The following is a 115,343-nucleotide window of genomic DNA, read 5'->3' on the forward strand; positions in this document are numbered from 1 at the left end:
GCCTATGCCCGCCCCGGCCTGCACCTGATCAACATTGCCCGCGGCGGCTTGCTCGACCAACAGGCCCTGCTCGACGCCCTGGACAGCGGCTTGATCGGCCGGGCCAGCCTGGATGTCACGGAACCCGAGCCACTGCCGGCAGGCCACCCTTTGTACCACCACCCTCGGGTGTTCCTGTCACCGCACACCTCGGCCATTTCCGAGGACGGCTACCCGGCCTTTCTCGACGCCTTCATCGCCAACTTCCACCGCTACCACGAGCAGGCGCCCCTGGCCAACCTGGTCGACACGGCGCGCGGCTATTGATTACCGGAGAGCACCCATGAGTTCACTGTCTGCCGTCACCACCAGCACCTGCAACGTACGCGACCGGGTCAGCGCCGAAGAGTGGGAGGTACGGGTCAAGCTGGCCGCCGCTTACCGTCTGGCTGCGCTGCTGCGCTGGACCGACCACATCTACACGCACTTCTCGGTCCGCGTGCCGGGGCCGCACGAGCATTTTCTGATAAACGCGTTCGGCCTGCTGTTCGACGAAATTACCGCCTCCAACCTGGTCAAGGTCGACGTCGACGGCGCAATCATCGACGACCCGCTGGGGCTGGGCATCAACCAGGCCGGCTACGTCATTCACAGCGCCATCCACCGCGCACGGCCTGATCTCAAGGCTGTGCTGCACACCCATACTCGCGACGGCGCGGCGGTGTCCGCCCAGCGCGACGGGTTGCTGCCGATCTCCCAGCACGCTTTGGCCTACTACAGCCGCGTGGTTTACCACGACTACGAAGGCGTCGCCCTGGACCTGGACGAGCAAGCACGGCTGGTGGCCAATCTGGGCGACAGCAACATTCTTATTTTGCGCAACCACGGGCTGCTGACCGGAGGTGTCAGCGTGGAACACGCGTTCCGTGAGCTGCATGGGCTGGAGCGGGCCTGCAACATCCAGGTCGCCGCCCAGGCCGGGGGCAACGACCAACTGTTACATGCCTCAGAGGCGGCGATTGCCAAGGTGCATGAGCAGTCCAAACGGTTTTCCGATGGTCAGGGGGAAAGCATCCAGCGGCATTGGGATGCGCTGATTCGGCAGTTGGATCGCGAGGGCCGCGATTACCAGGACTGACTCCAAGGCACCTTTTGCCTGTTCCTGAATTGGCCGGAACAGGAGAGCCCCATTCATTGAAGGACGTATCCCATGCCCCCACTGCACCAGCTGTTCGCCATCGGCACCCTGGCCCTGGCCCTCAGCGCCTGCTCGCCGGCCGACAACACCTCAACCAGCAAGACCCTCAACATCGCCTTCTGGGGTGACAACACCACGCTGGTCAGCGTCGACCCCTTTCAGGTCTACTGGCTCGAACACCGCGTGCTGCTGCGCAACGTCGCCGAGTCGCTCACTGACCAAGACCCGCAGACCGGCCGCATCATTCCGTGGCTGGCGAAAACCTGGGAGGTCGGTGCCGATGCCCTGAGCTACACCTTCCACCTGCGCGAGGACGTCACCTTCAGCAACGGCGAACGCTTCGATGCTCACGCCGTGAAAACCGCCTTCGACAGCAACAAAGCGTTCGCCAGCCAGTTGCCGGCCACCTTCGGTGCCACCTACCTCGCCGGCTACGACCACGCCGAGGTGATCGACGACTTCACCGTGCGCCTGGTCCTGGCAAAACCCAACGCGGGTTTCCTTCAGGCCACGTCCACCACCAACCTGGCCATTCTCGCCCCGGCCTCGTACCGGCTGAGCCCGCAGCAACGCTCGCTGGGCAAGATCATCGGTACTGGGCCATTCATCCTCGATCACTACACCCCGGAGGTCGGCGCACGCCTGGTCAAGCGCGCTGATTACGCCTGGCCATCGGCCAACGTGCGCAACCAGGGCCCGGCGTACCTGGATGCCGTGGACATCAGCTACATCCCCGAAGAGAGCGTGCGCAACGGCCTGTTCCTGCAAGGCAAGGCCGACATCCTGTGGCCACGCAACCCGTTCTCGGAAGTCGACCTGAAGCTGTTTCAGTCCAAGGGCGCGACCATCCAGAGCCGTTCGCTGCCGGGCCCGGCGCTGAACCTCTACCCCAACACCCGCAACGACCGGCTGCTCGGTGACCGCCAAGTCCGCCTGGCGCTGCAGAAGGCCATCGACCGCACCAGCTACGCGCACACCGTCTACAACAGTGCGTTCCCGGTGGTGAGTGGCGTATACGACGTCACCACACCGTTCTTCAAAGCCCAAGCCGAGAAGCTCGCCTACGACCCCAAAGGCGCCGAGCAACTGCTCGACGCCGCCGGCTGGCACAAAGGCGACGACGGCTACCGACACAAGAACGGCCAGCGCCTGACGCTGCGTTACAACCTCACACCCGCCGAAAGCGCCGGTGACGTGCTGGTACAGGACCAACTGCGCAAAGTGGGTATCGACCTCAAGCTGAACGTACTGACCCGCGCCGAGTGGGTGACCGGCAACTCGGCAGGCACCTACGACCTCACCTCCACCTACATGACCCGCGCCGACCCGATCATCCTGCAGACCATCCTCGACCCGCGCGCCGCCAACAGCGCCACGCTCGCCACCAACACCTACGAGCCCACCACCCTGGCCAAAGCTCAGGCGCTGTTCGACAGCGGTATCACCGCCACTGCCGACACGCAACGGGCCCAGGCCTACGGCCAACTGCAGGACCTGCTGGTCGACGAAGCGTCGGCGTTCCCGCTGTACGAGCGCGTCTGGCAGGCCGCCACCGCGCCGCGGGTCAAGCACTTCCACTGGACTGCCGAAGGCTTCGCCCTGCTCAGTGACATCCAGGTTGGCCAGCCATGAGACGCTACCTGATCGGCCGCGTCGGCCAGGCCCTGTTGGTGCTGTGGGGGGCTTATACCATCACCTACTTCATCCTCTACCTGCTGCCCGGCGACACCTTGGCGATCATGCTAAGCGCCTCCGGCATGGAAGCCGACGGCCTGTCGCCTGAGGACCTGGCCAAAGCACGCACTTACTACGGGCTGGACAAAGGCTTGTTCGAGCAGTATTTCGACCTGCTGTGGCGGGCCCTGCACGGCGACCTTGGCCAATCGCTGTCGCTGGGCCGACCGGTCACGGCACTGTTGGCCGAGCGCCTGCCGCAGACCCTGGCCCTGGCCGGTGCCGCCATTGCCCTGTCGCTGTTGGCGGGTGTCGGCCTTGCCTGCCTGACCGCCTACCTGCAATGGCGTCCACTGAAGACTGCACTGGCGCGCCTGCCCTCGCTGGGCTTCTCGGTGCCGGTGTTCTGGATGGGCCTGCTGCTGCTCCAGGTGTTCGCTTTCGCGTTGGGCTGGTTTCCGGCCACGGGCAGCCAAGGCCTGGCCAGCCTGGTGCTGCCGGCTATCACCCTGGCGATCCCCAGCGCTGCGGTGTACGCCCAGGTGCTGCAACGCGGCTTTCAGGTCGTGTGGCAGGAGCCGTACATCACCACCGCCTTCGCCAAGGGCCTTAGCCGGGCCCAGGTTCAGGCACGCCATGGCCTGCGCAACGCGGCGCTGCCGCTATTGACGCTGGTCGGCCTGCAAGTCGGCAATACGGTGTCCGGGGCCGTACTGGTGGAAACCATCTTCTCGCGCAACGGCGTCGGCCGTCTGGCCCAGGAAGCTGTGCTGCGCCAGGACATCCCCGTAGTGCTGGCGATCGTCGGGGCGTCGGCTGCGGCCTTCGTGGTGGTGAACCTGATTGTCGATCTGTTCTATCCCTACCTCGACCCGCGCATCACCCACACCGCGAAGGTGAACTGAGATGACCCTCGACATACCCCTGTCACCCCTCGACACCGCGCCCTCCGAGCCCCGCCCTGCCGCCACCTGGAAGCGTCGCACGCGTTGGCAGCGCGCATACCAGAAGTTGGCCCCGCTGCTGCGCCGACCCGGTTTCAGCCTGGCGCTGCTGATCGTACTGTTCGCCCTGCTTTGCGCGCTGGCCCCGCACTGGCTCAGCAGCTTCGACCCCTACGCCACCGCGCCCGCCGACAAGCTCAGTCCACCCAGCCTGGCGCACTGGTTCGGCACCGACGAACTGGGCCGCGACCTCTACACCCGGGTGGTGCATGGCGCGCGCCTGTCGGTGCTCGCCGCCCTGCTGGCGGTGGCCATCGCCTTGCTGGGCGGCTTGGGCCTGGGCGTGCTGGCCGGTTTTGCCGGCGGGCGCGTCGACGCGGCGCTGATGCGCCTGATCGACGTACTGCTGGCCCTGCCCGGCCTGCTGTTGGCCCTGGCCATCGTCACCGCCATTGGCTTCGGCACCGTGCCGGTGGCCGTCGCCGTGGGCGTCGGCATCCTGCCCGGTTTTGCCCGCACCACCCGAGCCGAAGTGCTGCGCATCAAGACCCTGCCCTTTGTGGAGGCCGCACGCCTGTGCGGTGCCAGCTGGGCACGCACCCTGCTGCGCCATGTACTGCCCAATGCCTGGAGCCCGGTAGCGGTGCTCGCCACCCTGGACTTCGGCGCTGCCATCCTGGCCACGGCCGGGCTGAGCTTCCTCGGCTTTGGCGCGGCACCACCCGCCGCAGAATGGGGCACGCTGATCGCCAACGGCCGTCACTTCCTCATCACCGCCCCTTGGGTATCCCTGCTGCCGGGGCTGTTCGTGGTGGCCGTGGTGTTCAGCCTCAACCACCTGGCGCGCAGCGCCGAGGAGCATGCCCGATGAGCCAGTCCCCCCTGATCGAGGTCCGCGACCTAAGCGTCAGCTACAGCTTCGCCGGGCAACGCAGCCAGGCCCTGCGCCAGCTGTCGTTCAGCCTGGTCCAGGGCGAGACCCTGGCGGTGGTGGGCGAGTCAGGCTCGGGCAAGTCGACCCTGGCCAACGCCCTGCTTGGTCTGTTGCCGGGCAATGCACGCATCGACCAAGGCCAGTTATGGGTCGATGGTGTCGATATGGCGCAAGCCAGCGAACGCGCCAGGCGCCAGTTGCGCGGGCGCACCATCGGCCTGGTGCCGCAAGACCCAATGGTCAGCCTTAACCCCACCCAACGGATCGGCCAGCAAATCGCCGAGGCGCTGCAACTGGCGCGTGGACGACGCTATCCAGGCCAAGAGGCCGAGGTGCTGGCGCTGCTGGACCAGGTCGGCCTCGACGAGCCGGTGCTGCGGGCGAGGCAGTACCCCCATGAGCTGTCCGGCGGCATGCGCCAGCGGGTGCTGATTGCCATCGCCCTGGCCGGCGAGCCACGGTTGATCATCGCTGACGAGCCCACCAGTGCGCTGGACGTGACCGTGCAGCGGCGTATTCTCGATCACCTGCAACTGCTGGTCGCCGAGCGTGGCATCTCGCTGTTGATCATCACCCATGATCTGGGCATGGCCTGTGACCGCGCCGACCGCCTGCTGGTGATGAAGCAGGGTGAGCAGGTCGAACACGGCTCGCCCCGGCAGATCCTCTGGGGCGCCCAGCAACCCTACACCCGCGCCCTGCTTGATGCCGCGCCGGCCTTCGTGCCACGGCGCAGGCCAGCCGCACCGCGCGGCCAGACGCCTCTGTTGCGTCTGAGCCATGTCGGCAAACGGTTCGAGCTGCCCGGCAACAACGCGCACTACACCGCCCTGCACGACCTGAGCCTTGAACTGCATGCCGGGCAGACCCTGGCGATTGTCGGCGAATCCGGCTCGGGCAAGAGCACCGCCCTGCGCATCGCCCTGGGCCTGGAGAAGCCCAGCCAAGGGCAGGTGGTGTTCGCCGGCGAGGACGTCACCGATTACAGCTGGAGCCAGTTCCGCCCCTTGCGCCGGCGTATTCAGCTGGTGCAGCAAAACCCGTTCGCCGCGCTCGACCCGCGCTTCACCGTGTTCGACAGCATCGTCGAGCCGCTGGTCGCTTTCGGCCTGCTCCGGGGCGAGGCACTAGAGCGCAAGGCCCGCGAGCTGATCACACGGGTGCAATTGCCAGTGCAGTTCCTCGATCGCCTGCCCAGGGAATTGTCGGGTGGCCAGCGCCAACGCGTGGCGATTGCACGGGCGTTGGCACTTGAGCCAGAGGTGCTGCTGCTCGATGAGCCAGTCAGTGCACTGGACGTGTCTGTGCAGGCGCAGATCCTCGCCCTGCTGGACGAATTGCAGCGCGAGCTCGGCATGGCCTATGTGCTGGTCTCCCATGACCTGGCGGTGGTGGCGAGCATGGCAGACCAGGTGCTGGTGCTACGGCGCGGGCAGGTGGTCGAGCAAGGGCCGGCGCTGCAGGTGCTCAGCAAGTCGGCCAGCGCCTACACACGGGCGCTGATCGACGCGATACCAGGGCATTCACGCAGCGTGTTGCCCGTGGCGATTTAACGGTTGTGCCGCGCGGCACTGACGTGTTGCACGGATCGACCCTTGGTGCACATCTGAAAAGAGGTATTGATCATGAGTAAACGGCAGGTCCATCTCGGCGCCATGATCCACGGCGTCGGCCACAAAAGGAGTTCCATTGCATGAGCCTCGAATTCATTGGCCTGATAGGCCCCCATGAAAGCAGCGAATCACAGGCGCCGCGCGGACCGCAGGTTGACCTGGGCTTCATCAAGGCCTTCGCCCAGGCCCAGGAGTACGCCGGCTTCGACAAGGCCCTGCTGGCGGTGAATACCAGCGCGCCAGACTCGATGATTCTCGCCAGCTACGTGGCCGCGCTCACCGAGCGCATCGGCCTGCTGGTGGCACACCGCCCCGGCTTCCAGGCACCGACCTTCGCCGCCCGCCAATTCGCCACCCTCGACCAGCTCAGCCGCGGCCGTGCTTCGATCAACGTGATAACCGGCGGCGACAGCGGTGACCTGCAGCGCGACGGCGACTTTCTCGACAAAGAGGCCCGCTACGCACGCACCGACGAATACCTCGATGTGCTGCGTAACACCTGGACCCAGACGTCGCCCTTCGACCACCACGGCGACCACTACCGGGTAGAGGACAACCTGACCTTGGTCAAACCCGTGGGTAAGCTGCCGGTGTACTTCTCCGGCGCCTCGGACGCGGCGGTAGAAGTCGCGGCCAAGCATGCCGACGTCTACATGATGTGGGGCGAGCCGCTGGAGCAGGTGCGCGAACGCATCGCCCAGGTGCGCAAGGCCGCCGCTCGCTATGGGCGAGAGCAGCACATTCGCTTCAGCCTGTCGCTGCGGCCGATCCTGGGGGCCACCGAGGAGGAAGCCTGGGCCCGCGCTGAACGCATCCTGGCCGATGCACAGCAGCGTATTGGCATCCGCCAGGGCAACCGCCGCGAGAAGAATTTCGGCAAGAGCAACGTGGGGTCCGAACGCCTGGTGCAACTGGCCAGTCAGCGCAAGGTCCACGACACTCGGCTGTGGACAGAGATTGCCGCACTGGGTGGCGGGGCCGGTAATTCCACCTCGCTGGTCGGTACCGCCGAACAGGTCGCCGAAGCGGCGCTGGCGTACTACGACCTGGGCGTGAGCACGTTCCTGTTCCGTGGCTTCGATCAGTTGCGTGATGCCGTGGAGTATGGGCAGGCGCTGATTCCGCGGATTCGGGCGCTGGTAGCAGACCAGGAAGCCGGTCGCAGCACCCGCAGCGCCTGATCTGCACCGGCCTCTTCACGGCGAAGGCCGATCCTTCAGGTGATTGAAGATCCCTGTAGGAACGGTTGTTAGCCGCGAAGAGGCCGGCCCAGGCGATCTAGCGGCCAGATCGCGGTATCGGCAACCCCAAACTTTCCCGAAGGGTCGTGCCCTCATACGCCGTGCGATACACCCCACGCGCCTGCAGCAACGGTACCACTTCTTCGGTAAACCGCCGGAACTGGCCAGGATGACCAATGTAGATATTGAACCCATCCAGCGCCCGCGCTTCGAACCACTCGGCCATCTTCGCCGCCACGGTTTCGGCCGAACCAACGAAGGCCCCTGGCCGTAACTGACGGCCAAACTCAACAGCCTGACGCAGACTGAAGGCCTTGTCCCGCGCCTGGTCGGCAATACGCTTGGCATTCGTGAAAAAGCTGCTCCGTGCAAACGCCAGGCTCTCTTGCGGGAACGGGGCATCCAGGTCGTACTGGCTGAAATCATGCCAGCCGAAGTTGCGCCCGAATTCCTTCAACGCCAGTTCAAAACTGTGGTCGGCCTGATGGTAATGGCGCTCGATCTCACGGGCGTGTGCGTCGTTGTCACCCACGTAGATCTCCGCGCCGGGCAATACCAACAACTGCTCCGGATCGCGGCCCAGGCGTGCGGCGCGGTGCTTGATGTCGCGGTAGAAGGCCTGGCCCTGCTCGATGCTGGCAGCGTGGGTGAACACCACATCAGCCGTGGCGGCCCCGAGCGCTCGGCCTTGTTCGGAATCGCCCGCCTGGAAGATCACCGGCTGCCCTTGGGGCGAGCGCTGGATGTTGAGCGGGCCGACGACCGAGAAATGCTTACCCTTGTGGTTGAGCGCATGCAGCTTGGTCGGGTCGAGGAACCGGCCACTGGCCCGATCACGGGGGAAAGCATCGTCTTCGTACGACTGCCAAAGCCCCTGCACGACGTGCACATGCTCCTCGGCACGGGCGTAACGGGTGTCGTAGTCATAATGCTCGTCGAGCCCGTAGTTACCGGCAGTGCCGGCATCGCCGCTGGTGACCACGTTCCACCCCGCACGGCCCTTGCTGATCAGGTCCAGCGAAGCCAGGCGGCGGGCGACGTTGAAGGGCGCGTTGTAAGAAGTGGTAAGGGTACCCACCAGGCCGATATGGCGGGTGCTGACCGCCAGAGCCGAGAGCAGGGTCAACGGTTCCAGCCGATTAAGATAGTGCGAAGGCGAGCCGGGGGTGATGAACTGGCTGTCGACGATGAACATCAGGTCGAACAACGCGGCTTCCGCCTGCCGGGCGATGGCGATGTACCAGTCGATGTTCACGCTGGCGTCGGCGGGCAGTTCGGGGTCGAGCCACAGGTTGTGCCGCCCCGGGCCGCCACTGCCCATGGTCAGGGCACCGAGTTTGATCTGTCGTTTGCTCATGGGGAATTCCTGTTGGAAGGTTCATATCTGAATGTCGCCGCGGTCCTTGCGCAGCGGCCTAGTTATTGGCGAATGCTGCGTTGAACGAGGTATCGAACAGGCTTTGCGCCGGGTATGCCTTGATCAGCCCGAGCCCGGAGAAGAAGTCCACGGTTTTCTGCGCATCGGCGATCACCTGCGGGTCCAGCGGCGCGAGGTCGGTGCGTGCACGGGCGAACCAGGCACGGGCGATGTCCCGATCAGCACGGGTGAGCTTGGCCCACGCGTCGGCGTAGGCCTCGGTATTGGCGGGGGCGCTCAAGGTCCAGTCACGGGCCTTTTTCAGGCGCTGGAGGAAATCGGCGATCTGCGCACGCTTGAGTTCCACCGCCTTGCTGTTGGCGACCACGAAGCTCTGCGCCGGGATTACCCCATCGGCGGTGGCCAGCACCCGAGCGCCTTGCCGCTCCTGCTGAGTGACGTAAGGCTCCCAAGTGGCGATCACATCCACCGAACCACCGTCCAAGGCGTGGGATGCATCCAGCGCACTGAGGTAACGCAGTTCCACGGCATCACGCGGCACGCCGGCCTTGTCCAGGGCACTGAACAGCAATTGCTGGCTCCACGAGCCTTTCCAGATGGCCGCGCGCTTGCCGCGCAGGTCCTGCAGGCTGTGGATCGGCGAATCCTTGCGCGCCAGGATGGCCACGCCTTCGAGGTTCTGCCGGCTGACCGCAATCACCTTGATCGGCGCCCCCAAAGCACCGAGGAACAGGGGCGGCGCGTCGCCCAGCAGGCCAATATCGAGACTGCCGACGTTGAGCGCTTCGGCCACCGGGGAGCCTGCGGTGAACTGCTTCCATTCCAGGGTGTAAGGCAGTTGTTCCAGCACGCCGGCGGCTTCCATCACTGCACGCGCGTTGTAACTCTGGTCACCGACCACCAGGGTCTGGGCGGCGGCGGCAAGGCTGAAAGTGGTGGCCAACACGGTGGCGGCCAGCTGTTTGAAGTAACGCACGTTCGTCTCCAGATACCCGCTTGGGGCATGTGAGGCGATCCGCGCGTGCGGTCTCGTCTGTGGTTGTTTATAGCCCCGAGGTATTAACGGGGTACTTTTTATAATCTAATCGGTGTTGCGCATCCTGTGAAATGCACGTTGGGCATATCCTCATGCCTTTCACTGCGGCAATTTCAAATCAAACGGCCAATCCTGTAAATGCATTATTTGCATATTAGCTTATGTTTATTTTGCATTTTGAGAATAGAAAAAAGGTTTGCTAGGGTTAACTGAAACCTGAGAGCAGAGCCTGAACCATGACCGAACACCTGCGCCCGCAGCGCTTGCGCCACTTCATTGACCAGCTCGCCGCGCTGCTTGACCAACAGCCTGACGAAGCCACCCTGCTCGACGCAGGCCAAGGCCTGCTGGCCGAGCTGGTCGCCCATGACGACTGGCTGCCGGACGACCTCGCCCAGCCCGACCCACAGCGCTATCAGCAATACCTGCTGCACTGCGACTCGCGCCAACGTTTCTCGGTGGTGAGCTTCGTGTGGGGCCCGGGGCAGCAAACACCGATCCACGACCACCGGGTCTGGGGGCTGATCGGCATGCTGCGCGGTGCCGAGCACGCTCAGGGCTTCGTGCGTGACGCCAAGGGCGCTTTGTTGCCAGAGGGCGCCCCCCTACGCCTGGTACCCGGCCAGGTGGAAGCGGTGTCGCCGCGCATCGGCGACATTCATCAGGTGAGCAATGCGTTCGCCGACCAGGTATCGATCAGCATTCACGTCTATGGCGGCAACATCGGCGCCGTCAAGCGCGCGGTGTACGCCTTGGACGGCAGCGAAAAACCGTTTGTCTCCGGCTATTCCAATACCCGCCTGCCAAACATCTGGGACCTGTCCAAAGAGAACCCTGCCCCATGAGCACCGTCACCACCCGCCGTTACCACGACATCCGCCGTGCTTTACTGGCCCAGGAGGAGCTGGCCCTGATCGACGTCCGCGAAGAAGACCCTTTCGCCCAGGGCCATCCGCTGTTCGCGGCCAACATACCCCTGTCGAAGCTGGAGCTGGAAATCTTCGCCCGCGTTCCCCGGCGGGACACCGCCCTCACCGTCTACGATGACGGTGAGGGGCTCGCCGCCGTCGCCGCGCAGCGCTTACTGGCCCTGGGCTACATCAATGTTGCCGTGCTCGATGGCGGCCTCGCCGGCTGGCGCGCTGCGGGCGGCGAGTTGTTTCGCGATGTCAACGTGCCAAGCAAAGCTTTCGGCGAACTGGTGGAAAGCGTGCGCCACACGCCTTCGCTGGCTGCCGAACAGGTCAAGGCGCTGCTTGATGGACAGGCCAATGTGGTGGTCCTCGATGCCCGCCGCTTCGACGAATACCAGACCATGAGCATCCCCGGCGGCATCAGCGTGCCTGGCGCCGAACTGGTGCTGCGCGTGGCCGAACTGGCGCCTGACCCGGCGACCCAGGTGATCGTCAACTGTGCCGGGCGCACCCGTAGCATCATCGGCACCCAGTCGCTGATCAATGCCGGCATTCCCAATCCGGTGGCGGCCCTGCGCAATGGCACCATCGGCTGGACCCTGGCGGGGCAGCAACTGGCTCATGGTCAGGACCGCCGCTTTGCCGAGGTGGGTGCGGGTACCCGCGCCAACGCCGCCGGCCAGGCCCGGGCGGTAGCAGACCGCGCCGGCGTGCTGCGCCTGGACCGCGCCGGGCTGGGCCAGTGGCAGGCCGACACGCAGCGCACCCTCTACCTGTTCGATGTGCGTACGACCGAGGAATACAGCGCCGGCCATCTGCCGGGCAGCCGCTCGGTGCCCGGCGGGCAACTGGTTCAAGAGACCGACCACGTCGCCAGTGTGCGCGGGGCGCGCATCGCGCTGGTGGACGACGATGGCGTGCGCGCCAACATGAGCGCCTCGTGGCTGGCACAGATGGGCTGGCAGGTCGCTGTGGTCGACGGGCTGACTGCAGCGGACTTCAGCGACCGGGGTGAATGGCAACCGCCGCTGCCCGAATTGCCGGATGCCAGCGAAATAACCGTCGAGCAACTGGCCAGCTGGCTTCAGGAAGACGGCACCGTAGTGCTGGACTTCACCGCCAGTGCCAATTACGTCAAGCGCCATATCCCGGGCGCGTACTGGGCGATCCGTGCCCAGCTGGCCGACGCCCTGGAACGGCCGCCCGAGGCCCGCCGTTACGTGTTGACCTGTGGCAGCAGCCTGCTGGCACGTTTCGCCGCGCGCGACCTGCAGTCGCTGACCCGCACGCCGGTTTACGTGCTCGCAGGAGGCACCGCACGCTGGATCGCCGCCGGTCTTCCATTGGAAGGCGGTGAGGCCCGCCTTGCCGTACCGCGCAGCGATCGCTACCGGCGCCCCTATGAAGGCACAGACAACCCACACGAGGCGATGCAGGGCTACCTGGACTGGGAATTTGGCTTGATTGCGCAGCTTGAGCGCGATGGCACTCATGGTTTCAGGGTGCTTTGAACCGTATCCACGGTGGTATTTGAAACGACGCGCTGGATCGAAAGCGGGCCTGGACGGCCGAGCGCTTTCGAACCAGACGCGTTACAAGGGAAATAACCGTTGCTGGTCGGCCCTCGTCGATACACAACGCTTGATGAATGATGATCAACGGAGCCTGGACCAGATACTCAGTGGTACGTCTGAAACATCACATTAGAAATGCACCTTGATCAATGCACTCAACGCGTTCTGATCGGTCGGAAAACCGTGGCTGTCTTCGATGCCATATTTGTCGGACCAATAGTCCCACTCGATCCCCGCATAGAAACGCGCCGGCGCTTGCCCCATCGCCTTACCGACGTCGTACTTGATCTGGGGGTTGAAGTGGAAACTCTTGGCTACATAGTTCGAGGTACCCTTCGTGCCCACATCATTGACGTACCACTCCAGATAACCGTCGAACAAAATGTCTGAGCGCCCGAGCGGTATCGTCATCGCCCAGGTCGGGTTGATCTGCCACTGTCCAGACGCTTTGCCGGTTATCCCATCGGGCTTGCGGTAGTAAGTGTTCAGTGAAAAACGATCAAAACCAGGCAGGTTCAGGTCAACAGCGGGCCCAAGCAGGTACTTTCGATTGCGCCCTTCTCCGCGCTCATAGGTGGCAGCGATCAACACATCCTTGACGATGCCATTGCTAAGACGGTGGCCACTGATTTTGCCCAGCGACAGTCGCGGTGAAAACTCGCCGTAATAGGTATAGCCATCGTTGCCGGACAAGCCGTTGGACCACTTGTTATCGACGAACAAGAACATGTCGCCCCAGGTCCAGCCACTGGCGTGCTCGAAGGTGATGGTTTGCTGGATATCGTTGCCGGTGCCATCGACTTTATAACCGTGCCCGTAGAGGTAGCTGAGGCTGTTGTTGCTCCACATCAGCGGATTCGCCTGGGCACTGCCAGTGGCCAGCGCGCAGAGTGGGACGACGCTGTGAAGCAGCCAGGAAAGAGCGTTCGGTTTCATTTGCATCCCTTGGGTCGTGATTGTTGGTTTTCGCCAGCAAGGGTATGCAGCAGCGGACGACCTCTCCTCTGGCCCCGGCTCATGCCGAGGCGCCACCCTTGCCGGGGGGAGCGGCGCGAGGCCGCCAGAGCAATGTCCCATGCCAACTTTTGGCACTGACCGCTTCTACTCGAGTTAGCGCAAAGCAGGGCGCGTGCCAACTAATCGGATACACGTAATTTGCTTATTGTGAGCAATCCTCAGGATCAATGAACACCATCCCATCAGAACATTGCGCACTTTATTAGTGCTCAATCGGTACGTTCTGCACCTTCTCAACTCACGCGTCAGTCCAGGCCCCCTCGGAGGCGGGGCGCTACACCGCAAAGTCAGCGGCTTCATGAAATTGGCATGCTTCTGGCTTCTTGTAGCAGCGAGTAGAAGCGGTCAGTGCCAGGCATGGCATGGGGCATTGCTCTTGCGTCCTTCGGGGCGTACATCCGAGCGGATGTTTGAACGAGGCTATGGCAGCCCCGGGCAAGAGAGCAATGTCAGTCGCCAGTTCACGCCCTTTTGCTTCGCGACGCCATTCTCTTCCCACGTTCTCTCCGCCCGGCTCCTTCGCTGTCGCGCTATCCGGCGCACGGTGGTTTTTGAATCGGGGTGAAGAACACATGATGAAAACGCGTTTGGCCTTGGCTCGCCCGCTACGCTCGCTGTTGGCAGCAGCGTTGCTCCCCACCGCGCTGACGATCGCTCCGCTGGCGATCGCTGGCGACAAAGTCGTGTTGCTGACCTCTTGGTATGCTCAGGCCGAACAGGGCGGCTTCTACCAGGCACTGGCCGATGGGTTGTACAAAAAGGAAGGCCTGGATGTGTCCATCCGCATGGGGGGACCACAGGTCAATGGCATGCAACTGCTGGTCAGCAAGCAAGCTGATTTCATCGTCAACTATGACCTGCAGATTCTAAAAAGTGTCGAGCAAGGCCTGCCAGTGGTCGCAGTGGCTGCGCCCTTCCAGGGAGACCCGCAAGGGTTGATGACCCACGCGGACGTCAGCGGACTTGATGGGCTTGGCGGCAAGCCTGTGCTGGTGTCCACCTCGGGCCAGCAAACCTGGTGGCCTTGGCTGAAGGGTAAATATCAATTGGCTGACAACCAGGCGCGGCCTTACACCTTCAACCTGCAACCCTTTCTAGCCGACCCGCAAACCACACAACAGGCGTATGCCAGCTCGGAACTGTTCCAGGCGATAAAGGCAGGCGTGACGCCTAACTTTTTCCTCTTCGCAGATGCCGGTTATCCACCCTACGGATCCACCGTGGTCACCCGTCAAGACATCATCGCTCAGCACCCGGAGCGGGTAGCAGGTTTCGTGCGCGCCTCCATGGAGGGTTGGAAGCGCTATCTGGATGACCCCAGCGCCGGCAATGCACTGATCAAGCGCGACAACCCCAACATGACCGATGAACTGCTGGCCTGGGGCGTCTCGACCCTCAAGCAGTACCGCCTGGTCACCGGTGGAGAGGCCGCAACCCAGGGGATCGGCACCATGACTGACAGCCGCTGGCAAGCGACCCGCGACTTCATGGTCGAGGCGGGTCTGCTCGGTCCCGACGCACCTTGGCGCAACGCTTACACCACGCGCTTTGTGCAAGACCTGAAGGTACTCCCTGAGGCCGAGCAGGTCGGCAGCCGCTGAACACCCTAACAAGCTCAACGCTGTGAGGAATCCTGATTATGTTGGTTACCAAACAACCTGTATTACGCCGTTTCTGGTATGCCCTGCTCCCTATGACAGCCCTCGAAGACGGCCCCAAGCCATTCACCCTGCTGGGTGAAGCGCTGGTGTTGTGGAAGCGTCCCGATGGTACCCCGGTGGCAATGCAGGACCGCTGCTGCCACCGCACCGCCAAACTGTCCAAAGGCTTCGTCAGTGCTGAGGGCACTATCGCCTGCGGGTATCACGGCTGGGAATACGACTGCACCGGCACCTGCGTGAAGATCCCGCAGAATCCCACCGGCGCTATTCCTCCGGGTGCCGCGGTGAAGGCTTATCACTGCCAGGAGAAGTACGGCTATGCCTGGGTCAGCCTGGACGCCCCGCTACAACCGATCCCTGAGTTCCCGGAAGACGGCGCCCCTGGTTACCGACGCATCTTCCAGTTTTACGAAGAGTGGAAGACCAGCCCGCTGCGGGTCATGGAGAACTCCTTCGACAACTCGCACTTTTCCTTCGTGCACAAGGCCAATTTCGGCTTGTTCGACCAGCCCCAACCGGCCAGTTACGAATTTCGCGAAACCGATTATGGCTTCGAAGCCGAGACCCGCGTGCCGATCCGCAACCCCGAGGCAAGCTTCCGTATCACCGGTACGACCGAGCCGATCACCCAACGGCACCTGCTCAACCGCTATTACCTGCCCTTCTCTCGGCGCTTTGGCTGCATGTATCCGGACAGCGGCATCCACCACATCATCTACAACTGCGCCACGCCCATCGACGACAACCGACTGATGCTCGTGCAGTGGTTGTATCGCAACGACAGCGAAGACCAATGCTCAACCCAGGAACTGATCGACTGGGACGCGGCGATCACAGCCGAAGACCGCGACATCCTGGAAGCCACCGATCCTGACGCCTGTGTCGACACCCGCCGCAGGGTGGAACTGCACATGCCATCGGACAAGCCTGGGTTGGTTATTCGCCGGCAACTACTGGGTCTGCTTGAAGCCCATGGCGAGAGCGAAGTGTTCCTCAGCCACTGACACTTGCCCAACGCCCCGGTGCGCCGGGGCATTCACCACCGCTCATGACCCACGGGGAGAGCGCTATGTTGATGCAGACCCTATCCAAGGCCGGCGTCCAGCCGCAGGCCCTGCCGAACACCATCGGTGTGGACACCCCTTTGTTCGCCAATCAGGTGGAAAAAACCTACAGCAATGGCACCCATGCCTTGAGCCGCGTGAAACTGGCGATCGAGCGCGGCGAGTTCGTCTCGCTCTTGGGCCCGTCGGGGTGTGGCAAAAGCACCCTGCTGAAAATGTTCGCCGGGCTCGAACAGCCCTCCGCCGGCCATGTGCGCTGGTGGGGCAAGGATGCCCCGGGTACGGACCACCACGCAGGCACACCGGGGCGCAGCCTGGCCATGGTGTTCCAGGAAGCCACCCTGATGCCATGGGCCAAAGTGCACGACAACGTGCGCTTGCCCCTGGACTTGGCCGGCGCCCCCAAGGCCCAGAGCCAGCCCAAGGTGCAAGCCGCCCTGGAACTGGTGGGGCTGGGCAAGTTCGGCGACGTTTACCCGCGGGAGCTCTCCGGCGGTATGCAGATGCGCGCCTCCATTGCCCGGGCATTAGCCACCGAACCCAATCTGCTGCTGATGGACGAACCCTTCGGCGCCCTGGACGAGTTCACCCGCAACAAGCTCGATAGCGACCTGCGCCAGCTCTGGCTCCAGCGCGACCTGACGGTGGTATTCGTGACCCACAGCATCTTCGAGGCGGTGTACCTGTCTTCGCGGGTGGTCGTGATGGGCGCGCGTCCCGGTCGAGTGATCGCCGATGTAATCATCGACGGCCCACTGGAGCGCGACGAGGCATACCGCACTTCACCGGCGTTCATCGAGCAATGCGCGCACCTGTCCCGACTCCTGGCCCAGGCCAATGGCGACCCTTCCTGAGAGCATTATCATGAGCCGACCCTCTACTCCCTGGCTACGCCACCCTTCTGTACTACGCATCGTTTCACCACTACTGGTTGGCGCCTTGCTGCTCGGCGTCTGGCAACTGGCATGCATCGCCTGGAAAGTCCCGGTGTACCTGGTACCGTCACCGGCCGATATCGGCCGCACCCTGGTCGCCGATGGCCCGATGCTGCTGGGGGCACTGTGGATGACCCTGAAGATCACCTTCCTGTCATTCGCCCTCGCCGTGGTCATCGGCACGCTGGCGGCGTTCGTGTTCGTGCAGAGCCGCGTCGTGGAGGCCAGTCTGTTTCCCTACGCGATTCTGCTGCAGGTCACGCCGGTCGTGGCCATCGCGCCGCTGATCATCATCTGGTGCAGCGACACGACCTTGGCGTTGGTGATCTGCGCCACGCTGGTGGCGATCTTCCCGATCATCGCCAACACCGTCCTGGGCCTGCGCAGCGTCAACCCTGGCCTGCTCAACCTGTTCCACCTGAACCGCGCCAGCCGCTGGCAAGTGCTGTTGCGCCTGCGCATTCCCAGCGCCTTACCGTGCTTTTTCGCTGGGTTGCGCATCGCCAGCGGCTTGGCATTGATCGGCGCGGTGGTGGCCGAGTTCGTCGCCGGTACGGGCGGCACGGGTGCGGGCCTGGCGTATCAGATCCTGCAAGCGGGATTCCAGCTCAACATCCCCCGCCTATTCGCCGCCCTGGTGTTGATCGCCCTGACCGGCGTGGCGCTGTTCAGCCTGATGGCTTTGCTGGCTCGGTTGAGCCTGCGCCACTGGCACGAAAGCGAACTGGGCTGACTTCCATGCAAAACGCCGTACTGGCTATGGAGACGAACATGAATCACACCAACAGCTGGCTGATCCGTAACGCCAGCGCCATCCTCACTGGCCTGCGCGGCGGCGCCGCGCGCCATGTGGGGCCGGACATCCGCATCACCCAGGGGCGAATCGCCGCCCTGGGCTCGCTGCAACCGTTACCAGGTGAGCAAGTGCTCGATGCCACCGATTGCGTGGTGTATCCAGGCTGGGTGAACACCCATCACCATCTGTTCCAGTCCTTGCTCAAGGGCATTCCCGCTGGCATCGACCAGAGCCTCGGTGCCTGGTTGGGGGCCGTGCCCTATTGCTATCGCGGGCTGTTCGATGAGCACAGTTTCCGCTTGGCCGCACGGGTCGGGCTGGTGGAGCTGGCCCGCTCCGGCTGCAGCACGGTGGCCGACCATCATTACCTGTACTTGCCAGGCATGGCCTTCGACAGCGCACAGATCCTCTTCGAAGAGGCCGAGCGCCTGGGGCTGCGCTTCGTCCTTTGCCGGGGCGGCGCAACCCACGTACGTCAGGCTGAAGGCCCCGCGACAGCCGGACCTGAGACCCTCACGCAGTACCTGGACGATGTTCAGCGCCTGGTGCAGGTCTACCATGATCCCGCCGACGATGCCTGGCGGCGTGTGGTAATGGCGCCGACCAGCCCGCCCTACTCCATGCCGCCCGAGCACCTGCGCGAGACCGCCCGCACCGCGCGCCGCCTGGGCATCCGCCTGCACAGCCATTTGAGCGAAACCGTGGAGTACCAGAACGAAGTCCATGATCGCCACGGCCTCTCGCCCGTGGTGTTCTGCGCGGAGCAGGAATGGCTCGGGCCGGACGTGTGGTTCGCGCACCTGGTCAAGCTGAGCGCCGAAGAAATCCAGCTGCTGGGCGCCACCGGCACCGGCATCGCCCACTGCCCACAAAGCAATGGCCGGCTTGGCAGTGGTATCGCAGATATCGTTGCCATGGAGGCTGCAGGCATGTCGGTTTCGATCGGCGTGGATGGCGCTGCCTCCAACGAAGCCTGCGACATGATCAGCGAAACCCACGCCGCCTGGCTGATGCAAAGGGCCAAGGCCGGCGAACGCGCCATGGCCCGCCATGCTGGCGGCGATCTGGAGGGCGGTGCCCATGTCGCCAGCGTGGAGGACGTTGTGCGCTGGGGCACAGCAGGTGGCGCCCAGGTGCTGGGCCTGGACGCCATCGGCACGCTGCAGGTCGGCATGGCGGCGGACTTGGCGATCTACCGCCTCGATCAACCCCGCTACTTCGGTCTGCATGATCTGGGCATCGCGCCAGTGGTTGGCGGTGGCCGTCCGACGCTGCGGGCATTGCTGGTGGGCGGCCGCCTGAGCGTGGAAAACGATGCGCTTCCTGGCTTGGACCTCGCCGAACTGGGCAGCCAGGCACGCCAAGCTGTACTTCGTCTGCAACAGGCCGCGGGGGTACGCGCATGAGCTGGACGCCTCTGCAGGTGCGGGCCCTGCGCCTCGAAGCCGACGACGTGCTAGGTGTGGAACTGGCCCCGCCGAGTCCTGCTCCCCTGCCCTTCGACTGGGCACCCGGTGCTCATGTGGACCTGCGCCTGGGCAATGGCGTGGTACGCCAATACTCAGTGGTCAGCCTGCCCGAGGACGGTCATGTATACCTGGGCATCAAGCGCGAAAAAGCCTCCCGCGGCGGCTCGCAATGGCTGCACGAGCACCTGCGGCTGGGTGCCCGGGTGGAGGTGGGCCTGCCGCGCAACTTCTTTAACCTGCAACCTGGCACTGGACAGGTCGTCTTGGTGGCCGCAGGCATAGGAATCACGCCACTGCTCGCCATGTACCGGCAATGCCAAGCGCAAGGTCGGTCGGTGCGCTTGCTGTTTTTCACCCGCGATGCCAAACAGGTGCCTTTTGTCCAGTACCTCGATGCGAATACCGAGGTTCATGCAGGCTTGCGCGCCCCGATGATCGCCGGGTACCTGGAGGAACACCTGCCGGCCTGGGACGGCAGCGCAAGCCTCTATTGCTGTGGCCCTGCAGGTTTCATGGATTGTGTTGAGCACGTCGCGCTGGCAAGCGGCTGGCCAACCACGGCGCTTCATCGCGAACATTTCCAGGCCGCAGAACCCTCCTTGCACCTCGACCGTCGCTGCACACTGGTGCTACAGCGCAGTCGTCTCCAGGTCGAGGTGCAACCGGGCGAAAGTTTGGTACAAGCAGCATCGCGGGCTGGCGTGGAGCTACCCGTGTCATGTGGGATGGGTATCTGCGGCGCCTGTGTCAGCCGGGTCATCGAGGGGCAGCTTGATCACCGCGACGAGTACCTCAGCGATGCCCAGCGCAACAGCGGAGAATGGATAACGCCCTGCGTATCGGGCTGCCACAGCGCCCGGTTGGTGCTGGACGTTTGACCATCGCCCGCAGCTGCCCGACGGCCAACGGCTGACGGCAGCTGCGCACGCCCGCTCCTTTCGGCCCATGGCTTTGTCCCTAATCGAAGATCGCTACCGCCCGGACGAAGCCGGCTGAGGCATGCCGGATCTTGTAAGGGAAGCAACTTACCAGAAACCCATCCGCCGGTAGCTGCTCCAGATTGGCCAGCTTCTCCATCTGCCCATAGCCGATATCACGCCCGGCCTTATGGCCCTCCCAAATGATCGAGGCGTCGCCCGTTTCACTGAAGCGTTCGCGGGTGAACTTGAATGGCGCATCCCAACTCCAGGCATCGGTACCGACCACCCTCACCCCGCGCTCCAGCAGGTACAAGGTCGCCTCGCGGCCCATCCCCACTCCGGCTTCGAGATAGCCTGGCTGGCCGAACAAGCTGCCCGCGCGGGTGTTGACAAGCACGATCTCCAGCGGCTGCAGCTCATGACCAATACGCGCAAGCTCCGCCTCGACCTGCGCCGCATTGACCACGTGGCCATCCGGCATATGACGAAAATCCAGCTTCACCCCCGGCTGCAGGCACCACTCCAGCGGCAGTTCGTCGATGCCGAAGGCCGGCTTGCCACCGTCGGTGGTGGATGCGTAGTGCCAGGGCGCGTCCATGTGAGTACCGCTGTGAGTGGTGATCTGCAGGCGCTCCGCCGCCCAGGACTCGTCGCCCGGCAGGTCCTCCTTGCGCAGCCCGGGAAACATCGCGGCCATCTCCGGCCAACCCTGCTGATGATCCATATAATCGATCTTCGGCAGCAAAGGTGGCGGATCAGTGTAAGGGTTGTTGTCCAGGGTGACAGACAGGTCCAGCAAGCGACGTGTGTTCAAGCTCATACGAGGATTCCTTTGCGGATGGCCGCGCGACGGGTGTGGCGCGGCGGCAAGTCGAGGGCATTACGCAGCAGGCCGGCCACTGAACCGTCGTGGCAGAAGCCCAGTTCGCGGGCGAACGAGGTACGCAACGGTGGGTAGCGGCCAAACAGGCTTTCGAGCTGGGGATCGGGGGCGAAGGCGATGCGCTCACGGTTGGCCTCGCCAACAACAGCCGCCAGCCCGGCCAGCACCTGGGCGATGGTCAAATGCAACACAGGCAGTTGCCAAACCCGCTGGCTGCCCGGCGCTTCCAGCTCGGCGGCGTGCAGCAGGTTGTCCACGCAACAACGGGCCGACATCCACCAGGCGCTCGCTTCGGGTGACACCGGGCAGGTGTAGGCCTCCCCGGCCACATAGGCGTGCAACAGGTCGCTCATGAACGCCGAGCGCAGACCATTCGGCTCGCGCGGGCGAGCAACGATACCGGGCAAGCGCAAGGCGCGGCCGTCAACCTCGCCACGGCGGGCAAGGTCCTGCAACGCGATCTCCACCATGCGTTTGTGCGCCGCATAGGACAGCTGCGGCGACGCTGGCTGGCCTTCGTCCATGCGCGTCGGCAACTTGCCGCCGTACACCGCGACGCTGCTGGCGTACACCAGCACCGGTGGACAGAGGGGATTACGCAGTTGGTCGAGCAGCTCCAGGCTTGCTTGAAGGTTTACCTGGTAACCCCGTTCGTACTGCGCCTCGGCAGCGCCGCCAGGCACGCTGACGAGATGGAAGACCACGTCGACACCGTCAGCCAGCACCCGACGCAGCAAGGCCGCGTCAGTGACGCTACCGTGATGACGACGCAGGCGCGCGTCTTCGGGCAGGCCATCCAGTGCCTGATCCAGCGCCAGCAGTGCCTCGATTCGCCGCCCGCGCAGCTCGCCCAGGTCCAGCAGGCGCTGCACCAACTGGCGCCCGACGAAGCCATTGGCCCCGGTGACCATCACTCGCATGGCCAGCCTCCCCGCACCACGCGCTGGTCGATGGCCCCGAACAGCACCTCGCCCTCGGGCCCGCGAGCCTCCATGCGCACCCTGTCGCCAAAGCGCATGAAGGCCGTGCGCGGCGCACCGCAGGCGATGGTTTCGATGGCGCGGCGCTCGGCGATGCACGCCGAGCCCACGCTGCGCTCGGCGTTGGACACGGTGCCGGAGCCCAGTAGCGTGCCCGCACTCAAGCGTCGCGTCAGCGCCGCATGGGCAATCAACTGGTGGAAACCGAAGTGCATGGCGCCGCCATGGGGATGGCCGAACCACTCGCCATTCCAGTGCACGTGCAGCGGCAAGTGCACCCGGCCGTCGCGCCAGGCCTCGCCGAGTTCGTCCGGGGTGACCGCGACGGGCGCGAAACTGCTGGCGGGCTTGGCCTGGAGAAAGCCGAAGCCGGTCTTCATTTCCCGCGGTGCCAGGGCCCGCAGGCTGACATCGTTGAGTTGCAGGATCAGGCGAACATGCTGCAAGGCCTGCTCCGCCGGGCATCCCATGGGTACGTCATCGAGCAACACCGCGAACTCGCCCTCGAAGTCGATGCCGTGGGCCTCGCTGGGCAAGGGAATGTCCGCGAGTGGCCCGAGAAAGTCGTCGCTGGCACCCTGGTAAATCAGTGGTGTGTGCTCGACGCCTTCGATCGGGTCCAGGTTGAAGGCCTTCTGCATCAACGCGCCATGGCTGAGGAAGCACGAGCCATCCAGCCATTGGCTGGCACGCGGCAGGGGCGCAGCCAGTCGAGCGAGGTCGAGCGCGAAGGCACCCGCAACCGCATCGTCGTTGAGCTGCTGATACAGCGCCTGCAAGCGGGCTTCGACCTGGGGCCAGTTTTCCAGCGCGACCTGCAAGCTGGTGGCGATGTCGCTGGCATCGACCGCATGCCCGAGGTCACGGGCCACCACCAGCAGGCGACCATCGCGGCTGCCGTCGTCGAACGTGGCGAGCTTCATGGCAGCAGCTCCTTGAGCGTCTCGGCATAGCGCCCATCGAGCAGGATGAAGACCATCCGGGCCATCTGTTCGCTGCGGTTGCTCCAGGCGTGGTTGGTACCGCGCTGGACCACGATATCGCCCCGTTTGAGGTGGACTTCGCCATCGTCCAGCACCAGCCAGACCTCGCCCTCGGTAACGATGCCGTAGTCCAGGGTTTCGGTGCGGTGCATCAGCTTGTGCTTCGAATCGGCTTTGCCCGTGCCGGCACTCGCCTCGCCGATCTCGGCGAAGGCAGCGGCAGCATCTTCGGCACTGACCTGGTTCTGCACGCTGTCGGGCGGTATGTCCACCACGCGAATCACGCTGCCCAGCGGCCCAGGGCTCAATTGCAGCGGCTGCGCTGTCGGATCATTGCCGTTGTCCAGTGTCGCCGGGCTGCCGACACTGTTCCAGACTTCGTAGAAGAGGGTGCCAGGCACCGCCTTGAGTGGGAAGTTGTTCGGTGTCGGGCCGCAACTGGCGACGACCGCCTGGCCCTCGGCATCGTGGCCGGTGACTACACGTTTGAATGCAGGAAGCGATTGCATGCTGTCTCCTTTCAATTGCCGTCGCCGATGGTCGAGCCACCGTCGACAATAAGATTCTGTCCGCTGATGAACGCTGCGCCTTTAGCCATGGCCGGTAGCTGCGTGCTGGTCAGCCACATGGCGCTGCGCAGAGAGCGAGTGGCACCGGCTCGCCCGCCAAGGAAAAGTTCGTTCATCGTGCACCTGCCACCGTCACCGCGCGCCGGTGGCGCATCAAGGACAGGCACACAGGCGCCAGTAGCAGTTGTCCGATGGCGACCAGCAGCAGTGCATGCGGCAGTTGCGTAGCCACACCAGCGGTCAATGCCAGGACGATCAATGGACTGACGAACTCACCCGCGAAAATCGCCGAAGTGAACCCACCCGTGGCACGGCCGCGCTGATCGAAGCCAACCTGCTGCATCACCAGGGTGATCAGCGTCGGCAGCAACAGCCCAACACCCAGGCCGTTGATCAGCACCGCCAGCACCACTGGCGCGTGGCTGCTCGCCAGCGCCATCAGGCCGCCACCGAGCCCCGCCGTGGCAAAGCCCAAGGCCAGCAACCGCCCAGCCGGCAAGCGCGCCAGTAAGCGAAAAGCCAGTGCGCCGGCCAACACGCCGAGCTGGTTGGCGCCCATGGCCAGGCCGACCTGACGGGGCGCATCTATGTGCAGTAACTGCAGCACGTAACCGGCCTGTACCGGGACGATGAACAGGCTGACGCCAGCCAGCATGGTGAGCAGGTATAACGGCGTCAGGGCCGCCCATGGGAAACGTGAATCGACGTTGGCTTCGCTGGCGGTCTGGCAGGCACGCGGCTCCCACAACAGCAGGGCCATTAAGGGCAGGCACAGCGCACCCACCGCATAGAGGGTGAACGGGGTACGCCAGTCGCTTTCCCCCAGCGCACCGCCCACGCCCATGAACAACGCCGCCGCCAACGAGGTGACCACCATCTGCAAAGCGAACAACCGCGCCCGGCGCTGGCCGTCGAAGTAGTCACCCATCAGCGTGGTGCAACAGGTCATGATGCCGGCTTCGGCCAAGCCGATGCCGGCGCGGCTGGCGACAATCAGCACCAGCGAATCCAGCCACAACGGCAGCAAACCGCACAGGCTGTAGAGCAACATGCTCGCCAGCAGCAGTGCTCGCCGCCCCACTCGGTCTGCCAACACCCCGGCCAGCGGCGCCAACAAGGCTATGACCAGTGCCGGCAACGTCAGGGCCACCGGCACCAGCACGGCCACGCCCGGCGTCTCGGCAAAATGCGCGTGCATGCGGGGTAGCACCGGTGCGATGAGCACCGCCCCCAGGACGGGCAGGCAACTGCCGAACAGCAGCAAGGCAGCCTGGGCGCTTCCGGCGGTGCGTTCAGCGGCCATGGCTCACCTCCTCCAGTGGGCGAAAACTGGCGCCCTGCTCCAGCATCCCGCTGCTGTGCTCGCGCCTTGTGTGCTTATGCGCCGGCAATGCCAGCTGCTCGGTACAGGCCTTGCGGTGCGGCAACAGGAAGTAGGCCAACGCCGGCAGCAGGATCAATGCGCCGACCATGTTCCAGACGAACATGAATGCCAGCAGCACGCCCATGTCGGCCTGGAACTTGATCGGCGAGAAGATCCAGGTACCAACGCCGATGGCCAGGGTGATACCGGTGAGCATGACCACCTTGCCGGTGAACAGCAGCGCGCGGTAATACGCCTGGGACAGGCTCGCGCCTTGGCGCAGCTGGGCCAGCACGATGCTCATCACATACAGCGCGTAGTCCACGCCGATGCCGACCCCAAGGGCGATCACCGGCAGGGTCGCCACCTTCACGCCAATACCCAGCGCCACCATCAGCGCTTCGCAGAGGATCGAGGTGAGTACCAGTGGCAGCACCGCGCAGAGCACCGCGCGCCAGGAGCGGAAGGTCACCAGGCAGAGCACGATCACCGCGCCGTAGACCCACCAGAGCATGTCGCGGTTGGCCTGCTTGACCACCTGGTTGGTGGCAGCCTCGATGCCTGCACTGCCGGCAGCCATGAGGAAGCTGGCCTGCTCGCTGTCGTTGGCCTGGGCAAACGCCTGGACGCTGTCGACCACCCGCGCCAGGGTGTCGGCCTTGTGATCGTTCAGGTAGGCATAGAGCGTCAGCAGGCTGCAGTCGTCGTTGTACAGCCCGCGCGGGGCACCGGCGGTGACCATGTTCAGGGTCGCCTGGTTGTTGACCAGGTCATACCACTTCGGGCTGCCTTCGGAGAGGCCGACCAGCACCCGGCGGTTGAGCAACGCCAACGAGTTTGTCGAGTCCACGCCCTGCAGGCCACGCAGTTGCCAGTCGAGGTCATCCACGTGTTTCAAGGTGCCGTAGGCCGAACAGCCACCGGGGGCGGTGCGCACCATCACCGCGAACACATCGCTGCTGGCGCCGTAGTGCCGGGTGACGAAGGCATTGTCGCGGTTGTAGCGCGAATCGGCGCGCAGCTCGGGAGCGCCGGCGTCGAGGTCGCCAACCTTCAGGTGCAGGCTCACGGCGTAGCCCCCGGCAGCCATCAGCGCAGCGACTGCGATGCACGCCGCCGCCCAGCGCCGGCGGGTGAACAGGTCGAGGAAGCGCCACACCGCATGCTTGCCCGCTCCGCTGGCCTCGGCCTCTTCAGCGCGCAGGCTGCGCCGCGCCGCACGGGCACTGACGCCCACGTAGGAGAGCAGCACCGGCAGCAGAATCAGGTTGGTGAAGATCAGCACCGCCACGCCCAGGCTGGCGATGACGGCCAGGTCCTGGATCACCTGTATCTGAATGATCATGAGCACGGCAAAACCGACCGCATCGCATAGCAGCGCGGTGAGCCCGGCCAGAAATAACCGGCGGAAGGTGAACCGCGCTGCCACAAGGCGATGCATACCGCGGCCGATGTCCTGCATGATGCCGTTCATCTTCTGGGCGCCATGGCTCATGCCAATGGCGAACACCAGGAACGGTACCAGCACCGAATAGGGGTCGAGCGCGTAACCCAGCAGTGGCAGCAGGCCGAGCTGCCAGATCACTGCCACCAGCGAACACACCACGACCAGCGCGGTGCTGCGCACACAGCGGGTGTACCAGTACAGCACGGCGGCGGTGATGGCAATGGCGGCGGCAAAGAACAGCAGGATCTGCCGCAGGCCGTCCATGAGGTCGCCGACGACCTTGGCGAAACCGGTGATGTGGATCTCCACCCCCTGCGCCTGGAAGCGCTCGCGCAGGGTTTCCAGCTCATGGGCGAAGGCCGTGTAGTCGAGGGCCTGGCCGTCCGGGGTCTTCTCCAGCAGCGGCACGTAGACAATGCTCGAACGCTGGTCGAAGGCCACAAGTTGACCAATCTCGTTGGAGCGTTCCACGTTGCGCTTGAGCGCTTCCAGGCTAGCGGCAGCGCCATCGTAGCCGTCGGGCACCACCGGGCCACCTTCCAGGCCCTCCTCGGTGACTCCGGTCCAGCGGGTGGACGGCGTCCACAGCGACTTCATCGCCGCACGGTCGACGCCAGGCAGCAGGTATACCGCGTCGTTGAGCTGCTGCAGGCTGTGCAGGTAGTCCTTGTCGTAGATGCTACCGCGCGGATTGGCCACGGCGATGCGCACCGCGTTGCCCAGGCCGGCGAGTTCCTGGCGGTGCTCCAGATAGTTGTGGATGAACGGATGATCGCGCGGGATCATCTTCTCGAAGCTGGCATTGAGGGTCAGGCGCGAGGCCTGCCAGCCGAGCAGCAAGGTCGCCGCCAGGCACAGCAGCAACACCAGCACACGGTGGTTGAAGAGCGCACGTTCCAGCAGCGAGCCGGACGCGCTGTCGAAGTCGTCGAGATGGCCGCTGGAAGGCGCAGATGAATTCATGACGTGCATGGTTCAGTCCGTCGTGGTGGAAAGAGAGGAAGGTTCCAGGCGGCGCGCACCGGCCATGCCGACGGCGACGATGGAGCCATCGGCGGCGGTGGTAGCGGCGGTCAGTGGCAGGCCATCGGAGACCGCCACGGGCTGGGCGACAAAGGCGCCGAGGCCGCTGCGCAGGAGCATCCCTGCCTGGTTGGCGAGCAACAACTGGCCACCGGCGACGCGCAGGCCGTTGATCGATGCCGGGATCGGGTTGGCTAGCGCCTGGAAACTGTCGCCACCGTCGTCAGAGGCGAACAGCGAACCGCGCAGGCCGCCGAGCAGCAGACGGCCATCAGGCAACACGGTGGCGGCGAAGTAGCTGCCATCGTAGGGCCCGTGCAGCGCCTCGTAATGCTCACCGCCATCACGCGAGCGAAGCAGCAGGCCCTGCTCGCCGGCGATGTACACCTGGTTGCCTTGGCGCGCCAGGGCATACAGGTGCAGTCCACGCCCGTTCGGCAGTCGGCCGATCTCCGACTGCCAGCTGCGCCCGCCGTCGGCGGTGCGCATGGCCAGCCCGTAGGCACCCACGACCAGGCCGTTGCGGGCATCGGTGAAATTCAGGGCCAACAACGGCTTGTCCGCGCCGTCAGCCAGCAGCCGTTGCGCCGCCGCCATGCGACGCTCGTCTGCGGCAGCCTCGGCTGCCTGCACCTCCAGGGCGGCGGCGCGCTTGCCGTCGAGCTGCACGCTCCAGTGCTCACCACCGTCCTGGCTGTGCAAGACCACGCCGGCATGGCCGACTGCCCAGCCGTTGCGGGCGTCGATGAACTGCACGGCGGTCAGGCTGACACTCACCGGCACGGCAGTGGCCTGGCGCCAGGTGGCACCATTGTCATCGGACAGCAGTACCACGCCACGTTCACCCACCGCGACCAGGCGTGCATCGGCCCGGGCCACATCCTGCAACACCGCACGCAGGGCCTGGGGGCCGTGCAGCGCGGGCTGCGCGAGCACATCCACGCTGTCACCGGCGAACGCCGGCGGCAGCCCGCAACAGGCTGCCAGCAGCCAGCCGTAGAGCATCTTGTTCATCGCACGCAACCTTTTGTTCTTAGAGTCGGTACAGCACCTGCGCAGCGCGCCTGCTCAGCGCACACCCTCGCCGGCCATGGCGTCGGCGGTGAACACCGAGTCCTTGTAGGGCGGCACGATGCGGTACTGTTCGTTCTTGCCTGCGAACAGGTCACCGGCGAACCAGGCACCGGAGAGCAGGTCGTAGAAGCCGTTGGTCAAGGTCACCACGCCCGGCAGGTCAGGCAGCACCACCGGCGAGGTCCAGACCACCTTGGCCAACTGGTTGCGGGCGTCATAGCGCTCGCCCAGCACGGCAGCCCAGGTGTCTTCGTCGAGGTAGTAGGTGCTACGCGGCATCACATGGCGCTGGCCATTCTTCAGCGTCGCCTCCACCACCCACACACGGTGCAGCTCCCAGCGGATGGCGTCGGCGTTCAGGTGATGGGGAGCCAGCAGCGCCTCGGCGTTGCTGGCGGTGAACACCTTGTTGGCGTTGTAGGGGATGTACATCTCCTTCTTGCCCACCAGCTTCCAGTCGAAGCGGTCGAGACGACCGTTGAACACGTACAGCTCATCGAAGCTCATGACGCCGGCGGTGGCCGGGGTCGGCGTGTCGCAGCAGGCGTTGGGCAGGCGACGCACACGGCGCTGGCCAGGCAGGTAGGTCCAGACCGCAGCTTTGTCGGCGTTGAGGTTCTCAAGGCCGGTAATGGCCTCCCCGGCACGCAGGGGCGGGCCGTCGTTGGTCATGCGGATGGACCAGAACACACCCTTGTCGCCACTGCCACCGGGCAGGTACCAGGGCATCTGCAAATCGGCCCGCGAGTCATTGGTGAGCACGTGCTTGCCGTCGGCGGTGGTCAGGTACTGATTGAAGCTGGCGTGCCAGGACGCACCCCGCCAACGCAGCAGGTGGTTCCACATGGCTTCCACGCCATTGGCCGGGATCGGGAACGGGATGCCGCCGGATGCGCCTTCGGGCATGGGGCCGGCGGGGCCGTCCACCAGCTTGCCGCTGGTGGCGTTGGCGAGGGTGGCGTCGTACACCGACTGCGGAGCGGCAGCGCTGCGGCGTGTCGGGTAGACGTCGAGACGATAGCTGTCCGGGTACTTCTTCAGCATGGCCTGGATGCCCGGCGTCAGCTTGTCGGCATACTGCGCCATGTTCTGCGCGGTGATGCTCAACAGCCGCTTGTCGCTGGCGAACGGATCGCCACGCTTGCCGCCTTCCTTATAGGCCGGGTCGGCCTGGATGTAGCCACCGGTCCAGGCAGGAATGCTGCCATCCGCATTGCCGGCCCGCTCGCCACCGAGCGGGGTCAGGCTGGTCTTGAGCATGGCCGCCTGCTCGGCGGGCACTGCGGCAACGGCGCCGTGGGCCAATAGCAGCGAGGCACTCAGGGCAGTGAGCAGGGAAACGACTTTATTATTGTGTTTCATCGGGTGGTCCTCGGTCAGAAGGTGCGGCTGACAGTGAAGGCGATGAAGTCGCGGTCTTTGAGCGACTGTTCGAAGGTGTAGTGGTTATCGGCGTCGAGGAAGGTGTTCTCCGGGCCGTAGTAGTGCGTGTAGGTCAGGCCCAAACTCCAGGTGTTGAGGTAGTTGCCTTTCAGGCCGATGTTCAGGTCACCGCCATGATCGGTGCCAAAACCGGTGCCCAGCGCCATGGACGCGCCGTTGGTGTAGCTCGCGCCGATCGGCACCGACAGGTCGAGACCCGGTAAGATCTGCCGGTACATCGGTTCGAACACCAGGCGCAGGCTGGTGGCGTCACGGTCGGCGTTAGGGTCAACGGCATCGGCGTTCTTGCTCACGCTCATCACCCGGTTCCAGGCGATTTCGCCGAGGAAGCTCGACTCGGCAGCGATGAAGTTCGGCTCCAGGCTGGCAAGCCAGGAGAAGTTGGCGTGCAGCGTGCGGCCGGCGGCGTAAACCGGGTTATCGTCATTGTCGATCGCCTCGCCCACGGCCAACGCATGCTGGTTGGTCGAGGCCAACGGCTGGTTCCAGCGCGTTGACAACTCACCGGCGAGGTTGAAGTTGCCAACGGTGGTGGAGAAGCTCGCACCGAACGCCTCGATACCCTCGGGATACACCCAGTAGAACTCGCCGGCCTTGCCGCTGACCGGGTCGAGGTTGGCGAAGTTCGGGCGTACATTGAGCTGCGGCGACTTGTCGTGGAAGCGGATGGCGTACAGGCCCCAGTCGACCGTCTCGGTGCGCCAGCGCACCTGCATGCCGCCCTGCCCTGAGTCCTTGGCTTGCTTGTCGTTGCCGTGGAAGAACGCCAGAGGTTGGCCACCGGGGAACACCGGCGCGCCGACGAACATGCGCTCGGCGCCATCACCGAAGAAGTCGTCTGTGGAGAAATAGCTGCCCGCTGCCGGCAGGCGGTTGGCCTCCCACTCGAACTGGTAATAGGCCCCCACCGACACATCCGGCGTCAGTTGGAGTTGTCCGGAAATCTGCTGTACCGGACGGATCAGTTCCTTGAACTGCGTGTTGGGTACCGACAGCCCCTTGACCACGTCCACCGGAGCCATGCCGCCAGCAATGCCGTTCATGCCAAAGAACAGGCTCTCGCCCCACTGCATGGCGTATTGACCCAAACGGCCGGACAGCGGCATGTCGCCGATCTCGGTCTTGCCGAAGATAAAGGCGTCGAGCAGCTCGCCCTTGCGCCCATGCAGCTTGCGCGTGTCGTCGGTGAACGCGTCGTAGTCGACCGAATAACTGTTGGCACGGCCAGGGTCGTTGTTGTCAGTCCCTTGGTTGTAGACATCGTCGTACCAGGCCGCGCCGCTGACCCGTGCGCCGACGTTGTTGTAAGTAATGTCCAGTTCCGACAGCAGGTCGAGGCGGTTGGAGATCAGGCCTTTGTCGAAGTTGCGGTCACCGTCGTCCAGGTTCAGCGCGGTCTGCCCTTCGGTGAGCTTGCTGCTCGCGTCCTGTGTACGCCAGGCGGCGCTGTATTTCAGGGTATTGTCCCAGCGCACCCGCAGGTCGGGGTTGCCGGTATCGAATTCGAAGGCCTGGGCCTGGCTTGCGGCCAGCGCGACAAGCGCCAGGCTGAGGGGCTTGAGCGCCGGTAACGGCCGTGTGAATGCACCTTTGCGAGTCAACATCGGGGTTTCCTCTTTCTTTTTATTGTGCGTCGGTGTTGGCATAGGGCCGGCGCGCCGACAAGGCAGGGCGTGCCGGGTACGGGGAGTCAGATCGGCTGCGCAGTGACCTCCAGCATGCGCTTGACCAGGCCGATGCGGTCGAAGGAAGGATCGCGCTGGATCTCCTTCACACCTGCCAGCAGGGACATTTCGCTGATGAACTTGCAGCGCTCGAAACGCCGGCCCATGAAACGCTGCAATTGCGCGTCGAGGCTGCCACCCGCGGTGAGTTCTTCGGCGAGCACCACGGCGTCCTCAATGGCCATGCCTGCACCCTGCCCCAGGTGTGGCGTGGTGGCATGGGCGGCATCCCCGATCAGCAGCACTCGACCGCAGTACCAGGGTTCGTCGACAAACACCGCTTCAAGCGGCTTGTAAACGACCCCGGCGTTGTCGACGATCTGCTCGCGCAATTCGCCGATCAGCCCGCCGAAACCGGCCAGGCGCTGGCGAAGGCCATCAGCCAAAGCGGCCGGTTCCATCCAGGGGTTGCCCGGCTCGTGGGAGGTGGTGAAGAGGTACATCAGGTCATCGGCCAGCGGGACCAGACCCGCGTTGCCAGAGGGCCCTTGGTAGTTGGCAAGGTGGTCGATACCTGCCGCACGCGGGAAGTTGTAGCGCCACACCGACTGCCCGGTGAAACGCGGCTGATAACGATCACCGAACAGCACGCTGCGGACTTTCGAGAACACCCCGTCGGCGCCGACCATCAGACCGTAGCGCCCCTGGCTGCCATCGGTGAACAGCACGTCCACTGCGCTGTCGTCTTGCTCGAAACTTTCCACCGAGGTGCCCAGGCGCACCTGGGTGCCCAGTTCGATGGCAGTTTCGCTCAACACCTTGTGCAGGGCGCGGCGCGAGATACCCACATTGGCCGGATACTGCGGACCGGCCAGGCGCTGGCCAGGGATGCGCGCCAGTTGCTGCCCTTCGGTGGTATAGATGGCCACGTCCTCGAAGGAGTAGGCGGCATCAAGGTAGGCTTCGAGCAGGCCCAGCCGGTGCATCTCGCGCACCACATTGCTCTGTTGAATGATGCCGACGCCGTAGACGGTCCACTCGGTTTTCAGCTCGACCAGATCGACGGCGACGCCCTTGCGGCGCAAGGCGATGGCGGCACACAGCCCGCCAATTCCGCCGCCCACGATCAACACGTTGTTCACAGTATCCATGGCATGTCTCACGTTTTGTTCTTGTTGTGCGCCCCGTCATGCGGGGCGGCCGTTTCCTGTGCCTATGCACAGCTTCCCGCCTGCGCCGGTCCATGACCAATCGCGTCGCGGGATGCGACCTATCGCGCGGCGCGATAGGTCAGCGATCGAGCTGCTCCAGCGGCAATAGCAGCCAGCCGTCCGCTTCCTTGTGATCGAGTGCCTCCAAGGCTTCGCCTCGGCAGGGGCCGTGAACGCAAGTGCCGTCTTCGGGCATGAAGCGCGCACCGTGGGCGTAGCAGACGATCCACTGGCCATCGGCGCTCAAAAAGCGGTTCTTGCGGTACTCCAGGGGCACCATCAAATGCGGGCACAGGTTGCGGTAGACGCGTACCTGGCCCAGGTACCGCAGGGCGAACAGGCTGTCCGCGCCCCTGCCCTGTGGGTCGAAACCGCGCGCGTGACCCTCGCCCAGCTCATCGAGCCGGCACAGCTCCACCCACGCCATGTTTCAACCCTGCTTCGCAGGCGGGCCGCTGGGTGCCCATTTCTCCCGCGAGGCGAACAGGAACAGCTGCGAGTTGTCGGCCGACATCGGCGCCTGACGCGCCGCCCATGCGTCATCGTGCTTGTCCATGTCGGCGTCGTACTCGATGTGGCAGCCCAGCGGGCTGTTGAAGTACCAGAACCAGTTGGAACCCAGCAGGTGTCGGCCCGGGCCCCAGAAGCTGGTCCAGCCTTGCTGCTGGAAACGCGTACCGGCCAGCAGGACCTCGGTGCCGCTGCCCATATGGAAGGTGAAGTGCTCGCAACCCTGCATGTGGGGTGGGGTCTGGATCATGAACAGGCAGTGGTGATCATCCATGGCGGCGGTGCGCATGAACGGGCCGACGCCGATGAAGCTGTCAGTGGTGACGAAGCCCAGGCGATCGCGGTAGAACGCTTCACCCTTGGCCGCATCGGGTACGAAGTACACCACGTGGGACAAGGTGCGCGGCAACGCCGACATGTCCGGGGCAATGCCGAGCTGGTTGATCGGGCGCTGCGGTGCGCTACCGGGGGCGTTGGTAAGGTCGGCCGGCGCGTCGAAGGGGCGACGGCAGGTCACCTGGAAGGCAATGGCAAAGCCCAGGTCGTCGAAGGTGTGCAACGCGCCGCTGGCGTCGCGCCGTACTTCGCGATCACGGCCCAGTTCGTCGGCGATGGCCGCCAGATCGGTGCTCGAAGCGACGCCGTAAACGGTCTCGCGCAGCGATGGGGTCGGCCCGAGCGCCGGCGGCAAGCCAGGGTCGTCGCCGCGGCGGATAATGATCGAGGTGCCGTCCAGCGCCTCGAAACGGCCACCGTCGCCGTCCAGTTGAACAGCATCGAGGCCATAGTCACGCAGGCAATCGGCACAGGCCTGGATATCGTCGACGCCAAACACCAGCGCGTCGAGACCAAGAATATTCATGGCTACCACTCCATTGAAATTGTTATTCGGCGAGGCAGGTCACCGGTAATGGGTCGCGGCGGCACGTCGGCCGTACGACTGGCGTGCAGGTTGCTCGGTGGCGGGGTGGCGTGACCAATCGCGAGTCAGAATGCGAGGCATCGGCAATCGCGATACCTGGGCCACAGCCCATGTGCTGTGGCGTTGGCTCGGTATCGTGGCTTGCAGGTCTTGACGTAGCGGCAATGCAGCGGGAAGGTATCGCGAAAATAACTACAAGAACCGAGAGCTATCACCATGCGCTTTCACCACCTGGACTTGAACCTGCTGGTTGCCCTGGACATCCTGCTCGAGGAGCAAAACATCACACGCGCCGCCGAGCGCCTGCACATGACTCAATCGGCCACCAGTGGAGTGCTGGGGCGTTTGCGAACGTTTTTCGAGGATGAGTTGCTGGTGCAGGTCGGCCGCAAGATGCAGCCCACCCCCTATGCTCTGGAACTGGCCAAACCGGTACGCGAGGTGCTACTGACCATTCGCGCCTCGATAACGGCCAAGCCGGTGTTCGATCCGGCCGCCAGCAAGCGACACTTCCGCCTGGTGACCTCGGACTACCTGATCAGTGTGGTATTCGCTCAGGTCATCCAGAAAATCCATCAGGAGGCGCCGCACATTACCTTCGAGATGATCGGCCCAGGCGACAGTAGCGCCGAATTGCTGATGCGAGGCGAGGTCGACATGATGATCGTGCCCGAGCGCTACCTCATCGAAGGCCATCCGGCGCAGCTGCTGTTCGAGGAAGATCATGTCTGCGTGGTGTGGCGCGACAACCCCGAGGTGGGCGAGCATCTGACACTTGAGCAGTACATGCAGATGGGCCACATTTCGGTGGGCTTTGGCCGCAACCGCCACTTGAGCATCGAGGACTGGTTCATGAACCAGTACGGCTTCAATCGGCGGCTGGAAGTCATCACCAACGACTTCAACACCCTGCCCCAGTTGTTGGTGGGCACCGTGCGGATCGCTACCATGCACCGCCGACTGGCCGAACTCTATGCCGGCTACCTGCCGCTGCGCCTGTTGCCACCGCCAGTGAAGATCCCGGTTATGCGCGAATTCATGCTGTGGCACCGCAGCATGGACGGCGACCCCATGCACAGATGGCTGCGCGAGCGCATCAGCGATGTCATTCAGTGCGCCAGCACGCAGCCAGATGCTCTGCGCGCCACCGCCTGAGCGGCGGCCATCGCCCCAGACACCGCAACGGTGCTGGGGCATCGCGTTTCGCGATACCTCGCATCCCTGATCACGATTGGCCCCACCCTGCCCTGCCTGCGTACCTTGCCTTCAAACCGCGCCCTGCCTGCCTGTCGCTCAATTGGGCGCCGGACTCCACGACCGCAGAAGGACAACAAGAATGTTCCGTTACTTCCCCACCAATTACGTCTGGAACCTCTCGGTGGACCTGGCCATCGAAATGGGTGCCCGCATGGGTGAAATCGAGGAAATGTGCGCACCGCTGCAGGAAGCCGCCAAACAGCCCGACGCCGCCGGCACCCAGGCCTTCCGGGAAATATGGTCGACCATGGCCGACAAGCTGTGCGGCTTGGCCGAAGAAGACGAAACCGCCGGCCGACGCTTGTCCGCCGGCGAAAAATACAACCGCGCGGCCACCTACTACCTCACCTGCGAACGCTTGCAGGCCCACGGCGCGCCGGGTCGTGCAGCCTTGTATCAGCGCTTCCTCGAAACCTTCGCCCGCGGCATCGATTTGGCCAAGGAGAACTGTGAGCGCGTAGAGATCCCGTATGAAGGCAAGCACCTCTCGGGACTGCTGGTGCGCGCAGAAGGCGTGAGTGGCCCGGCACCGCTGCTGGTGCAAGTCAACGGGCTGGATTCGACCAAGGAAATGAAATACCGCGTCGGCCTGCCTGCCTGGCTGGCCAGGCGAGGCGTGTCGTCGCTGATTGTCGACCAGCCCGGCACCGGCGAAGCGCTTCGCCTCCACGGCATGACGGCACGCCATGACAGCGAACACTGGGCCAGCCGCATAGTGGACTGGCTGGAAACCCGCCCTGATGTCGATGCCAGGCGCATCGGCCTGGAAGGCGTTTCCCTGGGCGGCTACTACTGTCCGCGCGCAGTGGCGTTCGAACCGCGCTTTGCTTGCGGCGTGGTGTGGGGCGCCAACCACGACTGGCGCGACGTGCAGAAGCGTCGCCTGGAGAAGGAAGGCAACTTCCCGGTGCCGCACTACTGGGCGCACGTGCAATGGGTCTGGGGGGCGAAGGACCTGGACGACTTCATGCGCATCGCCGAAAACGTACACCTCGACGGTGTCCTCGACCGTATCCGCGTACCGTTCCTGGTCACCCACGGCGAGAAAGACTCGCAGATCCCGCTCAAATGGGCACACCGCACCTACGAACAACTGGTCAACAGCCCGAAACGCGAACTGAAGATTTTCACTGACCGTGAAGGTGGCGTGCAGCATTCGAGCTTCGACAACAGCATCAATGCCGGGCACTACATCGCCGACTGGATCGCCGAAACCCTTGGCGGCCACACGGCCTGATCGGCGCTGCCGGCCCTGGCTCCGACGGCGCCGATTGGCGCCGTTCTCGTTTCTGCGCCAGAGAGCGCCAGGTATCGATGCCATCGATACCTGGCCATCAATAGCATCTGTTGGTGCTGGGCAGTCACCACGGCCTAGCCTTGCACCACCCTCACGATGAGAGAGCTCACCAATGAGTGCCCTGCACCTGCACTGCTCTACCCTGTTCGACGGTACTGGCCTGCACACCCGCCAACGACAGACATTGATCATCGAAGGCGGCGTGATCCGCCATGTCGGGCCATCCGCCGAGGCACCCCGTCCGCAACCCGGCGACCGTGAAGCCCACGGCCAGTTCGTCATGCCCGGGCTGGTGGACGTGCACACCCACCTGGCGTTTGGCAATGCCCAGAGCGAGGAAGACATCGACATCTGGACCAGCGACGAGTTTCGCGCCCTGCGGGGGCTGTTCTTCGCTCAGCACGTTCTGGCTGCCGGCGTGACGTCCATGGTCTGCCCTGGCGACAGTGGCCAACTCAGCATTGCCGTGCGCAATACGGTCAACGCCGGACTGTTCGAAGGCCCCCGTATCGCTGCAAGCAGTCGAGTGATCACCAATCGACAGAGCCTGAACGACTGGTTCCCCAGCCGCGTCGGCGCCCCTGAGTACTTCACCGCCGCGCTGGTCACCAGCCGTGACGATGCCATTGCCCAGATCCGCAAGCAGGCCAAGGACGGCGTGGACCTGATCAAGATTGCCATGGACGGCACCCACCGTCGCCCCAACGGCGAAATCATCGCCGCTTTCACCGCCGACGAGACCCGTGAGATGGTCTACGAAGCTCATCGCCTCGGCTGCCGTGTGGCTACCCACGCCTATGGCCGAGAAGCGGTGATGTACGCGGCCAAGGCTGGCGTCGACCTGGTGTTCCACGCCTTCTACATGGATGACGCCTGCATCGAAGCGCTGCTTGAGGCTGGCAGCGTGCTCGCTCCGACCATGACCTTCCCGCAAAACACCGTGGACTTCTGCCAGCCCCATGACCCCGCGAACAGCACCGGCTACGCCGCCTACTGCGCCCGGACCCTCGAGCTCGGCGCGCCGGTACTCAAGCGCGCCAAGGCCGCCGGCGTACCCTTCGCCTGCGGCAGCGACAGCGGCTTTGCTGTGACACCCTATGGCGAATGGCACGCTCGTGAACTGGAGCTGCTGGTACGGCACCTGGACTTCACCCCGGCCGAAGCATTATTCGCCGCAACCCATGTCGGCGCACGCTTGATGCCGCGCGGCGAGACGCTCGGCACCCTGGAACCGGGCAAACAGGCCGACCTGCTGGTGCTCGACGGTTCGCCCCTGGACGACATCCGCATCCTTCAAGACCGCGCTCGGCTGCAGGCGGTGTACAAGGCCGGCGAGCCGGTACGGCTGCAACGCACCGCCTACAACCCCAAGCAGGTGTCGGACTTCAATTCGCTGAAATGGACCGACCTCTACACCCGCGACCGCGTGTCCGAACTCGGCAAATGGAGCCTGTGAACATGACAACGCTCAACTTCGAACTGGCAGTGCAACTGGCCGTCGCGACCCTGCACCAGGCACGCGCTTTGAACCTCAAGCCTATGGCCGCAGCGGTGCTCGACAACGCCGGCCACCCGTTGGCGGTGCTGCGCGATGAGCAGGCCAGCTTCCTGCGCCCGCAGATCGCCACCGGCAAGGCCCGCGGCTGCCTGGGCCTGGGCTTCGGCGGCCGCGAACTGGCGCGCCGCGCCCAGACCATGCCGGGCTTCTTCGATGCCATCAACAGCCTCACCGGTGGCGAGGTGATTCCGGTCGCCGGCGGCGTTCTTCTGCGCGATGCAGAAGGCCGCCTGCTGGGCGCCATCGGCGTCAGTGGCGATACCTCGGACAACGATGAGCGGTGCGCGCTGCTGGCTATCGAAGCGCTAGGGCTGATCGGCGACAGCGGCGATCTTCAGCCCTGAGCCAACGCCTTGGCCTGCTCCACCAGCAATTGGCGGAGCCAGGCCAAGGCGAGGTCGCTCCCCTGCTGCGGATGCCACTGGAGGACCTGGGATGCTGCTGACGCAGTAATGGCCGAGGCGAGCGGCTCGCAGCCAGGACTTGATCCCGACCCGGTAAAGATCCGTCTTGTGCCCAGTATTCTCCAGGGCCACCATAGGCATTCTTCAACAGATCATTGGCTAATGCATGACACTGGAAAATTACCAGGCAATCGCTGAAAGCATTGCCCTGCTGCTGTACCCCCACGCGGAAGTCGTCATTCATGAGATACGCGGCCAGACAATCGTTCATATCGCCAATAATTTCTCACATCGCAAGCTCGGCGATGATTCAGCACTCGGTTCAGAACTGGGTGACCTTTTGAAGGGTACCAACCTTGGTCCCTACGAGAAGCTCAACTGGAACGGTCAGAAGGTCCGCTCGATCAGCACTGTGCTGCATAATCCGCAAGGCGAAGCCGAGTATCTGATGTGCATCAATCTGAACGTGTCGGTGCTGGAACAGGCGCGTGTGGCATTGGATGCATTCTTCCAGATGAGTCGGCTGGAGCCGCAACCGGATGCGTTGTTCCGCAACGATTGGCAGGAGCGCATCAACACCTTCCTGCAAGCGTGGCTGCAAGCGCATAACCTGTCGCTGCAGACCTTGAAGATGAAAGACAAGCGCAACCTCGTACTGGCCTTACACGCCGAGGGTGCATTCGAGGGGCGCAGCGGCGCCGATTACGTTGCCAACGTCCTCAGCATGGGGCGGGCCACCGTGTACAAATACCTGAAGGAAGTCAGGGCCTAGGCGGTATTGCCTAGCTGTAGGCACACGCTCTTGCTGTTGGTGGAATATTATTCTATGGTGGACAAATTATCCATACGCCTGCAAGGACCCGTCATGCCAGCCACCCCGTCCGTTGATGCCCAGTTCCTTGATACATTGCACCAAAACATTCAGGACGCCCATGCGGCGCTCCGCCCGGCCGTCAGCATTACCCCGCTCTTGCACAGCGCTCGTTTGTCGGCACTGACCGGCTGTGAAGTGCTGCTCAAGTGCGAACACCTGCAGCACACCGGTTCATTCAAGTTTCGCGGTGCCAGCAACAAGATGCGCCTGCTGCCGGCCGAGGCGCGCAAGCAGGGGGTGATAGCTGCCTCTTCCGGTAACCATGGGCAGGCACTAGCCTTGGCCGGCAAGATGGCTGGCGTGCCAGTGAAGGTCTACACCACCACGGGCGCATCGGCATACAAAACAGAGGCAATGCGCGCGCTGGGCGCCGAAGTGGTCTGCCTGCCCACCGACCCGCTGAGTGCAGAGCTGGAAGCCGCCAGGCAAGCCAAGGCCCAGGGCGTACCTTTCGTATCCCCCTACAACGACCTGCAAGTCATTGCCGGCCAGGGCACCATAGGCGTGGAGTTGTTCGAGCAGGCGCCAGACCTGGACGCGGTGTTCGTCGCCGTGGGCGGTGGCGGGATGATTTCCGGTATCGGCGCCGCCCTGCGCGTACTCAAGCCGGGCACTGAGATCATCGGCTGCTGGCCGGCGAATGACCCAACCCTGCAGCAATCACTCAAGGCCGGTGAAATCATCGAATTGGATGCCTGCGAAACGCTGTCGGATGGCACGGCTGGCGGCGTCGAGCCAGGCTCCATCACCTTCCCGCTTTGCCAGGCGCTGCTCACCGATACCGTGCTGGTCAGCGAGGACGAAATCCGCTGCGCCATGCGCGACATCGCCAGCAGTGAGCGCTGGATCATCGAAGGCGCTGCAGCGGTTGCGGTCGCCGGCATGCAGAAGCTCGCCGAACGCTATCAGGGCAAGCGTGTCGCGGTGATCCTGTGTGGCCGTAACATCCTGCTGGAGAAGTTCCTCGAGGCCGTTCAATGAGGGTCTTCAGCAAGGCGCAGATCATCGCTCGCTTCAACCCCGAGCTCGCGGTCAGCCAACTGGAGGAAGGCTTCATCGCCTACTCCGAAGGCAAGGTGCAGGTGCCGCCCGTGCAGGGCTTCGCATTCAAGGGCGCGAACGGTGACTGTTGCGTGAAGTCGGCCTACATCGAAGGCAGCCCGACCTTCACCGTCAAGCTTTCGACAGGCTTCTACGACAACCCGTCCAAGGGCCTGCCGAGCAATGATGGCTTGATGCTTGTGTTGTCTGCACACACCGGTCAGCCGCTGGCACTGCTGCAGGACCAAGGCTGGCTGACTGCCATGCGCACCGCATTGGCCGGGCGTATCGCTGCCCGGCTGCTGGCGCCGGCCCATGTCAGGGCCATTGGCATCCTCGGCACCGGCATGCAGGCGCAGATGCAGCTTGAGCAGCTTCGCGCGGTGACCGATTGTCGCCAGGTGATTGTCTGGGGCCGGCATGAACGCGGGCTTGCGGCCTATACCGCATTTGCCCGCGAGCTGGGCTTCGCAGTGCACAGCACGCAGGATGCTGCCGAGGTTGCGGGCGCGGCAAACCTGATCGTCTGCACCACGCCTTCTCGCCAGGCGCTGTTGCACAGCGATTGGGTCCAGCCGGGCACGCATATCACCGCCGTCGGTGCCGATGCGCCCGGCAAGCAGGAACTGGACCCGGCACTGGTGGCAAGGGCAGACCGTATCATCGTCGACGCCATCGCCCAGTGCAGCCAGTACGGCGAAGTGGCCCATGCCCTCGGCAGTGGCCGGATCGACGCTAACCAGCTGATCGAGCTGGGTACGCTACTGGCTGGCCGTGCCAAGGGGCGTGAGCACGACAGCCAGATTACCTTGGCGGACCTGACCGGTGTGGCAGTGCAGGATGCACAAGTCGCAAGCTACGCCTTGGCAGCCCTGTGCACCTGAGGCGACAACAGCGTCAGCGCAAACGTTGCACCTGCGCTGGCGTGCGCTGCATCAGCACCTTGCCATTGCGTACCGACACCAACGCGTGCCCCTGGCTGCGCACCATCTCGTAATCATCCGGCGCCGACAGCAGCAACAGGTTCGCCGGCCGCCCTACCTCTATGCCATAGCGCTCGCCCAGGTTCAGGGTGCGGGCGCTGTTGTCGGTAATCAGGTCCAGGCAGCGCTGCAGGTCTTCATAGCCGAGCATGTGACAGATGTGCAGACCGGCTTCGAGAATGCGCAGGATATTGCCATTGCCCAGTGGGTACCACGGGTCGACGATGGAGTCCTGGCCGAAGCACACGTTCATGCCGGCGCGGTCGATCTCGGCCACGCGGGTAACGCCACGACGTTTCGGGTAGTTGTCAAAGCGCCCTTGCAGGTGAATGCTCTCGGTCGGGCATGACACGAAGTTGATGCCCGACAGCTTGAGCAGGCGGAACAGCTTGTAGCAATACGCATTGTCATACGAGCCCATGGCCACGGTGTGGCTGGCCGTGACCCGGGCCCCCATGCCGCGTACCCGCGCTTCTTCGGCCAACACTTCGAGGAAGCGTGATTGCGGGTCGTCGGTCTCGTCGCAGTGCACGTCCACCAGGCAACCGGTACGCTCGGCCAGGTCCATCAGGAACTTCACCGACGATACCCCCTGGTCGCGGGTATTTTCGAAATGCGGAATGCCGCCGACGACGTCGGCGCCAATTGCCACGGCTTCAGTCATCAGCGCCCGGCCGTTGGCGTACGACTCGATGCCCTCCTGCGGGAAGGCGACAATCTGCAGGTCGATCAGCTCACGCACTTCGTCACGTACCTCGACCATGGCCTTGAGCGCGGTGAGTTTCGGGTCGGTCACATCGACATGGGTGCGCACATGCTGGATACCGTGGTCCACCAGCATGCCGATGGTTTTTTTCGCACGGGTCTTGATGTCGTCTTGGGTGGTGATTTCCTTGCGCTCCGACCACCGCTCAATGCCTTCGAACAACGTGCCGCTCATGTTCCACTTCGGCTCACCTGCGGTCAGCGTGGCATCTAGGTGAATGTGCGGCTCGACAAAGGGCGCGACCACCAGGTTTTGCCCGGCGTCCAGGTCATTGGCCGTAGCGGGCGCCACGACGTCGGTCTGGGGCACGATGGCGGCAATGCGCTCGCCGTTCAGTTCGACGCGGAACAGGCCAGGCTTGCCGCGCAGGCGTGCGTTGATGATGTTCATGCTGTTACTCCTTGCCGTGGGCTTCGCTCATGCGCCATACCAGCATGGCGACCGAAGCATTCATGCGAAAAAGCGGGTCGTCGAGCGACTGCCCGCTCAGTTGTTCGATGCGCTGGATGCGCTGATTGATCGTGTTGCGGTGCAGCCCCAGACGCTGTGCGGCCTTGAGCCCGTTGCCATTTTCCATGAGCAAGGCGTCGAGGGTATGCACCAAAGCATGGACGTGTTTGCGCCCAGGGGCGATCAGCGGGCCGAGGGTGCGGCTGACGAAATCGTCGACCAGCGAGCGGTCGACAATACCTTGCAGCAGGCGCAATACGCCGAGCTCGCTGAAGTTGCAATAGCCGTTGGCCGGGCGCAGATGCTGCGCCACATCCAGCGCCTGGCGTGCCTCGTTGAGGGCCTGGCGATAGTGCGCGCAATCGTCAGCGAGGCTCGACAGGCCCATGTAGAGGCCCAGTTCACCTGTCGCGGCTTGCAGCTGCCGGTACAGCGCGCCCAAGGTCTCGGGTAAGTCGTGTGTATCGGCCAGCAGCACCACGAACAGGTCGCCCGGCAACTGCGCCGTCACACTGCCTGGCTGCTGGCGGCACCAGGCTTCGAGCTGGTCTTCCAGGGCCTGGCGGGTGCCTTGCCAGGTACGCTCGCCGTGCGCCAGGCCGTGGCGCTCGAACAAGGCGTCCACGCCCGTCAGGCGCAAAGCCAGCAGGCGCCGCGGTTTATCCAGGGCCAGTTGCAGGTGTGCTGCCCGCTGCCGGGCAATCGCCAGGCTCGGGTAGTCGCCTGTGAGCAGTTGGCCAAGGATGTCGTTGCGCGAGCGGCGTACCTGGCTCATCTGCACCAGTGCAGTGCCGATCAGGTGGGTGACCACCACCATCTTCAGCGCGTAGGGCTGTTCGATCAGTGGCAAGCCCAGTTGCTCGGCGCGCGCGACAACGGGCGCCGGGATGCTCTGGATGAAACTGCCGCCGGTGAGAATCACCATGCCGGCAATGCCCACGGCGTCGCCATCCTCCACCAGGCTCAGCAGGTTGGCTTCGCCGCGCGGGTGGTTGATGCCGGTGACGAATACCAGTTCACCGCCCATCACCCATTCGGCGATACCCTCGTTCTCCGCCACGTAAGGCCAGCGTACCCGCCGCTGCAGGTTGCGCGCTCCGGCCCGCACCTGCATTTCGTGCAGACCGGGCAAATGCAGGAGCTCTTCCAGCGCCAGGCTCACGGTTCGACGCCCGCCTGGCCGGGCGCGCGGCGGCGTGCGCCCAGCTCTAGAATGACGATGTAGCACACTGCCGAGGCGGCGATGCCCACCAGCGGCGCGACCCACGGTGAGGCATAGGCCAGTACAGCGCCCACGGCATAGGCAAACAGCCCGGTGAGGTTGTAGCGTGGCAGGTTTGCCGTACCCAGTGCCGGGTATTTGCCGCGGTGGCGATACCAGAAGTCAGCCATGATCACCCCACCCACCGGCGGAATGATCGACCCCAGCAGCACCAGGAACGGGATCAGCATTTCGTACATGCCACCCATCGCCAGCACAATGCCAACCCCGGCCGCCACCAGCGTTGCCGTGCGCCGGCGCTCGCTGCGCAACAAGTGGCAGGCGGCGGCCGACACGTTGTAGATGGTCGGACCCTGAATGGTCCACAGGTTCAGGCACAGCATCACCACGGCCGCGAACGACAGGCCCTGCAGCATCATCACGTCGACGATATCGGCCTGCTGATAAACCATCGCGCACCACGCCCCGGCCACCACCATCAGGCCGTTGCCAAGGAGGAATGCCACCACGCTGGCGATCACCGCTACCCGGCCACTGCGTGCCAGCCGTGTCCAGTTGGTGGCTTGGGTGGCGCCACTGGCGAAGGTGCCGAAGACCATGGTCACTGCCGCCGAAAAGGTCATGGTTTCATGCGGGACGACTGCAGCCAGGCCGGCAAAGCCACCGGCATCGCGGGTGGCGATGTACATGGACACCAACAGCAGCACGAACATCAATGGCACCGACACCCGCGACAACAGGTCCAGCCCCTTGAACCCGATGATGGCCGTAATGCTGAAACCCAGCCCGAACAGCACCATCAACGGCATGCCGAAGCCATCCGCCAGCCCCAGCAGCTTGACCAGCACGATGGCCACCGTGGCCGTACCCCAGGCATACCAGCCCAGTTCGGCAAAACCCAGCAGAAAGTCCGAGAGCCGGCTCCCCGCTTCACCGAAACAGAAGCGTCCCATCAACACGGTATTCAGCCCGCTGCGCGAGGCAATGAAGGCCAACACTGCGGCATACAAGGCAAGCAAACTGTTGCCGAGGGTAGCCACCCACAGCATGTCGACAAAACTGAATGCCATGCCCAGCTTGCCGCCGGCGAACATCGTGCCGGTAAAGAAGGTGAAGCTGAACAAGACCATCGCGATCGGCAGCAGGCCCTTGCGGGCGGACTGGGGGGCTGCGCTGAGGGGAAATTCGCTGGGTGAGCTCATTGCACGGGGGCTCCGGGTGTGTAGTTGGGAGCAGAAAGAGCAATATGCGGGCCGCTTTTCCCTGCGCCGCCACCCGGAAGAAATCGGGCTGTTCGCCCAGAAATCCATATGCACTGTGCACATTAAAGCTACGATCTGACGATCTGGAGTGTGCGCGACGACTTATTTTGAGGCGCTCATGCACCAAAGCGGGCCTGGGCTGGGTAGTAATCACCCAGCCCACGGCGGTTTACACGGTCCCGTCCAACCCCATTTGCCAGAAATCAGCCTCCAGGCTGGAGGCCTGGCCAAAAATCCCTGCCAGTTCGGCGAACCGCTGCTCGGTCATGCTGCGCGCCGCCAGTTCATCCAGGTGCTTGCGCGCTGCTGCGGCCACCCCTTGGTAGCCCTCCCCGGCATACTCGCCAATCCACTCGCGGTAGGGGTGATTGCTCAAGTCGCCAATGCGCTCGGCCAGGGTCCGGCCGATTTCGGCATAGCCGATCACGCAAGGTGCCAGTGCCACGTGCAGCTCCAGCAGGTCGCCGGCTGCGCCGCAGTCCAGCACATAACGGGTGTATGCCACCGTGGCCTGATGCTCTGGTGCGGCCTCGATGTCTGCCTGGGTCAAGCCCCAGCGCGCGCACAGGCGCACGTGCAGCTCGGTTTCATCCAGGATCGCCGACAGCCCGGCCTGCGCTGCACGAATGTCGGCCGGGCGGCGGCTTTTGTAGGCGGCCAGCGCCCAGGCGCGGGCGAACTGGATCAGGAACAGGTAATCCTGCACAAGGTAGGTCCGGAACGCTTCCTCGCTCAGCGTGCCCTCGCCCATCTGACGCACGAAGTCATGGTCTACGTAGCGGTTCCATTGTGGCGAGGCAGCTGTCTTGAGGCGCTCGAAGATATCCATGCTCATTTGCCCTCCGGGTACACTGCATCGAAGAAAGCCAGCTCCAGCGCCACGGTGCGCTGGTAGAAGTCACTTGCCAATGCGGCCTCCTGCGGGCCGACGCGGTCCAGTTCGGCCTGCAGGAAAGCGACGAATGCCTGGAATGCCGGGTTGTCATGCAGGGTAATCCACTCGGCATGGACGAAGTTGTCCGGCATCGGTTTCGGCGCCTTGAGCGCCCAGTCCAGGTACAGGCCTTCGGCAACGTTCAGCACCGCCAGTGCCGCTGCGTAGGAACGGGTGGCTGCCGCTTCGCGCATGATCGCCTTGAAACCTGCGGTAGGCGCGGTATCGGCCGGTTCACTGCGTTGCGCCGGGCTGACACCCAAGGCCTCGAAGGCACGCAGGAAGTAGGTGTTCTCGTCACTGCAGATCATCCCGGCAAAGCGGCCGAAGCGCAGGCGGGCTTCAAACGTGTCAGCGGTGGCGATGGCCGCGCCTAGCAGGGTCACGAAGCTGTCGAGGAAACGGTGGTCCTGAACCAGGTAGTCGACCATGATCGGGTCCGGCAGGCTGCCGTCGCACAATCGGGTCACGAAACGGTGGCCAACGGCCGCCGACCAGGTCGGCTCGCTCTGGCGGCGCAGGGACTGGCTGAAACGTTCGGTCATGTTGCTGTCCTTGATGAGGGTGACAGCGAGACCTTGAAAGTTGGCATGGACTGGCCTCGCAGTGAGGCCGGCAAAAAGGCAGGTTACAAGCCCCATCCCTTCGCCGGCATGATCCGGATCAGGTTCGAAGGGTCACCGCGCTGTAGCGTTCAGCGGTTTCTCAGCCCATTGCCGGGCTCCCCTTGGTGACGCTCAGGTATACCCGAGGGCGCCGCGCCTGTCACGCCCCAAACTGTGGGCAATGGTGACCCGCTAATGGGTATCTGTCCCCATTCTTGACGCGCCATCTTTTAGTGCACGCCAGACGCTGCAAGGTTTTGTATGTCAAGGCATTACTGAAAAATCTGTTGGCATAGCTGTTGCTGATGGCCATTTAACGGGCAAAACGCCATTGATGGCTTAAGGCCCTAAGGCCGCAAAAGAGGCTTAAGCCAATGAAAACATCTGCTGTGAGTCACGCGTCCAGACGCGCGTTCCATCTCTCGTCCGTCACTGCGCTGATGATCAGCCTCGGGTTGATCACGGCCATGGCAGCCCCCCTCGACGACAACAGCATGCCACCGCCGACCGACCCGTCGGCCTACACCGACCAGCCGGACGACCCGACCGCTGCCTTGCTTGAGCTGAACACCATGCCGGAGGCCAACGAAGGCTCGCTGGAGCTGACCGATGGCGCGTATGGCGACCGCAACACGGTAGGCACCGACAACGTGCTGCCGCCGGCCCTGCAAACATCGGACAAGTACCCTACCAACGGCAAACCCAGCCCGTTGTTCGGTGCGCAACCTTTCACCCAGCAACTGTTGCTGTTCGAAGAATTCGGACCAGAGAAGCTCGACCCGACCACGCCGGTGCCCGATCTGACCTTCCCGGTACCGACCCTCGGCGCGGCCCCCGCCCAAGACCCCAACGTGGTGGCACGCAGCGGCCCCAGTGGCAACGCACTGGAAGCGTTCCTCAAGCAACCCGGCCTGTACCCGTTTCCGACCCAGTACGCCAACGTGCTGGACCGCAACCCATGGAAGGCGCAGATCGAGATGTTCCTCAACCGCCAGCCGGTCGGCTCGCCCGCTGAAGGCCGGCCGCCAGGAAAAGGCTGGTCACACCAGCGCTGGAACGAGTTTTACCCGCAGGCAGCGTTCAAGACGGCCCAGGCCGGTGCGCGCATCAACCTCGGTCTGCGCGACCGCAAGCAAATGCACAACTATGCCGTCGGCGAATTTGCCCCGGGCGGCCTGTACTACCAGACCTCCGACATTCCGACCACGCTGGGCACCACCAAGGGCATCGACACACGCTTCCATCCGAACATGCCGCTGCAAAACCACAAATCGCTGTGGACCTTCGACGGCACTTTCCCGCCCAAGCTGCTGATGGTGCGCTACGGCCAGCCAATTCTGATGCGCCATTACAACGCCCTGCCGATTGACCCCTCGGCCAACGGTGGCTTTGGCCTGCATACCATCTCGACCCACGAGCACAACGGCCACTCGCCGGCCGAAAGCGACGGCTTTGCCAACGCGTACTTCTTCCCCGGCCAGTACTACGACTACCGGTGGCCGGTGCAACTGGCCGGCTACGACACCATCAACACCCGTGCCCAGGACCCGCGTGCCGCTTTCCCCTGCTCGCCGGGTGAAACCTTGTTCGTCAACGATGGTTCACCGGGCCTGAAAACCTGCGAGAACGGCAGCATCAAGATTCGTGGCGACTGGCGCGAAACCATGAGTACCCACTGGTTCCACGACCACATGATGGATTTCACGGCGCAGAACGTCTACAAGGGCAACGCCGTGATGATGAACTACTACAGCGCCCTGGACCGCGGCAACGAGGCCCTGCAGGACGGCGTCAACCTGCGCTTCCCAAGCGGTTCAGCCATGCCTTGGGGGAACCGTGACTATGACGTCAACCTGGTGATTGCCGACAAAGCCTGGGATGCCAATGGCCAGCTGTGGTTCAACCCGTTCAACACTGACGGCTTCCTCGCTGACCAGATTCTGGTCAACTGGCAGTACAAGCCCAGGCTCAAGGTGCGTGCGCGCAGTTACCGCTTCCGTCTCCTCAACGGCTCGGTGTCACGCTACTTCAAGTTCGCCGTGGTGCGGGAGATTGCCGGTACCAGTGGTGAGTTCAAAGGCCCGTCCGGCTCCAACCTGTCGTATGCGCGGGTGCCGTTCCACATGATCGCCAACGACGGCAACATCATGGAACACGCGGTGCCATTCGACGGCACGATGGACCTCAATGGTGACGGCAACCTGCAAGACAACAACGGCGTCTTGCCGTTGCAGGCCATTGCCGAGCGCTACGACATCATCATCAACTTCGCCAAGAACGGCATCAAGGCCGGCGACAAGCTGTACTTCGTCAACCTGATGGAGCACGACTCCGGCAAAGGTCCGAAGCAAGCTATCCCGTTGGCCGACGTGCTGTCGGAAAAATACAAGGCAGTAATCAAGCAGACCAGCAAAGGCCCGCAGTGGGACAACGGCGACCCGGCTGTCGGCAAGTTTCTGCAACTGTGGGTGCAACCGTACACCGGCCAGGACCTGAGCATGGACCCGGTAGCCTATGAGCCGGCCAAGCCAGGCAAGGCTGCTGGCCTGAAAATGCTGCCCCTGCCCATTGACCGCGACGCCGCAGCCGACCAGGCCAAACTCAAGGATGCCCGCCACCGCGAGTTCATCTTTGGCCGCTCTGACGGCACGGACACCACCCCGTGGACCATCAAGACCGACGGCGGCTTTGGCTACAGCATGGACCCACGCCGTATCAGTGCCGCACCGCAACTGGCCAACCAGTCCACCGACGGTGGTTTCAGCGGCGACGGCACCCTGGAAGTGTGGAAAATCGTCAACGGCGGCAATGGCTGGAGCCACCCGGTACACGTGCACTTCGAGGAAGGCGTGATTCTTAGCCGCGACGGCAAGGCCCCGCCAGAATGGGAAAAATGGGCGCGCAAGGATGTGTACCGTATCGGGTCGGAACCTGATTCGTCCGAAGAGGTGGAAATGGCCATCCGCTTCCGCGAGTTCGCAGGCACCTACATGGAGCACTGCCACAACACCCAGCACGAGGACTCTTCGATGCTGCTGCGCTGGGACCTTGAACACCCGGGGCAGTTCCAGGTAATGCCCACCCCGCTGCCAGGATGGGATGGCGTGCGTTACATGGCCTCGGTAGGCCTGCCAACGTTCCGCACCAAAACCGATGACGACGATGACGACCCGGCCAACAAACCACCTGTCGTGGCCAACGACAGTGCCGCAACGACTGCAGGCAAGCCGATCACCCTGAACGTGCTGGCCAACGACAGCGACCCGGACGGCAACGTACCGCTCACGGTCACCGGCCTCAGCCAGCCGGACTCCGGCCAGGGTACCGTGAGCACGGACGGCAGCACAGTGACGTACACCCCACCCGCTACGGTCGCCACGCCGTTCACGGCCAGCTTCAATTACACGGCGCGTGATACCAAGGGGGCCGAGTCGGTGACCCCGGCCACGGTCAGCATCGCCGTCACCCCAGCAGTGGCGGCCGACGAGCTCAAGGTCACCAGTGCCACAGTGCAACTGCGTAGCGGCAACCGGTTCACCTGGGATGTGCAGGGGACAACCACGGTGGCCACGGGCAACAGCATCAGCGTGACTGCAGCAACCACCGGTGGTCCGGTAAGCCTGGGGAACGCGACGCTGACTGCCACGACTACGGGGGCCCGTTGGCGGGTAGCGGTGACCACCACCGGCTTTGGCCCGGCCACGCCAGCGACGGTCACGGTGAAATCGACGCTGGGCCAGACGGTGACAGCGCCAGTCACATACAAGTGAGTGCAAAGCGGGGCCGCCATGCGGCCCCCATCAGCCAACCCACGAGGACCGCATCATGCCCGGCTCATGGCGATTCCTGCTGGTACTGGCGTTGTTCGCCGCCAGCATTCCGTTCTGGCCGTTGCAACCCCAACGAACGGTGGCCGAAGCAGCGGCCTCTCCCTGGGGGGCCAGCTATTTCCCCAACATCCCCCTGCTCACTCAGGATGGCGAAAAAGTGCATTTCTTCGACGACCTGATCAAGGACAAGGTGGTCGCCATCAACTTCATCTTTACCGGCTGCTCCGATTCCTGCCCAGTGGAAACCGCTCGCCTGCGCCAGGTACAGAAAATCCTCGGTGACCGGGTCGGCAAAGACATCTTCCTCTACTCCATCAGCATCGACCCCTATAACGACACCCCCGCCACCCTCAAACGCTATGCCGAAAAGTTCGGCATCGGCCCAGGCTGGACCTTGCTGACCGGCGAACCCGACGACATCGAGCAACTACGCCGCAGCCTGGGGCTGTGGATCGATGGCCTGGAAAACGGCCGCTCCAAAGACCACAACCTGAGCCTCATCATCGGCAACCAGGCCACCGGCCGCTGGATGAAAGCCTCGCCTTTCGAAAGCCCGTACATCCTCGCAGACCGCCTGGGCAACAGCCTGCACAACTGGAAGCAGGCCAGCGCCATGAGCAATGACTACGCTCAGGCTCCGCAAATCCGCTCACCCAGCAGCGGCGAGCAGATATTCCGTACCCGTTGCTCGTCCTGCCATACCGTGGGCAACACCGAGCCAGGCCAGCCAGGCATCGGCCCCGACCTGCTGGGCGTGACCCGTCAGCGTGACGCCAACTGGCTGGTCCGCTGGCTGAAGGTGCCCGACCAGATGCTGGCCGAAAAAGACCCCTTGGCCATGCTGCTGTTCGAACAATACAACCGCCTGGCCATGCCCAACATGCGCTTGGGCGATGCCGAAGTTAGCGCATTGATGAGCTACCTCGAAGAGGAAACGGCTCGCCTGCAAACACCCATGGCTAATAGGGAAATCCCCTAAAGGCTATTAGCCACCAGTCATCAGGCTGTCATCTTATTGTCGTATTTTCCGAGCATCACCCAGGGTCGGGAACTATCAGCAGTGATTCGCCGTTCGCTTTCCTCCACCAGCCTTCTGCGACTGCTGATCCTGATGCTCTGTGCAGCGACCCTGGCCTTTCTCTGGGGGCTGCACGTCACGCAGAAAGCCGCCGCCCGACAGAATGCACTGTCGGCCAAGGCCATCGAGCACCTGAACCTGGCCAGCATCGTGGGCGAAAACCTCCGACAGCTTGTCGACCGCGCCCAGGCGATGGGTCGTGTTACCCAGGACGACATGAACGCGCGGCGCCAAGGCAACCTCAGCCTGGCAGCAGACCCAGTGTTCAAGCGCTTGAGCCTGTACGACCGACAAGGCCGGCTGCTAGCGGCCAGCCATACCGATGAGGCCGCCGAGTTGCCGGCAGACTGGTTGCGCCAACTGCAGCGGCACATTGACCGCTACGGTTTCAAACCTTTCCTGCCGAGCATTCAGCCTGTCAGCCAAACCGCTGCCCTGCCCACTTGGCGCCTGCCCTTCCTGCTGCCGTTGACCAATTCGACTGGCCGGGAAATCGACAACATTTTGCTGGTGCACTTGGACGTCGGCTACCTGGCGGTGCTGTTCCAGCCTATCGACCTGGGCAACAGTGGCCTGGTGCGTCTGCTGCAGGATGACGGCCTGGAGCGGCTGCGCATCGACAACAGCGGCGTGGTGACTGCCGGCGACCTATTGCAGCCCCCGCTGCCGGCGCTAGACACCGAAGCGGGCATGCTGACCCAGTACGTAGCGGGTGATGCCTACCAAAGCGTGTACCGCCGTGTACCTGAGCAAGGCTTCAGCGTGGTGGTCAGTCAGCGCCAGGCAGAAATCCTCGCACCCTCGACGCTGGCCTATTCCCGGCAGTTCTGGTTGAACCTGAGCATGACCCTGATGATCCTGGCCAGCCTGCTATGGACCTTGCGCCTGCTGCGCAAACGCCAGGAGGCGTTCGACGCGCTGGAACATGCCCAGCAGGTCAATCAGCAGCTGATCGTGCGCCTGGAGGACGAACACCGGCGCAGCAGCCACGCCGCCGCCACCGACCACCTCAGTGGCCTGCACAACCGCCGCCAGTTCGTCGAAGTGGCCAGCCAGGCGCTGACTCGGCAACGTGGCAAGCGCCGACTGATGGCGATCCTGTTCATCGACATGGACCGTTTCAAGTCGATCAACGACTCGCTCGGCCACAAGATTGGTGACCTGCTGCTACAGGCTGTGGCCGGGCGTATCCAGCGCCTGCTGGAGCCCGGCGACGAGGCTTCGCGGTTTGGCGGCGACGAATTCGTGGTGTTGCTGGCCGGTGAGCGCAGCGAGGAGCAGATCAACGCCTGGGTCCACGAACTGGTGCAGAAACTGTCGGCCACCTACGCCCTGGATGGCCAAGAGGTCAACACCAGCCCCAGTGTAGGGGTGAGCATCTGCCCGCGTGATGGCCAGGACATCGACAGCCTGATACGCAGTGCCGATGCGGCCATGTACTCGGCCAAGCAGGCAGGGCGCGCGCAGTATCGCTTTTTCGACCCCTCGCTGAACCTGGCCGATATCCAGGCGTTTACCCTTGAACAGGCCTTCGGCAGTGCCTTGGCCGAACGCCAGTTCGTGCTGCACTACCAGCCACAGATGCGCCTGGACACCCACCAGGTGCTGGGCTACGAGGCGCTGGTGCGCTGGGCCCACCCTGATTTCGGCCTGCTGTACCCGGACCGCTTCATCGGCCTGGCCGAGCGCAGTGGTTTCATTGTCGAACTGGGTTGGGAAGTGCTGCGGCTGGCCTGTGAAGCCTTGTCGAGCTGGAATGCCCAAGGCCGCAAGACACGGTTGGCAGTCAATGTCTCCGCCCTGCAGCTGCGTCAAGCCGATTTTGCTGACCGGCTGCTGAGCAAATTGCAGCATCATGGCATCGCGCCCCAGCAACTGGAGCTGGAAATTACCGAAACCACAATCCTCGACCCCGAAGGCACGGCGGTGGCGCACCTGCATACGTTGCGCGGCGCAGGTCTGGGTATCAGTCTGGACGATTTTGGCCGTGGCTACGCCGGCTTTGCCCACCTGCATTCACTGCCCCTGAGCAAGCTGAAGATCGATCGTTCGCTGATCGCGGCGCTGTCCAACAGCCATGACGACAGCCCGATCGTGTCCTCCACCATCATCCTGGCCAAGCGCCTGGGCCTGGAAGTGGTGGCCGAGGGGGTGGAAACCCGTGAACAGGTGGTGTACCTGAAGCTTGCCGGCTGCGATATCGCCCAGGGCTACCACTTCAGCCGGCCACTGTCGCTGCCGCAGCTGTGGGTTTACCCGCCCTTCAACGGTATCGAGGACAAGGCATGCGTGTACTGAGCGCAACGGCAGGCTTGCCGATGGCGTTGGGCAAGGACAGGCAACGCATTTCGGTTTATCGTGTACCGATCACACACCGACACCCGCACCATGACCGATATCGAGCGCTACCTTCGCGCCGCCACCCGTGACAACACCCGGCGCAGCTACCAGGCCGCCATCGAGCACTTCGAAAGCCATTGGGGTGGCTTTCTCCCGGCCACCGCCGAGAGTATCGCCCGCTACCTGGCCGATCATGCCGACCAGCATGCAGTCAGCACCCTGCGCCAACGCCTGGCCGCGCTCAGCCAATGGCACGTCGCCCAAGGCTTCCCCGATCCGACCAAGGCGCCATTGGTGCGTCAGGTGCTACGCGGCATCCGCACCCTGCACCCGACGCCGCCCAAACAGGCCGCCCCGCTGTTGCTGCAACACCTGCAAACCGCTGTGACGTGTTTTGAAGAAGAAGCCCGACAAGCCCGCGAGCACCATGATTTGGCAGCCCTGCGCCGGGCTCGCCGTGACAGCGCCTTGCTGTTGCTGGGTTTCTGGCGTGGTTTTCGCGGCGATGAGCTGGCACGCCTGCGCATCGAACACATCCAGGCACAAGCCGGTGTCGGCATTACGCTTTTCCTGCCACGCAGCAAGGGCGACCGCGAAGCCTTGGGCGTCCAGCACCGCACCCCTGCGCTCAAGGCCTTGTGCCCTGTCACTGCCTACCTGCAATGGCTTGAAGTCGCCGGTATTGCCCATGGGCCGGTGTTCCGCAAACTCGACCGCTGGGGCAACCTTGGCGACAACGCGCTCAACAGCAACAGCCTGGTGGGCCTGCTGCGGCGCATGCTGGAACGCGCCGGGGTGCCGGCGGCGCTGTATACCGGCCACTCGCTACGGCGTGGCTTCGCCACCTGGGCCACGGCCAATGGTTGGGAACTGAAGTCGCTGATGAGCTATGTGGGCTGGAAAGACGCCAAGTCGGCGCTGCGCTACATCGACTCGGCGCAGCGTTTTGGCGAACTGGCCGTGCTACCGGCCAGTCAGGTGCAACCGCTTATTCCTTGAAGCTGTGCCTGGCGACGCCGCCCGTTTCCGGGCGGATGGCATACAGGTCGCCAGCGTCCGGATAATGGTGCAGGTCTTCTGGCGTCATGTCGTAACGCGCGGTGCTGATGTACAAGGTGTTCATCCCGGGCCCGCCAAAGCAGCAGCTGGTGGGGCACGGTACTGGCATCAACACCTGGTCGGTCAGGTACCCGTGGCGGTCGTAGCGCAGCAGGCAGCTGCCATGGTACTGGCACACCCACAGCCCGCCTTCGCGGTCCAGCGCCAGGCCATCCGGCCGCCCCAGTTCGGCGGGGGTTTCGGCAAACAGCGCAACAGCGCCCAGCCGGCCTTCGATGAGGTACTCGGCGCGGTAGATCGCACACGCCGCCGAATCGACGAAGTACACCGTATGGCCGTCCTGCGACCAGGCAAGGCCGGTGGGCAAGCCCATGTCATCGTGAATCACCTGGTCGCTCAACTGCCAGTCAAAGCGAAAAAGCGCCCCGGTATTGCCACTGAGGGCCTCGTCCATCAGGCCGGTGACGAAGCGTCCCTGTGGGTCGCAGGCGCCATCGTTGAAGCGGTAAGTCGAGCGCGGATGGACCGATGCCGAATGCTGGCTCACCTTGCGTGTTGGCACATCGAAGAGGGCTACGCTGGCATCCTCGGTGAAAATCAGGTTGCCCCGGTCGGTCAGCGCCAGGGCGCCAATGCGCGCGGCAGACTCGTAAAGGCACTCGACTTCGCCATCGGGTGTCAGGCCGTTGATGCGCCCGCCAGAGATATCGACAAAGTACAGCACGCCGCTGCGTTCATCCCAGACCAGGCTTTCACCAAGGTCCGCGCGCGTGTTGGCCACTTTGACCGGCACGTAATTGCATTCCTTGATGCGGCTCCAGCGCTCGGCCACCTGCACACGGCCAAGGTCCCGAGGGTGGCTGACACTGCTGTGTTCGTTGAAGCGCGTGGCGATGTGCTGGCTATTGCTGGTGCGCAAGGTGCAATCAGTGGGATGGCACAGCGCACCGGCCAGGTGAGTAACGGGCATTTCTGGCTACCTTCAATTCTCCTTTCTTACGATATCAACAAAAAAATCAATGACTTAATATTAAAAGCATGCAACTTTGATATCCCATGGATATCACTGCCAAGTCGCCGCGCTGCAGGAATGCTGGATGATCGAAACACGTTTGCTCAGGCAGTTCATCGCCGTGGCCGAAGAGCTGCACTTTCACAAGGCCGCCCAGCGCCTGCACATGGCACAACCACCGCTGAGCCAGGCGATCAACCGGCTCGAGGAAAAGCTCGGTTTCGGCCTGCTTCTGCGCAACAAGCGCGGGGTGCGCCTGACCGCAGCGGGTGCAGCGTTTCTCGACACCGCCTACCGCACGCTTGCTGAACTTGAACAAGGGATCGAGTACGCGCGCAACGTTTCTGCGGGGGTCAGCGGCAAATTGACCATCACGGCCATTTCCATCGCTTATTACGACTCGCTGCTCAACCGCTTGCGCCGCTTTCGGGAGACTTATCCGAACGTGCAGCTGACCATCCGCGAGATGCCATCCGCTTCCCAGGCCAAGGCCTTGCTGGCCGGTGAGGCGGACATCGGCTTCATGCGCAGGCTACCGCTGCCGGCCGGCACCCTGGAGGCACGCTTGCTGCTTGACGAGCAGATCGTCATGGCGCTGCCCGCCAGCCATTCCAAGGCGCGGCACGAGGCCGTCGACTTGCGCGAGTTTGCCGATGAGGACTTCGTGTTCACCCCGCAAGCGCTGGGCGGGGGCTACCACGCACAGTTGGTTGCGCTGTGCGAGTCGGCCGGGTTCTACCCCAAGGTCGTGCAGGAGGCGGCGCAGATCCACACCCTGCTGGGTCTGGTGGCCTGCGGCTTTGGCGTGGCCCTGGTGCCGGCGTCGTTCGTCCGCTCGACCCCGCGCGAACGCGTGCGGTTTTGCCCGATCCGCCCTATCGATGACCAGCCCGCCCCAGGGCTTGGGCTGTACATGAAATGGAGCGCCCAAAATACTTCGCCAGCGCTGGCCAACTTCATTGCCATGTTCGAGACGCAGCAATAAGGCCATTTCTGCACGGTGTTCAGCCTCGCTTCGCGCAGCGCCACAGCCGACCTATATCACAAGCCCTGGCCTGCAACAGCTCGGCAGCATTCACACACGCCTGCTCCAGGCTCATCGGTCCACTGGCCAGGGCAAATGCAGCGTCGACCCCATGGGCATACAACTGCTGATACCCCTCCCCCAAGGTCCCGGCCAGTACCACCACCGGCACGCCATGGCGCTTGGCAACCCGCGCCACCCCCATCGGCGTCTTGCCGCGCAGTGTCTGGGCATCGAAACGCCCCTCGCCCGTCACCACCAGATCTGCCCCCTGCGCCAGGGCGTCAAGGCCAGCCAGCTCAGCCACGACTTCCACCCCAGGGCGGAACTGCGCGTCCATGAATGCCCGGGCAGCGAAGCCCATGCCACCGGCCGCGCCACAACCAGGGTAATCGCGCACATCCTCGCCCAACAGCAGCGCACAATGGTCGGCAAAATGATTCAGCGCGTGGTCCAGCGCCTCCACTTGCAGCGGGTTGGCACCTTTCTGCGGGCCGAAGATCGCCGATGCGCCGTTGGCGCCACACAAGGGGTTGTCGACATCCGCTGCGACTTCAAACTGCACCCCGGCCAGGCGCGGGTCGAGGCCGCTGGCGTCGATATGGGCCAGCTTGGCCAAGGCCAGGCCGCCCTCTTCCAGCGCTTGCCCGTCAGCATCCAGCAGGCGCAGGCCAAGCGCTCGCAACATGCCACTGCCGGCATCGTTGGTGGCGCTGCCACCGATGGCCAGCACCACACGCCGGGCGCCGGCGTCGAGGGCTGCGGCAATCAGCTCACCGGTACCCCAGGTGCTACTGCGGCAAGCATCGCGCTGGCCTGTTGGCACCTGTTGCAGGCCACTGGCCTGGGCCATTTCGATGATTGCGGTGCGACTTTGCGGCAACCAGCCCCAGCCAGCCTCGACGTGCTGCCCCAATGGCCCGCGCACGGTCTGGCGGCGCAATTCACCGCGGCTGGCGGCCAGGATCACCTCCATGGTGCCTTCGCCACCGTCGGCCATTGGGCACTCGACCAGTTCAGCCTCCGGCCACGCTTCGCTCAGGCCCGCAGCGATGGCGCGGGCGACACCGACAGCGTCTAGGCTGTCCTTGAACGAGTCGGGGGCAATGACGATCTTCATGGGGTTTCTCCTGTCCTGATGAGCGGCATGCTGACAGGTGGCTGCGCAGGTGGCCTCGGTCAAATGCACAAAACGCCGGCCGGGTTGTTTGGGCAGATGCCTTTTTGCCTGTTCTGGCCCAACCGCCGGCAAGTGAATACTTCAGTCAGCTGGCAACAGCTGCAACCCCAGATACAAGCTAAGCATCCCTTCCAGGCGCAGCGGGTCGACCTCACCCAGCTCGGCTATGCGCTCCAGTCGATAGCGCAGGCTGTTGCGGTGGATGCCCAGGGCATCGGCACAGGACTGGCTCTGGCCGTCATGGGCACACCAGGTGCGCAGGGTGGCGAGTAACTGGCCACTGCTGTCCTTGGCGCGGATGCGCTGCAACGGCTCCAGCAGCTCGTCCAGCGCGTCGTCGTTACGGTGGCGCCACAGCAGCGCCGGCAGCCGGTAGCGCTGCAGGCTGAGCAATCGTTCGCTGGGCAACACTTCGCGGCCATAGGCCAGCAAGTCACGCACCCGGCGGTAACCACGGCGTAACTGCTCCAGGCTCTGCGCTGCACTGCCCAGGGCCAGTCGCTCAATGTCCCAACCGTGGCGTTGCAGGCGTTCCAGCAGGCGCAGTTCATCCAGTGCCACGCCTGCCGGGCGGCACCACAGCAACGACTGGCGGGCCGGGCTGACGCACCAGCTATCCGGATAACGGCTCATCAACCATGCGGCCAGCGCTTCGGCAGGTGGCCCCGAGGCAATCTCGAACAGGCACGGTATCCGCGCCAGCTGAGGTTTCAAGCCTAACTGACGGGCTTCGTCCAGCAAGCGCGGCGAGTTACCGCTGCCGCCGAGCAATAGCGCCAGCAGGTCGTCACAGCGCTGCCTTCGCCATTGCTGGTCAGCCTGTAAATTGCGTTGGGCCAGCAGCATTTCGGCGGTCATGCGCACCAGCTCGCCATAGGTGCGCACCTGCTGCGGGTCGCCGGTCAGGCCCAACACGCCCATCAGCCGCCCATCGAGCATCAATGGCAGGTTCACGCCGGGCTGCACGCCCTTCAGGCACTTGGCCGCGTCGGTATCCAGTTCGACGATCCGGCCATTGGCCAAGACCAGCTGCGCGCCCTCGTGACGGGTGTTGATGCGCTCCGGCTCACCACTGCCCAGGATCAACCCCTGGCTGTCCATGACATTGACGTTGCAAGGCAAGATGGCCATTGCCCGGTCAACGATATCCTGCGCCAGGTCATGGTCGAGTTCGAACATTGCGGGGTCCTTTAGGTGTTTGGCTTTTGGGCTCGGGCACAGCAGCCTGGGCCAAGCGCTGTGCAAAAGCACAAAGACAGGCTTGCCGCAGTCCCCGAGACTCGTCAGGGCGAGCGCCGGAACAGGCGACGCGGCGAAAACCATAACAACAGAGAACCCGATCATGGCACACAGCCCCGCCCCTGACCAAGGCACGGACACCACCCGCAACGCGCTGTACCGGCGTATCACCTTGCGGCTGATTCCGTTCATTTTCATCTGCTACCTGTTCAACTACCTGGACCGCGTCAACGTCGGCTTTGCCAAGCTGCAGATGCTCGACGCCCTGAAATTCAGCGAAACGGTGTACGGCCTTGGCGCCGGCATCTTCTTCATCGGCTATGTACTGTGTGGCCTGCCAAGCAACCTGGCCCTCAATCGCTTCGGCCCACGGCGCTGGATCGCGCTGATGATGATCGCCTGGGGCAGCCTGTCCACCTGCCTGCTGTTCGTCACCACCCCTACCGAGTTCTACACCCTGCGCCTGCTCACCGGCGCTGCCGAAGCCGGCTTCTTCCCGGGTGTGGTGCTGTACCTCTCGCGCTGGTTCCCGGCGGCCCGGCGCGGCCGCATCATGGCCCTTTTCATGTCGGCGATCCCGGTATCGGGCCTGCTTGGCGGGCCGTTCTCCGGCTGGATCCTCGAACATTTTGCCGCCGGCCAGCACGGCCTGGCCGGCTGGCAGTGGATGTTCCTGATCCAGGGCCTGCCGACCGTGGCCTTGGGCGTACTGGCGGTGTTCCTGCTCAGTGACGGCTACCAGAAAGCCGCCTGGCTGAGCCCGGCTGAACGTCAACTGATTGCTGCCGACCTGCAGGCCGATGCTGCAAGCAAACCGAGCACCACCAGCGACAGCGTGCTGGCCGTGTTGACCAACCCGCTGATCTGGACCTTCGGCTTCGTCTACTTCTGCATTCAGAGCGGCGTATACGCGATCAACTTCTGGCTACCCTCGATCATCAAGAGCATGGGCTTCGACAACCCGCTGCTGATCGGCTGGCTCAGCGCCATCCCGTACCTGCTGGCGGGTGTGTTCATGATCCTTTGCGGGCGCTCGGCCGACCTGCGCAACGAGCGCCGCTGGCACCTGGTGGTGCCAATGCTGATGGGCGCCGTCGGCCTGCTGATTGCGGTGAACTTCGCCGGCAACCCGAGCATTGCCATTCTTGGCTTGTCGATCGCCACCATGGGCGCGCTTACCGGTTTGCCGATGTTCTGGCCAATGCCGACTGCGCTGCTCAGTGCCGGAGCCGCCGTGGCAGGTCTGGCGATCATCAACTCGGTAGGCCAGATGGCGGGGTTTCTCAGCCCGTACCTGGTCGGGTTCATCAAGGACCAGACCGGCTCAACCGATGCCGCACTGTATTCGCTCGCGGCGTTGATCGTATTGGGTAGCCTGGTGGCCTTGCGCGTGACCCGGGCGGGTGTATTGAGCTCTGCACTTATCCGTTGAGGCATTCGCGGGAGATTCCGGTCACCCCGCCGGCATTCTACAGGGCTACCGTCGATGCGTATTCCACGGCAGCCCCGTAGATGGGCAAGGTCTTTTTCACTCGTGAACAGGCCAGCTGCTATGCATGAGCTTATATGCCTATCAATCGTTCCGCTTAGCATGGTCTACGTGGTCGCGTATTGCCAAACCGAGGCCCACTAAACTACCGATTGTAACGCCCAGTACCGTAGCAGCCCCGTAGATCGGAAACTCGAGTTTCCGGCCCGCAATCGTGATCCGCATGTCATGCTCACCTATCATGGAAATGTCCCATCTTGGCGCTGACTGGGCCGGAACCGTACCCGTAATGGGAGTCCGCGTAGTTATACTCTCTGGTCGCGCCGGTACATGTACGCCAGCTGCGCCTAGCTGCCGAGTATTTCCACGCCATGGTGTGCTTGAGTTGTAAGTAAGTGCTGGGCGGCTGAACAGCAAGCCAGTATTAGGTTGCCCAACCCGTGGCAGAGTGCGCATTGGTATCGACTCCTGTGGACCGGCCATCCCGCGGTGGCTTGGGCTCGGCCGGTTCGCAGTGATAATGGACTGTTTACCTCCGAAACCGAACACACTAAAGATGCGGGCCCAGCTAAAGGCGAGGCCTGTAGGGTCTACGTAATTGATCGGATCGCCACCGCAATACGCGTAACAGTTGATTCCGCCTTTTCCGAAAGGTGATGTTGGATCAGAGCTCCAGAACCGCATAGGGCCCTCTGGATGATAGACTCTTCGCCCTCGCCCGAGAAAATAACCTGCAATGACTGGATCCAGATATTCTCCATTGAATGCCAATGGCGAGGATTCAGTTGCAACCGGCGTAGACCCATAAGGGGTGTATGCACGTGTTGCAGCAGAGGCGTTCGTACCCAATATCGAACGTTTATCGTCCGTTATCAGCAACTTACTCGCCGCTGAACCACCCTCCCCCCATTGGGCTATCGGTTGCTCTGCATGCATGATTCTGATTGAGGTATCACCGACCGTAACGGCTAGCTTGTCCTGCTGATAAAACTGTTGCCGGGCGAAGTTTCTCATGCAACTTCCTCCAAATAATAGGCCAATAAGCCTATAGCAGCCACGCTTGGGTCGGTACTGTCAGTTTTATCAGGCTGGGCGGCGTTTTAGTTAACGACGAGCAGTCACCAAGCTGTTTAAAGTCTCCGATCGTCAGATCAATGCATTCCCCTCGCAACCCAGGCGTCAAATGGTTTCAAAGGCCCCTTTGGAGAAGCCCCATGACCCAGTACGCCGTGGCCCGCCTGGCCCAGCTCGACGAACACCGCCCCCTGCGCGTGCAGGCCGGTAGCGAAGAACTCATCCTCGTCCGCCAAGGGGAGCAGGTACACGCTTATCAAGGCAACTGCCCCCATGCCGGGGCCCCACTCGACGAAGGCGTAGTCTGCGGTGGCCTGCTGGTCTGCCCTTGGCACAAAGCTGCGTTCGCCGTTGACGACGGCGTGGTTTGTGAGCCGCCTGCACTCGCCGACCTGCGCCGCTACAAGGCGTGGATCAAGGGCGATGAAGTCTGGGTCGATGACCAGCCCCTGTCGGCAACCGAACCGCCCAGGCACAGCGATGCCCGCTGTTTTGTGGTGGTCGGCGCCGGGGCCGCCGGCAGCGCCGCCGTCGCCACGCTGCTGGCTCATGGCTTCGCGGGCAGGCTGGTATGGATCGACCAGGAGCGCCAGCCGGCCTACGATCGCACAGCACTGAGCAAGTTCGTGATTGCTGGGCAGATGCCGCCCGATGAGGTCCCCGCGCTGCTCGAAGCCGACGCCCTGCGCAAGGGCCAGCTGGAGCGCAAGTACGGCAAGGTGCGCACCCTGAACAGCCAGAAGCGCCAGGTCACCCTCGCCGATGGTCAGCAGATCGATTACGACGCCTGCCTGCTGGCAACCGGCGGTAAAGCACTGCGCCCCGACATTCCCGGCGCCGACCTGCCCGGGGTGTTCACCCTCCGCTCACTGGAAGATGCTGCACAGTTGCTCGACGCAGCCGAGCCTGGCCAACCGGTGGTCATCGTCGGTGACGGCTTCATCGGCCTGGAGGCAGCCTCGGCATTGCGCAAGTATGGCGTGCAGGTGCACGTGGTCTCGCGCCACGAAGTCCCTCTGGCCCGACAATTGGGCGAGCGAATCGGGCGCTGCATTCGCGCGCTGCATGAACGAAAAGGCATCACCTTCCACGGCCCCACCGAGGTCGAGCGGATCGAAGGCCAGGACAAGGTCGAAGCGGTGCAACTGGCCAATGGTGAACGGCTGCAGACCCCCTTGGTGCTGTTCGGCACCGGGGTAAAACCCGCCACCGCGTTCCTTCAAGGGGTGCCGCTTGGCGAAGACAAATCGGTGAGGGTCGACGCCGAAATGCGCGCAGCTGACGGTTTGTGGGCCGCCGGTGACATCGCCACGTTCCCGCTCACGGGGCGCCCGGTGCGCATCGAGCACTGGCGCCTGGCCCAGCAACACGGGGTGATCGCCGCCGCCAACATGCTTGGCGAACAACGCCGTTATGCCGATGTACCGTTTTTCTGGACCTACCAGCATGGCCGTACCTATGAAGTGCTAGGCCATGCCAGGGACTGGAACCGGATCGAATTCGTCGGTGAGCCGGAAAACGGCGATTTTGTTGCCCTGCAGTGTGTGGATGAACGCGTCGAGGCCGTTATCGCCAAGGGTTACTCCGATGCCATGGCGACGCTGTCGCAACGCCTGAAGCGCCCCTTGAGCCTGCAGGAAGCTTTGGCGCTCATTGGCTAAGGGGTGCCTTTCAATGCATCCAGGTTGTGTGTAAAACAGGCAGGTCAGCTGACTGCATAAGGACCCACGCGCATGATCTACCGCCCCCTCCGGCCACAGTGGCCTGCAGGTTTCCGCCCTTACCCTGGGCAGCATGATGTTCGGCGAGCAGACCCGTACCGAGGATGCCCTGCGCATCATCGACAAGGCCTGGGACCAAGGCATCAACTTCATCGACACCGCCGACGTTTACAACGCCGGGCGCTCGGAAGAAATCGTCGGTGAAGCCGTGGCGCGCCATCGCCATGACTGGATCGTCGCCAGCAAGGTCGGCTTCGGCCCGGCCGACGGCCTGCCCAACCGCAGCGGTTTGTCGCGCAAGCACATCTTCAATGCCGTGGATGCCACGCTGACCCGCATGGGCATGGACTACCTGGACATCTACTACCTGCACCGCGAAGACCACAAGGTTCCGCTGGAAGAGACCGTGCAGGCCATTGGCGACTTGTTGCGCCAGGGCAAGATACGCTACTGGGGGGTGTCCAATTTCCGTGGCTGGCGCATTGCCGAGGTCTGCCATGTTGCCGAGCGCCTCGGTGTGCCCAGGCCGGTAGTCAGCCAGCCGCTGTACAACATCGTCAACCGCCAGGCCGAGCCCGAACAGCTCACGGCCGCCGCCGCCCATGGTCTGGGCGTCGTACCCTTCAGCCCGCTGGCCCGGGGCGTGCTCAGTGGCAAGTATGCGCCGGGCGCGGTGCCGGAAGCCGGTAGCCGCGCAGGGCGGCAGGACAAACGCATCATGGAAGTGGAGTGGCGCCAGGAGTCGCTGACCATTGCCCGGCAGATTCAGACGTATGCAGAGGCCAAGGGGGTGGGTATTGTCGAATTCGCCATTGCCTGGGTGTTGAATAACCAATGGGTCAGTTCCGCGATTGTCGGGCCGCGGACCGAGGAGCAGTGGGATACCTATGGCGGCGCATTGGCGGTGAAGATTACCGCGGAGGATGAGGCATTCATCGATTCGTTGGTGACACCAGGGCATGCGTCCACGCCGGGCTTCAATGACGTGGCGCATTATGTGAGTGGGCGGCTGGCACGCAGCAGACGCATTGGGGAGCCCTGAGCCGGGCTCCCGGTCCCCCCTTTCCCCAATCACCTCGGTATCGTGCGCACCATTGGTTTTCCACCTCTGGAGCTGCAATGAAACTCTTGCAACCGCTGCAAATCGGCCCACTGACCCTACCCAACCGCGTATTCATGGCCCCCCTCACCCGCCTGCGCAGCCTGGAGCCGGGTGATGTACCCACCGCGCTGATGGCCGAGTACTACCGTCAGCGCGCCAGTGCTGGCCTGATCATCACTGAAGCCACGCAAATCTCCTTCCAGGCCAAGGGCTATTCTGGCTCGCCCGGCATTCACAGCGCCGAACAGATCGCTGCCTGGAAGCACATCAACCAAGGCATCCATGCCGATGGCGGCCACAGCGCCGTGCAGGTGTGGCACACCGGGCGGGTGTCGCATACCTCGCTGCAACCTGGCGGCGAGGCGCCCGTGGCCCCTTCGGCACTGCCGGCGGATGCACGCACCACCCTGCGTGACGCGCAAGGCAACCTGACGCGCGTGGAAACCTCCGCACCCCGGGCGCTCAGCGAAGCGGAGATCGCTGACATCGTCGCTGACTTTGGCCAGGCCGCGATCAATGCCTGTGAAGCCGGCTTCGACTTCATCGAGTTGCACGCCGCCCACGGTTACCTGCTGCACCAGTTCCTCACCCCCAGTGCCAACCAGCGCGAAGACCGCTACGGCGGCAGCGTTGAAAACCGTGCGCGCATTGTGCTGGAGGCGGTGGATGCGGCCATTGCCAACTGGAGCGCCGACCGGGTCGGTATTCGCGTGTTCCCGTTGGGTGGTTTCAATGGTGTGGACAATGGCGAAGACCAGGAGGCCGCCGGCCTGTACCTGATCCGCGAACTGGCCAAGCGCAACCTCGCCTACCTGCACCTGTCCGAGCCGGACTGGGCCGGTGGCAAGCCACTGCGTGACGAGTTCCGCCAGGCCATTCGCGCCGCCTACCCCGGGGTGATCATCGCGGCCGGTGCCTACACCGCCGAGAAAGGCGAAGACCTCATCGGGCGGGGTTTGATCGATGCCGTGGCGTTCGGGCGCGCCTACATTGCCAACCCCGACCTGGTGGAGCGTCTGCGGCTGCAAGCGCCGCTGAATGAGCACCGGGCGAAGTTCGATTACGCCAATGGGCCTGAAGGGTATACGGATTATCCGTTCCTGAAGCAGGCTTGATGCAAAAACGGGCGCTCTTGCGGGCGCCCGGTTTTTGTCGTGTCAGCCCAGTTCAGCCAGCGCCTGCGCGGCATAGGCATGTGACCGCTGCCGCGCCAGCGGGTCATGGATGCGGCAGTCGATCATCAGCTCGTCCGCCCCGGTCTGCTCGATCAGCGAGCGCAGCCCTTCCCTCACCCGTTCAGGCCCTCCTGCTACGGTGCAGGCCATCACCTGCTCGAGCACGGCGCGCTCGTGGTCCGGCAAGCGTTCGATGTAACCCTCTTGCGGCTTGGGCAGCAAGCCAAAGCGCCCGACATGCAGGTCCAGCATCCACTTGCGGTGGGAGCTGGCCAGGTAGTGCGCCTCAGCATCGCTGGCAGCGGCGAACAGGTTCATGCCAACCATCACATAGGGTTTGGCCAGTTGCGCGGACGGCTGGAAGTTGGCGCGGTAATGGGCAATGGCCTGCAGCAGGTAACGCGGGGCAAAGTGCGAGGCGAAGGCATAAGGCAGGCCCAGCTTCGCCGCCAGGTCAGCACCGAACAGGCTGGAACCGAGGATCCACACCGGCACATCGTGCGCACCCGGTACGCCGCGCACCCGGCGTTTGCCGTTGTCCGCCAGGTAATCACGCAGCTCGGCGATGTCCTGGCTGAAATCACGCTCTGGCGCGGCGCCGCGCAATGCACGCACGGTCGGCCCGGACGTGCCTGGCGCACGGCCCAGGCCCAGGTCGATACGGCCCGGGTGCAATGTATCGAGGGTGCCAAACTGTTCGGCCACCACCAACGGCGCATGGTTGGGCAACATGATGCCGCCAGCCCCCACACGAATGTGTCGGGTGGCGTTGGCGATTTCGTTGATCACCAGCGACGTGGCAGCCGAGCCAATGCCCGGCATGTCATGGTGCTCGGCGATCCAGTAGCGGCTGTAGTGCTGTTGCTCGACATGCCGCGCCAGCTGGCGGGATTCTTCGATCGCGTCGGCGAAGGTCTTGCCTTCGCCGATCATGACCAGATCCAGTACGGACAGTGCAGTCATGGGGTCTCCAGAGGGATTATCAGTGGCTGCCAGTTTCCATGCTGCGCCGCCAGCGATAAACCCGGTTTCAGGCCCGGCATAGGGGCCTGGCATTCCCCAATCAGTATTCCCAAGGCACGCCCGGCTCCCAGCTGGCCACCAACAAGTCGATGAAGCCGCGTACCCGAGGGGACAGGTGGCGCTTGCTTGGGTAGACGATGCGAATGGGGTCTGCCGGGGGACGGTAGGCGTGCAGTACTTCCACCAGATTGCCAGCGCGCAGGTCGTCACCGGTGATATAGGTAGGCAGGTGAATCAGGCCGAAACCGGCCCGGGCGCCGTCAAGCATGGCCTCGGAACTGTCGATGTTCAGCCGCCCGGGATCCTCGCACAGGTGCAGCCCCGCTTCTGTGTGAAAGCGCCAGGGCATGGCCTTCTCGCCCGCCAGGAAGGCGATCTTGTCATGGCCATAGAGGTCGCCGGGCATCTGCGGTACACCGCGCTTCTCCAGATACGCAGGCGAAGCACAGGTCACGAACTGCTGCCAGGCGACGGTGCGCGTCAGCAATTGCGAATCTTCCTTGGGTGCACCGATACGCACGGCGACGTCCACGCCCTCTTCGACCAGATCAACGAAACGGTCGGTGAAGCGGATATCCGCCCGCAGTTCGGGCCATTGCTTGAGGTACTGGTCGAGGATAGGCAATACATGGCGCTGCCCGAGCGACAACGGCGCGGTCAGGCGCAGGGTGCCAGTGGGCTTGCCGCGGCGCAGGGCCATGGTGCTTTCGACCTCGTCCAGGTCATCCAGAATCTGCCGCCAGCGCTCGAACGCCACCAGGCCTTCATCGGTCAGGCTCAGCTTGCGCGTAGTGCGGTTGAGCAGGCGCACCGCCATGCGGGCTTCCAGGCGGGCGATGCTCTTGCCCACCGCTGAACGCGTCAGGCCCAGGCTGGCAGCCGCAGCGGTGAAGCTGCCGGCCTTCGCGGCGCTGACGAAAGCGGCGATGTCGCCGAAGCGGTTGGGTTCCATGGTGTTTTCCTGACGCTGATCGAACCGCCATAGATGGGTGCGATTTCAGGCAATGCAAGGTTCCTGATCTAGTGGGGCTGCCTTGCAGCTTCCGTTTGCCCGAGGTAGCGATCGGTCCAGTTAGCCAGCGGCAGTGGCGGCTGCTGGTCGACAATGCGTCGCCAGATAAGCATCAGCTCTTGAGCGTTGAACAGCGAGCCAGGCCCGCTGCCTCGCCACGGCGAAGGTACACCGACCATCCACTGCCCTTGATGATCGCGCTGAGCCATATTGAAACGGAAGGTGTAATTCCCCGGGATACCCATGCGCAGGTCGGTGACCACCAGTGCGTCGCCAATCTGGTCATAACGCAGCCAGTCATCGGTGAACCAGCGCAAGCGCTGGTGCAAAGGGTCATTGTTCAGTGCTTGCGCCAGTTCCAGGTTGCGCGACAAACGTTGCATTTCGGGTGGTTGCTGGTCGAGCACGCTGCTGATGCCTTCGTAGTAATCGCCATCCGGGGCCTTGGCCAACACCCGCCAGACCAGGCTGTTGAATGCCATCGGCACGGCACGCACCTCGCTCACGACGATACCTTGCTGGTCCAGTGCCGACTGGAAGCGCTGCTCGGCAGCCATGCGCCCCGCCAGGCCGAAACCCAGGTAGCAGGTACTGAACACCAGGGCCATGGTCAGCAGGCGGGTAGCCCTGCGGGTCACGCCCTTCAAGAGGGTGAAGACCACCGCAGCCAGCAGCGGCACGGTGTAGACCGGGTCGATAATGAACACCGCCGCCCAGCTTTCCGGGGTGGTGTGCAAAGGCCAGAACAACTGCGTGCCGTAAACCGTGAAGGCGTCGAGCACCGGATGGGTTACCAATACCAGCCAGAACGCCAAAAAAAGCCTGGGCAAGGTATACCCCTTGCCGGGCCAGCGCTTGTTGACCAGCCAGGCCAACAGCAAGGCCAGGCCGGTGAGCACGAACAACGAGTGGGAGAAGCCGCGATGATAAGTCATCTGCGACACCGGGTCGGCATAGCGAATGATCACATCCAGGTCCGGCAGCGTGCCCAGTGCTGCACCATACAGCAGCGAGCGTCGGCCCTGGATGCGCCCGAGCACGGTCCCTTGCAGCGCCGCGCCGAGTACGGCTTGGGTGATGGAGTCCAAGGTGGGGATTCCTGAAAGAGTCGTTTCCGCACGCTACCCTCATACACCCCTGATGCGCAATTCTCCTGGAAGGCTCAGAACAACTGCCAGGTGTACACCAGCGTCAGGCGGTTCTCGTCGATATCACTGCGGTAGTTGGAGCGCGCCATGGCGTTCCTCACCCGAATCCCCAACCCTTTCAGTGCCCCGCTCTGCACCGCATAGCCGATATCCAGATCACGCTCGCGATCACGCCCCTCGTAACCCAGCCCGGTATCGACATTGTTTCCGGTTATGTAGCGCACGGTCGCTGTCAGGCCCGGCACGCCCATGGCGGCGAAGTTGTAGTCGTAACGCACCTGATACGAGCGTTCGTCGGTGTAGGCAAACTCATAGGTCGGCACCTCGTTGCCCAGCGGCGAGATGTTGGCGAATACCCGTGGGAACGGGCTATCGCCATAAATGCCCTGGTAGCCGGCGTGGAAGCTGTGCCCGCCATGCCGGGCAGTGAACAGCGAGAAGAACGCCTGGTTGTCGATGTTGCCCAGCAGCGCATCGCCTTGCTCACGCGCGGTGAAATAACCCAGGTTGGCGCTGAGTACCCAGTCCCCGACGGGTTTGCTGTGCTTCAGGCCAACGAAGCCTTGTTGGTAGATGTCCTCCAGCTGACCGTACCAAAGGCTGACGCTGCTCTGATTGGCATTGAACGCATAATCCCCACCCACATAGTTGAACGCGTCGCTTTCGGCCTGTCGCATCGGCACATGGCCAAGCATCGCGTTCATCTTGCCGTCGCCACCTTCGTTGCGCAGGTGGGTGCTTTTCAAGTGCCCGGCCTGCATAGTCAGCCCGTCGATTTCCGACGAGCTCAAACTCACGCCCTGATAGGTGGGTGGCAACAGGCGAATATCACTGAAGGTCAGCACCGGCAGGTTCGGTTGCAGTTCACCTGCACGCAGTTCGGTTTTTGATATCCGGGCCTTGAAGGTCGGCGCCAGGCGGCTGTACTCGTCGGCAGCGCGGCCGTCGCCATGCACCGGCAACAGGCCGGTGTTGGTGCGGTCTGGACTGCTGTCCAGCTTGATGCCCAGCAAGCCCAGGGCGTCCACGCCAAAACCGACCTGGCCCGGGGTGTAGCCACTTTTGAAGTCGAGGATGAAACCCTGGGCCCACTCCTCGGCCTTGGACTGTTTGTTGGCCCCGACAATGTCGGAAAAATCGCGGCTGAAGTAGTAGTTACGGGCACTCAGGGTGGCCTTCGAGTCCTCGAAGAAGCCGCCTTCGGCAGCCAGCAGTGGCTGGCTGAGCAATGTCAGGCCCAGGGCAACGCAAGGGGTGTGGTTCATTCCGAAGCTCTCTTGATCTTGTTTTTATGGGTAAAGCGTTGGAAACACGGCAGTTCATGGAGTACGGCGCAGCACCTCCCGGGCACGTGGTTGGCGCAGCCTCAGCAGCGCGTGCGCCAGCAGGCCGAACAGCAGCCCCCAGAACGCCGCCGACAGGCCCAGGAAAGCCACCCCCGAAGCGGTGACCAGGAAGGTGAATAGCCCGGCGTCGCGCTCGGCCGGTTCTGCCAGGCTGCGGACCAAGGCTTCGCTGATGGCGCCATACAGGGCCAAACCGGCCAGGGCCGCGATCAGGACGGCGGGAAAGGCGGCGAACAGTGACATCAAGGTGGCCCCGGCAATGCCCAGTAGCAGGTACAACGCACTGCCAGCCACCGCGGCCACATAGCGCCGTTGCGGGTTTTCATGGGCTTCATGGCCGGTGCACAGGCTGGCGGTAACCGCCGCCAGGTTCAGCCCGTGGCAACCGAACGGCGCCAGTAGCGCTCCGATCAGGGCACTGGCGCTGATCAGCGGGCTGGCCGGCGTGGCATAGCCAGCGTTGCGCAGTACCGCCATACCCGGCATGAATTGCCCGGTCAGCGCCACCAGCACCATCGGCAGCGCCAGGCTGAATACCGCCGCCAGGCTGAACTGGGGGGTGATCCACTGGGGTGAGGCCAGTTCCAGCACCAGTGCCTCGCTGCGCAACGTACCGCTGGCCACGGTCACCAGCATGCCCACGCCCAGCACCGCAGCCACGGCATAGCGCGGCTGCACCCGACGCATCAGCACGTAGGTGACGAACATCGCCAGTACCAGCAGCGGTTGCACCGGCAAGGCGCGGAACACCTCGATGCCAAAACTGAACAGGATCCCGGCCTGCATACCGGCAGCGATAGAACCCGGCAGGCGCGCGATGATGCGGTCGAAGGCCCCGCTGATGCCGATCAGCAGCAGGACCAGGTTGGCCACCAGGTAGGCGCCCACGGCCTGCGCCAGGCCCAGTTGCGGCAAGGCGGTGACCAACAGCGCCGACCCCGGGATCGACCAGGCGATCACTACCGGCACGCGGTAGAGCAGGCTGAGCAGCGCACCGAGCACCGCACTGCCCATGGACACGGCCCAGACCCAGGATGACAACTGCTGGTGCGACAGGCCGGCCGCTTCGGCGGCGTGGAAAATGATCACCAACGGGCCGGCGTAGGAGATCGTCGTGGCAATGCTGCCGGCGACGATGGCCGACACAGAGCAGTCCTTGATCAGCGTTTTCATGAAGCTTCTCGCAAGCCAGCGGCCGGCCTTTGTGGCGGGCTCTTGTTTGGGTGTTGGCTGCTTCGCGGGCTTGCCCGCTCCCACAACGACTACACAGGCTTCACCTGTAGGAGCGGGCATGCCCGCGAAACAGCCCACTCGGTGGATCAGGCCTCCTGCAAAGCCCGCGGCCGCCCGCTGCGCTGCTCATCGGCACCGCCCTGGGCCTGCTGCAACTGGAAGTCGAACTTCAGCTCGGCATGCCGACCCTCCGGCCCTTCGACGAACACCACCTCCCCGACCAGCCCGTCCCGTGTGGCATAGGCAAAGTCATCCCACAGGTACTTGTCCCCCGACAGGTTTATCTGCGTGGTCAGGTGCCGGTACCCGGGCGCCGAGATAAAGAAGTGCACATGCGCCGGGCGCTGGCCATGACGGCCCAGCAGGTCCAGGCACTCCTGGGTTGGCCCCTGCGGGTCGCAGCCATAGCCCGATGGCACGATGGAGCGCGCGCGGTAGCGCCCTTGGGCATCGGTGACGATGCGCCGACGCAGGTTGTACGCCGACTGGCTTCGGTCGAAGAACGAATAGGTACCACGGGTATTGGCATGCCACAGGTCGACCGTGGCACCCGGCAGCGGGTGTCCGTGCGGGTCCAGCACCTGGCCTTCCAGGAACATCACCGTGGCCACGCCCTCCTCGCTGCCGTCGTCCATGCGCACTTCACCTTGGGCAATCGGTGCGCCAGCCACATACAACGGGCCTTCGATGGTGCGTGGGGTGCCGCCAACGCGCCCTGCCTCCTGGTCCTTGGCATCCTGCAGAAGGTCGAGGAAGTGTTCGATGCCCAGCCCCGCCACCAGCAACCCGGCCTCGCCACGACCGCCCAGGCGGTTGAGGTAGTCGACGGCGTGCCAGAACTCGTCTTCGCTGATGTCCAGGTCTTCGATCAGGCGCGCGGTATCCTGCAGCAGGCGCTGCACGATGCGTTTGAGGCGTGGGTTGCCGGCCGCATTACCAAAGCCTGCGGCCTGCTCGAAGAACTGCTGTACCTCGGCAGTATGGGAAATGTTCACGGTCATGGGGGTTACCTCGTCTTGTTCTGTTCGGTTCAGGCCTGCGCCGCCAGGGCCTGGGCGTGGCGCCGACCACTGGCCAGGTGCACGGCCATGGCCAGCGCGGCGATGGCGCCAGGAATGGCGAAGGCGATGAAATTGAGTTGAAGTGGCAGGTTGATGCCCATCAGCGCACCACCCAGCAGCGGGCCGACGATGGCGCCATTACGGCCGATGCCCGAGGCCCAGCCCAGGCCGGTAGAGCGCACCGACAGGCCGTACATCTGCGCCGCGCCGGCATACAGCAGAATCTGCGTACCAATGGTGGTGGCGCCGGCAATGAAGATCAGCAGGTACAGCACCGGCATCGGGCTGTTTACCCCCAGCAGGCTGATCGACAGTGCGGCGGCAATGAAGAACGCCACCTTCACCTTGACCAGGTTGTAGCGGTCGCCCAGCCAGCCGCCGAGGATTGCCCCAGCCATGCCGCCAAAGTTCAGGGCCAGCAGGAATGACAGGCTTGAGCCCAGGCTGTAGCCGGCGTTGGCCATCAGCTTTGGCAGCCAGGAACTCAGGGCGTAGACCATCAGCAGGCAGCAGAAGAACGCAACCCACAGCGCCAGGGTGCGAATCGCCAGGCCATTGCGGAACAGTTCCAGCACCGAAGCGCCGCTGCCTTTGCGGTCGGCCGCCTGAAGCACATCATCGGCCTGGACATCGCAGTCCGGGTCCAGCCGTTTGAGCAGTGAGCGTGCTTCCTCGATACGGCCTTGGCGCACCAGGAAACCGATGGATTCAGGCAGGTAGTAAAGAATCACCGGTAACAGCAGCAGAGGCACCGCTGCGGCGAAGAACATCGACTCCCAGCCAAAACGCGGCAGCATGAAAATGCCGACACCTGCCGACAGCATGCCGCCCAGCGAATAGCCACTGAACATGATCGCCACCAGCGTGCTGCGCAGGCGCTTGGGCGCGTATTCGTTCATCAGTGCCACGGCGTTGGGCATCAGGCCACCACAGCCCAGGCCGGCGATGAAGCGGTAGATGCCAAACTCGCTCGGGCTGCTGGCAAAGCCGTTGAGGATGGTCGCCCCCGAGAACAAGGCGAAACAGATGGCAATGCCCTTCTTGCGCCCGATGCGGTCGGCCAGGCTGCCGAAGGCCAGGGCGCCGAACATCATGCCGAACAGCGCATAGCTGCCCAGTGCACCAGCCTGCAACGGGGTCAGGCCCCACTCTTTCATGATGACCGGCAGTACCACACCGTAGATGAACAGGTCATAGCCGTCGAAAATCAGCAGCAGGCCGCACCAGGCCATGACCATCCAGTGAAACGGGGTAAAGCGCGCATTGTCGATGATTGGGTGTACATCAAGGGTTCGCATGGCATCTGTCGCTCTTGTTTTTGTTGTGGAAGAAAGCTTTTGCCTTGAGGTTGCAGTTCAGCCGAGGTCGCCGCCCCCTACCGGCAGGGTCACACCGGTGATGTACGAGGCTTCGTCGGACGCGAGGAACAGAATGGCCCCCACCTGCTCGTCGATGCTGCCGTAGCGGTGCATCAGGCTGCTGTCGAGGGTCTGGTCGACGATCTGCTGGTACCAGCGCTTTTCCTGCTCGGTTTGCTCTGCACTGTTGCGCGGTACCCGCCGGGGCGGTGCTTCGGTGCCGCCGGGCGCAGTGGCGTTGACGCGGATGCCCCGGCCGGCGGTTTCGAAGGCCAGGCAGGCAGTGAGCGCGTTGACGCCACCCTTGGCTGCGCCGTAAGGCACACGGTTGACGCCGCGGGTAGCGATGGACGAGACATTGACGATGGCGCCACTGCCACGTTCGAGCATGTACGGCAGCGCGGCGTGGCAGCACCACAGGGTGGGGAACAGCGAGCGGCGCACCTCGGCCTCGATCTGCTCGACTTCGTAGTGTTCGAAGGGCTTGGCCCAGATGGTGCCGCCCACGTTGTTGACCAGGATGTCCAGGCGGCCATGGGTTTCCACCGCGCTGGCCATGACCCGGGCGCAATCGGCGTGTTGTTCCAGGTCGGCGGTGAGGGTGAGCATGCCCTCGCCAGCCAGTTCGTGGACCAGCTCGGAACGGTCTACCGCGACCACGTGTGCGCCTTCGGCCTTGAGCCGCCAGCACACGCCCCGGCCGATGCCTTGGGCGGCACCGGTGACCAGGGCGACCTTGCCTTGGAATCTGTTGTTCATATGCAAATCTCCGCCTTCCCGCGCGCCCTGTAGGCGCGGGTTTACCCGCGAATGCGTCCGACAAGACAACGCTGCTGTACCTGCAGGCCTCTTCGCGGGTGAACCCGCTCCTACAGGGGCGGTGTCATGTTCGAAATGAAAGGAATCAGGCCGCAGCCGCAAACTTCTCGTAGTAGAAGTTGGCTGGGGTAATGCCCTGCTCGCGCACGTACTGGCTGACCGCTTCCACCATGGGTGGCGGGCCGCACAGGTACACATCCACATCGCCGTCATTGAGGTGGCGTGGCTCGATGTGCTGGGTGACATAGCCCTTCTGCGGGTACTGGCTGTCCGGGTTGGCGACGCAGGCGCTGTAGGTGAAGTTGGGGATGCGTGCCGCCAGCGCTTGCAGGCGGTCGAGCTCGACCAGGTCGAAGTCGTTGGTCACGCCGTAGATCAGGTGCAGCGGGTGCTCACTGCCCTGCTCGGCGATCTTTTCCAGCATTGCGGTGAACGGTGCCAGCCCGGTACCACCGGCCAACAGCAACAGCGGGCGCTGGATTGGCCGCAGGTAGAAGCTGCCCAACGGTCCGGCCAGGCTCAGGCTGTCGCCGGCTTTGGCAAGGTTGGTCAGGAAGCTGCTCATCAGCCCACCCGGTACGTTGCGGATCAGGAAGCTGACTTCGCCGTCCTTCTGCAGCGAGCTGAACGAGTAGGCCCGGCTCTGCTCGCTGCCCGGCACCTTGAGGTTGACATACTGCCCCGGCAGGAAGGCCAGACGGCTCAGGGCCTCACCCTTGATCGACAGGGCAATGGTGCTGACCGACAGCTGGCGAACATCGCTGATGGCGGCCTCGAAACTGGCCTGCTCGGTCTTGCACAGTTGCGACGAAGCCGGGATGCGGATGACGCAGTCGCTTTCGGCGCGCATCTGGCACGTCAGCACGTAGCCTTCGGCGATTTCGTCTTCGCTCAAGGCGTCTTCGATGAAGTTGTCGCCAAGGTCATAACGACCGGACTCAGCCTTGCACTTGCAGGTCCCGCAAGCGCCGTCACGGCAGTCCAGCGGAATGTTTATGCCTTGGCGGTAAGCGGCGTCGGCCACGGTTTCCTGACCGGTGGCCTCAATGAAACGGGTAACCCCGTCTTCGAAATTCAGTGCGATCTGGTAGCTCATGTTGCACCTCGCGGGCGAGCCGGGCCACGGCGCGTCACAAGACGCACCGGGCAATGCTCGAAAAACCCTGTATCAGATGTGGTAGATGTCGATGACCTGGCGGACGTAGTCGTTCTTCAGCACCACCTTCTTGGCCTTGATCAGCGGCTGCTCGCCGCGCAGGTCGAGGGTGTAGAAGCTGGTGCCGAAGTAACTGTCGGTGGTCTTGTAGCGGAAGCTCAGGGTGTGCCAGTTGAAACGCACCTGGCAGCTGCCCTCGCCCTGCTCGACGATCTCGATGTTGCTGATGTTGTGCGAGGTGCGGGTGTCGGGCACGGTCGCACTGGAGCGCTCGGTCTTGATGCGGAACACGCGGTCTTCCAGGCCGCCACGGTTGCCGTACCAGATCAGCGAGATTTCGCTTTGTGGGTCTTCGGTGAGGGTATCGTCATCGTCCCAGCTCGGCATCCAGAAGCTGGCATCGCTGGCGTACAGTTCCAGCCACTGGTCCCACTGGGCATCGTCCAGGTAGCGCGCTTCGCGGTACAGGAAGTCGCGCACGGTGTCATACAGGCTCATTGCACGGCCTCCACGGGGATCAGCTGCTGTTCGTCCTTGAGGGCCTGGATCATGGTGTCCTGCCAGTACTTGTGCTGCAGCACGAACAGGCCTTCGTCCTCGGTGCGCACGCCCGACAGCAGGGGTTTGAGTTCAATCTCCTTGGCCGCCTCATCGGCGCCTTCGACCCAGTGTTTCGCGCCGCGAGACATGTCGTTCCAGCCGGTGCCGCCGCCATAGCCGGTCTGGCACGAGCGGAATTCTTCCAGGTCGTCCGGGGTGGCCATGCCGCTGACGTTGAAGAAGTCTTCGTACTGGCGGATACGCTTGGCGCGGGCATCGGCGCTCTCGCCTTTCGGCGCGATGCAGTAGATGGTGATTTCGGTCTTGTTCACCGAAATCGGCCGGGCAACGCGGATCTGCGAGCTGAACTGGTCCATCAGGTACACGTTGGGGTACAGGCACAGGTTGCGCGAGTTTTCGATCATCCAGTCGGCGCGCGCCTGGCCGAAATCGGCGGCCAGTTGGTCGCGGCGTTCATAGGCCGGGCGGTCTTCCGGGTTGGCCCAACGGGTCCACAGCAGCAGGTGGCCGTGGTCGAAGGAATAGAAACCGCCGCCCTGCTTGGCCCAGGCGCCAGCACTCATGGTCTTGATCTCGTCACCCGCCTCGCGCTGCTTGCGCTGGTTCTGGGTGGCGGCGTAGTTCCAGTGCACAGAGCTTACGTGGTAGCCGTCAGCGCCGTTTTCGGCGGTGAGCTTCCAGTTGCCTTCGTAGATGTACGAGCTGGCACCGCGCAGCACTTCCAGGCCTTCAGGCGACTGATCGACGATCATGTCGATGATCTTCGCCGACTCGCCCAGGTGCTCGACCAACGGTTTCACATCGGCGTTCAGGCTGCCGAACAAAAAGCCCCGGTACGACTCGAAGCGTGCCACCTTGGTCAGGTCGTGGGAGCCGTCGCAGTTGAAGCTGTCGGGGTAGCCGGCGTTGCTGGGGTCTTTCACCTTCAGCAGTTTGCCGCTGTTGTTGAACGTCCAGCCGTGGAACGGGCAGGTATAGCTGGAACGGTTGCCGCGCTTGTGCCGGCACAGCATGGCACCGCGGTGGCTGCAGGCGTTGAGGAAGGCATTGAGCTCACCGTCCTTGTTGCGCGCGATGAAAATCGGCTGGCGCCCCATGGTCAGGGTGAGGAAGTCATTCTTCTCGGGGATCTGGCTTTCGTGGGCCAGGTAGATCCAGTTGCCCTCGAAGATGTGTTTCATCTCCAGGTCGAACAACCGTGGGTCGGTGAACATCTCCCGCTTGCAGCGGTAGATGCCCTTTTCACGGTCGTCCTCGAGCATGGCATTGAGGTAGTCGAATCCCAGGGACATGGCCAGGGTCTCCCTTGTTATTGTTTAGACCTGGTCAGGTTAGGGAGACGGCTGGCGGGGGGCTATCCGGATTGTGCAGAGTGCTATCCATTTACCGTAGCAGGCAGCCGTTGGGGCGCTATTTGCTATTGTTTACTGAATACCGCTTCATCGATTATTCCTATGAGTCTAATTTTGTTCGCTTCCGTCAAGTCCGGCACGCTGTACTTCCTCAATGAGAGGGCGACACCGCTCATGAAGTCCACTTGGCCTGGCGTTCTATTGGGATCAAATGTGTATCGATACATTGCTTCACCCACATCGACCCCCATATGAGATGTCCCATCTCTAAAAAGCACTTTAGCATTGTGCTGCGCAAGTCGATCATGCATTTTTGCAAAAAGATTCTCGCGATCGACGGGAGGCGGTGTGAATGAATTGCGTCTGAGGTACGTGGGAACGCTGATCCGACGGAGTATAAATCTTCGTAACAAACTCGGAGCGTTTATAAGGAACCACATATGCCCACTTGGATCATCCCTGTTTATCGGATCCCCACCACAGTAGCTATAGGCATTCACGCCTCCCGCTCCAAATGGGCTAATACTGTCAGGCTTGTTGAATCTCATCAAGACAGGGCCAAACCCCCGGTATCCATCCCCCAAAAAATAACACCCAGGTCCAGTGTCTTTGCGCTGCCCCTTGAAGTGCAAAAATGGCGCAACGGCGCTGTCAATGTCATGGCCGTAAGCGGTATAGTTCATCCGAGATACTTTATCACCCACACACACCAGCACCGACTTTTGTAAGTCCGTTGCGTAAAGCCCGGCCTGTTCATTACCACTCTGGGCGAGCACCTGTCCGTTGGCGCGCAAAAACCTCAATGACGGTTTATCAGAACATTCGATTGTCGAAAGACCATCGGCCGAGTAGAAAAATAACTGCCGCAATACAGGCATAAGTACCTCCCGTGTATCCACGAAGATCAAGGGTAGGTCGGGGCCAGTGCGCCCGCAACTGGCAGAAATAGTAGGTACGACCCATGGGCTCAGTTATGAGCGTCGCTTGAAGGTCTGCGAGGGGAGCTCACCAAACTGCTGTCGATAGACTTCGGAAAAACGCCCCAAATGCAAGAATCCATAATCCAGTGCCAATTCCGTCACACTGCGCACGCCACACGTCGGGTCGCTCAGGCAGGCATGCACCCGTTCCAGTTTCCGCTGGCGCACGTAATGCTTGGGCGTGATGCCCAGGTGCTGGTCGAACAACGCATACAGCGAGCGCAAACTCATGCAAGCCTGCTCTGCCAGCACTTCAGCCGACAATTCCAGTTTCAGGTTGCGTTCGATGTAATCAAGAATGCGCTCTAGCCCGGCCTGCGGGGCACTCAGGCTCTCGCGGCGGATATTGGTGCTCATCAGGGTCAGCAGCTTGCTGGCGACAATCTGGCTGTAATGGCCCTGCACTCTTGGCAGCGAATCGCTCACTTCCGCCTCGTGGCAAACCATGGCCAGCAGGTTGACGAAGCCATCCAGCTCCTCCAGCCGGTAATGATTGCGCAAGAACCGCACGCCCCCATCAGGCCGCTGCCAGCGCTGTTCATCGCAGATCGAGTCCAGCAGCCGGGTCGGCACCTTGAGGATGAACTTCTCGCAGTCTTCCGAGTAAGTCAGGTCAACCGGGTCGTCCGGGTTGATCAGCAGCAATTCGCCCGGCACCAGGTGCTGCTCGCGCTTGTGCCCGCGCCACAGGCAGTTGCCATTGAGCAAGACTTGCAGGTGGTAGATGGTTTCCAGCGCGGGCGACGTCACGCGAACACTGCCGCCATAGCTGATACGGCACAGGTCGAGCTCGGCGAACTTGCGATGGCTGAGGCTGGCCTGGGGGTGGGTGGTACGGGACAGACCGATGCAATGCTGGCCCACATGCTGGTTCACATAATCGGACACAGCGTAAGGGTCGGCGTGGTGAAACACGCTACTGCGCTCGCTCAGCAGGCGGCTTTCCATAGGCAAGGCACTCGGTATCGTTATTGTTCTGGTCGCCGCGCCCTACTGCCTTGTGGGCTGTGGTTGCGGTCATCACGGTCATTCTATCGGGCTGGCAGCGCGTCGCAGGGGCAGGCGACAGCCGGCGGATAGGGGACACTACAGCAAAAAGGCGGGGGTTGGGCAATGCAACGATGGGATTGGCTGGGCGGATAGCGGACAGGTCAGGCGTCATGCGTGTTCGTTTATCGAACGCTATCTTCCGGTACTCGCGTGGCCTGCACAGGGTGGCGGACCAAACGCTCCTGCAACGACCGTCATTCACTGCACCGGCAGGAAGTTCATCAGCAACAGGCTCTGCGCGTAGTTCAAGCCTATGCGCCGATAACGCTCATCCAGCAACTCGGCCAGCAAGTCCAGCCGCGCGACGATCTTGCCAAACTCAACGGCAAAACTCAGGTTGCTGCCCTCCTCCGAGATTTCGTTCGAGAACAGCAGCAACACCCCATTGGCATCTTGTCGCTGGCTGAGCATCCATGTTGCCTTCTCGATATTGCGCGCGGCGTTGTTGACGAACAGGGGATCGATGGTATCGGTCATGTAGAACTCGGTACGCCCACCATGCGCGGTGATCAGCATGCTGCCGATGGCGTAGATGAAGGCGCCGACCCGGTCCCCGCGAAACTCCGGGCTCAGGGCGTAGCTCAATGCCGCCAGGTCACGGCGGTTGCCCAGTTGCGCCAGCGGCCGGCGCTGTTCGATGGCGATGCGGATCTGTCGCTCGGCGGTGGCGGCGTCAAGGTAGCCAGACATCTTCCACTGGCTGGGGTTGCGCAGGTACAGCTTGTTCATCAGCAGGTACAGGCTTTGCAGGTTGTCGCGCATCGACAGCGTGGCCAGGCGGTCGACGCTGGTCTGGAACAGCTCGCTGGGTTTGCCGTTGCCGAGCTGGTTGACCATGTCACGGCCCTGCTGCTGCGTACAGGCGCACAGGCATGCCAGGGCACCTGTCAGTAGCAGGCGGGGGAGGAAATTCGCGTAGCTTGCAACCATCGGCACCGGGTCGATATTCGGCGGCTGCGCCGGGAGTCAGCGCGGCCTGGCCAAGCATAGAGCCCGAAAATGGGAAAAAGTGCGGTGGCTGGAGAGAATGGAAACCTGTGGCGGCCTCTTCGCGGGTGAACCCGCTCCCACAAGAAGGGACTCGCCCGCGAAGAGGCCAGGAGCGATGAACCCGGATCACATGGCGTGGCGCAACATCTCCACCACCTGCGCATGCAGCGCAGGATCACCACAGGCCACCACGCACCCGCCATCCTGCGCCGAACTGCCATCCCACGCCGTGATCACGCCACCCGCCCCTTCGATGATCGGCATCAGCGCCTGTACGTCATACGGCTGAAGGCTCGCTTCGACAATCACGTCGACAAAACCCGAGGCCAGCATGCAGTAGGCATAGCAGTCACCGCCGTACCGCATCAACCGCGCCTTGCCGGCGACCGCTTCGAATGCCGCCTTGCGCTCGGCGGTGTCGAACATGTCCGGCGTGGTGCACATCAGCGTGGCGGAAGACAGGTCGGCGCAGGCACGCGTCTTCAGGGGCGTGCCACTGCGCCAGGCGCCTGCCGGGGTACCCACGAAACGTTCGCCGGTGAACGGCTGGTTCATCACGCCCAGCACGGGGCGGGTGCCGTCATTCAGGGCAATCAAGGTGCCCCACAGTGGCAAGCCGGTAATGAACGCCCGGGTGCCGTCGATCGGGTCCAGCACCCAGGTCAACGGGCTGCTGCCCACTGCAACGCCGGCCTCTTCGCCAAGAATGCCGTGCTCGGGGTAACGTGCCTGGATCAACTCACGCATGGCGTCTTCAGCGGCCTTGTCGGCCACAGTCACCGGGTCGTACAGACGCCCGCCCTTGTCCTCGACATCCAGGCTGGCGCGGAAGTACGGCGCGATCGCTGCAGCGGCAGCATCGGCCAATTGCTCGGCAAAGGCGCGATACTCAACGATCTGTTCAGCACTCAGGGACATGGGACAGGCCTCGTGACAATGATGGGGCACGCATCATACCCGACACATCGCCCCGGTGTACGCTGCGGCAGTCTAGACTGAACATGATCAGGTCACCGGGGGGCTGCCACACGTGGAGGTGTGCGATGAGCCAGTTCAAACGTCTGTTCGTCATGCTCGGCCCGCAAATGCGTCATACGCCTGCGCTGCAACGCGCGGCGGCGTTGGCAGAGTCCAGCGGTGCCCTGCTGGATATCAATGTGTTCGTCGACGACGTCGACACCTTTGGCTTGATGAGCGATGGTCGTGAGCGTGAGCGGCTGCTCAGCGACAACCGCCAATGGCTGGCGGATGAGGCCGAACAGCTGAGCGATGCCGGCGTGGACGTGTCCACCGAGCTGTTGTTGACCCGCGACCCGCTGGGCAGCGTACTGGAACGGGTCGAACGGCTGGGCTGCGATCTGCTGGTCAAGGACGTACAGCACGAGCCCGTACTCAAACGCCTGCTGGTCACGCCGCTGGACTGGCAGTTGCTCAAGGACAGCCCGGTCGCCGTGCACCTGGTCAGCGACATTCGCCTGCCCCTGCCACGGCAGATCGCTGCCGCGGTGGACCTGAACAGCCACGGCGCTGGCGAGCACCTGGACGAGCAGGTCATCCACTGCGCCCACGACCTGGCCCTGCAGTGCAACGCCGAACTGCACCTGCTGCATGTGTGCGACGCGGCCAAGACCCACATCGCCGACTTCGGCGCCGGTACGGTCACCATGCCCGGCTTCGACAGCAGTGTGCGAACCGCGCAGCGGGCGGCGTTCAACCGCCTGGGCGACCATCACCAGATCCCGCTGGAGCGCCGGCACTTCCTCGAAGGGGCCGCGATCAGGGCCATTGCCCAGTTCGTCGGCCACAACAGGGTGGACGTGATCGTCATGGGCAGCCACCGGCATGACACCATGCAGACATTCCTGGGCGGGACAACGGCGCATGTGCTGGAACACCCGCTGTGCAATGTGCTGGCGATCAAGGCTGTTCGCTGAGCTTCAGCAGCCTGCCCAGGGGCCAGGCAGGAATAACCTTGTACTGCGAAGAGGCACTTGCACCCACAGAGCAGCTTCTAACCTGTCGGCCCCTTCGCAGTGCCCTGCAGGCACTGTTGTCACTGACGCTATATCTTCGCTGGTATCTGGTACACCAGTGCCACTCAAAATTAATGCATTTGATAATGATTCGTAGTATGTTCGCGGCGTTTCCCGACCCAGCCCCTCAGCGCCCTATTCAAGGACCGTACTGTCGATGCGCCGCACGTTCGTTTCGCTTTGTGTGCTTCATGCTGTCTCCCCGCTGGCCTTTGCCGAGCCTGAACCGCTCAGCGACCCTAACCAGATCGAACTCCAGGCCCTGAGCATCACCAGTACTGCCGACGGTGAACGCGCCGACGGCCCGGTCGATGGCTACAAGGCCACCCGCTCGGCCAGTGCCACCCGCACCGACACGGCGCTGCACGAAACCCCGCAATCGGTCAGCGTGGTGCCCAAGGATGTGCTGGTAGACACGGGCGCCACGCGCCTGCAGGACGGCCTGGACTACGCCGGTGGTGTCGGCCGCGCCAACAACTTCGGCGGCCAGGGCCTCACAACCTTCACCGTGCGTGGCTTCACGACCGGGGAGTTCTATCGCAACGGCTTTCCGATCAACCGCGGCTACCCCAATGCTCCGGATGCCAACACCGTCGAGCGCCTGGAGGTCATCCGTGGCCCGGCCAGCAGCCTGTACGGCCGTGGCGACCCCGGCGGTACGTTCAACGTGGTCAGCAAGCAGCCGTTGCCCGAGTCCAAGGTCACCCTTGGCAGCCAGTTCGACGACCAGGGCATGCACCGTGCCACCCTTGATGCCACCGGGCCGCTGAGCCAGGACGGCTCGCTGGCCTACCGCCTGAACGTACTGGGTGAAGGCGGCGACAGCTTCCGCGACGATGTCGAAAGCGAACGCTACGATGTTGCCCCGGTCATCAGCTGGCAGGTCAATGACGCCACGAAGATCACCTTCGAAGGCGACTTCATGCGCAACAACCACCCCCTCGATCGCGGCCTGACCCGCTACCCCACCCAGACCAGCAGCGCCTCGCGCGATACCTACATCTGGGAGAAAGGCAGCGACAACCTGCTGCACAACGACAACAACATGGCGCAGGTGCGCTTCGAGCACCTGCTCAACGACAACTGGACGCTGGGCGGTGGATTCCAGTACCTCGATGGCTCGCTCAAGGGTAATGCAGTCGAGGGGAGCAATTTACTGGCAGACGGCCGCACCCTGCAGCGGAACTTCAACTACCGCAAGCTGGAATGGACCGACCGTGACTGGCAATTGAACCTGACCGGGCATTTCGATACCGGTACGCTCAGCCACACCCTGCTGACAGGCATCGAGTACGAGAACTATCACTACAGCTCCATCATCCGACGTTCCAGCGCGTCCTACCCGATCGACATCTACGACCCGGTACTCGGCCAACCGAGACCGGCGCTGGCTGCGGTCCCAACGACCTGGGACAGTGAGAACCTGCAGACCTGGGCCTTCTTCATCCAGGATCAGGTGGCGCTGACCGAGCGTCTGAAGGCGTTGGCTGGTGTACGCTTCGAGCGCTTCGAGCACGATTACGACGATAAGCGACCTGCCAATCGGGACTTCAGCAAGGGCGAGAACGGAGTCACGCCACGCTTTGGCCTGATCTACGACCTGACTGACACCGTGGCGGTCTATGCCAATACTGCGCGCTCGTTCAAGCCCAACACAGGCACGCCTGCCAGCGGCGGTGGCTTCGACCCGGAAAAGGGCAAGTCGTACGAGCTTGGTGTGAAATGGGAGGCGTTGGACCGGCAGCTGAGCGTCGACGCGGCGATCTATCAGATCACCAAGGAAAACGTCCTGACTCGCGACCCGAACGACTTGACCAATACCTACAGCATTGCCGCCGGCGAAGTGCGCAGCCGTGGCCTGGACATCAATGTCGCCGGCAACCTCACCCCCGAATGGCGCGTGATCGGTGGCTATGCCTACGTCGACGCCGAAGTCACCAAGGACACCACCCTGCCCAAGGGAACGCACCTGGCCAATATCCCGCGCAACACATTCAGCCTACTGAACACCTACGAGTTCCAGGATGGCCTGGCCAAAGGCCTTGGCCTGGGCGTAGGCGTGAAGTATGTAGACGACCGTGCAGGGCAGACATCGGCAGCCACCTACACGATGGAACGCTACAGCGTGGTCGACCTGTTGAGCTTCTACAAGGTCAACGAACACGTGCGGTTGAATCTGGACGTGAAAAACGTGTTCAACAAGGGGTATGACGAGGGGGCGTTCAACAGCTACGTATACCCCGGCGCACCACGCACGGTGCAGGCCGGCGTTTCGTATACCTTCTGAATTGCCGGGGCCGCGCAGTGGCCCCGTCATGTCAGAACGCTGTGCTGTAGAACAGCGAGTACGACTCTATGCCGTCGTTTGGCTGCTTTATACCGGCGTTGGAGTAGTGCATGGCACGCATGCCTACCTTCTGTTCTCCCGGCAACTTCAGGCCAAAGCCGATACGGTCTTCAAAGTTGACCGCCGACCCCAGTCGCTGGTCGCCCACGTCGGTCTTTGAAAACGCTGCCAGGCCAATACCTGCCTCGATGTAAGGCGTGTAGGTAAAGCCGCTGAACTCATACGTGAACACCGGGCTGAACGACAGCGAATGCGCACCACTGGCATCGCCACCTTCCCAATAGGTGTAGGCCGCATCCCAGTAACCGCTTACATGGCCGGTGCTGCTTTCCAGCCATTTCTTGTCCCAGTCGAACGACATGCCGATACGGTACGTCATGTCACCTTGGCCAGTGGCGCCCACGGCGCCTGATATCTGCGCAGCCTGGACCAGATCGGCCCCGGCAAAGGCCAGCACTGCAACGGCCAGCGAAGCGGCTAGACGGGTTTTCATCAACGACTCTCCTGATGGTCTACACGGCAAGCGGGGGCTTGGGCCCCTCGATGTTTTGCGCTGACCGGTGCATCCAGACCGGTCATACGAAGTAATACTTTTCTGATTATTGTCCAGATAATCAGAAAGTTGGAAGTGTATTGCCACTATCGGCTAAATCACTTGGTAAAGATGTGCCTGCCGGGCACAGGCATTCGCGAGGCGTGACCTGACCCCAGGCAGGAGTACAGGCGTACTCCTGCCTGTCCCTTCATCAACGCCAGTTAAGGTTAACGGTCGTGGGGGCCTTGCCCGTCACTGCCACCCACTGCTGCACCGCCTGGCCTTGGGCATTGCCAATGACCTTGTATTTGCCGGGAGGCAGCTGCACATACAGCAGCGGCCCGGCATCGCTGACACGGAGTACGGGCTGGCCCTGGGCATTCTGGATATCGACGGTGGCCCCGCTCTGGAACTTGCCTTCCGGGCCGGTCGAAAGCTCTACGTGCAGGTCATAACCCGTGGTCTTGCGCAGGGCATTGGCCTCGTCCTGACCGATACCGCCCTGCAGGTAGCGCACGCCATTCTGCTCCTGCGGTTGCAACTGCACGGCCTGCATGTCGATGGGGGCATTGAGGTCGGCAGCGGCGGCCAGGGTCCATGGCAGGGCCAGGGTGATCAGCAAGGCAGCGCCGAGCGCATAGTGATGGTTACGCATGGTACGACCCTCCTTTCGAGGATGGCTTACCTATTATCTGATCCTCCCAGCGAAGGGGTGTTCGTGCTGATGCCTGGTCATGGAGATGAAATTCACTTCAGATAATCAGGTTATCGAGCGAAAACATCAGCTTGCGCGGCCTTCTTCAAGCAACTTCACGAACATGCTCAAACTGCGTGAGACCGTACCCCGTCGCCATACCAGCCAGGTTTTCAGATAGCGGAAGTCCTCCGACATTGGCCAGGCGCTGACGGTGCTGCACCCGGGCATATTGTCGAGCATGCTGCGCGGCAGCATGGCCAGGCCGGCACCCGCACTGACGCAGGCCAACATGCCGTGGTACGACTCCATTTCGTGGATCTTGCCCGGTACCGCCTGGTCCTGCACGAACCAGTTTTCGAAGTGATGGCGGTATGAACAGTTGGCGCGGAAGGCGTAGATGCTTTCACCGTTCACGTCCTGGGCGCGGGTCACCGGTGTATGGTTGAGCGGCGCAATGACCATCATCTCTTCCTCGAACACCGGTATGCCCTCCAGCGTCGGGTGCAGCACCGGGCCGTCGACGAACGCCGCCACCAGGCGGCCAGACAGCACGCCTTCGAGCATGGTCCCGGAGGGCCCGGTGGACAGGTCAAGGTCAACCTTGGGGTAGCGTTGGTTGTAGGCGGCCAGCAACGCCGGGATGCGCACCGCCGCCGTGCTTTCCAGCGATCCGAGGGCAAAGGTGCCCTGCGGGTCTTCCCCCGCCACGGTCAGCCGCGCCTCATGGACCAGGTCGAGGATGCGCCGGGTGTATTCGAGGAAGTTCCAACCCGCAGGCGACAGGCGCAGGCGGCTCTTCTCCCGAATGAACAGTTCTACACCCAAGTCCTCCTCCAGTTGCTTGATGCGCGTGGTCAGGTTCGACGGCACCCGATGGATGTGCTGCGCGGCGGCGCTGATGCTGCCCTGCTCTGCCACAGCCTTGAAGATCTCCAGTTGCACCAGGTCCACAGCCATTCTCCAAACGTGAATGTTTCGCTCATTATTATTCAGTTTTCATTAAAGCCATAGCCCACTAGTCTGGCCTCACTGATTAACAACAACGAGAGTGTCCCGCCATGAGCGCGATCAGCAGCCTGACCCACGCCATCTCCCTCGACCCGTACAGCGGCGAGCAGATCGGCGCCTACCCGTTCGACACCGACGCCGCACTGGAAGCGGCGCTGCAACGCGCCAAGGTTGGCTACCGCCAGTGGCGCCAGGTGTCGCTGGGTCAGCGCAGCGAGTACCTGCTGGCCCTGGCCGCCACCCTCGAAGCCAAGGCTGAAGCTTTCGCGCACATGATCAGCCGTGAAATTGGCAAGCCGATCGCCCAGGCTCGCGGTGAAGTCAGCAAGTGTGTGGGCCTTTGCCGCTGGTACGCCGAGCACGGCCCGGCCATGCTCGCCGCCGAGCCGACCCAGGTCGAAAAAGCCCGTATCGAATACCGCCCGCTGGGCCCGATCCTGGCCGTGATGCCGTGGAACTTCCCGGTCTGGCAGGTGCTGCGCGGCGCCGTGCCGGCGATTCTGGCGGGTAACACCTACGTGCTCAAGCACGCACCGAACGTAATGGGCAGCGCCTACCTGATGGGTGAGCTGTTCAAGGATGCCGGCCTGCCGGAAGGCGTGTTCGAAGTGTTGAACGTGACCCCGGATGGCGTCACCCGCGCCATCAACGATCCGCGCATCGCCGCCGTGACCCTGACCGGCAGCGTGCGTGCCGGCATGGCGATTGGTGCACAGGCCGGTGCCGCGCTGAAGAAGTGCGTGTTGGAGCTGGGTGGCTCCGATCCCTTCATCGTACTGGCCGATGCCGACCTGGATGCTGCCGTCCAGGCCGCGGTGATAGGCCGCTACCAGAACACCGGCCAGGTGTGCGCCGCCGCCAAGCGCCTGATCGTGGAAGCCAGCATCGTCGATGCGTTCACCCACAAGTTCGTTGAAGCCACTCGCCAGTTGAAAGTCGGCAACCCGCTGGAGGACGACACCTATATCGGCCCGATGGCCCGCTATGACCTGCGCGACGAGTTGGACGGCCAGGTTCAGGCGACGTTGGCCGAAGGCGCCACGTTGCTGCTGGGCGGCAACAAGGTCGAAGGCGTGGCCAACTTCTACGCGCCGACCGTGTTCGCCAATGTCACCCCGGACATGACCGCGTTCAAGCAGGAGCTGTTCGGCCCGGTAGCGGCGATCATCACTGCACGCGATGCCGACCATGCCGTGGAACTGGCCAACGACAGCGAGTTTGGCCTGGCCTCGACCATCTACACAGCCGACTATGCGCTGGCCGAACGCATGACCGCCGCACTGGACACCGGCGGCGTGTTCATCAACGGCTACTGCGCTTCCGACCCCCGCGTGGCGTTTGGTGGCGTGAAGAAGAGTGGTTTCGGCCGTGAGCTGTCGCACTTTGGTGTGCGCGAGTTCACCAATGCCCAGACCGTGTGGCTGGACCGTAACTGATTCATGACCCTGGGGCTGCTTTGCAGCCCCAGCTGCGTCAATCCCGAACCTGGTCCTTGACCCAGTCCAGCATCCCCCCTGGCACGATCAGTTCATGCCGCGCCCGCGAACAGGCGGTATACAACCCCGCCAGCATACGCGCCCGTTCATTGCGGTTACCCGCCACCTGTGGCGCCACCATCAGCTCCGGCGACACCATCACCCGGGCAAACTCCATGTTCTTCACATCCCGTACTCGCCCCAGGAACAGCTTCGGCGCCTTGTCCCAGCGGTAACGGCTCTTGGCCTTGGCAAAGTGCTCCGGCGTGTAGCCCTTGCGCAGCATATTGGCCACGGCGACGAACGCTTTGTCATCGCCCTTTTCCTGTTCCAGCGCCTGCCAGCTGGCATAGCGGAACAGCATCGGGTGGCGCGGCCGGGTGCCGTAGCGGTACAGCTCGATGCAGTCCTCGACGAACAGTTCAAAGTCCTTGCGAGCGCTTTTCAGCAACAAGAACGGCACCCCCTGATGCGTCAGGCGCTGGAACCAGCCAAACAGGCCCCATTCATCATCGACGATAAGCGCCGTGGGCTGTTCCGGCACCATCACCGTATCGAAGAAACTGACCCGGGTGTAGTGCTCGGCGTTGCCACTGAAGGCCGCCTGGATCGTGGCCGGGTGCGCCTGGATCAGCGGGTTGAGCACATTGTCCATTGCCGGCCCGGCGCGCAGTGAATGGTCGATGCAGCGTTGCCGGATGAAGCTGCCATGGTGCGGGCTGAGGCCGTTGAGGTTCTGCAGTTCGTCACCCAGGGTAATGATCGACTGCGGACTGCGATCGAGTACCGCCAGCATCGGTGCCGACAGCTCGTGGGCCTCGTCGACGATGACATGGGTGTAACGGCTGTCGATCACATGCTCGGTCAGCGACAGCAGCTTGACCCGGTGGTAGTCACGCACCGGTAGCTGAATGTCCCGCGCCGACGGGCGAATCAGCTCTTGCCAGTACAGACGCGCCTTTTCCAGCAGCACCTCCTGATCCAGCGGCGAGGTGCCAGGCCCGGCCCAGGGCAAGTGATGCAGCTGAAGCTGGGTATCGGCACTGTGGCAGAACGTGCGCACGGCGCGGATGCACAAGGCAACCACGTCACGCGCTGCGAGCGGGCCGATATCAGGGATGGCCAGCCAGCGCACCACTTGCGCTTCCTGGGGGCGCCAGGACAGCTTGGTGCGGTATGGATCGCGCAATCGCCAGCCGTTGCTGGTGAGGTCACGGTTGAGCAGCTCGTCAGCCAGTTGGCCGAAGGTCAGCGCGGTATAGGCGGCAGCGTCCTTGACCCGCGCCTGCAGCGCGCGCAACTGCCCTTCGGTCAAGGCCAGCAGCAAGGTGCGCTGTGGCTCCAGCAGCCGGGCGAACTGGTGAATCAGGAAGGTCTTGCCGGTGCCGGCGAAACCTTGCACAGCCACCGACTCGTCGACGCCACTGAGGAATTCACGCAGCAGGCGGTTCTGCTGGTCGCTGAGCATCAAGTCACTGGCCAGCGACGGCAGGTACACTGGGTGCAGCGGCGTGGCCCGTTGGCGGTAGCGGTCGGCGAACTGGAAGTTCCACTGGCCTTCGTCGTCCAGCCATTCGTCCGCCTGGTACTCCACTTCGGCCGACAGCAGTGCAATGCCATTTTCGCCCAGCATGCCCAGGCCCATGGCGAACGCTTCGCGATCGAATTGCTGCGCTACCTGGGCCTGGAAGCGCCCGGGGGCGACACCTTCGACTTCGTTGGCGATGCGCACGATTTCGGCGAAACGACGCTCCTGCGCGTCGGCCGACGCGGTGGCAGGCTGGCGCGGCAGGTTTTGCACGAACAGCACGGCAGCGGCATCGAGCACACTGGCGGTGGTGAAGAACTCGGTTACGGCGGCGCTGGCGAGGCGGTCGGCCTGGTCGCTGGGCAAAGGCAGGTAGAACATCGGCACCTCGGGTGAAATCAGGGCGGCACGATAGCAACTTTCGGCACGAGATGCTGGGTTCAGTTTTGGCGTGCCCCCTCAACCCCTGCCCCGTCTCAACGTCTCGCTCGGAAACTCCTTGAACAACTGCCGGTAACTCTCTGAAAATCTTCCCAAATGCCAGAACGACCAACGCATCGCCACCTCGGCGACAGTCACCCCTCCTCCCCGCAAAAGATCGCGCCGCGCGCCGTTCAACCGGCGCAGCCGCAACCAGTGCGCAGGCGGCATGCCGGTGAATGCTTTGAACGCCTGCTGCAACTGACGCAATGAAACCCCGGCAACCTCCGCCAGCTCCACCAGGTTCAGCGTTTCTTCCGGGCAGTCGGCCGCCCATTCGCTGACCCGGTGCATGATCGCCCTTTCCTCGTCCCGCCGCCCCAGGGCCACGCCCTGTAAACGCTGGCTGGCGTTGTCAAGAATGAACAGGCAGTCCTCCAGCAACTGCTCAGCCAGGGCCTGCCCCTGCAACGGGCAACCCTCCTCGCCCAGCCGGGTCAAGGTGGCGCTGAGCCAGCTGCCGAACAGCGCATTCTGGCCGCTGCCCAATGGCACCATGAACAACCCTTCCAGACGCTGCGGGTCTAGCCCATGGCGGGCCAGGAACGCCTGGTCGAACACGACCGCCACTTCGTGGTAGTTCTCCGGCGTAATCCAGATATTGCGGCTTTGTTCGTTCAGCAGGTACAGGCTGTTCTCGCTGCGGTCGAAGCAAAACGCAAGCGAGCCGCTTGGCGCGCGGAAAAACTGCTCCACCCGGGTGTTCAGGCGCTCTTCGTACACCTCCACACCCTCCAGCCCCAGACAACGCAGCTCACCGCTGAAGTACCCGGGCGACATCTGCCGGTACTGCTGCTGCCAGCCAGGGGTGGCGCGCACTTGCTCGGTGACGTCAGTGGTGTGGAAAGCCTGGACCTTCAACGCATTGGCGGTTGTCACACATCGTCCTGTATGCACTCTTTTGGTGCATTCGATACTGAAGAAAGTGGATAGATTGCCCCGGGGGGCTGCGACCAAGATAGTCTGCAGCGCGTCACCTGGGAAGCGTAACGCCTTCGCAACTGTTCAACGGTTTTCGCAAGCGCCCACGCTCCCCCACTAAAACCCAACCAAGAGGTCTGTATGAACGCCCCCTTCGATCAGCTGTCCACCTGGCTGAAAGAACACCGGATCACCGAAGTCGAATGCGTGATCAGCGACTTGACCGGCATCGCCCGCGGCAAGATTGCGCCCACCGCCAAGTTCCTCCATGAGCGAGGCATGCGCCTGCCAGAAAGCGTGCTGCTGCAGACGGTCACCGGCGACTACGTCGACGATGACATCTATTACAACCTGCTCGACGCCGCCGACATCGACATGGTCTGCCGCCCCGATCCCACCGCCGTTTACCAGATCCCGTGGGCGATCGAACCAACCGCGATCGTGATCCATGACACCTTCGACAAGCAAGGCAACCCTATCGAGCTTTCGCCACGCAACGTCCTGAAGAAGGTGCTCAAGCTGTACGCCGACAAGGGCTGGCAGCCAATCGTCGCGCCCGAGATGGAGTTCTACCTGACCAAGCGCTGCGAAGACCCGGATTTGCCACTGCAGGTACCACTGGGGCGTTCCGGCCGTGCTGAAAGTGGCCGTCAGTCGTTCTCGATCGATGCCGCCAACGAATTCGACCCCCTGTTCGAAGACGTTTACGACTGGTGCGAGATCCAGGGCCTGGACCTGGATACGCTGATCCACGAAGACGGCCCGGCGCAGATGGAGATCAACTTCCGCCACGGCGACGCGCTGGACCTGGCCGACCAGATCACCGTGTTCAAGCGCACCATGCGCGAGGCCGCGCTCAAGCACAACGTGGCTGCCACGTTCATGGCCAAGCCGATCACCGATGAACCAGGCAGTGCCATGCACCTGCACCAGAGCGTGGTCGACATCGCCACTGGCAAACCGATCTTCGCCAACGAAGACGGCAGCATGAGCCCGCTGTTCCTGCATCACATCGGCGGCTTGCAGAAGTACATCCCCAAGCTGCTGCCGATGTTCGCGCCCAACGTCAACTCGTTCCGCCGCTTCCTGCCGGATACCTCGGCGCCGGTCAACGTCGAGTGGGGCGAAGAAAACCGCACGGCCGGCCTGCGCGTGCCCACCTCCAGCCCTGAGGCGATGCGGGTGGAAAACCGCCTGCCGGGCGCCGATGCCAACCCGTACCTGGCCATCGCTGCCAGCCTGCTGTGCGGCTACCTGGGCATGGTCGAGCAGATCGACCCTAGCGCACCGGTGCAGGGCCGCGCCTATGAACGCCGCAACCTGCGCCTGCCGATCACCATCGAAGATGCGCTGCAGCACATGGAAGACTGCGAAACCGTGCAGCAGTACCTGGGCAAGCAGTTCGTCCAGGGCTACGTGGCGGTCAAGCGCGCCGAGCACGAGAACTACAAGCGCGTCATCAGCTCATGGGAGCGTGAATTCCTGATGCTGAGTGTCTGATCCACCGCGAGGGGTGCTTTGCACCCCATGCACAGGCAAGCCTGCTCTGAACTCCAAGAACAAGACCAACGAGGTGTTCCCATGCGTCATCTGCAAGCCCTGATCCCCGCTGCATTCACCCTGCTGTTCGCCACCACCACCCAGGCCGCGCCCACGGTCAGTGTGTACAACTGGACCGACTACATCGGTGACACCACCCTGGCCGACTTCCAGGCCAGCAGCGGAATCAAGGTGGTCTATGACGTGTTCGACTCCAACGAAACCCTTGAAGGCAAGCTGTTGGCCGGGCGCACGGGTTATGACGTGGTGGTACCGTCCAACCACTTCCTCGCCCGCCAGGCCCAGGCCGGCGCCTTCCTGCCGCTGGACCGCAGCAAGCTGCCGAACTGGCAGCACCTGGACCCCAAACTGCTCAAGCAACTTGAACAGAACGACCCCGGCAACCAGTACGCCGTGCCTTACCTGTGGGGCACCAATGGCATCGGCTACAACGTCGACAAGGTCAAGGCGGCACTGGGTGTGGACCATATCGACTCATGGGCGGTGCTGTTCGAGCCCGAGAACCTGAAAAAGCTCAAGCAGTGCGGCGTGGCATTCATGGACTCGCCCGACGAACTGTTCCCGGCCGTGCTCAACTACCTGGGCATGGACCCGCGCAGCGAAAAACCGGGCGACTACGCCAAGGCCGAGGCACGCCTGCTCGAACTGCGCCCCTATATCACCTACTTCCACTCCTCCAAGTACGTCTCTGACCTTGCGAACGGTGATGTCTGCGTAGCGTTCGGCTACTCCGGCGACGTGTTCCAGGCTGCCAACCGCGCCGTAGAGGCGAAAAACGGCGTGAAGGTCGCCTACAGCATTCCCAAGGAAGGCAGCAACCTGTGGTTCGACCTGCTGGCCATCCCCAAGGACGCCAACAACCCCGAGCAGGCCCTGGCGTTCATCAACTACCTGCTCGACCCCAAAGTGATCGCCAAGGTCAGCGCCACGGTCGGCTATGCCAACGCCAACCCGGACGCCAAGGCCTACATGGATGCATCGCTGGTGAACAACCCCGAGATCTACCCACCCCAGGAGGTGCTGGACAAGCTGTACATCTCCAGCACCCCGAGCCCGAAAATCATGCGCGTCATGACCCGCTCCTGGAGCAAGATCAAGTCCAACCGCTGAGTCGAGAACGCTCATGTCTTTCAATACCCAACACACTGCCTCGTACTACGCCGCCACAGCGCGCGACGCGGCACCCTACCCCAGCCTGGACAGCGAACTGACGGCCGACGTATGCGTGATCGGCGGCGGACTGACTGGGGTCAATACCGCCCTGGAGCTGGCCGAGCGCGGCCTCTCGGTGGTACTGCTGGAAGCCCGACGCATCGGCTGGGGCGCCAGTGGGCGCAATGGCGGCCAGCTGATTCGCGGTATCGGCCATGATGTCAGCGGCTTTGCCCGGCATGTCGGCCAGGACGGTGTGCGCTACCTGAAGCAGGCCGGCATCGACTCAGTGGAACTGGTGGCCGAGCGCATCGCCCGCTACGGCATTGCCTGCGACCTGCGCTGGGGCTTCTGCGAACTGGCCAACACCACGGCGCAGTTCGCGGCCTTCAAGGAGGAACAGGACGACCTGGCCGCCCTGGGCTATCGCCATGAAACACGCCTGGTCAGCGCCGGGCAGTTGAACGAGATCGTCGCCAGCGACCAGTACGCTGGCGGCCTGGTCGACATGGGCTCGGGCCACCTGCACCCGCTGGATCTGGTGCAGGGCGAAGCACGCGCGGCCCACGGCCTGGGCGTGCGCATTTTCGAACAAAGCCCGGTGCTGCGCATTGAGCACGGGCCCAGGTTGACGCTGCACACGGCGCGCGGCAAGGTGCGCGCAAGCAGCCTGGTGCTGGGCTGCAATGCTCACCTGGATGAACTGGAACCGCGCCTGAGCGGCAAGGTACTGCCGGCCGGCAGCTATGTGGTGGCCACCGAACCCTTGCCCGAAGCGCTGGCCAGCAGCCTGATCCCGCAGAACATGGCGCTGTGCGACCAGAAGGTCGGCCTGGACTACTACCGCCTCACCGCAGACCGCCGCCTGCTGTTCGGCGGCGCCTGCCACTATTCTGGACGAGACCCCAAGGACATCGCTGCCTATATGCGGCCCAAGGTGCTGAAAGTATTCCCGCAACTGGCCAACGTGCGCATCGACTACCAGTGGGGTGGCATGATCGGCATCACCGCCAACCGTTTCCCTCAGGTCGGGCGCCTGAACCAGCACCCTAACGTGTATTACGCCCAGGGCTATTCAGGCCACGGGCTGAACGTGACGCACTGGACGGCGAAACTGCTGGCCGAAAGCATCGCCCTCGGCCACAGCCACGGCCTGGATGTGTTCAGCGCCGTGCCGCACCTGACCTTCCCCGGCGGCAAGGCCCTGCGCTCACCCCTGCTGGCACTGGGCATGTTGTGGTACCGCTTGCGTGAGGCCCTGGGTTGAGTGGGCCACAACGTTTGCAGCGCCCCTCAGGGCGAGCCACGCACTGTGTTCTTTTCAAAGAGGATTGCCCCGTCCACTGGCCAACTGCCTCGCACCTGCTAGCGTTGTTGAGGCCGACCTCTCACGGATGCCTTTTCATCATGAAATCATTGCCTCGCATTACCCTGTTGTGCGCCGCGCTGCTTGCCGTGGCCGCCTGCTCCAGCAACCGCGTGGACCCCAAGGATTACTCCGGCTTCCTCAAAGACTACAGCCGGCTGCAAGAGGCCAAGAGCCCGTCGGGTGACCCGGTGATGCGCTGGATCGACCCCAAGGTCAATATCAATCAATACAGCCAGGTATTCGTCGAGCCAAGCCAGTTCTACCCCAAGCCGCAGCCCACAGCGGTTATCTCGCAGCAGACGCTGCAGGAAATCACCCGCTACTTCAACGAGGCCCTGCGCCGCGAAATGGGCAGCGTGATGCCGTTGGCCAAGGGGCCTGGCCCGGGCGTGATCGTGGTACGCCCGGCGATCACGGCAGTGTCCACCAGTAACGAGGGCCTCAAGCCTTACGAGGTGATCCCTATCGCGCTTATCGCGGCAGGAGTGAATACCGCCATGGGTGGACGTGACCAGGACGTGGATGTTGGTGTGGAGGCAGCGTTCCTGGACGGCGCCAGCCAGAAGGTACTGGCCCAGGTGGTCCGCAAGGGCGCGGGCCAGGAACTGGAGAACGATACCCAGAAGCTGACCTTGAATGACGTCAAGCCGGTGCTCGATGGCTGGGCCAAAGACATGCGTGCGAGCTTCCTGGCAGCCAAGCAGAAAGGCCGCTGAGTCCGTCGCAACCGGGTTCAGGAGCGGCCCATCGTGACACAAGGCCGCTCCAGTTGACCGCGTTAAAAATCAGCACTCGACAAAAGCGACCGCCAAACCGCCGCGCGAGGTTTCCTTGTAATTGGCATGCATGTCCGCCCCGGTATCACGCATGGTGCGGATCACCCGATCGAGCGAGATGAAGTGCTCGCCATCCCCCCGCAGCGCCATCTGCACAGCATTGATCGCCTTGACCGCAGCAATCGCATTGCGCTCGATGCACGGCACCTGCACCAGGCCACCCACCGGGTCGCAGGTCAGCCCAAGATTGTGCTCCAGGGCAATTTCGGCGGCGTTTTCAAGCTGGGGCGGCGTAGCGCCCAGTACCTGCGCCAAGCCGGCAGCAGCCATCGAACAGGCTGAGCCCACCTCCCCCTGACAACCCACCTCGGCACCGGAAATCGAGGCGTTCTTTTTGCACAGGATACCAACCGCCGCTGCCCCAAGCAGGAAGTCCACCACATCAGCATCGCAGGCACCGGGGTTGAACTTCATGTAATAGTGCAGCACCGCCGGGATAATGCCGGCTGCCCCGTTGGTGGGCGCGGTAACCATACGCCCACCGGCGGCATTCTCTTCATTGACCGCCAAGGCGAACAGGTTGACCCACTCCATGGCGCCAAGGGTCGAGCCGATCACGTTGGGCTTGCCCAACTCCTGCAGGCTGCGATGCAACCGCGCGGCGCGGCGCTTGACGTGCAAGCCGCCCGGCAGGACGCCCTCGTTGCGCAGGCCGTTCGCCACGCACTCACGCATGGCCGCCCAGATGCGCAGCAAGCCTTCGCGCACCTCGGCCTCCGGGCGCCAGGCGCACTCGTTGGCCATCATCAGTTGCGCCACGCTCAGGTTGTGGGCCTTGCACAAAGCCAGCAGTTGGGCACCACTGTCGAATTCATAAGGCAGCATCACGGCATTCGTTTCGCTTGCCGGCGCATCGATCTCGGCTTGCTCGACGATGAAGCCGCCGCCCACCGAAAAATAGGTCTGGCTCAACAGGCTGCGCTGCCCGTCCATGGCTTCCAGGCTCATGGCATTGGGGTGATAAGGCAGGCTCTCGTCGAGCAGCAGCATGTCACGGCCGTAGTCGAAGGCCAGCGGATGGCTACCGTCGAGCATCAGGCAGTGCTCTTGCAGGACCTGTCCGATGCGCGACTCGATCGTGGACGGGTCGATGCGGTCCGGCCACTGGCCCATCAAGCCTAGCAGGCACGCGCGATCGGTGGCATGGCCAACCCCGGTGGCCGACAGCGAGCCATACAGCCGCACTTCCACGCGCGTCACCTGGGCCAGCAGCCCCTGCTCACGCAAGGCCTGGGCAAAGGTAGCCGCCGCGCGCATCGGGCCGACGGTATGGGAACTGGACGGCCCGATGCCAATTTTGAAAAGGTCGAAAACACTGATAGCCATGCTAATGCCTGACCCTACCCTGACATGCATCCAGGGTAGGGTTATCTGAAGAAATTGAGCGTTATTGCGATTTTGCGCGATACTGCCGCGCTGGCTCACGGATGACCAACGAAACTTCCTAAGCAAGCCTTTAGTGGTACTAAACGATGCGACGACAACTCAATGGTCAGATGTTCGTCTGGCTGCATGTATTTGCCTGCGCAGCCCGGCACTTGTCCTTCACCCGTTGTGCCGAAGAGCTGCACATCACCCCCGGCGCGGTCAGCCAGCAGATGCGCCAACTGGAAGAGCGCCTGGGCTACCGGCTGTTCCTGCGCCGGGCGCGCGGCGTGGAGCTGAGCGCCGAGGGGCAACGCCTGGCCCAGACGGTGGCCGAGGCCTACGGCAGTATCGAAGCCGAGCTGCTGCGGCTGGACGCGGGGGAAATCCGCGGCACATTGCGTGTGCGTTCGATCCCCTCGTTCCTGGCCAAATGGCTCACGCCGCGCTTACCGCGTTTTCAACAGCGCTACCCGGACATCGAACTGCGCCTGGTCGCCGAAGACAGCGCCCAGGCGCTGACCCCGGGTGACTTCGACCTGGCCATCGACCTGAACGATGGTAGCTACCCAGGCATGCTTTCGACGCCGCTGCTGGACGAGCAGATCTTCCCGGTGTGCTCACCTGCCCTGCTGCGCGGGCGCCCGCCGCTGCACGGCCCCGCTGACCTGGCGCACTACCCGCTGCTGCATGACATCACCGCCTGGCGTGGCAGTTCGGAATATGCCGAGTGGGAGTTCTACCTGGAAGGCATCGGCGCCGCCGGCCTGGATGTGCGGCGCGGGCACACTTTCAACCGCAACCACCTGACCATCGAGGCGGCGATTGCCGGTATCGGCGTGGCGATTGCACGACGCACGCTGCTCAATGACGAACTGGAGCGCGGCGCACTGATCGTGCCCTTTGGTGTACCGATCGCCAACCACAAGCGTTATGTGGTGCATTACCCGCCAGGCGGCTTGAACCAGCCAGGTGCGCGGGCGGTGCATGACTGGCTGGTGGAAGAAGCGCGGGGGTTCAGGGCGTTGCATCCGTTGAACAAGGAATAGCCACCTAGGCGCGCTTGAGCAGGAGCGCTTCGCTCAATAGGCCTGCTTACCGGTGAAGGCATTGAGCGTGCGCACCAGGATCACGAAGTCCAGCCACAACGACCAGTTGTTGATGTACTCGATGTCCGAGTCGACTCGCTGGATCATTTGCTCGATATCCTTGGTCTCCCCCCTGAACCCGCGCACCTGCGCCAAACCTGTCATGCCGGGCTTGATATTGTGGCGGGCAAAGTAGTCAACGATATCCTGCGAATACAAGGTGTCATGTTGCAAGGCATGCGGCCGCGGCCCTACCAGGGACATTTCCCCGGTCAGCACATTGAACAATTGTGGCAGTTCATCAAGGCTTGTACGCCGGATAAAGGCGCCGACCCGGGTCAACCGTGGGTCATTCTTCTGCGCCTGCTTGACCACACCTGCTTCCGGTTGGTGAACATGCATGCTGCGAAACTTCCAGATACGGAACGATTCTCCTGTCCAGCCGGTACGTTCCTGGCGGAAGAACACCGGCCCGCGGCTGTCGATCTTGATGGCCAGCGCAACAGCCAGCAATACGGGTGATGCAAACAGCAAAATCAACGCGGCCAGCACCCGGTCCTCAAGGTTTTTCAAGAACAGGCTCATGCCCGTCAAGGGTGTCTCCGACAAGGTCAGCACCGGAATGCCGGCAATTTCCCGCACGCTGTGGTTGATCAGGCGCAACGAGAAGATATCCGGCACCCAGTTCACCGCAATGCACTTGTCGAGCAACTTGAAGTAAACGTCGTTGATGACCTCGGAGCCACCCAGTGGCGTCACCAGGTACACCGTACGAATACCGTGTTGGGCCACCAGCTCGTCGAGGTCGCCAATATGCCCCAGCACTGGCAGGCGCTGCTTGCCCTCGGCACTCTCCAACCCCTGCCCATCGCCTTTGTCGAGCAGCACGCAGCCCAGCACTCGTTCGCCAAACCACGGGTTGTTGCTGATTTTCTGATACAGGAAGTTGGCCAGGTCACCGTTGCCGATGATCAGGGCATTGTCCAGGCGCGCATGCGCACTAAAGCGCTTTTGCAGTTCGCGCACGGCAAAATGCAAGAATAGCTGGGCGACATAACCAATGACGAACAGTTGCACCACCAATAGCCGTGAATAGGTTTCGCTCTGTTTGGTCAGGAACGCCATGACGACCAGGAAGCAAAACGTTGCCGACCAGGCCTTGAACAGGCGGAACGCCTTGATCGAAAGCCCGACGTTGGTGCGGTAGATGGCGTAATGATCATAAATGACTGCCAGTGCGCCAATCAGCAACAGCAGCATGATCACGTAATCGGATGTGATATAGCCGAACTGGTCGTAGATCAGGTACCAGGCAATACCGGTGACGGCAATACCATCGAGGCCGGCCTGAATGGCGTTACTGACACTGCTTCTTCTCTGGAGTAAGGAACGACTGCTTCTGGGTTCGAAAACCATTTCAGACCTCATCAAAATGAGCGTAGCAAGTGCCTTCCATCAAACAGCGAGTCTTGAAAACAGGTTACGCAAAACCCGTGCAGCAGGCGCGTGGCGCCCTCAAGCGATTGATATCACTGTAGCAGCCACCCGCTGCTGGCGTACCCGGAATCACCGCTTGTGCGAACTTTGACCGATTCATAGGGCCCGCCTGGCCGAAACCGCCGCCCGCCGGTACAGCAGGGTGCGCAACAGGAATAGCGGATTGCCCACCACGTAACGCATGAACAGGCGCTTGGGTTCGCGCAGCAGGCGGTACAGCCACTCGCCCCCCAAACGCCGCAGCCATTCGGGGGCACGGCTGACCTTGCCGCCGAGGAAGTCCAGGATCGCCCCACCGCACACGATCAGGCATGGCCCGCCAGTGACTGCCAACTCCGCTGCCACCGCCTCTTGCTTGGGCATGCCCATGCCCAGCACGATCAGCTCGGGTTGCTGCTCGCGGGCCAACTGCAAATAGGTTTCAAGGCTGGCGAAGCCATCGTGAACCGACACCGGCACGATGCCAAACTCGGCTTCACAGCGCCGCACGGCCTGGTCCAGGTAGGGTTGCCGGGTGCCCCAGAAGGCGACCTTGCGCCCTCGGTAAGCAGCCATGAGCCTGGGAATGAAGTCAGTGCCGTTCATGTTCAGCCCAGGTTCCAGGCCCAGGCGGCGATACAGGATCGCCATGCCGGCGCCATCGCGCAGCAGCACATCTGCGGCCGACAGTGCCTGGCTGTAGCCACCATCGCGCACCACCAGGTTCATCGCATGGGCGTTGACGAAGCCCAGCACGGTGCCCGTATCCGGCGTAGCCAGGCGGTCGAGCAGGTGCTGCACGGCGGCGTCATCAGCGATCACTGCCAGCTGGTCGATCACACGCTTCCAGCGATTCTGCCACTGATCCATCAGTCGTCATCCCGTTTTGAACGCACCCATTCAACCTGGCGCTTGATCAGGAAACTCAGGTACAAGGGAATTTTCCTGGCCGCGTAAAACGGCGCGTACAACAACACCGAAAACGGTATCACTTCACGGCAGAAGCGCGCCCAGGCCAACACCACGGCAAAGGCCAGCAAGGCCAAACCGGCAAAGGCGAGCCACGCGGGTGCCGCCAGGCCGAACAGCAGGTACGCCAGCCAGGTCACCAGGTTAAGCCCGAGCAAGGTCAGTACCAGCAACGCCAGGGGCGGTACCAGCAGGTCCAGGGTCAAGGCCGCCAGGCTAGCGTTGCGCTGGGTGATTGCAGCCATCGCCCGTTTGGGTGCGTCGGCAAGCATCAAGCCCAGATGGCCATGCTCCCAGCGGGTGCGTTGGCTGTTGAGGCCTTGCTGGCTGAGCGGGAACTGGCTAGTGACCAGTGCCTCGGGGCAGAAAGCAGGAGGTTTACCCTGCTGGCAAAGGTCCAGGCCCAGCTTCACATCCTCGACCAGATGACCATTGGCCAGGTTGATCAGGCTCAGATCGTGCCAGCCGAACGCCATGCCCGCGCCCATCAGCTGGCATGGCAGGCCCAGGCGCGCCCAGCCGCGTGGCCGCACCAGGTTCTTGACCCGCCATGCAAACTCGGCAACCTGCACTCTCAACCCGGCACCTGCCGGTGCACGCATCAGGTACAGCGACTGTACCGGGCGGGCAAGTGCGTGACAGCGGCGCGCCAGGCAATCGATCGCCCCCTCGCCCACCTGGCAGTCGGCATCCACCACGATGACCACCTCGGGCGGCCGCTGAGCCAGATGGCGCACGCCGAAATCCAATGCGTAACCTTTGCCGCGCAACCGCGTATCGTGGCGCTCTACCACTTCGGCGCCGGCCTCACGTGCCAACTGGGCCGTGTCATCCGAACAGTTGTCCGCCACGACCAGCAAGCGGTCGCCGTCCAGCAGTTGCGGCGTAACGCTCGCCAGCATCGCGCGAATGATCAATGCCTCATCGTGGGCGGGCACCAACACCGCCACTCGCGGGCGCTCGCCAACGCCCTTGGGCCTCGACCGCGCCGGCAGGCAAGCCAGCAACACTTGCAGCACCAGCACCAACACCGGTACCAGGACGATGATCGCCAACAGGCCCAGTAACCAACCCAATACACTTATCATGCGTATGCCTTGAAATAGCCGGCCAGCCTGGCCGCCTCGGTGTCGATGTCATGCCGTTGCACCACACGCTGGTAGGCCAACTCGCCCATGCGCTGCAGTACCTCGGCCGGTTGCGCCAGGCAGTCGGCCATGGCTGTTGCCAGCTCGTCCACGGCGCCGGCAGGGAACAGCCAGCCGTTCTCGCCAGGCCGCACCAGCTCGGGGATACCCGCTACATAGGTGGTGAGCACGGGCCGACGCAAGGCCATGGCCTCCATGATGACCACGGGCAAGCCCTCGGCGAAACTGGGTAGCACCAGCGCACGGGCGGCCAGGATTTCCTCACGTACCTGCGCACTGCTGATCCAGCCAGTGATACGCACTTGCTGCTGCAAGCCGTGCCGGGCAATCAAGGCCTCGATCTGCTCGCGCATTTCACCGTCACCCGCCAGCACCAGCTCGAAGGTGATCGACCGGGCAGCGAGACAGCGCGCCGCTTCGAGCAACAGCAGCTGGCCCTTCTGTTCGCACAGGCGCCCAACACACACCAGCCGTGGCGCCGATGGCACATCGACTGGCGCCACCTCATGGAAACCACGCTCCAGTCCGCAATGCACCACCTTCACCTTGCCCCAGTGCTCGTGCGCCACCCAACGGTACAGCTGGCTTCGTCCGTACGAGCTCACCGCCGCGACAAAGGCGGCGCGCTGCACCTTCTCACCCATGTGCAAGAACTGTGGTTTGTCGAATTCTTCCGGCCCGTGCACGGTAAAGCTGTATGCCGGCCCGCCCAGGACGTTGGCCAGCATGACCACTTCAGTAGAGTTGGTGCCGAAATGCGCGTGCACATGTGTTGCCTCCCCAGCCTGCAACCATTGCAGCACCAGGCAGGCCTCGGCCAGGTAGACCAGGTGGTAGGGCCAGGCACGGTCGGCCCGCAGGCCAAGGCGCATGGCCAGCCCCAGCGCCTGGAAAAACCGCCGCGGCTGCGTACGCAGTACTTGCCACGTCGGTGCCAACAACCCCTTGAGCCCACCTTGCAATACGTAGCGGGTCTTGCCCCGTTCGGTTGCGTCCTCGGCATCCTGCACCTCGGCGTCCCACCCACGCAGGGCTATACGTTGCACCTCAACCCCCTGGCGCTCCAGCGCCAGAATTTCGCGACGGATGAAACTGTGGCTGACTTTCGGGTACTGATTGATGAAGTAAGCAATATGCATACGAATCCAGATCCAAACCCGCTTGATGACCAACCTTCCCTGGCAACCTTCACTTCAGGCTGTCGACTACGGGCGGCCTGTCTACTGCCGATGCACTCACAGCAAATGCATCCCCCTGTTTTCCTTGTAGTCCAAGGTTGTGGTTGCTGCTTGGCAATGCTGCCTGCAAGCGGGTGAAAACATCGTCAAGCAATGCCTGGCGGCGGCGGTACATCGCCCGTTTCTTGGTCGGGATGTCAGCTTCCGCCCGTTGCGCCGGCGCTAAAGGCAGGGAAAAAAAGTCCTCACGGTCAGACGCTGTGGCGCCATGTTCCTGCCAGATCACGTCGTAGTTGGCCGCCAGGTCCTGGCCCTTGTCGCTGCCAAAATAGGGATGGCGATGGTGCCGGCAGGCGTCGCTGACGGCATACAGCTGCGTCACACCCAAGGTTCTGCCCAGGCATTTCAACGCTTCGAGCAACAGGCTGCGTGGCCGCAGCCCTTCGAAGTCCTTGGTCAGGTCACGGTAGATGGCCAGCGAGGTTTCGCTGTCGATACCTTTGTGGATGCCCTGCACCGCACCGATGAACAGGCAGGTTTCACCCTGGCTGCGGCCCAGGGTGAAGGCCAGGGATGCCACACGCAGGTCGGCCTGGAACAGGTTCAACACCAACTCGCCTTCGCGCTTGAACCAGATTGGCCGGTCCAGTACCAGGCAACAGCCCGGCGAGTGGCTGGACAGGTCACACAACTTCAGGTTTTCGTCGCGCCCCAGCAACAGCAACGCCGGGAACTGCCCAGCCACCTGTTCAAAGTGCGAAGCCACCACATCCAGACGCTGTGGCGCCTCCCAGCATCGGCTGATGTAAGGCCATTGCACGACACCGATACAATCCACACCCAGGCGCTGCAAACCATGCGGGCCCAGCGCCGCCGTCATGCGCTGCATGAACCCGTTCAGCTCAGGCCACTGCCTGGCGATCTGCCGTGCCAACTTGTACTTGTTGTGCATCGCCCGCAACGAGTAACCCGGTTGCAAGGTAAACACGCTTTTCACGAGGGTGCCGAGCATCATGGGTTTCTCTCACTTGTACTCGATCAAAGCCGATTTGCCAGCCGCAAGGCGGTGGCGCAGGAACCTCAGCTGGCCGAGCATTTCCGGGAATTTGCCCAACACCAGAAACACAGCCTGCAGCCAGTTCTCGCGCGTCCACTTGCCGCCGCGGCGCGCCAGGCGCACCGCCTGCAGTGGGTAGATCAACAGCAAGAGCAGGCCCCAGCCGCCCAGCAGCAGGCAGGCCAGCGCGATCACCAAAGGTATGCCCAGGCCCCACAACCAGGCCCGACGTGACTCACGCAGCCAATGCCGCTCGGGTGGCTGGCCATGCAGGTAGGCGCCCTCGGCATAGGCATGCCCAGCGCGCAGGCTACGCCGCCACCATTGGCTGAAACGCGTCATGCCGGCATCGTGCAGGGTCATCTCGGCAGCCAGTCGCCAGACTTTCCAGCCGCTGGCCCGCAAACGCACGCACAGTTCCGGCTCCTCTCCGGCGATCAGGTCAGGACGGAAGCCACCCACGGCAGCAAAGGCGTCTGCCCGCATCAGCGCATCGCCGCCACAGGCCTTGGCCTCACCGACCGGGGTATCCCACTCCAGGTCGCACAGCAAGTTGTACACCGAACGCTGCGGGAAGCGCTCCCGCCGGCGACCACACACCACTGCCACGGCGGGGTGCTGCTCAAGAAAAGCCTGCGCCGTGGCCAGCCAGGTGGCATTCACCTCGCAGTCGCCATCGACGAACTGTACCAGTTGCATCGATGGCAACAGGCGCTGCAAGGCGGCAAAACCTTCATTGCGGGCGCGTGCGGCGGTGAACGGGATACTCATGTCCAGCGCCAGCACTGCCACGCCAAGGTTGGCGGCCAGCTGCAGCGAACCATCGGTGGAACCCGAGTCGACGTACATGACCTTGTCCGCCCCCTGCGCCAGCGAAACCAGGCAGCGCTCGAGACGCTGGCCTTCATTGCGGCCGATCACCACCACGCCGATCACCGTTGCCATAGGCTTCACTCGACCGACGCCGTGGCAGCCGGTTGCCGGGCCTTGATGATGGCCGGCACCCCCACTGCCAGTGAATTGTCAGGCACATCTACCAGCACGACGGCATTGGCGCCGATGATCACGTTGTTGCCGATGCGAATACTGCCCAGCACCTTGGCCCCGGTGCCGATGTCGACGTTATTGCCGAACACCGGGGCAATCGGCTCGTCGACATTCTTCAGGCCCACCACCACGCCGTTACGGATTCGGCAGTCATCACCAAAGCGGGCATAGCCGCTGACAACGATGCCGCCAAAATGATCGATGACGAAGTTGCGCCCGATCACCACCTCGCACGGAAGTTCGATACCGGTGATGATCTGGACGAATTTGAACAGCACCTTGTAGATGAGCGAGCACAGTTTGCGCAGCAGTGCCGGGCGCAGCGTATAACGCCAGCGGCCAAAGCGATACACCAGCAATGCCCAGAAGCCCTGGGCGCCCCAGTCCCCGCCATGGGCCCGCAGGTCGGCGCGAATATTATCGAACATGGCTCCACCTACCTTGTCGGTTGGCTGGCGTACCGGGTCTTGAACAGCAAAGACCAGGTTGCCCGGCAATGACGCCAGCAGGCCTGTATGGCGCCCCAGCCGCGTCGTTTCAACAGCGCCTTGAGTGCCAGCACCAAGTCGCCCAGCGTCACCAGCAGCATGTGCAGGGCAAGCCCCGCCACCCCGTGATGCTTGCGAAAGTACAGCAACTCGCTTTCGATCTGATAGGACGAGATCTGCCGGCTGGCGGCCTCCAACTCCGCCACCGACTTGGAGCTTTCGCCACCGATGTGCACCACCGTGGTATGCGGGTAGAACACCACTTTCCAGCCCGCTTCCTTCACCCGCTTGCAGTGGTCCACCTCCTCGTAATAAAGGAAGTAGCGCGGGTCGAACAAACCCACCTTGTCGAGTACTTCGCGGCGCACCAGGTAGAAGCAGCCGGGCAACCAGTCACACTCGCGCACCGAGGCGTGGTCCCAGTTCATTTCGTCGACCATCTTCAGCCCTGGGAAGAACCGCCCCAACCCGGTACGCCCAACGAACACATTGAGCGGCGTGGGGAAGTAGCGACAACTGGGCTGCAGGTCGCCATCGCGCCCTTCCAGGCGCACCCCCAGTACGCCGCACTCCGGGTGGGCGTCCATGTAGTCGAGCGTTTTTTGCAGCGAGTCGGCGGCAACGAAGGCATCGGTATTGAGCAGCAAAGCGTACTTGCCCTTGAGGTGCGCCAACAACTGGTTGTTGGCCCGGCCGAAACCCACGTTCTGCTTGTTGCTCAGCAGCAGTGCCTCGGGGCACACCTGGGCCATGCGCTGCACCGAGTCATCGCGCGAGGCATTGTCCACCACCAGGTAACTGGCCAGCCGCTCGCTGCCGGCCCGGCGCAGCGCATCGAACATCGGCTGCAACAGTCCAGCGGTATTGAAGTTGACCACCATGACATCCACAGGTTTGCTAGCCATTTCAGCTGTCCCCGAAGAAATACTGACGTCTTTGCGCCATCAGTAACGGTTCCACTTCCGGGTCGTAGGCACCGTTGCGCTGCTTCACCAGATCGATCCATGGGTAGGCTTCGCAACGTGCCTCGACCCGTTTGATCAACTGCTCGGTGGTACAAATGAACTCGGCAGGGTTGCCACCATAGACGGTGCCTGGCGGCACGTCCTTGGTCACCACCGCCCCTGCCGCCACGATGGATTCGGGCCCGATGGTCACGCGAGGCATCACGATCGCACCATGGCCGATGAAGCAGTTGTCCTTGATGTCGATGAAACCGACCGAATCCAGGTGCTTGCCAAAGCGATGCTCGATCAGCAATACCACCCCGTCATGACCGATCAACGTGCAGTCGGACAAGCCCACGCTGTTACCGATACGTACCAGCGACGGGTCGAGAAACTTGCAGCCTGTATTGACGTAGAAATTGCTGCCGACCGAATGAAAGTTGCCCCACCGGGCCAGATAGGCCCCCCATTCAAGACCAGATGGGTTGCAGAACCTCCTGTAGAATTTGCCACCTCGCCCGGTTGCATGGGCGTAGCGCGCCACTGCCTTGCGTATCCATCCTTTCATACTGCCTGGCCTCGCGATCTGAACAATCTGGAGTCTCCTGAGGCGTTCCGGTCTCGTTCTTCTAGGTGCTGACCGCATCGCACTCACCCGTGTACAACCTTCATCACGCCGCGGCGCCGCTGGCCGCTTTCATTTTGTTATCGAGGTGGTCGGCCAGCCGCAAGGCAAATTGCAACAGCGGCATGGTCGGGTTGGAGGCGCCGCCCTTGGCAAAAATGCTGCTGCCGGCGACATACAGGTTTTCGGTACCGAACACCTTGCAATTGGCATCGACCACACCGAACTGCGGCGAGGCGGCCATGCGCGTGGTGCCCATGTGATGGGCATGGGGTGCCATTCTCAGCGGTATCGAGGTGTCGTAAACGAAATCGTTGAGCTTGACGAACCCCAGGTCCATGTCGGCGAACTGCTTGGCCAGTTCGCTGCCAATGCACTTGATGGTGTGCCGGTCTTCGGCGCTAAGCACCCAATTGACATTGACCTTGGCCACGCCCAGCGCATCCTTCTTGTCCAGCAGCGAAATGCGGCTGTGCAGGTTGGGGAACTGCTCGATCATGGTGCCGATCACGCCGTCACCAGGGCAGCTGAACTTGGCGACGAAGGCGACCTTGCTGGCAAACCCCATGTCGCAGGCCAGGCTCTCGAGAAAATACTTCACCTCGGCAGTGCGGCCATAGGTTTGCACATCGGCCAGCAAGGAGGCGGTGACATTGCCTTTACCGGCCTTGTACTCGTCGACGAAAGCATCGGTGGTGTAGTACTGGCGCGGCTCTGGGTCCTGCCCGGACTTGAGGATGAAAGTGCCCATTTCGATATTCAGGTGTTCCATGAAACACCCGCCGACCAGCCCTTCCTTGCTCACCACGCCTGCGGCCACCAGGGTCTCGCTGTTCAGCAACTGCCGGGCATTCTCGATGGCACCTGTGGCCAGAATGAAATTTCCAGCCACCAGGCGTTGACGATTGCACTCATAGTCAGACAAAACCACCGCAGCCAGGTGGCCGGAAGCCTTGTCGAACTCCAGGTCAACGCAATTACAGTTGATGAACACATCCAGGCCTGGGGTCTGCTCCAGTGCTGAAGCGTACTTCTGCGCAAAACGTGTCGGCGTGCTGAGCAGAAAACGGTCCGCCTCGAAGTCACCGCCGTTGAGGCCGGCATTCATCGCGCGAAAATCCGAGCCAGGCGCCAGATCGACGATCTCCATCGCTGCCGGCAGAAAGCCTTCGATCTCCGAGTAGGGAATTGGCCAGCCCGGCAAGACGCCTGGCGGGGCGACGGCAAAATCCGAAGGGGTGAATGGACGGCACCGGCCAGCCCAGTGATTGGAGGTGCCACCCAGGTAGCGCAGGCGGGTTTCCCCGGCATACAGTTCCAGGCCGGTGGATGAGCACGCGTACAAGTCTTGCGAGTGCGGCGCATATTCGCGCCCCCCGCCTTCGGCGATCATTACGCTCCAGCCGGCGGCTGCCAGGCGCAAGCCCAGGGTTATACCCGCTGGGCCGGCCCCGATGATGCAGAAATCATAGTGATCGCGCAGCGCCTTCTGCTGCTCAAAGTCCTTGATCATGCTGACGCGTTCCGGAAGTAACGGGACGGCAATACCCAACCGTTGATTACCACGAACCCGGGCTTTTCGACCGTCTTGTCCGCAACGGCCGCCGAGGCGCCGAACACCGCGCCCCCCGCGCCGAGCAAGACACAGCTCTGGAGAAAGCCTCTACGACCCAACTGCGCAGTACAAAAAGTGAGCTTCCCCATGTTCCCGTGACCTGTAGCCATGAAAGTTACACCCGGCAAACTGCGCTACAGCCAGTTGAAAAAGGCCGTCAACAGTGCCCCGCACAGCGCCCCGACCAGCAACATCGGCAGTACCACCAGCTCACGTTTGAGGCTGAAGATATCCAGTTTGCAGTTCACATACACAACCAGCACCAGCGTTGGTACAGCATGCAGGGCAACCCCCCAGATAGCCCACTCCACCCCGCCAATCGCCAGTAACAGCGGCAACAGCCCCCATAACGAGACCAGGCGGATGATGTTGTCCATGGCCTGGTACTTGGTCAGGCCCAAGGCAATCCACACCTGATGAGCCAAGGTATAGCGCAATACGATGAACGATAGCGAGAGAATCGCCAGCATCGGCCCGGCTTCGCGGTAGCGATCGTCATACATCCAGCCGATCAGCAGTGGGCTGGCGGTCAGGAAACCGCCACAAATGAACAGCACCAGCAGGTCGACCAGCAGCCGAAAGCGGAAATACAGCGCTTTCAGGCGCGGCTTGTCGTCGGACCGGGCCGCTTCGCTGAAAGCAGGCAGCGCCACCGCGCCGACAATTTTCATGAGCGCGGTCTGCACCGCACCCAGGATCAGCACGGCGATCGAATACACACCCAGTTGCGCCGCCGACATGCTGGCGCCAAACCATATGCGGTCGCCGTACATCGCCAGCACGCCGACCATCGACGACAACAGAATCCAGCGGCCAAACACGATCAGCTCGGTCAGCGCCGAACGGTCCCAGCGCAGGTGGTTGTTGGGCCCCTCCAGGGCGGTATGCCCCAGCACGGTCCAGACGACCGCCGAAACCAGGCCTGATAACACCAGCGCCCAGATCGAATGGGTCAGCAAGCCCAGCACCAGCATCACCACCAGGCCGGCCACCTGCGAGGCAAGGTCGACCAGTACCACGCGCTTTTGTTGGAAAGTGCGTACCGCCACATCTATCTTGGTGGACTGGAAACCCCAGATGGCCGCCGACAGGCCGGTCACCGCCAGTACCATCGGCAGTACCGGCGCGGCATAGGTCGAGTCGGCCGGCCACAGCTCAGCCAGTTGCGCCAACCAAGCCCCCAGGGCCAGCAGCAGGGTAAGGGCAAACAGCAGGAAACCGCGGATGATCTGCACGGTCCAGGCGGTGTTGAGAAAGTCCGGGTCGTCACCACGGTGGCTCTGGATGATGTTCTGGCGCAGGCCGACATCGGAAAGCAAATGCAGCAGTATCGAAACAGTGGTGGCAATAACCATCACCCCGAACATTTCCGGCAGCAGCAAGCGGGCCATGATCAGATTGCCGCCCAGGCGCATCACCTGTGAAGCCACCTGCGAGACCAGGTTCCATGACCCGGCCCTCAGGGCCCGCTTGCGCAGGCTCGCGGCGGCTGACACATCAATCGACGGCATGACTTCAATCTCTGACTGATTGGCTAAAAGTCACTATAGTTTCAATTAGCCATGATGCTAGCCGTTGCCCACCAAGGGAAAGGTGTACATAGCCGATGCCTGAACATTTTCGTGCGTTGATCGTCATCCTGTTTCTGGCGAGCGTGGTCTTCCTGATGGCCCGGCGGCCTGCCACCGACCTGATTCCGCTCAGCGACTACAAGCGCCGGCGCAATCTGTGGTTCCTGCTGACCCTGCTGGCTTTTTTCTCCCACAGCTTCTGGCTGTACCTGGGGGTGGGCGCGGTCGTCCTGTTGCTGGCCGGGCGCCGCGAGCACAACCCCATGGCGCTGTTCTACATGCTGCTGTTCCTGATCCCGCCAGCGTCGGTGCAGGTGCCCGGGTTTGGCGTGGTCAATTACCTGGTCGACCTTAACCATATTCGCCTGCTGACCCTGTGCGTGCTGCTGCCGGCCGCGCTGTACCTGCGCCGCCAAGGTGACACCTTGCGCTTTGGCCGCACCTGGGCCGATAAACTGCTGGCGGCCGGCCTGCTGCTGATGAGCGTGCTCTATTTGCGCGAAACCACCCTTACCGACACGCTGCGCCAGGCGCTGTACCTGTATGTCGACGTTCTCCTGCCGTATTACGTGGCCAGCCGTGGCCTGCGCCAGATCAGCGACTTCAAGGACACCCTGCTGGCCTTCGTGCTCGCCTCTTTCGTCATGGCGCTGATCGCTGTGGCCGAGTATGTGCGCCACTGGCTGTTGTACAGCGCCCTGGTCGACGCCATGGGCGTGCCATGGAGCATGTCCGGCTACCTGAGCCGGGGCGGTGCACTGCGGGCAAGCGTCACCACCGGCCAGGCGATTGCACTGGGTTACGTGATGAGCGTGGCCATCGGCCTGTTCCTGTTCGTGCAGGGCTATGTGCAACGCCCGCTGCACAGGGCCATGGGCGCCCTGCTGCTGGCCGCCGGGCTGTTCGCGCCATTGTCGCGTGGCCCGTGGATCGGCGCGGTGGTCATCGTGGTGGTGTTCATCGCCCTGGGCAAAGGCGCCGTCAAGCGCCTGGCGCTGCTAGGTGCGGCTGGCATGCTGGCCTTGCCCTTGCTGACCGTCGTGCCTGGGGGCGAAAAGGTGCTGGACCTGCTGCCGTTCATCGGTAACCTCGAGAAAGAGAACATCACCTACCGCGAGCGGCTGATGGACAACTCCTGGATCGTCATCCAGCGCAACCCGTTGTTCGGCTCCTTCGACTTCCGCAACACACCCGAAATGCAAGCGATGATCCAGGGCGACGGCATCATCGACATCGTCAACACCTACATCAACCTGGCGTTGCGGGTGGGCCTGGTCGGGCTAGGCCTGTTCGTGGCGTTCTTTGCCGTCGTGCTGCGGGGTATCCGCAGGGCCATGCTCAGCTTTGCCGACAAGGACGACGAGCGACGACAGCTCGGCCGGGTGTTGCTGGCAACGCTGATCGGCATTCTGGTCATCATCTTCACGGTCAGCAGCATCACCTTCATCCCGGTGGTGTACTGGTCTATCGCAGGCCTGGGCGTGGCCTACATCCAGATGGTTCGCCGGCTGCACAACAGCCCGGCCGTGGAACTGGCAGAACCCGACCTACAACCCAGGTAATGTTCATGAATAGGCTGTCCCTGCGTCATTACGTGCGCCTTTCGGCCATTGCCGGCCTGGCCCTGCTGCCGCTGGCCAGCTGGGCTTCAGACTGGCAGGTCAGTGTCGATGAGCAAAATGGCTTGCCTACCGTGACACACGGCGGTGGCCCGGTCATGAAGGCCAAATTCGATTTCTGGGCTGCCAACTGGAGCTGGACCGGTTTCTATACCGACTTCAAGGTCAATGGCCCTTACCACTACACGCTGCGGGGCAAGAACAAGGAACTGGACTTCGACCTGCAGGCTGACATCCGTAAGGAACAAGCGCAAACCCTGAGCTGGGCCTTCGACCTCGACGCCCACAGCCGCCAGAGCGGTGTCATGGGTGGCGGCCTGGTGTTCCAGTTCGACCCGGCGCAAATCGCCGGCGACATGGGCGCCCCGCAATTGTTGCCCGACAACCGCGGCTGGACGTGGGGCAAGACCGACCAGGGGCGACGCATCGAAATGCGCTTCGACCCGCCACTGGCCAAGGTCTATTTCGAGCGCGGCAACCCGACCGAGCTGCGCGCATTCCTCTACAAGGACCCGATCAGCGCCGGCCGCCAGCAGCTCAAGGCCGTGCTCAACGTGACCGGCGACATCGAACTCGGCCCGACACCCAGCGAGCGCTTCGGCCTGGCAGACCCCGCCAAGTGGCCTGATGACCAGCTGGACTGGCGCACCTCGCCGGTGGACCTGTCGTTCCTCAACGCAGCGGAAAAACCCGCCGGCAAGCGTGGCTTCGTCAAGGCGGTCGGCGACCAGTTGATGTTCGCCGACAACACCCCGGTACGCTTCTGGGGCACCAACCTGTCGGCCTACTCGCTGTTCAAAAGCCCCGACGACGAAATCCGCCAACAAGCCAAACGCCTTTCGGCACTGGGTTTCAACCTGGTGCGCCTGCATCACCACGACTCGCCCTGGGTCAGCCCCAACGTATTTGGCGACGGCACCTTGGTGCGCGATACCCAGCAGCTCAGCGCCGAATCGCTGCGCAAGCTCGACCTGTGGATCAAGTCGCTCAAGGACGAAGGCATCTACATCTGGCTGGACATGCATGTGCAGCGTGCGTTTACCGCCAACGACCACATCGAAGACTTCAAGGAGCTGCCCGAGCAGGACGGTCGCGTCGACCTGAAAGGTTACGCCTACGTGAACGACAGTATCCGGCAAGCGATGAAACGCTTCGCCGAGCAGTACCTGACCCATGTGAACGAGTACACGGGCCTGGCCTACAAGGACGACCCGGCCATCGCCGCCGTGCTGATCACCAACGAGAATGACCTGACCCAGCATTACGGCAACGCCCTGATGCCGAACAAGGATGTACCCCGCCACAGCGCGCGCTACATGACGGCGGCCAAGGCCTTTGCCAAACAGTTTGACCTGCCCGCCGACCTGACCTGGCGTGCCTGGGAGCATGGTCCGTCGAAGCTGTTGCTCAACGAGCTGGAACAACGCTTCAATGCCGACATGATCGCCCACTTGCGCAGCGTGGGCGTGAAAGTCCCCATTGCTACCACCAGCACCTGGGGCGGTAATGGGCTTAGCGCACTGCCGGCATTGAGCGTTGGCGATGTCATCGACGCCCACAGCTACGGCGACACAGGCCAACTGGAGAAGAACCCGCTGACCAGCGACGGCATGATCGACTGGATTGCTGCCGCCCAGGTCGTCGGCAAACCGCTGACCGTCACCGAGTGGAACGCCGAGCCCTTCCCGCTGCCTGACCGTCACTCGCTGCCAATTTACATCGCCG

The 115,343-nt window shown here is 63.1% G+C and carries 97 protein-coding genes, 1 pseudogene and 1 riboswitch (2 of these 99 only partly in view); of the genes and pseudogenes, 41 read left to right on the plus strand and 57 right to left on the minus strand.

Annotated elements, in window-relative coordinates; genetic code table 11:
• From ACZ889_RS17950 to ACZ889_RS17980, 7 genes are all read left to right on the plus strand, one after another.
• On the plus strand, positions 1-306 hold the 3' end of the coding sequence (locus tag ACZ889_RS17950; RefSeq protein ID WP_144000112.1) for a D-isomer specific 2-hydroxyacid dehydrogenase family protein. It extends 639 nt beyond the left edge of the window; the window shows 306 of its 945 coding nt (coding positions 640-945); its start codon lies beyond the left edge, outside the window; it ends in the stop codon at positions 304-306.
• 16 nt (positions 307-322) lie between these two features.
• Entirely contained in the window at positions 323-1,117 is a 795-nt protein-coding gene (locus tag ACZ889_RS17955; RefSeq protein WP_476239104.1) for a class II aldolase/adducin family protein, read from the plus strand.
• A gap of 72 nt (positions 1,118-1,189) precedes the next feature.
• Positions 1,190-2,809, plus strand: a complete 1,620-nt coding sequence (locus tag ACZ889_RS17960) for an ABC transporter substrate-binding protein (protein ID WP_441253205.1) — start codon at positions 1,190-1,192, stop codon at positions 2,807-2,809.
• The gene (locus ACZ889_RS17965) at positions 2,806-3,756 is read left to right on the plus strand and encodes an ABC transporter permease (protein ID WP_180690072.1); all 951 of its coding nucleotides are present in this window, start codon (positions 2,806-2,808) and stop codon (positions 3,754-3,756) included. The genes ACZ889_RS17960 and ACZ889_RS17965 overlap by 4 nt, the downstream gene beginning before the upstream one ends.
• A 1-nt stretch (position 3,757) precedes the next feature.
• The gene (locus ACZ889_RS17970; protein ID WP_180690071.1) at positions 3,758-4,666 is read left to right on the plus strand and encodes an ABC transporter permease; all 909 of its coding nucleotides are present in this window, start codon (positions 3,758-3,760) and stop codon (positions 4,664-4,666) included.
• Positions 4,663-6,282, plus strand: coding sequence for a dipeptide ABC transporter ATP-binding protein (locus tag ACZ889_RS17975; protein WP_476257642.1), 1,620 nt, complete (start codon positions 4,663-4,665; stop codon positions 6,280-6,282). The genes ACZ889_RS17970 and ACZ889_RS17975 overlap by 4 nt, the downstream gene beginning before the upstream one ends.
• Before the next feature lie 140 nt (positions 6,283-6,422).
• Positions 6,423-7,523 carry an LLM class flavin-dependent oxidoreductase gene (locus ACZ889_RS17980; RefSeq protein WP_004374416.1) on the plus strand — a complete coding sequence of 367 codons (1,101 nt, stop codon included), beginning with the start codon at positions 6,423-6,425 and terminating at the stop codon, positions 7,521-7,523.
• A 97-nt stretch (positions 7,524-7,620) separates the two neighbouring features.
• On the opposite strand, the gene ACZ889_RS17985 is transcribed toward ACZ889_RS17980, so the two are convergent.
• Entirely contained in the window at positions 7,621-8,940 is a 1,320-nt protein-coding gene (locus ACZ889_RS17985) for an LLM class flavin-dependent oxidoreductase (protein WP_004374414.1), read from the minus strand.
• A gap of 58 nt (positions 8,941-8,998) precedes the next feature.
• On the minus strand, positions 8,999-9,937 hold the full coding sequence (locus ACZ889_RS17990) for an ABC transporter substrate-binding protein (RefSeq protein ID WP_004374412.1): 939 nt from the start codon (positions 9,935-9,937) through the stop codon (positions 8,999-9,001).
• A 296-nt stretch (positions 9,938-10,233) separates the two neighbouring features.
• On the opposite strand from ACZ889_RS17990, the gene ACZ889_RS17995 reads away from it, so the two are divergent.
• Together ACZ889_RS17995 and ACZ889_RS18000 are read left to right on the plus strand one after the other, a co-directional pair.
• Positions 10,234-10,842: a cysteine dioxygenase family protein gene (locus tag ACZ889_RS17995; protein WP_004374411.1), complete on the plus strand. Its 609-nt coding sequence runs from the start codon at positions 10,234-10,236 to the stop codon at positions 10,840-10,842.
• A complete protein-coding gene (locus ACZ889_RS18000) occupies positions 10,839-12,422 on the plus strand; it encodes a rhodanese-related sulfurtransferase (protein WP_476257643.1) in 1,584 nt (527 codons plus the stop codon). Before ACZ889_RS17995 ends, ACZ889_RS18000 begins: the two co-directional genes overlap by 4 nt.
• A 192-nt stretch (positions 12,423-12,614) precedes the next feature.
• On the opposite strand, the gene ACZ889_RS18005 is transcribed toward ACZ889_RS18000, so the two are convergent.
• A complete protein-coding gene (locus tag ACZ889_RS18005) occupies positions 12,615-13,421 on the minus strand; it encodes a hypothetical protein (RefSeq protein WP_476257644.1) in 807 nt (268 codons plus the stop codon).
• A 656-nt stretch (positions 13,422-14,077) separates the two neighbouring features.
• Between ACZ889_RS18005 and ACZ889_RS18010 the strand changes: the two genes are divergently transcribed.
• From ACZ889_RS18010 to ACZ889_RS18035, 6 genes are all read left to right on the plus strand, one after another.
• A complete protein-coding gene (locus ACZ889_RS18010) occupies positions 14,078-15,103 on the plus strand; it encodes an ABC transporter substrate-binding protein (RefSeq protein ID WP_100773925.1) in 1,026 nt (341 codons plus the stop codon).
• Between the two features lie 38 nt (positions 15,104-15,141).
• Positions 15,142-16,167: an aromatic ring-hydroxylating dioxygenase subunit alpha gene (locus ACZ889_RS18015; RefSeq protein ID WP_004374403.1), complete on the plus strand. Its 1,026-nt coding sequence runs from the start codon at positions 15,142-15,144 to the stop codon at positions 16,165-16,167.
• A 65-nt stretch (positions 16,168-16,232) separates the two neighbouring features.
• Entirely contained in the window at positions 16,233-17,081 is an 849-nt protein-coding gene (locus tag ACZ889_RS18020) for an ABC transporter ATP-binding protein (RefSeq protein WP_180690065.1), read from the plus strand.
• An 85-nt stretch (positions 17,082-17,166) separates the two neighbouring features.
• The gene (locus tag ACZ889_RS18025; RefSeq protein ID WP_014862030.1) at positions 17,167-17,895 is read left to right on the plus strand and encodes an ABC transporter permease; all 729 of its coding nucleotides are present in this window, start codon (positions 17,167-17,169) and stop codon (positions 17,893-17,895) included.
• 38 nt (positions 17,896-17,933) lie between these two features.
• Positions 17,934-19,364, plus strand: coding sequence for an amidohydrolase family protein (locus tag ACZ889_RS18030; RefSeq protein ID WP_180690064.1), 1,431 nt, complete (start codon positions 17,934-17,936; stop codon positions 19,362-19,364).
• Positions 19,361-20,305, plus strand: coding sequence for a PDR/VanB family oxidoreductase (locus ACZ889_RS18035; protein WP_180690063.1), 945 nt, complete (start codon positions 19,361-19,363; stop codon positions 20,303-20,305). Before ACZ889_RS18030 ends, ACZ889_RS18035 begins: the two co-directional genes overlap by 4 nt.
• Positions 20,306-20,384: 79 nt before the next feature.
• On the opposite strand, the gene ACZ889_RS18040 is transcribed toward ACZ889_RS18035, so the two are convergent.
• The 13 genes from ACZ889_RS18040 to ACZ889_RS18100 form a co-directional block, all read right to left on the minus strand.
• On the minus strand, positions 20,385-21,167 hold the full coding sequence (locus tag ACZ889_RS18040) for a cyclase family protein (protein ID WP_180690062.1): 783 nt from the start codon (positions 21,165-21,167) through the stop codon (positions 20,385-20,387).
• The gene (locus ACZ889_RS18045) at positions 21,164-22,150 is read right to left on the minus strand and encodes an NAD-dependent epimerase/dehydratase family protein (protein ID WP_476257645.1); all 987 of its coding nucleotides are present in this window, start codon (positions 22,148-22,150) and stop codon (positions 21,164-21,166) included. The genes ACZ889_RS18040 and ACZ889_RS18045 overlap by 4 nt, the downstream gene beginning before the upstream one ends.
• The gene (locus tag ACZ889_RS18050) at positions 22,141-23,133 is read right to left on the minus strand and encodes a fumarylacetoacetate hydrolase family protein (protein ID WP_010954090.1); all 993 of its coding nucleotides are present in this window, start codon (positions 23,131-23,133) and stop codon (positions 22,141-22,143) included. Before ACZ889_RS18050 ends, ACZ889_RS18045 begins: the two co-directional genes overlap by 10 nt.
• Positions 23,130-23,702 carry a cupin domain-containing protein gene (locus tag ACZ889_RS18055; RefSeq protein ID WP_014862035.1) on the minus strand — a complete coding sequence of 191 codons (573 nt, stop codon included), beginning with the start codon at positions 23,700-23,702 and terminating at the stop codon, positions 23,130-23,132. Before ACZ889_RS18055 ends, ACZ889_RS18050 begins: the two co-directional genes overlap by 4 nt.
• 11 nt (positions 23,703-23,713) lie before the next feature.
• Complete coding sequence (locus tag ACZ889_RS18060; protein WP_180690060.1) at positions 23,714-23,878, minus strand: hypothetical protein; 165 nt, start codon at positions 23,876-23,878, stop codon at positions 23,714-23,716.
• Entirely contained in the window at positions 23,875-25,065 is a 1,191-nt protein-coding gene (locus tag ACZ889_RS18065; protein ID WP_476257646.1) for an MFS transporter, read from the minus strand. The genes ACZ889_RS18060 and ACZ889_RS18065 overlap by 4 nt, the downstream gene beginning before the upstream one ends.
• Positions 25,055-27,544 carry an efflux RND transporter permease subunit gene (locus tag ACZ889_RS18070; RefSeq protein ID WP_476257647.1) on the minus strand — a complete coding sequence of 830 codons (2,490 nt, stop codon included), beginning with the start codon at positions 27,542-27,544 and terminating at the stop codon, positions 25,055-25,057. The genes ACZ889_RS18065 and ACZ889_RS18070 overlap by 11 nt, the downstream gene beginning before the upstream one ends.
• 3 nt (positions 27,545-27,547) lie before the next feature.
• Entirely contained in the window at positions 27,548-28,609 is a 1,062-nt protein-coding gene (locus ACZ889_RS18075) for a WD40/YVTN/BNR-like repeat-containing protein (protein ID WP_180690057.1), read from the minus strand.
• Between the two features lie 54 nt (positions 28,610-28,663).
• The gene (locus ACZ889_RS18080) at positions 28,664-30,031 is read right to left on the minus strand and encodes a DUF1329 domain-containing protein (RefSeq protein ID WP_180690056.1); all 1,368 of its coding nucleotides are present in this window, start codon (positions 30,029-30,031) and stop codon (positions 28,664-28,666) included.
• 14 nt (positions 30,032-30,045) lie between these two features.
• Positions 30,046-31,716 (minus strand): DUF1302 domain-containing protein, encoded by a 1,671-nt coding sequence (locus ACZ889_RS18085; protein WP_476257648.1) that lies wholly within the window; start codon positions 31,714-31,716, stop codon positions 30,046-30,048.
• Between the two features lie 86 nt (positions 31,717-31,802).
• Positions 31,803-32,927, minus strand: a complete 1,125-nt coding sequence (locus ACZ889_RS18090; protein WP_476257649.1) for an FAD-dependent oxidoreductase — start codon at positions 32,925-32,927, stop codon at positions 31,803-31,805.
• A gap of 139 nt (positions 32,928-33,066) precedes the next feature.
• Positions 33,067-33,414 (minus strand): Rieske (2Fe-2S) protein, encoded by a 348-nt coding sequence (locus tag ACZ889_RS18095; RefSeq protein ID WP_128573762.1) that lies wholly within the window; start codon positions 33,412-33,414, stop codon positions 33,067-33,069.
• 3 nt (positions 33,415-33,417) lie between these two features.
• Positions 33,418-34,359 (minus strand): VOC family protein, encoded by a 942-nt coding sequence (locus ACZ889_RS18100; RefSeq protein WP_180690054.1) that lies wholly within the window; start codon positions 34,357-34,359, stop codon positions 33,418-33,420.
• Positions 34,360-34,635: 276 nt separating this feature from the next.
• Between ACZ889_RS18100 and ACZ889_RS18105 the strand changes: the two genes are divergently transcribed.
• The 7 genes from ACZ889_RS18105 to ACZ889_RS18135 all read left to right on the plus strand — a co-directional run bounded on the left by ACZ889_RS18105 (position 34,636) and on the right by ACZ889_RS18135 (position 41,734).
• On the plus strand, positions 34,636-35,574 hold the full coding sequence (locus ACZ889_RS18105; RefSeq protein ID WP_104887622.1) for a LysR family transcriptional regulator: 939 nt from the start codon (positions 34,636-34,638) through the stop codon (positions 35,572-35,574).
• 181 nt (positions 35,575-35,755) lie between these two features.
• On the plus strand, positions 35,756-36,913 hold the full coding sequence (locus ACZ889_RS18110; RefSeq protein WP_104887621.1) for an alpha/beta hydrolase family protein: 1,158 nt from the start codon (positions 35,756-35,758) through the stop codon (positions 36,911-36,913).
• 172 nt (positions 36,914-37,085) lie between these two features.
• Positions 37,086-38,429 (plus strand): metal-dependent hydrolase family protein, encoded by a 1,344-nt coding sequence (locus tag ACZ889_RS18115; RefSeq protein ID WP_104887620.1) that lies wholly within the window; start codon positions 37,086-37,088, stop codon positions 38,427-38,429.
• Positions 38,430-38,431: 2 nt separating this feature from the next.
• On the plus strand, positions 38,432-38,875 hold the full coding sequence (locus ACZ889_RS18120; RefSeq protein ID WP_104887619.1) for a GlcG/HbpS family heme-binding protein: 444 nt from the start codon (positions 38,432-38,434) through the stop codon (positions 38,873-38,875).
• A gap of 226 nt (positions 38,876-39,101) precedes the next feature.
• On the plus strand, positions 39,102-39,707 hold the full coding sequence (locus ACZ889_RS18125; RefSeq protein ID WP_104887618.1) for a helix-turn-helix transcriptional regulator: 606 nt from the start codon (positions 39,102-39,104) through the stop codon (positions 39,705-39,707).
• A 93-nt stretch (positions 39,708-39,800) separates the two neighbouring features.
• Positions 39,801-40,790: a threonine/serine dehydratase gene (locus ACZ889_RS18130; protein WP_004576258.1), complete on the plus strand. Its 990-nt coding sequence runs from the start codon at positions 39,801-39,803 to the stop codon at positions 40,788-40,790.
• Positions 40,787-41,734 carry an ornithine cyclodeaminase family protein gene (locus ACZ889_RS18135; RefSeq protein WP_476257650.1) on the plus strand — a complete coding sequence of 316 codons (948 nt, stop codon included), beginning with the start codon at positions 40,787-40,789 and terminating at the stop codon, positions 41,732-41,734. Before ACZ889_RS18130 ends, ACZ889_RS18135 begins: the two co-directional genes overlap by 4 nt.
• Before the next feature lie 13 nt (positions 41,735-41,747).
• On the opposite strand, the gene codA is transcribed toward ACZ889_RS18135, so the two are convergent.
• The 5 genes from codA to ACZ889_RS18160 all read right to left on the minus strand — a co-directional run bounded on the left by codA (position 41,748) and on the right by ACZ889_RS18160 (position 47,012).
• Positions 41,748-42,989 carry a cytosine deaminase gene (gene codA / locus ACZ889_RS18140; RefSeq protein WP_476257651.1) on the minus strand — a complete coding sequence of 414 codons (1,242 nt, stop codon included), beginning with the start codon at positions 42,987-42,989 and terminating at the stop codon, positions 41,748-41,750.
• 4 nt (positions 42,990-42,993) lie between these two features.
• Positions 42,994-44,211 carry a PucR family transcriptional regulator gene (locus tag ACZ889_RS18145; RefSeq protein ID WP_476257652.1) on the minus strand — a complete coding sequence of 406 codons (1,218 nt, stop codon included), beginning with the start codon at positions 44,209-44,211 and terminating at the stop codon, positions 42,994-42,996.
• The gene (gene codB / locus ACZ889_RS18150; protein WP_104887615.1) at positions 44,208-45,473 is read right to left on the minus strand and encodes a cytosine permease; all 1,266 of its coding nucleotides are present in this window, start codon (positions 45,471-45,473) and stop codon (positions 44,208-44,210) included. Before codB ends, ACZ889_RS18145 begins: the two co-directional genes overlap by 4 nt.
• Before the next feature lie 229 nt (positions 45,474-45,702).
• Complete coding sequence (tenA, locus tag ACZ889_RS18155) at positions 45,703-46,368, minus strand: thiaminase II (RefSeq protein WP_104887614.1); 666 nt, start codon at positions 46,366-46,368, stop codon at positions 45,703-45,705.
• The gene (locus ACZ889_RS18160; RefSeq protein ID WP_004374380.1) at positions 46,365-47,012 is read right to left on the minus strand and encodes a TenA family protein; all 648 of its coding nucleotides are present in this window, start codon (positions 47,010-47,012) and stop codon (positions 46,365-46,367) included. Before ACZ889_RS18160 ends, tenA begins: the two co-directional genes overlap by 4 nt.
• Positions 47,013-47,090: 78 nt before the next feature.
• Positions 47,091-47,205, minus strand: a riboswitch (TPP riboswitch).
• A gap of 241 nt (positions 47,206-47,446) precedes the next feature.
• Here ACZ889_RS18160 and ACZ889_RS18165 point away from each other — a divergent pair.
• The 4 genes from ACZ889_RS18165 to ACZ889_RS18180 all read left to right on the plus strand — a co-directional run bounded on the left by ACZ889_RS18165 (position 47,447) and on the right by ACZ889_RS18180 (position 55,319).
• A complete protein-coding gene (locus ACZ889_RS18165) occupies positions 47,447-50,842 on the plus strand; it encodes an Ig-like domain-containing protein (RefSeq protein WP_476257653.1) in 3,396 nt (1,131 codons plus the stop codon).
• Between the two features lie 55 nt (positions 50,843-50,897).
• Positions 50,898-51,881, plus strand: a complete 984-nt coding sequence (locus ACZ889_RS18170; RefSeq protein WP_070095460.1) for an SCO family protein — start codon at positions 50,898-50,900, stop codon at positions 51,879-51,881.
• An 81-nt stretch (positions 51,882-51,962) separates the two neighbouring features.
• Positions 51,963-54,278 (plus strand): putative bifunctional diguanylate cyclase/phosphodiesterase, encoded by a 2,316-nt coding sequence (locus ACZ889_RS18175; protein WP_476257654.1) that lies wholly within the window; start codon positions 51,963-51,965, stop codon positions 54,276-54,278.
• Between the two features lie 60 nt (positions 54,279-54,338).
• Positions 54,339-55,319, plus strand: coding sequence for a site-specific integrase (locus tag ACZ889_RS18180; protein WP_082423740.1), 981 nt, complete (start codon positions 54,339-54,341; stop codon positions 55,317-55,319).
• Here the strand turns inward: ACZ889_RS18180 and ACZ889_RS18185 are convergent.
• Positions 55,309-56,349 carry an SMP-30/gluconolactonase/LRE family protein gene (locus tag ACZ889_RS18185; protein WP_180690051.1) on the minus strand — a complete coding sequence of 347 codons (1,041 nt, stop codon included), beginning with the start codon at positions 56,347-56,349 and terminating at the stop codon, positions 55,309-55,311. The two genes, ACZ889_RS18180 and ACZ889_RS18185, sit on opposite strands and share 11 nt — an antisense overlap.
• Positions 56,350-56,476: 127 nt before the next feature.
• Between ACZ889_RS18185 and ACZ889_RS18190 the strand changes: the two genes are divergently transcribed.
• The gene (locus ACZ889_RS18190) at positions 56,477-57,376 is read left to right on the plus strand and encodes a LysR family transcriptional regulator (protein WP_180690050.1); all 900 of its coding nucleotides are present in this window, start codon (positions 56,477-56,479) and stop codon (positions 57,374-57,376) included.
• A 19-nt stretch (positions 57,377-57,395) separates the two neighbouring features.
• Here ACZ889_RS18190 and ACZ889_RS18195 read toward each other — a convergent pair whose 3' ends face one another.
• On the minus strand, positions 57,396-58,535 hold the full coding sequence (locus tag ACZ889_RS18195; protein WP_476257655.1) for a glycerate kinase: 1,140 nt from the start codon (positions 58,533-58,535) through the stop codon (positions 57,396-57,398).
• Positions 58,536-58,676: 141 nt separating this feature from the next.
• Complete coding sequence (locus ACZ889_RS18200; protein ID WP_476257656.1) at positions 58,677-59,774, minus strand: sugar diacid recognition domain-containing protein; 1,098 nt, start codon at positions 59,772-59,774, stop codon at positions 58,677-58,679.
• Between the two features lie 163 nt (positions 59,775-59,937).
• On the opposite strand from ACZ889_RS18200, the gene ACZ889_RS18205 reads away from it, so the two are divergent.
• Complete coding sequence (locus ACZ889_RS18205) at positions 59,938-61,266, plus strand: MFS transporter (RefSeq protein WP_180690047.1); 1,329 nt, start codon at positions 59,938-59,940, stop codon at positions 61,264-61,266.
• A gap of 141 nt (positions 61,267-61,407) precedes the next feature.
• Here ACZ889_RS18205 and ACZ889_RS18210 read toward each other — a convergent pair whose 3' ends face one another.
• Complete coding sequence (locus tag ACZ889_RS18210) at positions 61,408-62,337, minus strand: RHS repeat-associated core domain-containing protein (protein ID WP_180690046.1); 930 nt, start codon at positions 62,335-62,337, stop codon at positions 61,408-61,410.
• A gap of 200 nt (positions 62,338-62,537) precedes the next feature.
• On the opposite strand from ACZ889_RS18210, the gene ACZ889_RS18215 reads away from it, so the two are divergent.
• The 3 genes and pseudogenes from ACZ889_RS18215 to nemA all read left to right on the plus strand — a co-directional run bounded on the left by ACZ889_RS18215 (position 62,538) and on the right by nemA (position 66,335).
• Positions 62,538-64,058, plus strand: coding sequence for an FAD-dependent oxidoreductase (locus ACZ889_RS18215; protein WP_180690045.1), 1,521 nt, complete (start codon positions 62,538-62,540; stop codon positions 64,056-64,058).
• Positions 64,059-64,130: 72 nt separating this feature from the next.
• Positions 64,131-65,160 (plus strand): annotated as a pseudogene (locus ACZ889_RS18220) (aldo/keto reductase).
• A 77-nt stretch (positions 65,161-65,237) separates the two neighbouring features.
• Complete coding sequence (gene nemA, locus ACZ889_RS18225; RefSeq protein WP_047602856.1) at positions 65,238-66,335, plus strand: alkene reductase; 1,098 nt, start codon at positions 65,238-65,240, stop codon at positions 66,333-66,335.
• Positions 66,336-66,377: 42 nt separating this feature from the next.
• Here the strand turns inward: nemA and ACZ889_RS18230 are convergent, their stop codons facing one another.
• From ACZ889_RS18230 to hisN, 15 genes are all read right to left on the minus strand, one after another.
• Positions 66,378-67,358: an LLM class flavin-dependent oxidoreductase gene (locus tag ACZ889_RS18230; protein WP_019751643.1), complete on the minus strand. Its 981-nt coding sequence runs from the start codon at positions 67,356-67,358 to the stop codon at positions 66,378-66,380.
• 100 nt (positions 67,359-67,458) lie between these two features.
• Positions 67,459-68,370 (minus strand): LysR family transcriptional regulator, encoded by a 912-nt coding sequence (locus ACZ889_RS18235; protein WP_004374343.1) that lies wholly within the window; start codon positions 68,368-68,370, stop codon positions 67,459-67,461.
• Positions 68,371-68,438: 68 nt separating this feature from the next.
• Positions 68,439-69,518, minus strand: a complete 1,080-nt coding sequence (locus ACZ889_RS18240) for a metal-dependent hydrolase (protein ID WP_180690043.1) — start codon at positions 69,516-69,518, stop codon at positions 68,439-68,441.
• A 74-nt stretch (positions 69,519-69,592) separates the two neighbouring features.
• Positions 69,593-70,843 carry an OprD family porin gene (locus tag ACZ889_RS18245; protein ID WP_180690042.1) on the minus strand — a complete coding sequence of 417 codons (1,251 nt, stop codon included), beginning with the start codon at positions 70,841-70,843 and terminating at the stop codon, positions 69,593-69,595.
• Positions 70,844-70,897: 54 nt separating this feature from the next.
• Positions 70,898-72,097, minus strand: coding sequence for a benzoate/H(+) symporter BenE family transporter (locus tag ACZ889_RS18250; protein ID WP_476257657.1), 1,200 nt, complete (start codon positions 72,095-72,097; stop codon positions 70,898-70,900).
• A 146-nt stretch (positions 72,098-72,243) separates the two neighbouring features.
• Positions 72,244-73,158, minus strand: a complete 915-nt coding sequence (gene catA / locus ACZ889_RS18255; RefSeq protein WP_476257658.1) for a catechol 1,2-dioxygenase — start codon at positions 73,156-73,158, stop codon at positions 72,244-72,246.
• A 29-nt stretch (positions 73,159-73,187) separates the two neighbouring features.
• Positions 73,188-74,516, minus strand: coding sequence for an MFS transporter (locus tag ACZ889_RS18260; RefSeq protein WP_004374334.1), 1,329 nt, complete (start codon positions 74,514-74,516; stop codon positions 73,188-73,190).
• A gap of 57 nt (positions 74,517-74,573) precedes the next feature.
• The gene (locus ACZ889_RS18265) at positions 74,574-75,335 is read right to left on the minus strand and encodes a 1,6-dihydroxycyclohexa-2,4-diene-1-carboxylate dehydrogenase (protein WP_180690040.1); all 762 of its coding nucleotides are present in this window, start codon (positions 75,333-75,335) and stop codon (positions 74,574-74,576) included.
• Between the two features lie 145 nt (positions 75,336-75,480).
• A complete protein-coding gene (benC, locus tag ACZ889_RS18270) occupies positions 75,481-76,491 on the minus strand; it encodes a benzoate 1,2-dioxygenase electron transfer component BenC (RefSeq protein ID WP_014756669.1) in 1,011 nt (336 codons plus the stop codon).
• A 72-nt stretch (positions 76,492-76,563) separates the two neighbouring features.
• Positions 76,564-77,049 (minus strand): benzoate 1,2-dioxygenase small subunit, encoded by a 486-nt coding sequence (benB, locus tag ACZ889_RS18275; protein ID WP_004576276.1) that lies wholly within the window; start codon positions 77,047-77,049, stop codon positions 76,564-76,566.
• Positions 77,046-78,404, minus strand: coding sequence for a benzoate 1,2-dioxygenase large subunit (benA, locus tag ACZ889_RS18280; protein WP_060537378.1), 1,359 nt, complete (start codon positions 78,402-78,404; stop codon positions 77,046-77,048). Before benA ends, benB begins: the two co-directional genes overlap by 4 nt.
• A gap of 125 nt (positions 78,405-78,529) precedes the next feature.
• Entirely contained in the window at positions 78,530-79,342 is an 813-nt protein-coding gene (locus tag ACZ889_RS18285; RefSeq protein WP_180690039.1) for an RHS repeat-associated core domain-containing protein, read from the minus strand.
• 93 nt (positions 79,343-79,435) lie between these two features.
• Positions 79,436-80,392: a benABC operon transcriptional activator BenR gene (gene benR / locus ACZ889_RS18290; RefSeq protein WP_088513207.1), complete on the minus strand. Its 957-nt coding sequence runs from the start codon at positions 80,390-80,392 to the stop codon at positions 79,436-79,438.
• Between the two features lie 300 nt (positions 80,393-80,692).
• The gene (locus ACZ889_RS18295; RefSeq protein ID WP_020192421.1) at positions 80,693-81,424 is read right to left on the minus strand and encodes a hypothetical protein; all 732 of its coding nucleotides are present in this window, start codon (positions 81,422-81,424) and stop codon (positions 80,693-80,695) included.
• A gap of 186 nt (positions 81,425-81,610) precedes the next feature.
• Positions 81,611-82,402 carry a histidinol-phosphatase gene (gene hisN, locus ACZ889_RS18300; protein WP_180690038.1) on the minus strand — a complete coding sequence of 264 codons (792 nt, stop codon included), beginning with the start codon at positions 82,400-82,402 and terminating at the stop codon, positions 81,611-81,613.
• Positions 82,403-82,527: 125 nt separating this feature from the next.
• Between hisN and ACZ889_RS18305 the strand changes: the two genes are divergently transcribed.
• A complete protein-coding gene (locus ACZ889_RS18305; RefSeq protein WP_104961736.1) occupies positions 82,528-83,418 on the plus strand; it encodes a universal stress protein in 891 nt (296 codons plus the stop codon).
• Between the two features lie 256 nt (positions 83,419-83,674).
• The gene (locus tag ACZ889_RS18310) at positions 83,675-85,804 is read left to right on the plus strand and encodes a TonB-dependent siderophore receptor (protein ID WP_180690037.1); all 2,130 of its coding nucleotides are present in this window, start codon (positions 83,675-83,677) and stop codon (positions 85,802-85,804) included.
• A gap of 31 nt (positions 85,805-85,835) precedes the next feature.
• On the opposite strand, the gene ACZ889_RS18315 is transcribed toward ACZ889_RS18310, so the two are convergent.
• The 3 genes from ACZ889_RS18315 to ptrR all read right to left on the minus strand — a co-directional run bounded on the left by ACZ889_RS18315 (position 85,836) and on the right by ptrR (position 88,047).
• Positions 85,836-86,357 (minus strand): acyloxyacyl hydrolase, encoded by a 522-nt coding sequence (locus ACZ889_RS18315; protein WP_180690036.1) that lies wholly within the window; start codon positions 86,355-86,357, stop codon positions 85,836-85,838.
• Positions 86,358-86,610: 253 nt separating this feature from the next.
• Positions 86,611-87,054: a carboxypeptidase regulatory-like domain-containing protein gene (locus tag ACZ889_RS18320; RefSeq protein ID WP_180690035.1), complete on the minus strand. Its 444-nt coding sequence runs from the start codon at positions 87,052-87,054 to the stop codon at positions 86,611-86,613.
• A gap of 126 nt (positions 87,055-87,180) precedes the next feature.
• Positions 87,181-88,047 carry a putrescine utilization regulator PtrR gene (gene ptrR, locus ACZ889_RS18325; RefSeq protein ID WP_004374302.1) on the minus strand — a complete coding sequence of 289 codons (867 nt, stop codon included), beginning with the start codon at positions 88,045-88,047 and terminating at the stop codon, positions 87,181-87,183.
• A 107-nt stretch (positions 88,048-88,154) separates the two neighbouring features.
• Between ptrR and ACZ889_RS18330 the strand changes: the two genes are divergently transcribed.
• Positions 88,155-89,540 (plus strand): aldehyde dehydrogenase family protein, encoded by a 1,386-nt coding sequence (locus ACZ889_RS18330; RefSeq protein WP_180690034.1) that lies wholly within the window; start codon positions 88,155-88,157, stop codon positions 89,538-89,540.
• Between the two features lie 37 nt (positions 89,541-89,577).
• Here the strand turns inward: ACZ889_RS18330 and ACZ889_RS18335 are convergent, their stop codons facing one another.
• Complete coding sequence (locus ACZ889_RS18335; RefSeq protein WP_267827326.1) at positions 89,578-91,488, minus strand: AAA family ATPase; 1,911 nt, start codon at positions 91,486-91,488, stop codon at positions 89,578-89,580.
• A gap of 78 nt (positions 91,489-91,566) precedes the next feature.
• The gene (locus ACZ889_RS18340) at positions 91,567-92,466 is read right to left on the minus strand and encodes a helix-turn-helix domain-containing protein (RefSeq protein WP_004374296.1); all 900 of its coding nucleotides are present in this window, start codon (positions 92,464-92,466) and stop codon (positions 91,567-91,569) included.
• A gap of 183 nt (positions 92,467-92,649) precedes the next feature.
• On the opposite strand from ACZ889_RS18340, the gene ACZ889_RS18345 reads away from it, so the two are divergent.
• The 4 genes from ACZ889_RS18345 to ACZ889_RS18360 all read left to right on the plus strand — a co-directional run bounded on the left by ACZ889_RS18345 (position 92,650) and on the right by ACZ889_RS18360 (position 97,305).
• The gene (locus ACZ889_RS18345; protein WP_004374294.1) at positions 92,650-94,008 is read left to right on the plus strand and encodes a glutamine synthetase family protein; all 1,359 of its coding nucleotides are present in this window, start codon (positions 92,650-92,652) and stop codon (positions 94,006-94,008) included.
• 81 nt (positions 94,009-94,089) lie between these two features.
• On the plus strand, positions 94,090-95,178 hold the full coding sequence (locus ACZ889_RS18350; protein ID WP_004374291.1) for a polyamine ABC transporter substrate-binding protein: 1,089 nt from the start codon (positions 94,090-94,092) through the stop codon (positions 95,176-95,178).
• Between the two features lie 13 nt (positions 95,179-95,191).
• Positions 95,192-96,487 (plus strand): NAD(P)/FAD-dependent oxidoreductase, encoded by a 1,296-nt coding sequence (locus tag ACZ889_RS18355; RefSeq protein ID WP_129931703.1) that lies wholly within the window; start codon positions 95,192-95,194, stop codon positions 96,485-96,487.
• Positions 96,488-96,627: 140 nt separating this feature from the next.
• Positions 96,628-97,305: a DUF3313 domain-containing protein gene (locus tag ACZ889_RS18360; RefSeq protein WP_004374288.1), complete on the plus strand. Its 678-nt coding sequence runs from the start codon at positions 96,628-96,630 to the stop codon at positions 97,303-97,305.
• A 69-nt stretch (positions 97,306-97,374) separates the two neighbouring features.
• Here the strand turns inward: ACZ889_RS18360 and ACZ889_RS18365 are convergent, their stop codons facing one another.
• Positions 97,375-98,751: an L-serine ammonia-lyase gene (locus tag ACZ889_RS18365; protein ID WP_104887595.1), complete on the minus strand. Its 1,377-nt coding sequence runs from the start codon at positions 98,749-98,751 to the stop codon at positions 97,375-97,377.
• Positions 98,752-98,897: 146 nt separating this feature from the next.
• On the opposite strand from ACZ889_RS18365, the gene ACZ889_RS18370 reads away from it, so the two are divergent.
• A complete protein-coding gene (locus tag ACZ889_RS18370) occupies positions 98,898-99,839 on the plus strand; it encodes a LysR substrate-binding domain-containing protein (RefSeq protein ID WP_012052371.1) in 942 nt (313 codons plus the stop codon).
• A 33-nt stretch (positions 99,840-99,872) separates the two neighbouring features.
• On the opposite strand, the gene ACZ889_RS18375 is transcribed toward ACZ889_RS18370, so the two are convergent.
• The 11 genes from ACZ889_RS18375 to ACZ889_RS18425 all read right to left on the minus strand — a co-directional run bounded on the left by ACZ889_RS18375 (position 99,873) and on the right by ACZ889_RS18425 (position 111,939).
• Positions 99,873-101,294, minus strand: coding sequence for an undecaprenyl-phosphate glucose phosphotransferase (locus tag ACZ889_RS18375; protein ID WP_004374281.1), 1,422 nt, complete (start codon positions 101,292-101,294; stop codon positions 99,873-99,875).
• Positions 101,295-101,471: 177 nt separating this feature from the next.
• A complete protein-coding gene (locus ACZ889_RS18380) occupies positions 101,472-102,224 on the minus strand; it encodes a WecB/TagA/CpsF family glycosyltransferase (protein ID WP_180690031.1) in 753 nt (250 codons plus the stop codon).
• Positions 102,224-103,411, minus strand: a complete 1,188-nt coding sequence (locus ACZ889_RS18385; RefSeq protein ID WP_180690030.1) for a glycosyltransferase family 2 protein — start codon at positions 103,409-103,411, stop codon at positions 102,224-102,226. Before ACZ889_RS18385 ends, ACZ889_RS18380 begins: the two co-directional genes overlap by 1 nt.
• Entirely contained in the window at positions 103,408-104,610 is a 1,203-nt protein-coding gene (locus ACZ889_RS18390) for a glycosyltransferase (protein WP_047602868.1), read from the minus strand. The genes ACZ889_RS18385 and ACZ889_RS18390 overlap by 4 nt, the downstream gene beginning before the upstream one ends.
• Positions 104,611-104,659: 49 nt before the next feature.
• Complete coding sequence (locus tag ACZ889_RS18395) at positions 104,660-105,664, minus strand: VirK/YbjX family protein (protein WP_476257659.1); 1,005 nt, start codon at positions 105,662-105,664, stop codon at positions 104,660-104,662.
• A 9-nt stretch (positions 105,665-105,673) separates the two neighbouring features.
• Positions 105,674-106,651, minus strand: coding sequence for a glycosyltransferase family 2 protein (locus ACZ889_RS18400; RefSeq protein ID WP_180690028.1), 978 nt, complete (start codon positions 106,649-106,651; stop codon positions 105,674-105,676).
• A 5-nt stretch (positions 106,652-106,656) separates the two neighbouring features.
• A complete protein-coding gene (locus tag ACZ889_RS18405; RefSeq protein ID WP_476257660.1) occupies positions 106,657-107,181 on the minus strand; it encodes a serine O-acetyltransferase in 525 nt (174 codons plus the stop codon).
• Between the two features lie 8 nt (positions 107,182-107,189).
• The gene (locus tag ACZ889_RS18410) at positions 107,190-108,146 is read right to left on the minus strand and encodes a glycosyltransferase family 2 protein (protein ID WP_180690026.1); all 957 of its coding nucleotides are present in this window, start codon (positions 108,144-108,146) and stop codon (positions 107,190-107,192) included.
• A gap of 1 nt (position 108,147) precedes the next feature.
• Positions 108,148-108,756 (minus strand): acyltransferase, encoded by a 609-nt coding sequence (locus ACZ889_RS18415; RefSeq protein ID WP_029615442.1) that lies wholly within the window; start codon positions 108,754-108,756, stop codon positions 108,148-108,150.
• A 103-nt stretch (positions 108,757-108,859) separates the two neighbouring features.
• Complete coding sequence (locus ACZ889_RS18420; RefSeq protein ID WP_476257661.1) at positions 108,860-110,326, minus strand: GMC oxidoreductase; 1,467 nt, start codon at positions 110,324-110,326, stop codon at positions 108,860-108,862.
• 236 nt (positions 110,327-110,562) lie between these two features.
• A complete protein-coding gene (locus ACZ889_RS18425) occupies positions 110,563-111,939 on the minus strand; it encodes an oligosaccharide flippase family protein (protein WP_476257662.1) in 1,377 nt (458 codons plus the stop codon).
• Positions 111,940-112,034: 95 nt separating this feature from the next.
• Between ACZ889_RS18425 and ACZ889_RS18430 the strand changes: the two genes are divergently transcribed.
• Positions 112,035-113,561, plus strand: a complete 1,527-nt coding sequence (locus ACZ889_RS18430) for an O-antigen ligase family protein (RefSeq protein ID WP_180690023.1) — start codon at positions 112,035-112,037, stop codon at positions 113,559-113,561.
• Between the two features lie 5 nt (positions 113,562-113,566).
• A protein-coding gene (locus tag ACZ889_RS18435) for a glycoside hydrolase 5 family protein (RefSeq protein ID WP_180690022.1) crosses the window boundary here: on the plus strand, positions 113,567-115,343 show its 5' portion. The gene runs 824 nt beyond the window's last position; the window shows 1,777 of its 2,601 coding nt (coding positions 1-1,777); its start codon is at positions 113,567-113,569; the stop codon falls past the right edge of the window.

The sequence above is a fragment of the Pseudomonas sp. TE3895 genome (genome assembly GCF_056278855.1).

Bases quoted from the DNA above. Each gene is read 5' to 3' on its own strand.
- ACZ889_RS17955 (WP_476239104.1), top strand. From the start codon at position 323: ATGAGTTCACTGTCTGCCGTCACCACCAGCACCTGCAACGTACGCGAC.
- ACZ889_RS17960 (WP_441253205.1), top strand. From the start codon at position 1,190: ATGCCCCCACTGCACCAGCTGTTCGCCATCGGCACCCTGGCCCTGGCC.
- ACZ889_RS17965 (WP_180690072.1), top strand. From the start codon at position 2,806: ATGAGACGCTACCTGATCGGCCGCGTCGGCCAGGCCCTGTTGGTGCTG.
- ACZ889_RS17970 (WP_180690071.1), top strand. From the start codon at position 3,758: ATGACCCTCGACATACCCCTGTCACCCCTCGACACCGCGCCCTCCGAG.
- ACZ889_RS17975 (WP_476257642.1), top strand. From the start codon at position 4,663: ATGAGCCAGTCCCCCCTGATCGAGGTCCGCGACCTAAGCGTCAGCTAC.
- ACZ889_RS17980 (WP_004374416.1), top strand. From the start codon at position 6,423: ATGAGCCTCGAATTCATTGGCCTGATAGGCCCCCATGAAAGCAGCGAA.
- ACZ889_RS17985 (WP_004374414.1), bottom strand. From the start codon at position 8,940: ATGAGCAAACGACAGATCAAACTCGGTGCCCTGACCATGGGCAGTGGC.
- ACZ889_RS17995 (WP_004374411.1), top strand. From the start codon at position 10,234: ATGACCGAACACCTGCGCCCGCAGCGCTTGCGCCACTTCATTGACCAG.
- ACZ889_RS18000 (WP_476257643.1), top strand. From the start codon at position 10,839: ATGAGCACCGTCACCACCCGCCGTTACCACGACATCCGCCGTGCTTTA.
- ACZ889_RS18005 (WP_476257644.1), bottom strand. From the start codon at position 13,421: ATGAAACCGAACGCTCTTTCCTGGCTGCTTCACAGCGTCGTCCCACTC.
- ACZ889_RS18010 (WP_100773925.1), top strand. From the start codon at position 14,078: ATGAAAACGCGTTTGGCCTTGGCTCGCCCGCTACGCTCGCTGTTGGCA.
- ACZ889_RS18015 (WP_004374403.1), top strand. From the start codon at position 15,142: ATGTTGGTTACCAAACAACCTGTATTACGCCGTTTCTGGTATGCCCTG.
- ACZ889_RS18020 (WP_180690065.1), top strand. From the start codon at position 16,233: ATGTTGATGCAGACCCTATCCAAGGCCGGCGTCCAGCCGCAGGCCCTG.
- ACZ889_RS18030 (WP_180690064.1), top strand. From the start codon at position 17,934: ATGAATCACACCAACAGCTGGCTGATCCGTAACGCCAGCGCCATCCTC.
- ACZ889_RS18035 (WP_180690063.1), top strand. From the start codon at position 19,361: ATGAGCTGGACGCCTCTGCAGGTGCGGGCCCTGCGCCTCGAAGCCGAC.
- ACZ889_RS18040 (WP_180690062.1), bottom strand. From the start codon at position 21,167: ATGAGCTTGAACACACGTCGCTTGCTGGACCTGTCTGTCACCCTGGAC.
- ACZ889_RS18045 (WP_476257645.1), bottom strand. From the start codon at position 22,150: ATGCGAGTGATGGTCACCGGGGCCAATGGCTTCGTCGGGCGCCAGTTG.
- ACZ889_RS18050 (WP_010954090.1), bottom strand. From the start codon at position 23,133: ATGAAGCTCGCCACGTTCGACGACGGCAGCCGCGATGGTCGCCTGCTG.
- ACZ889_RS18055 (WP_014862035.1), bottom strand. From the start codon at position 23,702: ATGCAATCGCTTCCTGCATTCAAACGTGTAGTCACCGGCCACGATGCC.
- ACZ889_RS18060 (WP_180690060.1), bottom strand. From the start codon at position 23,878: ATGAACGAACTTTTCCTTGGCGGGCGAGCCGGTGCCACTCGCTCTCTG.
- ACZ889_RS18065 (WP_476257646.1), bottom strand. From the start codon at position 25,065: ATGGCCGCTGAACGCACCGCCGGAAGCGCCCAGGCTGCCTTGCTGCTG.
- ACZ889_RS18070 (WP_476257647.1), bottom strand. From the start codon at position 27,544: ATGCACGTCATGAATTCATCTGCGCCTTCCAGCGGCCATCTCGACGAC.
- ACZ889_RS18075 (WP_180690057.1), bottom strand. From the start codon at position 28,609: ATGAACAAGATGCTCTACGGCTGGCTGCTGGCAGCCTGTTGCGGGCTG.
- ACZ889_RS18080 (WP_180690056.1), bottom strand. From the start codon at position 30,031: ATGAAACACAATAATAAAGTCGTTTCCCTGCTCACTGCCCTGAGTGCC.
- ACZ889_RS18085 (WP_476257648.1), bottom strand. From the start codon at position 31,716: ATGTTGACTCGCAAAGGTGCATTCACACGGCCGTTACCGGCGCTCAAG.
- ACZ889_RS18090 (WP_476257649.1), bottom strand. From the start codon at position 32,927: ATGGATACTGTGAACAACGTGTTGATCGTGGGCGGCGGAATTGGCGGG.
- ACZ889_RS18095 (WP_128573762.1), bottom strand. From the start codon at position 33,414: ATGGCGTGGGTGGAGCTGTGCCGGCTCGATGAGCTGGGCGAGGGTCAC.
- ACZ889_RS18100 (WP_180690054.1), bottom strand. From the start codon at position 34,359: ATGAATATTCTTGGTCTCGACGCGCTGGTGTTTGGCGTCGACGATATC.
- ACZ889_RS18105 (WP_104887622.1), top strand. From the start codon at position 34,636: ATGCGCTTTCACCACCTGGACTTGAACCTGCTGGTTGCCCTGGACATC.
- ACZ889_RS18110 (WP_104887621.1), top strand. From the start codon at position 35,756: ATGTTCCGTTACTTCCCCACCAATTACGTCTGGAACCTCTCGGTGGAC.
- ACZ889_RS18115 (WP_104887620.1), top strand. From the start codon at position 37,086: ATGAGTGCCCTGCACCTGCACTGCTCTACCCTGTTCGACGGTACTGGC.
- ACZ889_RS18120 (WP_104887619.1), top strand. From the start codon at position 38,432: ATGACAACGCTCAACTTCGAACTGGCAGTGCAACTGGCCGTCGCGACC.
- ACZ889_RS18125 (WP_104887618.1), top strand. From the start codon at position 39,102: ATGACACTGGAAAATTACCAGGCAATCGCTGAAAGCATTGCCCTGCTG.
- ACZ889_RS18130 (WP_004576258.1), top strand. From the start codon at position 39,801: ATGCCAGCCACCCCGTCCGTTGATGCCCAGTTCCTTGATACATTGCAC.
- ACZ889_RS18135 (WP_476257650.1), top strand. From the start codon at position 40,787: ATGAGGGTCTTCAGCAAGGCGCAGATCATCGCTCGCTTCAACCCCGAG.
- codA (WP_476257651.1), bottom strand. From the start codon at position 42,989: ATGAACATCATCAACGCACGCCTGCGCGGCAAGCCTGGCCTGTTCCGC.
- codB (WP_104887615.1), bottom strand. From the start codon at position 45,473: ATGAGCTCACCCAGCGAATTTCCCCTCAGCGCAGCCCCCCAGTCCGCC.
- tenA (WP_104887614.1), bottom strand. From the start codon at position 46,368: ATGAGCATGGATATCTTCGAGCGCCTCAAGACAGCTGCCTCGCCACAA.
- ACZ889_RS18160 (WP_004374380.1), bottom strand. From the start codon at position 47,012: ATGACCGAACGTTTCAGCCAGTCCCTGCGCCGCCAGAGCGAGCCGACC.
- ACZ889_RS18165 (WP_476257653.1), top strand. From the start codon at position 47,447: ATGAAAACATCTGCTGTGAGTCACGCGTCCAGACGCGCGTTCCATCTC.
- ACZ889_RS18170 (WP_070095460.1), top strand. From the start codon at position 50,898: ATGCCCGGCTCATGGCGATTCCTGCTGGTACTGGCGTTGTTCGCCGCC.
- ACZ889_RS18185 (WP_180690051.1), bottom strand. From the start codon at position 56,349: ATGCCCGTTACTCACCTGGCCGGTGCGCTGTGCCATCCCACTGATTGC.
- ACZ889_RS18190 (WP_180690050.1), top strand. From the start codon at position 56,477: ATGATCGAAACACGTTTGCTCAGGCAGTTCATCGCCGTGGCCGAAGAG.
- ACZ889_RS18195 (WP_476257655.1), bottom strand. From the start codon at position 58,535: ATGAAGATCGTCATTGCCCCCGACTCGTTCAAGGACAGCCTAGACGCT.
- ACZ889_RS18200 (WP_476257656.1), bottom strand. From the start codon at position 59,774: ATGTTCGAACTCGACCATGACCTGGCGCAGGATATCGTTGACCGGGCA.
- ACZ889_RS18205 (WP_180690047.1), top strand. From the start codon at position 59,938: ATGGCACACAGCCCCGCCCCTGACCAAGGCACGGACACCACCCGCAAC.
- ACZ889_RS18210 (WP_180690046.1), bottom strand. From the start codon at position 62,337: ATGAGAAACTTCGCCCGGCAACAGTTTTATCAGCAGGACAAGCTAGCC.
- ACZ889_RS18215 (WP_180690045.1), top strand. From the start codon at position 62,538: ATGACCCAGTACGCCGTGGCCCGCCTGGCCCAGCTCGACGAACACCGC.
- nemA (WP_047602856.1), top strand. From the start codon at position 65,238: ATGAAACTCTTGCAACCGCTGCAAATCGGCCCACTGACCCTACCCAAC.
- ACZ889_RS18230 (WP_019751643.1), bottom strand. From the start codon at position 67,358: ATGACTGCACTGTCCGTACTGGATCTGGTCATGATCGGCGAAGGCAAG.
- ACZ889_RS18235 (WP_004374343.1), bottom strand. From the start codon at position 68,370: ATGGAACCCAACCGCTTCGGCGACATCGCCGCTTTCGTCAGCGCCGCG.
- ACZ889_RS18245 (WP_180690042.1), bottom strand. From the start codon at position 70,843: ATGAACCACACCCCTTGCGTTGCCCTGGGCCTGACATTGCTCAGCCAG.
- ACZ889_RS18250 (WP_476257657.1), bottom strand. From the start codon at position 72,097: ATGAAAACGCTGATCAAGGACTGCTCTGTGTCGGCCATCGTCGCCGGC.
- catA (WP_476257658.1), bottom strand. From the start codon at position 73,158: ATGACCGTGAACATTTCCCATACTGCCGAGGTACAGCAGTTCTTCGAG.
- ACZ889_RS18260 (WP_004374334.1), bottom strand. From the start codon at position 74,516: ATGCGAACCCTTGATGTACACCCAATCATCGACAATGCGCGCTTTACC.
- ACZ889_RS18265 (WP_180690040.1), bottom strand. From the start codon at position 75,335: ATGAACAACAGATTCCAAGGCAAGGTCGCCCTGGTCACCGGTGCCGCC.
- benC (WP_014756669.1), bottom strand. From the start codon at position 76,491: ATGAGCTACCAGATCGCACTGAATTTCGAAGACGGGGTTACCCGTTTC.
- benB (WP_004576276.1), bottom strand. From the start codon at position 77,049: ATGAGCCTGTATGACACCGTGCGCGACTTCCTGTACCGCGAAGCGCGC.
- benA (WP_060537378.1), bottom strand. From the start codon at position 78,404: ATGTCCCTGGGATTCGACTACCTCAATGCCATGCTCGAGGACGACCGT.
- ACZ889_RS18285 (WP_180690039.1), bottom strand. From the start codon at position 79,342: ATGCCTGTATTGCGGCAGTTATTTTTCTACTCGGCCGATGGTCTTTCG.
- benR (WP_088513207.1), bottom strand. From the start codon at position 80,392: ATGGAAAGCCGCCTGCTGAGCGAGCGCAGTAGCGTGTTTCACCACGCC.
- ACZ889_RS18295 (WP_020192421.1), bottom strand. From the start codon at position 81,424: ATGGTTGCAAGCTACGCGAATTTCCTCCCCCGCCTGCTACTGACAGGT.
- hisN (WP_180690038.1), bottom strand. From the start codon at position 82,402: ATGTCCCTGAGTGCTGAACAGATCGTTGAGTATCGCGCCTTTGCCGAG.
- ACZ889_RS18305 (WP_104961736.1), top strand. From the start codon at position 82,528: ATGAGCCAGTTCAAACGTCTGTTCGTCATGCTCGGCCCGCAAATGCGT.
- ACZ889_RS18310 (WP_180690037.1), top strand. From the start codon at position 83,675: ATGCGCCGCACGTTCGTTTCGCTTTGTGTGCTTCATGCTGTCTCCCCG.
- ACZ889_RS18315 (WP_180690036.1), bottom strand. From the start codon at position 86,357: ATGAAAACCCGTCTAGCCGCTTCGCTGGCCGTTGCAGTGCTGGCCTTT.
- ACZ889_RS18320 (WP_180690035.1), bottom strand. From the start codon at position 87,054: ATGCGTAACCATCACTATGCGCTCGGCGCTGCCTTGCTGATCACCCTG.
- ACZ889_RS18330 (WP_180690034.1), top strand. From the start codon at position 88,155: ATGAGCGCGATCAGCAGCCTGACCCACGCCATCTCCCTCGACCCGTAC.
- ACZ889_RS18335 (WP_267827326.1), bottom strand. From the start codon at position 91,488: ATGTTCTACCTGCCTTTGCCCAGCGACCAGGCCGACCGCCTCGCCAGC.
- ACZ889_RS18345 (WP_004374294.1), top strand. From the start codon at position 92,650: ATGAACGCCCCCTTCGATCAGCTGTCCACCTGGCTGAAAGAACACCGG.
- ACZ889_RS18350 (WP_004374291.1), top strand. From the start codon at position 94,090: ATGCGTCATCTGCAAGCCCTGATCCCCGCTGCATTCACCCTGCTGTTC.
- ACZ889_RS18355 (WP_129931703.1), top strand. From the start codon at position 95,192: ATGTCTTTCAATACCCAACACACTGCCTCGTACTACGCCGCCACAGCG.
- ACZ889_RS18360 (WP_004374288.1), top strand. From the start codon at position 96,628: ATGAAATCATTGCCTCGCATTACCCTGTTGTGCGCCGCGCTGCTTGCC.
- ACZ889_RS18365 (WP_104887595.1), bottom strand. From the start codon at position 98,751: ATGGCTATCAGTGTTTTCGACCTTTTCAAAATTGGCATCGGGCCGTCC.
- ACZ889_RS18370 (WP_012052371.1), top strand. From the start codon at position 98,898: ATGCGACGACAACTCAATGGTCAGATGTTCGTCTGGCTGCATGTATTT.
- ACZ889_RS18375 (WP_004374281.1), bottom strand. From the start codon at position 101,294: ATGGTTTTCGAACCCAGAAGCAGTCGTTCCTTACTCCAGAGAAGAAGC.
- ACZ889_RS18380 (WP_180690031.1), bottom strand. From the start codon at position 102,224: ATGGATCAGTGGCAGAATCGCTGGAAGCGTGTGATCGACCAGCTGGCA.
- ACZ889_RS18385 (WP_180690030.1), bottom strand. From the start codon at position 103,411: ATGATAAGTGTATTGGGTTGGTTACTGGGCCTGTTGGCGATCATCGTC.
- ACZ889_RS18390 (WP_047602868.1), bottom strand. From the start codon at position 104,610: ATGCATATTGCTTACTTCATCAATCAGTACCCGAAAGTCAGCCACAGT.
- ACZ889_RS18395 (WP_476257659.1), bottom strand. From the start codon at position 105,664: ATGATGCTCGGCACCCTCGTGAAAAGCGTGTTTACCTTGCAACCGGGT.
- ACZ889_RS18400 (WP_180690028.1), bottom strand. From the start codon at position 106,651: ATGGCAACGGTGATCGGCGTGGTGGTGATCGGCCGCAATGAAGGCCAG.
- ACZ889_RS18405 (WP_476257660.1), bottom strand. From the start codon at position 107,181: ATGTTCGATAATATTCGCGCCGACCTGCGGGCCCATGGCGGGGACTGG.
- ACZ889_RS18410 (WP_180690026.1), bottom strand. From the start codon at position 108,146: ATGGCTAGCAAACCTGTGGATGTCATGGTGGTCAACTTCAATACCGCT.
- ACZ889_RS18415 (WP_029615442.1), bottom strand. From the start codon at position 108,756: ATGAAAGGATGGATACGCAAGGCAGTGGCGCGCTACGCCCATGCAACC.
- ACZ889_RS18420 (WP_476257661.1), bottom strand. From the start codon at position 110,326: ATGATCAAGGACTTTGAGCAGCAGAAGGCGCTGCGCGATCACTATGAT.
- ACZ889_RS18425 (WP_476257662.1), bottom strand. From the start codon at position 111,939: ATGCCGTCGATTGATGTGTCAGCCGCCGCGAGCCTGCGCAAGCGGGCC.
- ACZ889_RS18430 (WP_180690023.1), top strand. From the start codon at position 112,035: ATGCCTGAACATTTTCGTGCGTTGATCGTCATCCTGTTTCTGGCGAGC.